Raw genomic sequence first — 100,866 nt, 5'->3', positions numbered from 1 at the left:
AGCGACCTGTCATGTCTGCCTCCGCTTGCCACAACGGCATTAGGCTAACAAACGCGACTTTTCAGACAAACCCTAGAACCATGGTGTTTCTCCGTTGTTGTTATTAGCAAGAACACAGGTTGTTATCGAGCAGTGTGAGCCACAGATTTGGAGGCTGAAGAAAACGGCCCATAACTGCAGCTCCTCAAGCCGAACCCTGCAAGACGGGTGACCTCATAAGGCAGGGTCGCCAAGCCCGACAGCAGAGATAGCTCAAGCGCAAGCCATGATAATGGTATGACTATTACCGGGATCGCCCGATTATTTATAGCCTACATCGCTCATACGTCTAGTGGTGGCGAGCTAATGTTATGATGAATAAGCGGTTTGGCAGCTTGGTTGATCAGGCGAGGCGGCCTTTGCGGAATCAAAGAGGTGTACCGATTTATTAATGACGTAATGACGCGATCAGGCTGAAGGCTACTTTCTCGAAGTCACTCTTACAGAACATGTTTTCGGCTAACGCCAATAAGAGTAGGGTGGATAGCGCTCTAGGCATTTCAGGCCGACTAAAATAAAACGGCCAATAGGATTGGCCGTTTTACGTAGTGGCAAAGACCTGTGGTCAGGCTGTCTTCTTGGTACGGCTTCGCTTTGGCTTGGGCATGGGCTGCGCCACGCTGGTTTCTATTCCGCCCGACAGCGGATCCCCTGCGGTGTCGTAGTCGACTTCTCTCTGGGCTTGAAACCAGTGCTCAAATCCCTGTCCATCCGGACGACCTGCAGCTTCCCAGATTTCGTAGGCGCGTTGACGTATGCGTTGTTCCAGATCATCCATCGCTCATCCTCCTATCGGATGTGGCTCAGCAGTCTGGCGCCGAGCTTTCTGACTTAGAGGCCGTAGGCCTTGAGTATCTACCTGCATGATTGCAACAGGACTATAAGAAGGGATGCCTAGTCTTCCTTATCGTTCCTCATGTGCTTTATACGTCCGATGAAAAGTCCTTTTCATTGAGAGACTTAACCTTTATCACGCTGCGCCAGCTCCATGATCATTCTTGCCAGTAGATAAAGTCTCGGCGCGACGCTTTCCACCTCGGCGTACTCTTCTGGCGTATGGATATTGCCGCCTACGATGCCAAAGCCATCCAGCGTTGGTACGCCCAGACCCGCAGCAAGGCTGGCGTCAGCTGCGCCACCGCTGCCCTCGATCGTAAGCTTGCGGCCAATTTCACCGTAGATGTTTTGAGCCATCGACACGAGCCTATCCGTTTCGGCGGTTTGAGGCATAGGCGGCAAGCCCCGATGCAGATGAGTTTTCACGTCGGTCTCTTGGATCAGCTTGTTGGCAGAGACGCGCGCCATGTCTTGCTCGACCCGATCAAACTCCTCAGGAACTGCTACACGGACGTCTGCCTTGGCAGTCGCGCTGTCAGGTATGACATTCGTGCGATCGCCAGCGTCGATTACAGTAAAATTGACCGTAGTTTTCTTCTCGACATCGCCCAGTTTGCCAAGCTGGAGGACCTGATGCGAGATTTCCATGGCAGCGTTTCGGCCGAGCTCCGGCGCTACGCCCGCATGAGCGGCCTTACCGGTAACGTCAACGGTTGCGGTCGCGCTTCCTTTTCGCCAAGCCACGAGGCCATCGGCAGGCCGGCCTGGCTCTAGATTGAGGGTAACGTCATGCTCCTTGGCCACCCGTTGAATCAGCTGAGTAGCAGCATCGGAACCGGTTTCCTCGCTGGCATCAAGCAAAAAGGTAATTTGAGCGTAATCCTTGAAGTTGAGGTCTTTCAATATCTTGAGCGCATAGATGCCCGCTACGATTCCGCCCTTATCGTCCATCACGCCGGGTCCGTAGGCTCGCCCATCCTTTATATGGAAAGGCCGCTCCTTGGCTGAGCCCTCTTTGAAAACGGTATCCATATGCGCCATCAGCAAGATTTTGGCCTTGCCTGTGCCTTTAAGCGTGGCAACGATGTGATGACTTTTATCAGGTGGAGAGTTTGGAACAGTCTCGATCGTAGCGCCCAGCTGTTTCAACTGATCAGCTGCAATCTGACCTACCTGTATCAGACCAGGTGCATAACCCGAGCCCGAATCAATATTTACCAGTTGCTCGAGTAGCTTGAGTGCTTCTTCCTTGTACTGTTCGGCATGGGATTGAACGGGGTGATTAGGTTCAGCCTGTACGGTGGAAGCGGTGGAAAAGGCAAAAGCGATTACCAATGAAAGAGAGCACGTGGCGCGGCGGAGCATAACAGTCATGAGGCGTCCTTTTTGTTATGTGCCCAGACACTATAGACGCTCCCTGGCAGCCTGCATTTCGCTTCGTGTAAGCCATAACCGGCGGCTCAAGGTCGCTACGATTTTGACTTCAATGGCATCATTTGTGAGCCTTTGTCCTGTGCTATGCCAGTGAGCACGTATGTCAGGCTCGCGCCCAAACGCATCCGTTGGATTGCTGGATTCATTCAGTGGCGGCTTTAACGGCTGCCTTGGCCATATAGCGCTCAATGAGCGTGCAGGCTTGTTCGTTTAGATCAAGCAGTTCAGGCAGGAATACGCGTAGCTCGGGATGCTGACGAGCTTCCTCTTCCAAAACGCAATAGGCCTCGATGATGGACGCTTGAGTCCGCAAGGTTTGGCTGACCTTTTTCATAGGGATCTACTTGATTGATGTGACTGCGTTGTCGGTCGGGATCAGAAAAACTTTATACCTTTCGTCGTTTGATGACCGGCGCGAGTGGCAAACCGTCTGGTGATGACTTATAGCCTTCATAATTCCGTGTTATCAACGATACCTGTCTGCAGAGCTGCTTGGGGAGGCATGTTCATGGCAGTGTTCAAACGCTATCTGACTGTGGGGCCTATCGTTTCGTTGATCAGTGTTTCGGCGATACTGATCATGGCCAGTGCACCGAGTCATCTCTATCATTTTTCGGCACTGGCATTGTCTGGTCTTATCGGGATTATGGTTGGAGTGACAGCGCTTGTGATGACGGCCCGTTACATCTATACCCACCTTTAATCTGCTGCAAAAGGTTCGGATGACCGGTATAAACAACGGGTGGATTTATACCTCCAAAGCCTGGTGCTAATGGCTATAAATGGAGGAGATCTGTATGAGCAATGCGCCCTTAGATACACAAGGCTCCGATCCTGTGGTGCCGGACGATGCGGGCATTGGCAGTGATGTATTCGATCCACTGCGTCCCGATATCATTCCTGATAATCCGCTTGGCGATGATGAGGTAGATCATCCGCTGTAACGCAACACAGTTATCGAAAACCCGGCTAATGCCGGGTTTTCTTTTGGCGAGCCGTTTTCACTCCTTATTTCCGAGCACCGCAGCACATAAGCGAAACGAAAAGGGAACCCTGGGTGGTAGTGCTTGGGTCGAAGCGCGAATGAATGACACCCACCAGTGTCATACCGCTTTCGAATGCTTCTTGAATCGCCGCATGGTTTACTTGAGGCAGTAATTTCAATCCATCAAAGGAACGTCAGATGAGCATCGACCTTAACGCAGGACGCCTGCCCGATGAGCATACCCTGGTCAACCTACCGCGCCTGGTGTCGCGCTATTACAGTGAACGGCCCAACCCTGATGATCCGGCGCAGCAGGTTTCATTTGGTACATCCGGGCATCGCGGTTCATCGCTGAAGGTCAGCTTCAATGAGTGGCACATCCTGGCAACTACCCAGGCTATTTGTGATTACCGAAAAGAGCAGGGCGTAAATGGTCCGCTCTTTGTCGGCATGGATACCCATGCGTTGTCCGAACCTGCCTTTGTTTCAGCACTGGAAGTGCTGGCTGCCAATGGTGTTGAGACCCGTATCGATGCAGGCTGTGCTGAGACCCAGGGCGAGCCCGGTTATACGCCAACGCCCGCCATCTCCAATGCCATTCTCGAATACAACAAAGGCCGCACCAGCGGCCTGGCTGACGGTATTGTCATTACGCCTTCACACAATCCGCCTGCCGATGGTGGATTCAAATACAACCCCACCAATGGTGGTCCGGCCGATACCAACGTAACCAAGTGGATTCAGGAGCGTGCGAATGCGCTGCTCAAGGCAGGATTGAAGGGCGTGGAGCGCATGGACTATGCGCGTGCGTTGAAAGCGCCAACGACGCAGCGATTCGACTTTATCGAAAGCTATGTGGGTGGCCTAGATCAGGTCATCGATATCGAAGCCATCAAGCATTCGGGCCTTAAGTTTGGCGTGGATCCTCTGGGCGGGGCAGGCGTGCACTACTGGACGCGCATTGCCGAGCGTTTTGGTTTGCCGCTTGAAGTCCTGTCGACCCGTATCGATCCTACCTTCCGCTTCATGCGCCTGGATTGGGATGGCAAGATCCGTATGGACTGCAGCTCGCCCCATGCAATGGCTGGATTGATTGAAAACAAGGACCGTTTCGATGTGTCCTTCGCCTGTGATACCGACCATGACCGCCACGGTATCGTGTCGCGTTCGACCGGGCTGCTCAATCCCAACCATTACTTGGCGGTAGCGATCGAATACCTCTTTACTCACCGTCCCGAGTGGAGCGCTCACGCGGGTATCGGTAAAACACTGGTGTCGTCTTCCATGATCGACCGTGTAGCTCAGGGTATCGATCGGAAGGTCGTCGAGGTGCCGGTGGGCTTCAAGTGGTTCGTAGATGGCCTCATGGACGGAAGCCTTGGCTTTGGTGGTGAGGAGTCCGCGGGCGCATCGTTCCTGCGCAAGACTGGCGGTGCATGGTCGACCGATAAGGACGGCATCATCCTGGGGTTGCTGGCAGCGGAAATCACGGCAGTTACCGACAAGGACCCTGGTGAGCGTTATCAAGCCCTGACCGAGCGGTTTGGTTCGCCGGTGTATCAGCGTATCGATGCTGCAGCTGATCGCGAGCAGAAAGCCAAGCTCGGTAAGCTGTCTGCATCCCAGGTGACTGCCAGCGAGCTGGCCGGTCAGCCGATTACACAGATCCTGACCGAGGCGCCTGGCAATGGTGCGGCGATCGGTGGCCTCAAAGTTGTGACTGAAAACGGCTGGTTTGCTGCACGTCCTTCCGGTACGGAAGACGTTTACAAAATCTACGCCGAAAGCTTCGAAGGAGAGACGCATCTCAAGCGTATCCAGGAAGAAGCCAAAGCGTTGGTTGATAGCGTACTGGCTGGTTGATCAAGGGCTGCCTGGAGTGAAGTGCCAGGCAGTGTATTTCTCATGAGTCGGCAGGTGTCTGAAGCAGAGTCAGCCGCCTGCCTTCCAAACGGCTTTGATGATCTAACGCTTCAGTTCGTTGAGCATACCGTCCAGGCTGCGATGAAATGAGCTGCGCTCCCCGGCACTGATAAAGCCCTGCTGGCGAGCCAGGTCCGCTGCGCTGGTTTCCACTTCCTTGATTTGCTGTTCGTAATGCTGCTGTTTGGCCTTGGTAATCGAACCTTTTTGGGTATTGATAAGGCTACGTACAGCCTGTGCTTTGGCCCCGACGGCATCCTGTTCCTGGGTATTCGCTTCCAGCCCATCAGCCGTAGGGTAACCTTCGAGTCCTGTTCCTTTTATTAGCTGCCACAGCGCTTCTTCAGGCGTATAGCGGCCATGCAGTGCAGGCACCTTCCGGTCTGCGAAAGGGGTAAGGTCCACCGTGACAGGGCAACCGGTACTATGAGCCAGCCGCTGTAATGCTTCATCCAAACGCTGAGACGGATAATTAAAATCAGTGGCCTCTCGCTGGCAGGCCGCCTGAGCAACTTGGCACGCTAAGCCAAGAATCATTAACCCGGACAGGAAAATCTTCATGGTTTCCTACGCAGTAGATAGAAAAATAGAGTCTTGCCTACTTCCATCCCTAAAGGCAAAGCCTGACGTCTTAACGCGAGGAGATTCTCCAATCTTCACGATGCAGCTGATAGGCCGCAGGCGCTGCCGAAGGGTTCATGGCAAAATGATCATATAACCCAATGATCAGGATTCACGCCCTCCTTGCTTACTCTCTCCAGGCTCGCCTCGTTATTCATGCCCAAGCGATGGCTAGGCGGACTGTTCATCAAGTTTTTTGTCAGTCTGTTCGTGATCTCTGGTTCTTCTACAGTTGCAATCATCGGCTTCGGTACCTGGAACAGTCAGGTTGAGCTTAAAGAGGCGCTAAGTGAAGATAAACTGCACGACCGTGTTGCGGTAGAGGGCAGGGTGGTGGCTGAGCTGCTGCAAGCCGCCGCTACGCCGGAACGCTGCCAGGCACTGCTTGAATTGTTGGTCCATCGTGTCTTTGGTTCTGGTGTATTAACAGGCAAGGCTGGTAATAGTTTTAGCCAGTCTCTCGGGGAAGGGCGTCTTGCAGCGCTGTACCGCAATGAGCAGGGGCTGCAATGTCATTACCCCGCCAAATTGACGGAGCCGCTTCAAGCCAGAATGCAGACAGTGAGCCGCCAGGGTAACAGTATCAAGGTTGAAAGCGATGAGACGCGTACGGCCAGTGATATCTGGTTTAGCACGTCGGTTGTTCAGCTACCACAAGAAGCGGATAGGCTTGTTCTGGGTATGGAAGGGTTTGATCCATGGAAAGCCTTCTGGGCGGATACGAGCCGTCAGTTTGGTTGGCTTTGGCCCTACATGCTGATCAGCAATTGCTGCACGGCCCTGCTGCTGGCTTTCTTCCTGCTAAATAGAATTCGTCATGCCGAGCAGGTAGCCAATACCTGGGCACAGGGCCAACTCCATATGCGTATCAACGATGAGGGACATGATGAATTTGGCCGGCTGGCCCAGCGATTCGATCATATGGCTGATGCGGTAGCAGGTGTGATTGAGGTCAAGCAGGCTATCGCTGCGCAGGATGAGCGCAGTCGGTTGGCCCGCGAACTGCACGATACCGCAAAGCAGCGGTGCTTCGCCCTAGGGCTGCAGCTCAGCCTCTTACGCCGTCTGTGCAGTACCCATCCCGAGCAGAGCAAGCTGGCCAACTCATCACTCAAGCTTGTTGAGCATCTTCAACGAGACATGCGCGATGTCATCCATCGCCTCTCGGCGCCTACGGTGGCTGAGCTAGGTCTGGATAGCGCCTTGAAGCAGAATCTGGCAAACCTCCTTGAAGGCAGCACCATTGAGTGGTCTGTCGATATTCAAGAAGAGGTGATGCACCGGCTACAGGAAGAAGATGCGGTTGCAACTGAGCTGCTCCTGATTGCCAGCGAAGGGGCAACCAACACACTTCGACATGCCAACGCCTCGCATCTATGGATATCCCTCGTTCGTCAGGGAGAGCGGTTTGTTCTTAAAATCGAGGACGATGGTCAAGGCTTTCATCCAGGGCACACCAGCTCGGGAATGGGCCTGGGCAATATGCGTCAAAGAGCCCATTGGCTTTTGGAAGGGCGTATTGATATTCACAGCGAGCCCGGCCAGGGAACCACCGTTGAAGTCTCCTTTAAGCCCACAGAAGGGTAATGATGAAAACCACCGTGTTGCTGGTTGATGACCATGCCATTGTCAGACAGGGTATCCGCAGTCTGCTCGACATTACCGGCGAGTTCGATGTGATAGGCGAGGCGGGAGATGGGCAGACAGCGATTGAGCTCGCTCAGGCGTCCAAGCCTGAGCTTGTCTTGCTGGATTTGATGATGCCAGGATTGAGCGGTGTGGAGACCATCAAGCGACTGCTGGAGGTAAGTCCGGGTAGCCAGATAGCTGTCCTGAGTTCTACCGAAGAGGATGAGTTGGCCTTTGCTGCCATCGAGGCGGGTGCTCAGTCCTTTCTGGTCAAGACGATGCTGGGTGATGAGCTGATTGATATGATCCGCCGGATCGCGCGAGGTGAGGTCATTATTCATCCCTTTATCGCCTCGAAGCTTCTCAAGGTGGTCAGGGGAATTCGCGAGCCCAAGGTTGATCCCTTCAAGGAACTGACCGAGCGTGAACTTGATGTGCTTCGCGAGCTTGCTTCAGGGGGCAGTAACGTGCGCATTGCTACTGCACTGAATATCAGTGAGAAAACAGTGAAGTCCCATATTAGCAGCCTGCTCTCCAAACTCGACTTGGCTGATCGTACAGAAGCCGTTGCCTTCGCCTGGAAGCAAGGATTGATGGCGCATCATGGGTCCTGAAAGCGCAGTCTAGTAAAGGCCCAGCCCGGTATTCGGCCGGGCCTTTGTTTATTAGATACCACCCAACACTCTGTACAACTCGATGCGATTTTCCTCCGCGATTTGACGGGCATTGATCAGCGATTTCTGGGCGTTGTAGAGCGTACGTTGCGCATCAAGCGCATTCAGGAAGGTATCAATACCCCGTCTATAACGTGCATCCGAGAGCTGGTAGCTTTCGCTGGCTGCTTCCAAAAGAGCTGTCTGCGCAGAAAGTTGCTCCTCCAGGGTGCCGCGCCTGGCCAGCGCGTCAGCTACCTCACGAAAAGCGGTCTGGATGCTTTGCTCATAGTCAGCGACGTAATAGTCCCGCTGGGCCTTGCTGTAGTTCAGATTGGCTGTATTGGCGCCGCCGGTGAAGATCGGGACGCTAACAGAGGGCATGAATGACCAGACTTTGTTGGCGCTTGAAAACAGCGATGACAGCCCGTTACTGCTCAAGCCTACAGAGGAAGTAAGGCTCAGCTGCGGAAAGAATGCTGCCCGAGCAGCCCCGATATTGGCATTGGCTGCCAACAGGTTGTGTTCGGCCTGAAGCACATCCGGGCGCTTGAGCAGGACGTCGGAAGACAGCCCAGGCGAGACCTCGGCAAACAATGGTTTATCTGCCTCCAAGGGTTGGGGTAGCACCGCATCGTCCAAGGTCTGCCCGACCAGCAGTTCCAGTGCATTGCGGTCCTGAGCGACAAGCGTCTGGTAGTTGGCAATGTCTGCGCGTGCCTGCTCATAGATCGTCTGGGCCTGCCGCAGATCAACACGGGAGGCAATGCCTGCCGAGAGTCTCCCCTGGATCAGGTTGACCGTGCGGCCGGCACTTTCCAGCGTTTCCTCCGAGATCCTCAGTTGCGCCCGGTCAGACGCGAGCGTCAGGTAGGCATTGGCTGTTTCCGCGATCAAACTGATATAGGTGGCGCGGGAAGCCTCTTCTGTAGCCAGCAAACTCTGCTGCGCTGATTCGGACAGGCTCCGCACGCGTCCAAACAAATCCAGCTCATAGGCGCTAAGCCCAACGCTTGCCGAAACGCTTTTGCTGTAGACGGTCTGTTTTTGGCCCAACGTCTCAACCTGAGTGCGTGAACGTGAAGCATTGGCGCTGGCGTTTAACTGGGGCCAGAGTTCGGAGCGCTGCAGACGATACTGCGCCCGAGCCGACTCGATATTGGCCGCCGCTTTGCGCAGGTCCCGGTTATTGGCTAGCGCAAGCGTTATAACGGATCGTAGATCGGCATCCAGCACAAGCGCTTCCCAAGTGGTTGGCACAAAGGCTTGTACAGAGGGCGTGTAGCCAGTTCCCTGCGGCCACGTCGAAGGAACCGGGGCGGCGGGGCGCTCATAAGTGGGAGCGAGAGTGCAGCCAAGCAGAGCCATCGGCATGAGCAGCGCTAAACATCTCAGGCGCATCACGGTGTCTCCTGCGAAGTGGATGGGATCTTGCTCTTCTGGAAGCGGATAGCGAGGCCGCGGACGAGCACAAAGAACAGCGGTACGAAAAAGATCGCAAGCACTGTTGCGGTGAGCGTACCGCCAATGATGCCGGTACCAATGGAGATGCGGCTGTTGGCACCTGCACCGGTAGCAACGGCCAGAGGCAGCACACCTGCCATGAAGGCCAGCGAGGTCATGACGATCGGGCGAAGTCTTAAGCGAGCACCCTCAAGCGCCGCATTCCAGATGGATAGCCCACGCTTCTCAGCCGCTTCGGCAAACTCAACAATCAGAATGGCATTTTTGGCGGCCAAGCCAATGGTGGTAATGAGCGCAACCTGGAAAAACACATCGTTTTCCAGCCCCCGCAAAGTAGCCGCGAGGATAGTGCCGATAATACCCAGCGGAATGACCATGAGTACCGAGAAGGGAATCGACCAGCTGTTGTAGAGGGCTGCCAAGCAGAGGAAAACAATCAGGATGGACAGGGCATAAAGGCGAATGGCCTGCCCGCTGGATTCGCGCTCCTGATAGGACAGGTCGCTCCAGGCAAAGGTCGTCCCCTGGGGCAACTGGCTGGCCAAACGCTCCATGGTGTCCATGGCTTCACCTGAGCTGACACCCGGAGCACCCTGACCCTGAATCGCGTATGAGGCAAGGCCGTTGAAGCGTTCAAGGTTGTCCGGGCCGCGCTCCCAATGCGTAGTGGCAAAGGCCGAGAAAGGTGTCATCGCGTTGGACTGACCACGCACATACCATTGATACAGATCATCCGGTTGGGAGCGGAACGGAGTATCACCCTGCATGTATACCCGCTTGACGCGACCCCGGTCGATAAAGTCATTGATATAGGTACTGCCCCAGGCGGCACTTAACGTCGAGTTGATATCGCCTAACGCTAGCCCGCTGGAAACCGCCTTGGATTGATCAATGTCGATTTTGAGCTGTGGAGTTTCTTCCAGGCCGCTTGGGCGAACTGCGGCCAGGGACGGCTCTGCTGCGGCCAGTCCTAACAGCTGGTTACGAAAGCCCAGGAGCTGAGCACGGTCCGTTGTGGCTGATGCCTGTAGCTGGAACGTGAAGCCAGCCGATTGGCCCAGGCCCTGGATCGCAGGAGGGGTCAGTGCGTAGATCTGCGCATCGCGGGAACGGTAAAAGGTGGCCATGGCGCGATTGGAAATACTATCGGCTCGGTCTTTCTCATCGGTGCGCTCGCTCCAATCTTTTAGGGCAACAAACGCAAGGCCCGTATTCTGGCCGCTTCCGCCAAAGCCAAATCCGACAATGGTAAAAATTGCTTTGGTGTTGTCCTTTTCGGTTTCCAGATAATGGCGCTCAATGGTCTTGCCAACCTCCAGACTGCGCTTCTGGGAGGCTCCGACCGGCAAGGTAAACTGCACCATGTTCGAGCCCTGGTCTTCGGTAGGCAGAAAGCCGCTGGGTAAACGCATATACAGCACGACCAGTACGGCGCCCAGGCATCCATAAATGAGCATGAACCGTACCGGGCGTTTGAGTACGCCCGTTACTCCATGCTCATAGCGGTTGAGGTTCTTGTTGAAGGTGCGGTTGAACCAGCCAAAGAAACCAGAGTGCGCCCGATGCTCGGCTGGCTTGAGCAATGTTGCGCACAGGGCGGGTGTGAGGGTCAGTGCAATAAACACCGACAGCACCATAGACGCTACGATAGTGATGGAAAACTGCCGATAGATAACCCCTGTCGACCCGCCAAAGAAAGCCATAGGCAGAAAAACGGCAGACAACACCATGGCAATCCCGATCAACGCACTGTTGATTTCCGTCATCGACTCCATGGTGGCGTCAAGGGCAGACAGCTTGCGCTCCGTCATCAAGCGCTCAACGTTTTCCACCACCACAATGGTGTCGTCTACCAGAAGACCAATGGACAGCACCACGCCAAACAAGGTGAGCGTATTGATGGAATATCCTGCAATCCATAGCACGCCGAATGTGCCTAACAGCACCACCGGAACGGAAATCGCCGGGATAAGAGTCGCGCGCCAGCTCTGCAGGAAAATGAACATCACCACGACAACAAGGGCAATGGCCTCGAAGAGCGTCTTGATGACCTCATGAACTGAAAGCTTGATAAATTCCGTGCTGTCGAGCGGGAATTCCAAGTGGTAGCCTTCAGGAAAGTTACTAGACAGCTCCTGTGCCAGCGCTTTTACACCTTCGGCTGTGGAAAGTGCATTGCTTCCAGGTGCAAGCTTCACTGCAAGTCCTGCAGCAGCATGGCCGTTCAAGCGAGTGACGATGCTGTAACTCTCACTGCCCAGCTCCACCCGAGCCACATCGCCCAAATGCACATGCGCGCCTGACGAATCGCTCTTCAAGATGATGTCCCGGAACTGCTGGGGTGTACGCAGTCGCGATTGTGCGGTGACGGTGGCGTTGAGCTCCTGATCCGGTGGAGAAGGCAATCCGCCAATCTGCCCAGCAGAAACCTGAGTGTTCTGTGCCTGCACAGCGGCAGTGACGTCAGAGGGCATCAACCCATAGGTGGCTAGCTTCGAGGGATCTAACCAGATGCGCATAGCATATTCAGAGCCGAATATTTGCACATCGCCTACACCAGGAACCCGTGAGATAGGGTCCTGCAGGTTGCTGGCCATATAGTCGGAAATATCCGTAGAGGATGATCGATCCGTGTCGTCATACAGGGCCATGATCAGCAGGAAATCATTCTGCGCCTTGGTCACCGAGACGCCTTGCCGCTGCACCTCGGAGGGAAGACGCGTAAGCGCCTGCTGAACCTTGTTCTGGACCTGAATCTGAGCGTTATCGGGATCAATGCCCTGATTGAAGGTTACCGTGATACTGGTTCGTCCTGTGGAGCTGCTGCTGGAGGAAAATGACTGAAGGCCATCCAGCCCCTTGAGTTGCTGTTCAAGGATTTGCGTAACGCTGTTCTCCATAGTCTCGGCCGAGGCGCCGGAGTAGGAGGCGCTGACTGAAATGGCTGGGGGAGCCACATCCGGGTATTGAGCGATAGGCAGAGTACGTATCGCCAAGAGGCCAAAAAGCATGATGACGATACTGATGACCCAGGCGAAGACTGGTCGCTTGATAAAGAAATGTGCAAACATCGATTACTGTCCCTGCTGCGTGGCGCGAGCCTCACCGGAACCTGCCGGTTTGAACTCAACCGCATGTACCGTCGCCCCCGCCTTGACCTTGCCGGTGCCTTCAACGATGAGACGATCGCCTTCCGCCAGTCCGCTTTGAATCAGCCAGCTGCTACCAATAGCCTGGGTTGTAACCACTTCACGTGCTTCAACCGTGTTGTTGGCGTTTACAACCAAGGCCATGCCATTGCCTTTCGCATCTCGGGTAATGCCTCGTTGAGGCGCAAGAAGTCCCTGAGGCGCAACGGCCTCTTGCAAGATGGCTCTCACATACATGCCGGGCAGAAGAAGCCCTTCAGCGTTAGGGAAAAGTGCGCGAAGCGTGACAGAGCCGGTCTCCTGATCCACGGCAACCTCTGCAAACTTCAGTACTCCTGCGTGCTGATAGAGCGAGCCGTCCTCCAGGCGAAGGCTGACATCGGTGCTGCCAGCGGCTACGCCATTGCCCAAGGCCTTCTTGAGCCTGAGCAGCGCGGCGCTGGATTGAGTGATGTCCACATAGATAGGGTCCAGCGTACGGATAACTGCCAACGCGGTCTCCTGATTGGCTGTTACCAGAGCACCTGGGGTGATGCTGCTCTTGCTAATCCGTCCAGCAATAGGCGCCGTGATCTGCGTGAAATTCAGGTCGATCTGTGCAGACTCAACCGCCGCCTTGCGCTCGGCAATGGTAGCCAGAGCTTGCTGATAGCTGGCCTTGGCATCGTCTGCCTCCTGCTGGGAGACGGCTTCAATCTTGATCAGATCGCTGTAGCGTTCGGCTTTAAGCTTGGCGGCCTGCAACGTGGCCTGGGCATTAGCCAGCGAGGCCTTGGCTTGGTTGAGCGAGGCACGGTAGGGTGCCTGTTCGATGCGGTAGAGAACCTGCCCAGCCTTGACGAGTGTTCCTTCTTCAAAGGTACGCTGTGTAATGATGCCTGACACCTGTGGGCGAACCTCAGCCTCCATATGGGCCACGGTTCTGCCGTTAAGCTCGGCAACCAAGGGGACAGGTTGTGACTTCAGCGTTACCACCGCCACCTCAATCGGCGGTGCTGCAGGTGCCTGGGCAGGCGCTTCAGGTTTGCAGGCGGCTAGCCACAGCACAGCCAGATACAGAAAGGCTTTCGATTTCATGTGTAGGCGCACACTTTTCCAAACTAAAAATGTGCGCCAAGGTAGCGGCTGGGAAGAGGGGAGACACCCGCCTTATGGATGATTTGGCCTCAGCCTTAAGTCTGCCCTCAGGCTTTTCAAAAGACGGTTCACATCGCCAGTAGGCATGACTTACTTATAGGTGAGCGGCTGGTTGATACCTTGCTTGCGCTTTGAGGGAAACCGAAAAGCAGGCATTGGCCTTAGACGCTACATGCTTATGACATGAAGTGCTGGCATAAGCACCTGTGTAAGCGAAGGGCATGAACTGAATCTCATTTCTTCTGCTTGAAAATTAAACCTACCTGTAATAGACGCGCTCCATGCGGATCGAGTAATGTCTGAGCTATATTTGCTCCCGCAGCCGTGCCGCCCTGTGGATGACGTATAACTCGCTTATACCGTCACTGCTCCTCGGAAAGGCCCGTTTTAGAAAGGAAAATAGAAATGACAAGGAAGATTATGCGTCAAACTCGTCCAGTATGTTATCCGTCACGTGACGTCTAATAATAGTTAGAGGTAATGCTCATGACCTTTGAGTGCCCAAGGTGCGAGCAAGGACACATAAGGCCAATGCGCATCATAAGTACGCGAGAGTTGACTTGGGTTTGTGAAGAATGCGAAGCAAGCTGGGCGAGCCTAAACGTCATTAGCAAAAACCGTTTTGAGGATTATGGAACAGCAATGGAATCAAAGGGGCTAGACCCTCTTTGGTCCGAACTGGAGCCACAATAATGCGTAGCGCGTTACCTCTAACAAGTCGCTCAAATCGCTCACTTCGCTCGCTGGGACGGGCTAAAGCCCGCCCCTTAGCTTAATCGTTAGGACGCAGCTCAGCATCCATAGGAAATAGAAATTCAATGAATCAATACAGCATATGGCAGTGTGCAAATTTTAGTATTTCTCAGTCCTATGACTTCCCCTTGCCTGGGTACTTGTTTGTCGAATGTATCTCGGGCGTCAAAAGCCTAGCTGCTCTCACTGCACAAGATTCTGTGGAGTTAGGTTCTGTACTGAAACGTGCAGAGCATATAGTCGAAACCCTCATAAAGCCCGAGCGCATCTACGTGTTAAAATTCGGCGAATCTGATCAGCGCGTACACTTCCATATAGTTCCGCGCACGCGTAAGTTACTTGAGGCATACCTCAAGTTCACAAGTGACAAGCCTCCATATAATGGTGCTCTCATCACTGCATGGGTTTGGTCAAATGCGCGTGCTTTGAATCACACCGAAGAGGAAATTCGCGAGTTCATTAGTGCTGCGCGTTCCGCAGTTGCACCCTAACTACTCGTATATGGACTCTCCCCACAAGCAGTGAGGATAGCTTTTTCGATCCTGTCGTCAGCGCGGTTGCATTCGTATATCCGGCCTTTACTGGGCACTGCCCTGGCCATTCTGTAGTTCGCGCAGCAGGGGCCAAGCGTTCAAGCGATCACAAAGATCATCATTGTTATCGACCTTGCTCTGCTGCAGGACTCGCCTGTTCCGACAGTCTCGCTTCTCACCACAACCACTAGAAACTCACGTCATTGTTAGCCTCGCCGTCAGGCAGGCTTTGTGCTTTGCCAGTTACCGCTGAACCGTCGCTCATGGCACCACACCGCCCAGCAGATCCTTACCAGCTTGTTGGCTAATGCCACGGCGGCCTTGTTATGGCCGATGCGTTCAGCAGTGTCCAAGACCCAACGCTGCAGATGAGTCAGCCGCTCAGGTGTTCGCGCCTTGCAGCGTATAGCTGCCAATAGCGCGGCTCGCGCGCCATGAATCAGCAGAGTACGGACGTAGACGTTGCCTTTGCAACTGATCCGTCCAAGCCTGCGACGTTCCCCACTGCTGTATTCGTTCGGCGTCATGCCCAGCCAGGCGCTGAGGTGTCGGCCGCTGGCGAAACGTTCAGGCTTGCCAACGGCGGTCTTCAACGCACTGGCTGTCAGCAGGCCAATGCCACTGACCTCGTCGAGCTTATGGACTATTTCGTCATCGGCATGCCAGCGTGCCAGTTGCTCCTCGCACTCGCGCATCGACTGTTCATAGAGATTGATTTCAGCCAGCACTACTTGCAGCGCACCGCGCAAGGCGCGCACTTCGGGTCGCTCGATCAGCTCGCATGCCTGGCGCAGAAAAGGCTTGATGCCGTTCGGTGTTTCTACTCCGGCTTCACGCAGGATGCCGCGCAACAGGTTAATGCGTTGAACACGAGATTTCTTCCAAGCCTCGCGCAGCTTGTGGAGTTGCTGCACCTGCTGTTGCTGCATACTCTTGACCGGAACCGGGCGGATTTCCTGGCAGCGCGCTGCTTCCAGAATGGCGTCACAGTCGTTGCGGTCTGTCTTGTTGCGTCGCCGATACGGGCGCACGTAACGAGGGTGTAAGAGCACGACACGATGCCCTTTCTCCTGCATCAACCGGCCCCAATGGTGAGCGGTGCCACAGGCTTCCATCACCCACTCGACAGGCTCGAGCTGCTCCTGTACATATTGCGCAAATGCCCTGGAGTCGAGCCGCTTGCGCCGATCCACCCGACCGACCTGAACACTCTCGGCAACCTGGTAAACGGACTTGGCCAAATCAACCGCTATGCGTTTCATCGCACCTCTCCCAGCGAACAGTCACCACTGTGTTATAGAAGAAATGTGGTGCAGGGAGAGTCCATTACAGCCTTCAAATCGTTCGCTTCGCTCTCTGGGACGGGCTAAAGCCCGCCCCTTAAGCAAACGTTAGCGGCTTAGTATGCTCATCGATAATCCCACATGGACAATGCGAGACGTCGAGTGTTCGGTATGCAGCCAGATAGCGCTCCAATTGATCGCGTGCCCAAGCTGCCACCGGCTTGCTTTGGGGTGCAAGGAATGCACGACAGACTTTTTCGACTTAGTGGCCAGGTCACCTATGCCACGTTCGGCCGTCTGCCCGGACTGTGCTAAGCACCCACTATCAGCTTTCGTCGCTGCAACCTCAGAAGAGGTCCAGGCAGCCGGGCTGGTGTAGCATCAGTATACGTAGTGCGCCGTCTAGCTATTTGTCCAAGCCGAACCTGCTGCGCAGGTCGGCTTAACTCAGGTGTTAGGCCTAGAAGAAAAACAAATATGACCGAAGAAGAGTCGCTTCTCGCTGCTATCAACGAAAACGTGGAGTTGCACTCGTACGACTCCTCTTGGCCTAAGGTGTTTGAAGCTGAGCGAGAACGTCTCATGTCTCTGTTCCAAGATGTCTTTATAGACATTCAGCACATCGGAAGCACCGCAATTCATGGTCTTACTTCCAAACCAATCATCGATATTATTGCCGGCGTTGAGTCCATATCAATTGCCGAACGACTTGCGTTGCCATTGTGTGAATCGGGCTATAACACTTCTGCTGAGTTCAACGAGTCATTGTCAGATCGAAAGTGGTTTATGCGTTGGGCAAACGGGCATCGAACGCATCATCTTCATCTTGTTGTCCATGGTAGTAAAATCTGGCATGAACGACTAAAATTCAGAGATAAGCTACGGTCTAACTCCGAGTGCGCAGCAAGATATACAGAGCTAAAGACCAAACTCGCCATCATGCACTCCGTAGATCGGGAGGCTTACACTAATGCAAAAGAAGAATTCGTGGTTTCCATTTTGCGCGAGGCCTAACGAGTGGTTTAGATGGTTTGTTTCGTTCGCTGAGACTGATTAAAGCGCGACCCTCAACCAAACGTTAAGCGCCGCAAGGACGAATATGAAATATGACGACGCAAAGTGGCACTACGATGGAGATTTTCCCGCGGATCAGCCCCAAGAGAACGGTGGAACACACATTGCACTCTTTCTCAAGTGGTGCTTTATCAAAGGATGGGCAGGCGAGCTGCACACAGAAGGGAAACCAAAAGCGGTTCAAGCCGTAATCAACGGCGATTTATCTGCTACCGAGTTCTTCTTCAAATACTGTGATGGCAAGTTCATTGATAAAGATCTAAATGACGAGGGTAGCTCATTTGCCAACAAGTACTACGGAGACGAAGGCTTGTACTTGGAAGACTATGCAAAAACCTTCGGAGAACTGATGTACGTAGCCCCTGAGTCCGCACACGACTTTCAGGAGTTCTCAGCCATGCTAGACGCCAGGTATGAGAGCGGCGTCCTGACAAAAGCAAAGAAGAAGTCATGAAGCGCCAAATCCAGTACGTGTTGCTTAACCTCTGTATCCTGACAAGCCGAGACATGTCGCTCATATCGAACGCTAGCCCGCATGGCCATTGTCGTAGTTAGCCCATATTCTCCTGAGTGGCCAAAAGCATTCTGCGCGATCCGCGAAGAGCTGCTGCACGTGCTGTCACCATGCACTATGGAGATTGAGCATATTGGCAGTACCTCCGTGCCGGGCCTGGCCGCGAAACCCGTCCTGGACATTTTAGTGGGCGCCCGAAGTCTTACGGCCATCGAGTCGAAAATTCCTGATCTGGTAAGCGCTGGCTACGAGTATGTCGCAAGGTATGAGCGAGAGCTGCTAAACAGGCGATATTTTGTTAAGTCCACTGGCCCGCTGCGCGTGCACGTCCACGCAGTGGAGCTTGGCTCCGCTTTCTGGATGGAGCATCTGGCGTTCCGGAACCTGCTTCGTTCCGACAGCGCGCTTCGGTCGGCCTATCAGGAACTCAAGCTTAGTCTGGCGGCGCAATATTCATCGGACAAGAGCGCCTATCAGGCGGCAAAGGGGCCTTTCATCCAGTCGGTACTGGCGGCTGCTGAAGTGCGATGATATGGGCTAAAATTCATCCAAGCCGACGCCGCTTCGTGGCGCAGCTTAACTCAGGTGTTAGGCACATCCATGGAACTGAATCTGATGGTTTCGCCACTTTTGGGGAAATAGAGTCGGTTTCATGCTGTAAGAATCGCTATATCCTCGAAGGGGATTTTGGTGCAATTACAGTATTTGCAGATACAACCTTATCCAACCAGCCCCTTTCTGAATGGACGACGGGACCTGCTAAGCCTGCCGGTTATGTCTCAATCAGACAGCGTAAATGTCGCTCAAATCGCACAAGAATTTTGAGCTACCGCATCACATGATCCTTGCGCATAGCAGGCTAGGCGGCAGTTAGCCTGAGATTAAAGCTCAATGGCTGGCTGTGCTTGGGACACTAGAAGCCATCTAAGCCATGAAAGTACACTCATGTCTGAATGTATTAGTAACCCTTATTGTTCATCATCAAAGATTGCCTCGATAGGTAAGGCAAAAATCCGTGCTATCTGAAAGGCCAGTGGCAGGCTAGGGTCGTAGCGGCCGTTTTCAATGGCGTTGATGGTTTGTCGGGAAACGTCGAGCTGCGAGGCGAGATCGGCCTGGGACCAGTTACGTTCGGCGCGCAGCTCCTTGAGTCTGTTTTTCATCGGTAACGTAGCGTCGCTATTCTCAGCCCTATCATCCACATGAGTCCCATGATTGGCCACACCATGTGCCAGCTGATATGGGGAAAACCTACGTTTTCAAGAAACCCATAACTGAAGGTCAGCAGGGCGGAAGCTGCAAAGGCAAAGCCGAGCGCTTCAAGTTGGATGCGCAGGTGCATCTCATCAAGGCGGCGAAGCTGCCGGACGATCGCCCAACACATCAACCCGGCCGGGGCGATGGGCAATAACGAAACCACTGTCTGTACTGCCAGACTAGCGCCTTCAAGATGCCGCAGCAGGATCAGGGATGCGACCAGAACGGTACTATAAAGAAGAAGTGCAGCGCCTAACTCATAGTGATACCGGGACATGTAATGCTCCTGGATGTAAAGTCTCCTTTCCATCATTGACCATCTTATGAGATATGTAAAGCGAGCTTTACATAAATAACCGGATTTTGATTGGCCCAGCTACAAGGACCTTGTGGGAAGATACATTAAGAGGGCGAAGAGCCTGATCGCATCGACATTCAAGGCAGAAAAATAAGGGTTAAGGGCGAGCTGTTGTCCAGTAGCGTAAGGCGGTAGCACGTAGAGCTGAAGCAAAACGGCCAGACAAATGTCTGGCCGTTTGGGTGGCTGTATCGCTTGAATATTATTTTGGTAAAGGCCTAGGCATCAGAGTGTTTCGGATGCCTTGATATGGGCAATCGGCCCTAGCAGGCTAGGATCGAATTCGGCCAGTGCCTGTGCGTTCTCCACCTTGTGCGGCCAGTCGGGGTTGGCCAGCGAACCGCGTCCAATGGCAATCAGATCGGCGCCGTCTTCCAGCGCCTGTGCTGCCCGCTCCGGGTCATGCAATTTGCCGTTGGCGATAACTGTAACACCGGGTGCATAACGACGTGCCAGTGCTGCAAGGCTAGGACCTTCGCCAAAGGCAGGCTGCCACGCTTCATGCTCGGTGACGTGGATGAAGTCGATACCCGCTTCGGCCAGCGTACCAAATACAATTTCTGCTCCTGCTTCGCCTTCTTTCCATTTGTGCTCGAAGTCGTTCACCTTGCCTTGGGAGATGCGAATTCCCACGGGCACGTTAGCCCCGACTGCAGAGCGAACCGCTTTATATACTTCAAGACTCAATGAAAGGCGTTGGCGAATATCGCCACCCCAACGGTCATCACGCGTGTTGGTGTAGTCGGTAAAGAACTGATCGAGCAGGTAGCCATTAGCGCCATGGATCTCTATGCCATCGAATCCTGCAATCTCTACCGCCCGCTTGGCTGCCTGGGCAAAGCTGCTGATGACATCAGCGATGTCTGCTTCGGTCATTGCCTTTGGCAGGGGATAAGACCCTTGACCACGGTAGAACGTCATCTGCTCGCCCTTGGGTTGGAGGGCCGAGGGGGCGAGGGTGTCATTACGGAAACGATTACCTTGAGTCAACGCACCGGCATGCATGAGTTGGGCAAAGGCCTTGCTGTCCTGGGCATGCAGGGTATCCACAAGAGGTTTCCAGGCCTGGGCTTGCTCGTTATCGCTCATCCCAGGCTGATACGCATAACCCTGGGCGTAAGCCTGATCGGTATACAGGCCTTCCGTGATGATCAACCCAAACCCACCACATGCAAAGCGCTCGTAGTAACGATTCATGGTGTCGTTCGGGGTCCCGTCCTCATTGGCACTGACACGTGTCATGGGCGCTACGGCGAGGCGGTTGTTTAACGATACGCCGTTTATATCGAAATGAGTGAAAAGTGTCTTGACCATGGGATGATGTCTCCAAAGGCTTTAATGCAAAGAGAAGTTTGCCAAGCCTTTATCGATAGGCTTGAAGATGGGTCGTGTGGTTACGATAGCGAGATCTTGAGTGCTTCTGTAGCCTGCACAGATGAGTAACCGGTATAACGGTAGGCGTTAAAGTCTATGGATATGAAAGATGTTGGCGTCCTGGCAGCCATTGCAGCGGCGGGGAGTTTGTCAGGTGCGGCCCGCCGCCTCGGTATGACGCCTATGTCCGTTTCACGTCGGCTGGCGGGATTGGAGCGTGAGTTGCGGGTTCGGCTGATTCACCGCACGACCCGCTCCGTATCGCTGACGCCTGAAGGCGAGGCGTTTTTACCGTATGCCCAGACCATGCTGGAGGCCGAGGAGGCTGCACGTGCTACGCTTTCTCCAGAGGCCTCTGGCGCTCGTGGTGTGCTCAAGATTACCGCGCCAGCCGTTTTTGGCCGCACGGTGATTGCGCCTTTGTTACCCCGGCTCTTGGCAGAGCATCCTGCCTTGAAGGTGGATTTGAATCTGAGTGATAACATTGTCGATATCGTGGGGAGCGGTATCGATGTAGCCATTCGTATTGCACCTTTGCGAGACTCGAACCTGATCGCACGTCAGCTGGCAGTCAATCCACGTGTGTTGTGCGCCTCCCCGGATTATCTGCGCCTCAATGGTACGCCTGTTAATTCCGGTGAGCTGGCTGATCACGCCTGTCTCCTGTTGAACGGCCTTCAGCACTGGCCTTTCATGGCAGGGCAGCAGGTGCGCTCGATTCGGGTGGAGGGGCGGTTTTCCAGCAGCAGCCTTGAAGGTATTCGTACTGCCTGCCTTCAGGGGTTGGGCCTCGCCCAGCTAACTTATTGGGATGTGCATGAAGCGCTGGCGGCCGGTTCGTTGGTAGAGGTCAGGCTGGATGATGTACAGCCGCAGGCGCTGTCTATCTGGGCGCTACTACCGACTCGGCGCTATATCCCACTGAGGGTAAAGGTTTTCCTGGAACTGCTTGGAAATCGCCTGAACAGGTCTTGAAGTGTGGAGCACGTTATGCGTTTAGCGATGGGGCATAAAAGGAATCCGCGTCAAATAAAGGCCTTTTGATATACCGTTCGTCGGAGTCAAGATTGCGAGATACCGTTTGTCTTATTACTGTTTATTTATACAGTAATAGCAGAGGAGGTCTCACCCATGTTCATGCTTGCCCTTTTACGACGACTCAGCCCTGAAAAACAGGTCGATCCTGTCTGTTGGATGGCGCAGGAAGATTATCTTCATCTAGCACACAGGCTCCCTAAGAGCACATTCCAACCAGCGGCTTGCAAGGATGCTGAAAACGTTGTCGTGCTCAAGGTAGGGCCACATGGACAAGCTCAGTGAAGCGATCGACTCGCTTGATCTGCAAGTCATTCTGTTCCGACCACAATCATCACTGCTTCGCTATGATCACTTACTCAACGAGATGTTGGATAGGTTACGTGGCGTTCTAGCAAAAGCCCAGCAGGCCAATCACCTACAAGGCAAGCCATATAAAAAACCAGTCCTCGTTGGTACTTATAACGGTCTGGTCAAGGCCCATCGGCACATCCCCCGCTTTAAGGCATTCGATTCGGTTCGGCATGCGCGCCTGGCTTTGCTCAGGCTACTGCTCAAGCCGCTGGCCGGAGACAATCTCCAGCTGACCCATGCCCTACGCAAAGCGGGAGGCATGCCATGAGCAATGTGGTAGCGCTCGAAGGCCTGCTTGACAGTCGTCGGGTCTGGAAGGGCCATGGCGTTCAGATCAGAACAGGTACTCAGCCAACTGGATATGCGGAGCTGGATGAGCGATTGCCTTTTGGCGGCTGGCCTGAGGCTGCCTTGACTGAGATCCTGTTGCCCTATACTGGAATAGGGGATATCAAGCTGCTTTGGCCTACGCTTGCCCGGCTGACGCAAAGCGGTGAGCGAGTCACCTTGATTGCGCCCCCTTACATGCCTTATCCCCAGGCCTGGATCGCCGCTGGGGTCGATATGGACTTGGTGGGTATCGTCGAAGCCAAAGGACGAGAAACCTTATGGGCTGCAGAGCAATGCCTTCGCTCGGGCAGTTGTGGTGCGGTATTGTGTTGGCCGGAACGTGCGGATGACAAGGCGCTACGCAGGCTACAAGTGGCGGCCGAGACCGGGCAGACATTGGCGTTTGTCTACCGCAGCCTTGAAGAGGCAGCCAATCCATCACCTGCTGCCCTACGGTTGGTGATAGAGCCCAGCCCGTTACAGCTGCGCATCCTCAAGTGCCGTGGCGGTCAACCGATAGCACTTCCTCTTCCTGCGGCTGCCTGGCGCTAAGGGGACTGCTATGAAATGGGCGTGTATCCTGCTGCCACAGCTGGCGCTGGACGGTGTGCTGCGTCACCGTCCCGAATGTACCGAACCCCTGGTCTTGCTCGGAGGTACGCCACAACGGCGCGTCCTGCGTGCAGTCAATGCCCATGCCAGGGCGTTGGGGCTGGCGCCAGGGTTGACCCTCGCCGCTGCACAAACCTTATGCCCGGGCTTTGCAACAGCCGAATACGATCTGGACGATATCGAGCGCAACCAGAATCTTCTGGCTGCCTGGGCATATGGCTTCAGTGCCCAGGTGAGTCTGCATTATCCACGAGCGCTTCTGCTGGAAGTTGAATCGAGCATGCCGTTGTTTGGCCCCTGGCCGGCGTTTTCCAGGCGCCTACATGACGAGTTGGCGGCGCTTGGCTTCAGTCATCGTATTACCCTGGCGCCCAATCCTGTATCCGCGCGCATTATGGCCAATGTCTCGGATGATCTTGTTATCGCGAACGATACGGAGTTGCGGCAAAGGCTCGGCCCCTTGCCGCTGGACCGGGCTGGTCTAGATAACGCTCTGGTGCAATCGCTTGGCCGTATGGGGTTCAGACGACTCAGGCAGGTAATGGATCTGCCCAGAGCCGAAATAGCCAGGCGCTTTCCCGCCGGTTTGCTGAACCAACTCGATCTGTTACTGGGTAGAAGGCCATTGGCGCTGGGCTTCTACCGACCGCCTGATACCTTTGATGCGCGGGTAGAGTTTAACTTTGAAGTGGAGTCGAACCAGCAAATCCTGTTTCCGTTACGTCGCCTGACACTGGATCTGGCCATGTACCTGGCCGGGAGGGACAGTGGTGTGCAGCGCTTCATGCTGTATCTGGAGCACCGTGCGCAACCGGATAGCCTGATCACGGTAGGACTCCTGACACCCGAACGGGATGCGGGCCTGTTGTTTGAATATGCCCGTGGGCGGCTGGAAATCCAGCAGGTTACGGCGCCCATTCTGGCGTTGCGGCTGGTTGCGGAGCAACTTCCAGCCTTTGTACCGGAGCACCGTAGTTTGTTTGAACCGCGACCGCAGCAGACGCTGTCATGGGAGCAGTTACGCGAACGCCTCAGAACACGCCTTGGTGATTCGGCCGTCTATGCGGTAGGCGGCCAGGGGGATCATCGGCCGGAGGCATCCTGGCGGCAGGATGCCAAATCATGTGATCTACAGATGCTTGCGCAAGGGAAGCGCCCGGCGTGGCTGTTACGTGAGCCTATTCCACTGGGCGAGGCGGCACCCCATATTCTGGCCGGTCCCGAGCGGATCGAGTCTGGCTGGTGGGACGGCAGCGATATACGCCGGGACTACTATCTGGTGGAGCTTCCCAATGGCCGCCTGGCCTGGGTTTATCAGGCAATCGCACAGCGACCGGGTTGGTGGTTGCATGGGTGGTTTGCATGAGCACTGGTTATGCGGAGCTGCACTGTTTATCCCATTTCAGTTTTCAGCGAGGCGCCTCCAGTGCCGATGAGTTATTTGAACGGGCCAAACGCCTGGGATATGAGGCGCTGGCCATTACGGATGAGTGCACGCTTGCCGGTATCGTACGCGCCTGGCAAGCCGCACAAACACATGGCCTACCTCTGATTGTGGGTGCTGAATTCTGTATCAGTGAAGGTCCCAAGGTTGTGCTGCTGGTGGAGGACCTAATCGGCTACCAACATCTGTGCCGACTGATTACCCGAGCGAGGCGCCGTGCGGAAAAGGGCCGTTATCGTCTACTCAAGGAGGACCTTACCGATCACTGCTCGGGACTTCTGGCGATCTGGCTGCCTGACACAGACGATAATGCGCAGGGCAGCTGGTTGAGCGAGTGCTTTCCCGGGCGCCTATGGGTAGGTGTCGAGCGACATTATGGTCCGGATGATGCCGAAAGATGGGTAAGGCTTCAGGCGCTAGGCGCCGCCCTGGATCTGCCTCTGGTCGCCTGTGGCGATGTGCATATGCACGCACGAGGTCGACGGGCCTTGCAGGACACCATGACCGCCATTCGGCATCATGTAACGGTCGCCGAAGCTGGGCAGCGATTGTTCCCCAATGGCGAACGCCACCTGCGTACGCTGGAAACACTGTTTGAGTGCTATCCGGCAGCGTTGCTGGCCGAGTCGGTGAAGATTACCCGGCGCTGTCGTTTCAGGCTTACCGAACTACAGTATCACTATCCTTCGGAGGTGGTGCCCCAGGGGCATACGCCCAGTAGCTGGCTACGCAGGTTGGTAGAGCAGGGCAGTATCTGGCGGTGGCCGGAAGGTGCGCCGGACACTGTTACGAAACAGCTGGATCGTGAACTTGAGCTGATCTGCCAGAAGCGGTACGAGAGTTATTTTCTGACCGTGCATGACATCGTCCGCTTTGCACGAGAGCAAGGCATTCTCTGTCAGGGTCGGGGCTCAGCAGCCAACTCGGCGGTATGCTTTGCCCTGGGGATTACCGAGCTTGACCCGACGCGAATCAATTTACTGTTCGAGCGGTTTATTTCCCATGAGCGAAACGAGCCGCCAGACATCGATGTGGACTTCGAGCACGAACGCCGTGAAGAGGTCATCCAGTATGTCTTTCAACGTTACGGGCGCACACGTGCAGCCCTGACGGCGGTGGTCAATACCTACCACGCGGCTGGCGCCGTGCGTGACGTGGCCAAGGCGCTGGGCTTGCCGGCGGATCAGATCAATGCCCTGGCTGAATGCTGCGGTCGCTGGAGCGATCGTATACCGCCTCCGGATCGCCTGCAGGAGGCCGGCTTTGACCCGGAGAGCCTGTTGCTCAAGCGAGTGCTCGTCTTGGCCGGTGAGTTGATTGGCTTTCCACGGCATCTCTCGCAGCACCCAGGTGGATTCGTCATTTCGGAGCAATCACTGGAGACGCTTGTACCTGTAGAAAATGCAGCGATGGCCGAGCGTACCGTTATTCAGTGGGACAAGGACGATCTGGACGCCATGGGGCTGCTAAAAGTAGATATCTTGGCGCTGGGCATGCTTAGCGCGCTACGCCGCTGCTTCGATCTGATTGGGCACTATAAGGGACGTGAACTTACCCTGGCCACCATTCCCCAGGAAGACCGAAAGACCTATGCCATGATCAGTCGTGCAGACACTCTTGGCACTTTTCAGATCGAGTCACGGGCCCAGATGGCTATGCTGCCACGGCTCAAACCACAAACGTTTTATGATCTGGTCATCGAAGTGGCAATCGTTCGTCCCGGGCCTATCCAGGGTGATATGGTTCATCCCTATCTGCGCCGCCGTAACGGCGAGGAGCCTATCGCTTATCCCTCCCGCCTGAAGCGTGTATTCGAGCGTACCTTGGGGGTTCCGCTGTTTCAGGAGCAGGTCATGGAGCTGGCAATTGTGGCTGCAGACTACACGCCTGGCGAGGCCGATCAATTGCGTCGCTCCATGGCCGCCTGGAAGCGCCACGGCGGCCTTGAGCCGCATAGGCAAAGACTGACCGAACGCATGCTTGCCAATGGCTATACCCTGGAATTTGCCGAGCGTATTTTTTTGCAGATTCAGGGCTTTGGCAGTTATGGGTTTCCTGAATCCCATGCAGCCAGCTTTGCGTTACTGACATATGCCAGTTGCTGGTTGAAATGCCATGAGCCGGCCGCTTTTGCCTGTGCCTTGATCAATAGCTGGCCCATGGGGTTTTATAGCCCTGATCAGGTGTTACAGGATGCCCGGCGACACGGTATTGAAACGCGTCCAATCGACGTCTGTCACAGCCATTGGGACTGTAGTCTGGAGCAGGCAGACACCGACCAGCCTGCAATCCGATTAGGCTTGCGAATGATTCGAGGGCTTTCGGAATCAGCCGGACGCGCTATTGAAAAAGCCTGTGCGGTACAGCCGTTTTTGAGTGTGGCCGATCTCTGCCTGCGAGCAGGGCTCGATGCCAGAGCGCGTGAATGTCTGGCAGATGCTGGCGCGCTCAAAAGCCTGGTGGGGCATCGCTATCAGGCCCGCTGGAATATGGCAGCTATCGAGCCGCAGTTACCTCTTTTCACAGAGGGCGCAGTGGTGAGCGAGGAAGACGTCAAATTACCAGAGCCTACTGTGGCAGACGATCTGTATACCGACTACGCCGCTACAGGTACTACGCTGGGGCCACATCCATTAGCACTGCTTAGGGCTGAGCTCAGGACTCGCCGGCTGCTTGATTCGCGCGAACTTGCCGAGCGATATCATGGGCAGCTCTCGCGCATTGCCGGCCTCGTCGTTGGTCGGCAGCGCCCTGGTACTGCCAGTGGCGTCACCTTTGTAACGCTTGAAGATGAGTATGGAATGGTCAATGTGGTCGTATGGCGTGACCTTGCCGAGCGGCAACGACGCGAGCTTTTGCAGTCGAGGCTGCTGCGTATCGATGGTACGGTTGAACGAAAGGAAGGAGTGCTTCATCTCATCGCGGGTCGTCTTACAGACCTGAGCGAGCTGCTTGACGGACTGGATACCCGGAGCCGGGATTTCAAATAGTGAGGTTAACTGCGGGTAAGGTGCGGTTGGGTCTGAGCCTATCGTCGCGCTTGCCTAGCTGACCTTGAGCACTGTCGTATTTTTTATACGAGAGCCGTCCGCCTAGTTGCAAACCTGGTCTGGCACAACCTTTTTAACCCAATGCGTTAGTGTGAATGCTGATACACGTAAGGGCGTGCCAGAAGCCAATCGAGCAAGACGTTATAATAGCTATGTTGATAGCACTATGATCTCATAAAGGCGCAATGAAACTTAAATTTAATACTATTGAAATAATAGTGTAATAAAACAACTGAATATTAAGCTTTGCTTACTTATTTATTATAGAAATATAGACAATCTATTTCTTGAAGGTTAAAAGGTAGGCGCAAAAACGAGAAGTCGATTTCTTTAAAGCTTAGAGCATGTGAAATGGATATACGCATAGAAAAAGTACAAGCTGAATCCACATGGGTTGTTTGGCTGAATAATATTCCGGTCAAGTTCTATACGGAATATGAAGCCGATGCTTTTGCTCAGAAGCTTTCGACACGCATTGATGCGCTGCAAGACGTCCGGCTGACCAGGGAAAGTCTGGCCGAGGCAGTGTAAAACGCGGAAGCGGGACTCTGGTTAAGGAGTGCCGCTTTAAACGTGTTGTGCTCACTACCGTCTTACCATGCAAGGAGCAGTTTTCAAACCAAATGATCAGAGCGGTTTTCAACAAAAAGGGAGGCGTGGGCAAGACCAGTATTGCCTGCAACCTCGCCGCCATCAGCGCAGCTGAGGGCTTTCGTACACTTCTGATTGACCTGGACCCACAGGCCAATTCCACTCATTATCTAACAGGCTTTGTAGGCGACGAGATTCCGGCCGGTATTGCCGACTTCTTCAAGCAAACGGTTTCTGATTCCGCCAAGAAAGCCAAGGCTTCTATTCTCGAGACGCCCTTTCATAATCTGAGCATCATAACGGCTTCCCGCGAGCTGGAAGATATTCAGATGAAGCTTGAAGCCAAATATAAGATCCAGAAGCTGGGAAAATACCTCGAGAAGTTGATCGATGATTACGATCGTATCTATCTCGATACACCACCGGCGCTGAATTTTTATAGTGTATCGGCCTTGATTGCAGCTGACCGCTGCCTTATTCCTTTTGATTGCGATACGTTTTCGCTTAATGCGTTACGTGAGCTCTTTCTTGATATTGAAGAGATCAGGGAGGACTTCAGTGATCGTTTGCGTGTGGAAGGTATCGTCGTCAATCAGTTCCAGGCCAATGCCGGTGTTCCCCGAGCGCTGTTAGGTGAACTGGAAAAGACGGACATGCCGATTATCCCGACGTACCTTATGGGGTCGGTCAAGATGAAAGAGTCCCACCAGCAGAGCAAGCCGCTTATCCATCTGGACCCTGGCCACAAGTTGACCCAACAATACAAGGCGTTGTTCGACTGGCTGGAGCGCTAGCGGCGAGCCTGTGCCTGAATATCATCAAGGCAGGCGGCTGTTCGTGCCTGTATCCAAAAGGGTAGACGCCAGACAGTTTCTTTGTCTGGCGCCTGGCTTGTTCACACGTAAGTGAACAGGCGCTCAGCTGGCAAGCGTGACTTGGGCAGGCTCGCGTTGAAGTCTGAATCGGCTCGATAGCCAAGGCTTACCAGAACCAGACTGGTGAAGCCCTGTTCACGAAGACCGAGTTCTTCATCCAGTCTGCGAGAGTCGAAACCTTCCATAGGCGTGGCATCGACACCCAGACTGACAGCACCCAGCAATAGCGTTCCCAGGGCCAGGTAGGTTTGTTTTTCCATCCAATGCTGCAAATCCTTCTGGTCGTAGCGATGCAGACTCACGTAATGACGACGGCTCTTGTCCTGTGTGGCCTTGGCTTCTTCAGACCGGAAGCGACCAGCGATATCTTCCTGCTCCAGGATGGCGCCAAGATGTTCTTCGGTCATATCGGTGCGTGTGCAGAGCACTATGACGTGGGACGCATTGAGCACCTTGGGCTGGTTGTAGACAAACGTGTCTTGTGTCGAGACGGCCAAGCGAGCCTTGCCTTCGTCAGTTGAGGCAACCACGAAATGCCAGGGCTGTGAGTTCACGGATGAAGGGCTCTGGCGTAGCAAACCAAGCAGTTCTTCAAGCGTGGCGTGCGGTATCTTTCGCGAAGGGTCGAATGCCTTGGTAGTGTACCGCTGACTAAGCAATGTAGATAGATTCATAGGTATCTTCTCTCAGGTCAGGTGAAAGATTGGGCCAGCCAGCGATCAGCCGCTTCCAGAGGCGAAAGCCCTTCCCGGCAGATCCAGTAATCGAGTTCGCTGACTGTGGCGTTTCCCAGCGAGAGCTGAGAAAGCTCATCAAGCAGTGCCGGCGCCAGATGGGCAGCCGTTTCTTCGCGCACAATCAGCGTGGCGTCATCCTGGCCGCCCAGAAGGCCGCGTGGTTCGTGTAGCGCCCGGATGGCGTAGCGGTAATGCAGGAACTGAGGGTGCCAGAGGGGGACGACGATCCATTCGCGACGCTCTACGGCCTGCTCGAATCGCTCGAAACACTGGGCTTGCGTACCGTTGGCGAAGTGATAGCCAACCTGATCAAGGCCATACTGCTCGATGATGTCGCGCGAAAAGCGGCTGATACCGGCTCCCGGATTGATGCCCTGTATCAGCAGACTCATATGTGCCGCAACGTCAGGTCGCTTCAGATCATCGATGCTTGCCACTGCCTCGGCAGGCACATAGTCCGGCACGCCCCAGATACAGTACGGCTGATACAGAACGCCCAGGGTACGGGTCTGTTCGGCATAGGGGGCCAGATAGCCCCCATGACTGGCCGGTAGCCAGGCCGATACCAAAAAGTCCACTTCTCCAGCGCCATAGTGCTTGAACATATCTTCATGGGGAGCAGCTACGCTCTCTACGCGATAGCCATGACGCTCAACAATACGTTGTACCACGGCGGCACTGGCAGCATGAAAGCTCAGCCCAATATGACCTATACGAACCGAAGTGTGCATCACGAACTCTCCTGTATCAGTGGGTTGGCGCCGGAGCGGCGTTGATCTTCACACGGAACAGGCTGTAAGGCTTGGTACGCAGATCCTTGCCGCCATGAAAGCCAGCCTGGCGATTTAGCTGATTAGCCGTGAAATAGAGATAGCCATCCGGCCCGATGGACAGGGTGTCAGGCCAGATTGCACGAGGATCGTGGACGATGGTCTGCCAAGTACCGTCGGCAAGCCGTTTGCGAATACCGTTGTGCTCGTAGTCACTGGCATAGACGGCGCCATTGGCATCGGCTTCAAGGCCATCGGAGGCGCCTTTCTCGCCCATATCCAGTACCGCAGCCGATAGTTGTGCTTCAGTCACATGCTCGTCCCGTAACAGACGGGTTGGTACTGCATAAAGGTGGCGGCTCGAAAGTGGGCTGAAGTAAAGGGTCTGACCGTCCGGCGACAGGGCAATACCATCGGATGCCACACCAAACGGTTTAGCGGTTCCATCTGCGCCGCGTGCCAGCATGGCTTCGCCTTCCACGGTAGGAATAAAACGCTTGTCGGCAGAGGTCGAGACGTCTCCATCAAGACGGCGAGTTGCCTTGCCGGTGGCGATGTCCATGACAATGATGGCGCCCGGCCCGCTGACAGACGAGTCGGTGACATACACCGTACCTTCCTTCCCGGTACGGAAGTCAAAGCGCATGTCATTGACATACGTACTCGGCAGGATGACGTTGGCAGGGAAAACCAGCGTCTTCACATTGAGGTCGATCGCGACCAGTTTGGCGCCGCCAGGTTGAGGAGCACTAAACTTCGGCGCAGCAGTATCTAGTACCCATAAACGTCCTTGTCCGTCCGCTACAACGCTTTGCACGCTGATGAAGTGCTTGGCGAGTGCCTGTTGGTCAGGCGTATTGATGGCCTGATCAGGGTAGGGGACTACCTTACCGTCGCGTATTTCGCCAACGCTGAAGGGTGCGTTGTCCCCCCATTGTGGGAAATTGACAAAGAGGCGGCCTTGCTCGGAAACCGTAACGCCGGTCGGCATGGCGTCATAGAACGCAAACACAGGTTCCAGCTGGCCAATGGATGTCTCATGTGGCAGGTCCTGTGGTGCAGGAGCTGCCGCAAACGACAACGTACTCACGGCGGCAATGGTTGCGGCCAGCAGGGTGGGAATCAAATGCTTCATTGGCTGGCTCCTTGTAAATGAAAACGGGGTGCCTTGGCGGCGGCTAAGTTATCCAAAACGGCTTCGGCAAAAGAATGAGTGCCCACTCGTGTCGCTGTTACGATCCAGCCGGCCACGACCGGTGATTCATTGCTGTATAGGGCGCCGTGTAGTTTGAGGTCAGCGATCACAGCGGGTGTTGGGTTGCAGGTAGCACGCTTGCCAACCAGCAGGCCGGCATGGGCCAATACCAATGCCCCAGTCCCTATGCCGGCAACCGTCTTCTTGATGGCATCGAAGCCTTGCACGCTATCCCATAGCGACTCGTTGTAACCGAGTGGGCAAAGCGTATCGCTGCTACCAAGCACTACCAAGGCGTCGAATCCGGCAGGGTCAATATGTGCCAGAGGCGCTTGGTCATCGCACGAGAACATACAGGTTTCATGACCTGCCTGCCGCCAGAAGGACACGATGTCGAGCATGTCCTTCGGAAGCAGGGATGTTGTCGTGCTGACTGCAGCAATACGTGACATGGGGCTACTCCTTATCAGAGGCTAAAACCCTTCCAGGACAAGCTTGCCTTTGGCCTTCCCGCTCTCGATGAGAGCGTGGGCACGGCGCAGGTTGTGCGCATTGATCCGGCCAAAATGCTCTCCCAGCGTAGAGCGCAGCACGCCTTGGTCGATAAGCTCCGCTACCCGGTTCAGCAGCTCATGCTGGCGGATCATGTCGGGTGTTTCGAACATCGGGCGGGTAAACATCAACTCCCAGTGCAATGACAGGGATTTGCGCTTCATGGGTACTACGTCCAGCGTATCGGGATCGTCGATCAGCGCGAGGCGCCCTTGTGGGCGAAGCACTTCGATAAGGTGTGGGAAATGGCTATCGGTATGAGTCAGGCTGATAACATGGCTGACCTCCTTGAGACCGATGCGAGCCAGTTCTTTAGTGAGTGGCTGGCTATGGTCAATCACATGGTGCGCGCCAAGCGCTCGGATCCATTCCTGGGTTTCAGGGCGCGAAGCCGTACCGATAACGGTAAGTTGGGTGAGCTGTCGGGCCAGTTGCGTCAGGATTGAGCCGACCCCGCCTGCGGCGCCGACTATCAGAAGACTTTCGTCTTTGCCACCGCGCTCCGGGATGCCCAGTCGATCAAAGAGCAATTCCCAAGCGGTTATGGATGTCAGAGGGAGTGCAGCGGCATCGGCCGCGCCTAGCGAGGCGGGCTTGCGGCCTACAATACGCTCATCCACCAGATGAAACTCACTGTTGGTGCCAGGGCGGGTAATCGAGCCGGCATAGTAAACGTCATCACCCGGTTGGAAGAGTGTCACCTCTGACCCCACCTCACGTACGACGCCCACCGCATCCCAGCCAAGCACGCGCGGCGTGTCAGTAGCCGAGCCACCACGGACTTTGGTGTCGACAGGGTTCACCGAAACGGCCTGAACCTCAACCAGAAGATCGCGTGGACCAGGGGTTGGCGTGGGCAGCTCGATATCAACCAGAGAGCGAGAATCATCAATGGACAGGCCGTGCTGGGTATAGGCAATTGCTTTCATGGGGGACTCCGTAAGTGAACATATGAACAGTGGCGTTAACCGTGGAGCCATCATCGCGATTCACGACGGGAGCAAACAGCCATCGAAACGGGCAGGACTTTCACTGGCGCAGTGAAAATGGAGTGAAGTAAGCGGAAAGCAATACTGCATGTGTGCTTTGACGCCGCGCCAGGGAACCCTCCAGGAAAAAAAGCCCCGGTTTCCTTGACGGAGCCGGGGCTGGAAAAAGATGACGTCTGGCGTGTAGCCGCTATGTTCCAACCACACCCAGTTGCTGCAAAAGAGTCAGGTTATCTTCGATGTGCCAGTTCTCCTGGATGCGGCCATTGGCGATGCGGTAGATGTCGGTCGCGATAAGATCAATCGGCTGTCCCTTGCCTTTAATACCCTGGAATTGCCCGCTGAAGTGACCGGTAAAACGCAGATGCGCAACAACCCGATCACCCGCCACGATCATCTGCTCGATCTGACAATCCAGATCCGGTACGGCGGCGCGAAAAGCCTTCGAGGCCGCCAGAGGCCCTTCTACTCCTTGAGCTCTGCCTGGCGGCAGGGTGCGATCCATGAACTGAGGCGCAAGCGCCTCCCGGGCCAACTCTTCGTTACCTGTGGCCCAGAAAGTGCCATATCGGCGTGCTGCCTGGACCGCTGCATCAGCTTGTGCCGCCGGGTCAACAATCAGCACACGAGGCTCAATCAAGGGATTGCTAGCAGCTTGAGCCTGAGGGGTAAAGCCAGCAAGCAGTGCGGATAACGCAAATGCCGCTGTAGCGGCCAGGGAAAAACGAGAAGTGTTGGGCATGGAATATCTCCATTCTGAAACCGGATGGGTTTGTGGATGATCAAGGCAGACCATTGGTGATCCAGAAAGGCGGCTCTATTACCGCTTCGAGTGTTGGCGGCGTTGGGTTCTTGTCATGGCATGACGGCTTCGCCTCTGTACACTTCTCGGCTGTGTCGCGGTCTTTTTCGAACTGGGCTTTGGCGGATGTATTTTCATTGAGTAAGCGGCTCATGAGAATTCCTTGAGGTAGTGTCGGGATAACGGGATGGGTCGCTACGTTCGCATCGGGACGTTGCATGCCATGACCGCATCTTCACTGTCGCCAAGCTCCACAAAAACCCGCAGAATCAAGCAGCACTTTCTCAGGAGGAGTGAAAATGATCCGTTTCGACGATCTGGCCTTGTTTGTTCGCACGGCAGCGCTTGGCAGTTTTTCGGCGGCGGCCAGAGAGGCGGATCTCTTGCCAGGGCAGGTCAGTGCTGCAATTCAACGTCTTGAACGCGAGCTTGATATCCGTCTCTTTGCGCGCTCGACACGCAGCCTCCGGCTGACGGGGGAGGGGGAGCGGTACTTGCCCTATGCCAATGATGTGCTCAGCACGCTCAGGGAGGGGCGCGAGCGGCTTCAACCGGAAAGCACTGCTTTAGAGGGCGTCATACAGGTGGCTGCACCTTCAGACCTGGGACGTAACGTGCTCCTGCCACGACTCACGGCATTTCGCCGCGAGCATCCCCGTCTTGCGCTTCGGTTGTTTCTGTCCGATCAGGTGGCGAATGTCTTTCGCGATCCGGTTGATGTGGCCTTGCGCTACGGGATGATGGAGGACGCAAGCTTTATTGCCTTACCACTGGCGCCCGAGAATCGGCGGGTACTGGCCGCGTCCCCTGCTTACCTCGAGCGGCACGGGCGGCCGGCCTCTCTCAAGGATCTGGCGGAGCACCCTTGCCTGCTTTATATGCTCAATGGTCGGGTGTATGACAATTGGGTCTTTCCCGACGTCAACGGTCGCCGTGAAACCATCGCCGTCAAAGGCCCACTGATGAGTGATGATGCTGATATCGTTCGCCGGTGGGCACTTGAGGGCGAAGGGATTATCTACAAGTCATGGCTGGATGTCAGTGCAGATGTATTAGCCGGGCGGTTGGAGGTCCTGCTGCCGGAGATTCCCGGCGAGAGCTGTGCGCTGCATATGGTTTGCCCGCACCGCAAGCAATTCTCTCCTGGCGTCAGGCTACTGTATGAGTGGCTCAAGTCGGGATTTGCAGACCTGATTCAGGCCTATTCCATGCTCGATACGAAACGTATTGCCTGATAACACTATTTTCTTGAATCGAGTGAAAGTGTTATCGCGTTGTGGTGGTGTTTGTCCACTACGAGCACTCCTACTATCGTTACAGACGCTCCGATACCGCTTTTCAACAGTGTGAGCGCATCACTCCAACCGATAGCAGGAGAATCACCATGATGTACGACTGGAACACCTATCAGAAGCAACTGGTTAGCACCATTGGCGAAATTGGCAAGCTGAGCCCTGATACGGTGCGCGGTTACTCGCTCTTGAGCGAGGCGGGTAACAAGACCAACCACCTAGATGCCAAGACGCGTGAGTTGATTGCGCTGGCCGTTGCCGTCACCCGTCAATGCGATGGCTGTATCACGGTCCATACCGATGCCGCTATCAAGAAAGGCGCCAGTAAAGAAGAAATTGCCGAAGCGCTGGGCGTAGCGGTAGCAATCAATGCGGGTGCGGCTATGGTGTATTCAGCCCGTGTAATGGATGCGTACGCGGCCAAGACTTCCGTGTAGCGAAAGCGGATCTCCTTGCAGTACTCCTGGCCGCCGATCGAATTTTGACGATATCGATTCGCTGCCAGGATGCTTTTGTAAAAGTTACCTTTGAAGGTAACTAATAATTCGATACCTCGATTAGGTTACCGTCCGGGTCTCGAAAATAAACCGAGACGATTGCTCCGGTGGCACCGGTACGCCGTACCGGTCCGTCAATCACTGTAACGCCTGTCGAATGCAGATGGGTCACGACATCCTCAATAGGCATACGGGTAATCAGGCAAATGTCGACGGCACCCGGTGTCGGCTTCTCGGCTTTGGGTTCGAACTCATTTCCCGCTTCATGCAGGTTGAATTTCTGCTCGCCAAACGCCAAGGCCTTACGTCCTTCGCCAAATGTGATGACGTCCATGCCCAGCACACGAGTATAGAAGTCACAGGTCCGCTCAAGGTTGCGAACGGTCAAAACAAGGTGGTCGATCCTGTCGATCTGCATGGCGTACCTCTTGTGCATCGGACGCTGACAATGGTGCGATTTATAGAGCCTTTGCTGTGGCCTCGTCCAACAACGGCACATTCAAGAGCTTTATCAGGCTATAATACCAGCCCATATATATGTGCATATTTGAAAGACACATTTGAGCAAAGTAAACAGGTAACCAAGTTAGCCGCCGTTGCTCATGAGCTCCATGCTGAAAGCATTCAGCTAGAGCGATTTGATGTACCTTGGATATTAAGAAAAAAGTTGCCTTTGGCTACTCAAGAAATACTCCAGCCCTGCCGTTAACCATCGACCCTTTCTTGGTTTAGCCGGTGCATCATGTTCAATGCTCGCTTGAAAAAGGACTTGCAAGTCCAGGCCGAAGAGCTGACAGCGTTACGTCAGATCGTCAATGGAATGAATGACTCCATGGTTGCCTTGACCCTTGATCCTGAGTTCCGTATTCAGAGTGCCAACAGCAAATTTCTTCAGACGCTGGGCTACTCGGCTGACCAGGTGATAGGACGTCCAATGGCAGATATTGTGCCTCCCTATGTGAAGACGCTGCCATGCTTCCACAATTTTCGTGCAGCCGTTGCCAAAGGGCTCCCGGTCAGTGACGAATATCGCTATATCCGCAAGGATGGCGCGCTCGCTTGGCTAAACATCCATTGGCAACCTGTCCGCGACCAAGAGAATAAGCTTTCCTATATCCAGGGCTTTGGCAAGGAAGTGACCAAAACCATCGAACTAGCCAAGGAGAACGAGCATTTCATCAATGCATTGCTGCGCTCTACTGCAGTCATTGAATTCAACCTTGACGGTACGGTGATCAAAGCCAACGACTTGTTCCTCAGGACGATGGGGTATTCAGAGCCGCAGATAGCAGGTAAGCACCACCGTATTTTCTGCACACAGCAAGAAGCATCCTCTGCAGAGTATGAGGCGTTCTGGGCCAAGCTGAACCGGGGCGAATTTGTTGCCGGCCGCTTCAGGCGAGTCGATAGCCACGGTGCCGAAGTCTGGCTCGAGGCCACGTACAACCCGGTCTATGACTCACATAACCGGCTTTACAAGGTCGTGAAATTCGCAACAGTCGTGACGGATCAGGTACTTCGGGAGGCCGAGGTGCGCGAAGCGGCCGGAATAGCCTTTGATATCTCCAGGCAAACAGACATCATCGCTCAGCGGGGCGCTGCGGTCGTGAATAATGCCGTCGAAACCATGCAGCAGATTTCGGTTGAAATGCAAGCTGCTGCCGAGGGGATCGAAGCGCTGGACCGTCAGTCACTGCTGATCAACTCCATCGTCCAGACAATTGGCGGCATTGCTGCACAAACCAATCTGCTGGCGCTCAATGCCGCAATCGAAGCCGCTCGTGCCGGCGAGCAGGGGCGAGGCTTTGCCGTGGTCGCTGATGAAGTACGGCAACTGGCAGGGCGTACCAGCTCGGCGACTGAAGAAATTGTAGGCGTCGTGCAGCAGAATCAGAAGATGACCGAAACCGCCGTACGTAGCATGGCCAGTAGCCGTGAACAGGCCGCGCGGGGACTGGATCTGGCTGCACAGGCCGGTACGGCGATCGTCGAGATTCAGGAGGGGGCAAAACAGGTCGTGGGAGCAGTCAAACGGTTTGCCAGCGAGCTCTAGTCGGTATAAGTCTGGTGTAGGGCCAAGCTGCTTTATCTATAGCAAAAGGCTTACACAAGCGTGAGAAAAGCAGCGCTATTACTCAGCTAAGTCATGTCCTAATCTACACATATTGGATGGAGCGCAGGACGCGCTCAGTCAGGTCAAGGATGATGACCAAGCCAGGATGGCAGCTTGATACGGATATCGAGCACGGTCAGCAAAAACCCGCTTCGGCGGGTTTTTTGTTGCCTACAAAATAGCCTCGCTTTAGCAGAAAAAGTCTGTCGCACAGGAAAGGCCGGATTAATTGTAGGAGTCTTGGCTAACATTGGATGTTTGACTCAGATCAGTTTTATAGCCCCTTGCTACATTAATTCGCTGCGCTGGGAGCATGGCCAAAATGGCGGCGAAAGGCCCGGCTGAAACTGGCGCCGTCCGAGAAGCCCACCCGGTGAGCAATAGTAATCAAATTAAACTTTCGTTCGTTGATCAGCTGTTGTGCCTTGAGCATGCGTCGGGCAGCTATGTATTGCTGAGGGCTCAGGCCTGAGAGCTGTTTGATCAACACATACAGATGGCTTGTGCTGACATGGCAGAGGTTGGCCAGTTCTTCGTTCTCTATAAGCCGATGCATATGATGATCTATATAATCATCAAGGCGGGCTTTTTCGAGCCTGCCTGATTTCAGAGAGGCAACGGGTGTATATGCTCCCTGTAGTATCAATTCTCCTAGAAAAGCCGAGATCAACTGATATTGAAGTACCGGCATGGTATGGCTGTTCAGGTGGCGAACCTGATAGTCCGTCCAGCTTAGCAGATTTAGCACACCCGGACTTGGAGGCAGTAGAGCAGGCTCGCTCAGCAGTCGCGATTCGATAGAGACCGTGCAGGCCTCCTCAAAGGCCTTGATGAAGGCGTCTTCGACGTTGAGGTCGATTACCAGCAACTGGCACCGCTCGGAGGCACCGCGATACCGGTGTTCGGTATCGCAGGGCAAGAGGCCAATGGCGCCACGCGCGACCTCTCCGCTGTTGGCAGGCAGCTCACAATGCATAACTCCTTGTTGACCAATCAGTATCTGGGGATAGCTATGGGTATGGACGCCATGGCTGGTCGCAATGAGATTAGTTCGGAAGGAAGTCTGCACAGCGCGTAAACCTAATAGTTTGAGACAAGGCTGTCATAATCTGGGTCAACATAGGCTTGCATTAGCATACTAGGCTGGGGGCTCGTTTGATGTCGAGCACCTACTATGTATCTAGACGCAAAACAGTTGGCTGAGGCCTTGCCTTGGCCTCCGCTTATCGAGGCCCTTTCCCGAATCTTCACGCGTACGGCCCACTTGCCGGTGCGCCATCATCACCGTATCGAAGTACCTGGAGATCCTGCTGCCATGCTGTTGCTGATGCCCGCCTGGATCGAAGGTGAGTATGTGGGCGTCAAGCAGGTCAATGTCTTTCCTGGTAACAACGCTCGAGGCAAGCCGGGCTTGAGTAGCCATTACCTGCTCAGCTGTGGCAAGACAGGTCTCCCGCTAGGTCAGTTCGACGGAAATGAACTGACGGCACGCCGCACTGCAGCAGCTTCGGCACTGGCATCAACGTATCTTTCCCGGCCCGACTCGAAAACACTGCTGATGGTTGGGGCTGGGCGTATGGGACATTATCTTGTTCCTGCCCATCTCTCGGTAAGGCAGATCGAACAGGTCAGAATTTACGATCGAAACGAGGTTTCTGCCGAGCGTTTTGCCCAGGAACTCATCCAGCAGGGAATAGTAGCGCAAGCAGTACGGCCGGATGAACTTGCGCAGGCTGCCGTAGCCGCCGACATCATTAGTTGTGCAACGCTTGCTAATGAGCCTGTGATCAAGGGCGAGTGGTTGAGCCCCGGGGTGCATGTGGATCTGGTGGGCAGCTTTACTCCTCAGATGCGTGAGGCAGATGATGATGTGGTTCGCCGCTGTGCAATTTTTGTCGATACGCGCGAAGGTACACTTTCCGAAACGGGTGATTTGATCACTCCCATCAAACAAGGCGTTATCACACCGAAGTCCATTCAAGCCGAATTCAGCGACCTCTGCAACGGTAAGCACAAGGGGCGCGCTGCGCTGGAGAGTCCTGATGCTGCAATGACATTGTTCAAGTCTGTCGGCGCCTCTGTGGAGGACTTGGCTGCCGCCATACTGGCCTATGAACGTTCATCGGCAAACAGGTAGGCGCATCATGGAGGCTTTAGATTCGTTGCGCTGTGCGGTTATTGGGGCTGGCCTGGTTGGACTTTGCACGGCGCTAGCGCTGCAACGGCAGGGCCGTAAGGTCACGTTAATAGATGCTGGCAGGCCGGGTGAGGGCGCATCTTGGGGAAATGCCGGGTTTCTTGCAACGGAGTCGATTGATCCATTATCCACTTGGGGCACACTCAGAAGTGCGCCACGTCTGCTGCTGGACAGGCATGGGCCATTAGTTATTCCCAAGGCGAACCTTCCTGCCAGTTTGCCCTGGCTTGCACGTTTTACTCGGGCAGCCGGTCCCGCCATGGTCAATGCTTCCCGAACAGCCTTGGCCGACTTGAATCGCCAGGCAGTACCGGCTTGGCAAGCGTGCCTTTCCTCCATTGGGCAATCCGATTTGTTGGTGAGGTGCGGCTATTTGCTGGCCTGGGAGTCGGCTGCGGGCCTATCGGCTGCTCGCCGCGAGGTTAAGCACCTGCAGGCATGGGATCAGCCTGTAGAGCTAATCGGGAGACAGCAATTGGACGATATGGAGCCTAATCTAGCGGGCCGTATGAGCCATGCCCTGCATTTTCCCGAAGCCTACCGTGTACGTGATCCCGCCTGGTTGGGTGCGGCGCTGTTTGAGGCCTATACCTCAGCAGGCGGCGTGTTTATGCAGCAGCCAGTTGCTGCGATACGGGTAGTTGATGCTCACCGTATCGAGCTTCAGCTTGGCCTGGAAACCCGAATGTTCTCCAAGGTGGCCCTTTGTGCCGGCGCAAGCAGCGGTGAACTGCTAAAAACGCTAAGCATGAGCGTCCCGCTGATGGCTGAACGGGGCTATCACCTGAGCGTGCAAAGCTCTGAAACTTTTCTGAATCGCCCAGTCTGTTCGGTTGATCGTCGGGTGTTTTTAAGTCCGCTAAATAGCGGTTTCAGAGTTGTCGGTATCAGCGAGCTGGGCGGGCTGACCTTGCCGGCCCAGCCGGCTCGATTCGAAACATTACGCCATCATGCTCGTCAGTTATTTCCACACCGTAGCGAGTTGATCAATCAGGCCAGTGAGTGGATGGGCAAGCGGCCTACGCTTCCTGATTCGCTTCCGGTCATCGATGTACATCCGAATCATGCCCATCTCGGGTTTGCATTTGGTAACCAGCATTTGGGTCTTACCCAGGCTGCCATTACGGGGCGGTTGCTTAGTCAGCGGCTGATGGGTATGCCTTGTGACCTCAACCTCAAGCCCTTTCGAATAACTCGATTCTAAGCGGCCAGCGGATCGGCCGCCCTCGCAACCATAACACCGTTGCGTTTCAACACCTGCCTATAAAACTTATAAAGGGTAATAACTATGCCTTCTCAGGGTAGATTCAAGCGGAACCTGTCACTTGTCGATCTGACCCTCATAGGGTTGGGCGGAACCTTTGGCTCCGGCTGGCTCTTTGCGGCCAGTCACGTGTCCTCCATCGCAGGGCCGGCCGGAATTCTGTCTTGGCTTATTGGTGGCTTTGCTGTGCTGCTGCTGGGCATTGTCTATTGTGAGCTGGGTGCTGCTCTGCCAAGAACCGGAGGGATCATCCGGTATCCGGTATATTCCCACGGACCGCTGATGGGGTACCTCATGGGCTCGATCACGGTGATTGCTTTCACGAGCCTTGTAGCCATCGAAGTCGTTGCTGCGCGCCAATATGCGTCTGCCTGGTTTCCCAGCCTCACCCAGGTGCAAGGGGGTAGTCCAACACTACTCGGATGGCTGGTTCAATTCGCGTTATTATGTCTCTTCTTCAAGCTCAACTATTCAAGCGTCAAGACGTTTGCAAGAGCGAACAACTTTATCAGTGTGTTCAAGTTCTTTGTGCCGCTGGCGGTAATCGTGGTGCTGTTTGCGTTTTTCAAACCTGAGAACTTTAGCGCACAAGGGTTTGTGCCTTTTGGGCTTTCAGGGATTGAAATGGCGGTTTCGGCAGGTGGGATCATTTTTGCTTATCTGGGCCTGACACCGATAATCTCGGTTGCAAGCGAAGTGAATAATCCGCAGAAAACCATACCGATTGCACTGATCCTATCGGTTCTGTTTTCTACGTTGATCTATGTCTTGTTGCAGATAGCCTTTCTGGGAAGTGTTCCTGCCGAACTGTTAAGCAAGGGATGGCAAGCGGTCAGCCAGGAAATGAGTCTTCCCTTCAGGGATATTGCGATTCTGCTTGGCATGGGCTGGCTGGCTTTTCTGGTGGTATGTGATGCGGTAATTTCACCCACTGGATGCGGAAATATCTATATGAACGCCTCTCCCAGGGTCGTTTATGCTTGGGCCAAGAGCGGAACACTGTTTAAGCTCTTTACCAAGGTCGACACCGAGTCGGGCATTCCTCGACCAGCGCTGTGGTTGACATTCGGGCTATCGCTGCTCTGGACACTGCCGTTTCCCTCCTGGGAGGCCATGATCAATGTGGTATCGGCAGCGCTGGTTCTGAGCTATGCCATCGCACCACTTTCAGTGGCAGCCTTACGCCGTAACGCGCCTGACTTGCCACGTCCTTTCAAGGTCCGGGCGTTCGGAGTAATCGGGCCGGTTTCATTCATGGTTGCGGCGCTTATCGTTTACTGGTCCGCCTGGAGTACCATAGTCTGGCTGCTGGGGCTGCAAATGGTAATGGCGCTGATCTATGTGTTCTGTGGAAAGTGGGCGCCGACTCGTGACGTAAGCCTGAAGCAGCAGATAAAGAGCGCGGCCTGGTTGGTTGCGTTTTATGCTGGAATGATTGGCCTTTCCTACCAGGGAAGCTTTGGTGGCACTGGTTGGCTGACCCATCCCTACGACATCGCAGTCATAGCCTTGTTTGCGCTGGTCATCTACTACTGGGGCGCCGCTAGCGGAGTGCCTTCGCATCTAGTGGACCTGGACAGCGATGAATCGAATGCGGGCGCGGCAGTCGTCGAAGAACACGGTCCGGCTAAGAATATTCCTGTTATGCCGTTACGGTAGTTGATGCTGAGCCTTTGAAAGGTACCGCATCTGCATTACCTGAGCGTTATAAGCAGCATTACGGTATTGATCGCCTATTGTCCTGCCCCATTTGTCTTCTGGTTGGTCATGCTGGCCGGCTCTCCTCGGCTAGAAGGAGGAGGGCCTTTCAGCCTCTAGACGGAAGAGCGGTGTGTTAAAGAAACGTAAGCTGAGCCGACCGGTTGAGTATCGATCAAGGACAGAGAAGAAGGATTGAATTCAAGGATCAGTGAGGGCTCGGCGTCATCGTCATCTATTCCCTATATCCCATTCATTACGCTCCGGACAAACGTGTTTAGGATAGGTCTTTGAGCAGTGATACATCCCAAGCACATTCAATAAGAAGGTAATCGCTCGGCTCGGGATAAGACATGAAAATAACAAACCTGCGTAGTTGTTTTTCGCTTGCAATAGTGGGTGCTGCTTTATTCAATGTTGAACATGGTTGGGCTGCCTACTCAACTGACCATAAAGATTCAGCAGACCATCGTGCCGAAGCTGCTGTCAAGGCGATGACGATCGACGAAAAGATTTCGCTCTTGCACACCCAGGTGGGCTTTCCGTTTCCAATCGGCAATACGCCCAAGCCAGACGGAGCTGTCGGTTCGGCAGGCTATGCTCCTGGGGTTCCTCGCCTTGGCATCCCTGCGTTGCAGGAAAGTGACGCCAGCATGGGTGTGGCCAATCCTTCAAACATTCGCCCAAACGACAATGCCACGGCCTTGCCCTCCAGCATGATGCTGGCTGCTACGTTTGACCCTGATTTGGCTTACCGAGGTGGCAAGGTTATCGGCACCGAGGCACACGCCAAGGGTATCAATGTCATGTTGGCTGGCGGCGTCAATCTGGTTCGGGAACCCCGCAGTGGTCGTAATTTCGAGAACGTGGGAGAAGACCCTCTACTGGCAGGCATTATGGGAGGCTATTCCATTAAGGGGATACAGAGTAAGCACGTTGTCTCGACGGTCAAGCACTATGCCTTGAATGCTCAGGAGACCGGCCGTGTGGCGGTGAGCTCCGATATCAAGGAAGGGGCCGCACGTGAGTCCGATCTCCTGGCCTTCGAGCTGGCTATCGAAAAAGGTCAGCCGGGCTCGGTGATGACTTCCTACAACCAATACAACGGCACCTATACCTCGGAAAATGCCTTTCTCATCAATCAGGTCTTGAAGGGTGACTGGAAGTACAAGGGCTGGGTCATGTCCGACTGGGGCGCTACTGCCAGTACAGAGAAAGCAGCGCTTGCAGGACTGGATCAGGAGTCTGGCGAAAATTTGGACCCAGTCATCTACTTTGGCGAGCCTTTGAAGCAGGCTGTGCAGGAAGGACGTGTATCCCAGGAGCGGCTGGATGATATGGCCATGCGCGTGGTGCGCAGCCTGTTTGCTGTGGGCGCCGTTGACCATCCGCCCAAGCTGACCGACATAAACTTCAAGGCTCATGCCAAGGTGGCCAAGGCGACGGCTGAGCAGGGTATCGTGCTTCTAAAAAACGACCGTAATCAGTTACCGCTCTCACGTACGTTAAGACGTATCGTTGTGATAGGTAGCCATGCGGATGCCGGTGTTTTATCAGGTGGCGGCTCTGCCCAGGTGACACCCATCGGAAGCCTGGTTCTGCCGGCGGGTTCTGATTATGTCAGCCAGGTTTATCATCCCTCATCACCGTTGAAGGCCATCCAGGCCGAAGCGCCACGCGCTCAGGTGGTCTATGACAGCGGAGAGGATATTCAGCGGGCGGCCAGACTGGCCAAAGGTGCAGATGCCGTTATCGTCTTCGCTCAGCAATGGACAACCGAGGGCGTCGATGTTCCTGATTTAAGCCTGCCTGATAATCAGGATGCTTTGATTGAGGAGGTTGCTAAGGCCAACCCAAGAACAACCGTTGTGCTTGAGACAGGCGGACCCGTAAAGATGCCTTGGCTCAACCGAGTGCCAGCAGTACTGGAGGCCTGGTATTCCGGAGCCAAAGGCGGTGAGGCCATTGCGGGTGTCCTGTTTGGCAGTGTCAACCCATCTGGTCGTTTGCCGGTTACCTTTCCCCAGGATGAAAGCCAACTGCCACGGCCTACCATGCGTGACCCTTCAACTACAACCTCCAGTCCCTTTGTAGTACCTGAGGAGTTTTTCTCAGAGAACTACAACATTGAAGGTGCTGACGTGGGCTACAAATGGTATGAGCGAGAGGGCAAGAAGCCGCTATTTCCGTTCGGCTATGGACTGTCCTATACCCAGTTCAAATACAGTAACCTCAATGCCGAAACACGTGGCAGCAAGCTGGTGCTGAGCATGGACGTCACCAACCGTGGGCGGGTTAAGGGTATCGATACGCCGCAGTTCTATATCGAAAACCCATCCAGGAAAAACGGATTCACGAGTCGCCTGGTAGGCTGGGATCGCGTTGAGCTCAAGCCAGGGCATACCAAGCGGGTAAAAGTGACGGTTGATCCGCGTCTGGTTGAGCGGTTCAACAGCTGGCATATCCATGCAGGGAGTTACAACGTAAGTGCAGGCGCTAATGCAATGGATCGTCCGCACAAGGTGCGAGTACGGCTCGACGAGCGTTATCTGGCACCCTAAAAGGTAAGCGCCGTAGCCTGTGCTGCGGCGCGCCTGCCAGTTACGGGTGGGCCTGACAGTGACATCTAGAGGCCTGCCCTGTTATCTCAATTGCTCGCCGTAACCAGTCGGAACCGGCCTTCCGCCTCATGCTCAATACGCACGTCCGCGTAGTGCGCAAGGCCAGGATGGGCGACATCCAGTGGTGTTTTGTGAGTGGCCGTAATGACCACTACATCGGCGCCAGCAGCCTGCGCCGCCGTAATGCCTGCATGAGTATCCTCAAATACCAGACACTCACTGATATCGACCCCAAGGGCTTTGGCGCCTGCCAGGAAGCAGTCAGGGGCGGGCTTGCCATGCTCCACGTCCTCAGACGAAATGATGACGGCAGGCAGCGCCATACCCGCCGCGGCAAGGCGTGCCTCAGCCAGACGACGTGAGGCTGAGGTCACGAGTGCCCAGCGGCCTTCCGGCAGGCTGGCAAGAAAGGCTGCCGCTCCCGCAATTTCCCTTACATCCGAGGTGTCGGCTATCTCGGCCTCGGTAATGGCCCGCGTCTCTGCCTCAATGTCCGCGCCGGGTGGCGCAAAACGGCGAACGGTTTCCACGGCGCGTACGCCATGCATGACGGCAATAAGGTCGGCCGGGTCGAGGCCATGACCCAGTGCCCACTGCGTCCAGGCACGCTCAGCGGAGGCGATGCTGGTCAGCAGCGTGCCATCCATATCGAAAAGAAAAGCAGAATAGGGTCGCGTGGGCAATGTCATCCGTAGCTCTCGGGATAAGTGAATGAGTGGCGCACCGCATAGTACCGAACCCGTCCCCGGTGCGTCAGTAGATGTGTTCCGATCTGCATCGCCGGAGCCGGCCTCTGCTGGTGCTACGTTGCATAGTCCGGTTCATGACGATCCAGCATCTGTTTGATGTTGGCAAGGTGCAGACGAGCGCTTTCCAGGTCGCCTTCGCGCATCTGCTCGGCGGTCTTACGTATGATCGCAGGCCACGCGAGCAAAGAGCTTACCTGCCTGTGCTCATTGCACGTATCTGTACCTTCGCTAACCGCTCCAGGTAATACAGGCCACCCCAGGCTTCGGCGATGGCGCCCGCTATGCAGTCTTCCTCATGACAACCAGAGCAAGGCCACTGAGCGTCTGCCTCTTCGATGCGATATGGCCCGCCGGTGCTCCAGAGCAGGGTTTGAAAGTGTCATGCTATGAGCCATGCGTTCTTTCCAGATAACGTCTGGCTATTGGAGCAGGGCATAAATATCGGCAATGCTTACTGGCTTGGTAAAGTGGTAGTCGAAGCCGGCCTGCAGGGCCTTTTCCTTATCCTGATCCTGTCCCCATCCCGTGATCGCGATAAGCAGCGTGTGTCTGCCCTCCGGCAATGCCCGAATAGACTGAGCGACCTGATGCCCCGTCATGCCGGGCATACCTACATCCAGCAGCATCACGTCGGGCTTGAGCGTTTTGAACAGCTCCAGCGCCTGAAAGCCGTTGTAGGCTAATGAGACCTCATGGTCTTCCAGGCGCAGTAGCTCGGCCATGGTTTCCGCTATGTCAGGGTTGTCATCGGCAACTACGATGCGGCGATGGGCCGCTGTCGAGATGGCAGGCGCTGAGACGACGTCGTGCGGTGCCTCCAGGGTCTCATCATAAGGCAGGCTGAGGGTGAAGCAGGCGCCCTTGCCTGAGCCTTCACTAGCAACAGTAAGCGTGCCGTCATGCAGTTGAGCCAGGGATTGAGCCAGTGCCAATCCAATACCCAATCCGCTATTGGTTTCTTCGCTGGATCTGGGAACCTGTACAAACATCTCGAACAGGGAGGCCAGGGCGTCAGGCTCAATGCCAATCCCATTATCCGAAACAGTGATGTGTGCCTTGTTGCCATTAAGGGCTGTGGTAACCGTAATCCGACCTTTCTGGGGCGTATATTTGGCTGCGTTGCTCAACAGGTTGATCAGAATCTGTTCCAGTCGTAACGGGTCCACATTCAGAGCGACAGAGTCTGAAGGGAGCTCGACAGTCAGCGTGTGCCCCTTCGTCTCGAACAGAGGCTTAGTCGTTTCGACGGCGGCACGTATCACAGAGGCTAGCTGCGTAGGCTGCTTACGCAGTTCGATCTTGCCGCGGGTTATGCGGGAAACATCAAGCAGATCGTCCAGTAGCATTCCCATATGGGTCACCTGACGCTTGATGACGTCTTGGCTCCACCGGCGCTGCTCTTCGCTGATTTGGCCTGTTTCCAGCAGGCTGACTGCCTGACGAATAGGCGCCAGTGGGTTTCTCAATTCATGGGCCAATGTCGCCAGGAACTCATCTTTTTGACGATCAGCCTCGCGAAGCTGCTGCTCCTGAAGTTTGCGCTCACTGATATCGGCAAACCAGACGGCAATATTGTTCTGGAACGGCGTGACTACAATATGGAACCAGCCTTCGCAGGTGCTCGTTTGTACCAGCGACTCGAGCGATCTAGGCTCGCCGCTGATCATTGTTTCACGCAGCGCATGATAGATGTCGCCCTGCGCCCAACCAGACAGCACTCCGCTAACGGGCTTGTCTGTAAGCGCCGCTGCACGGGAGCGTAGGGCCGTCGCCCCAGCGTCATTGATATAGACCAGGGTGAAGTCTTCAGCCGATGTTTGTGCCTCTGTAGCAGGAGAGAGAATGGCGAAGGGAATAGCTGAAGAGTTAAGCGCTACGTGAAGTTGCTGTTCGGAGCGCCGGGCTTTTTCCTGTTGGCTGGCGCGATCTATAAAGAGGGCAGCTGTCGCTGCGCAGATCTCGACCAGCCGAATCTCCCGTGGTGAAAGCTCATGGGTCTCTCTGAACAGCACCGTTAGCCAGCCCAGTGTGTCCTGACCATCACGCCGTATCGTTACATCGTGATGCGTTCTAAAACCCTCAGCGCGCAGCCGGCTTGAGTGCTCTACTAGATTGCCCTGCACCTGATCATGGAGACATGACACCGGTAGGGCAGCATTTGATATTCCTTTGCTGACCAGCCGATCGGGCGCTGGTGCTGTACTTTCCAAGCCGATGAACCCTCCAGGTGCGTTCAGCAGCTCGCAGACCAAGTTCAGAATCGCACTTAATTGGTCGTACAGCGACGATAACTGCAGCAGGCTTTGACTGAGCGCATAGAGTCCTTCCAAATCTTCGACTTGCTGTGAGAGAGCCGTCTGGGCTTTTTGCAGGCGTGATACTAAAAGGTCACGTTGGTGCTCGCTCTCCTGGCGTGCCGTCGCCGATGTGATCAGCGCCTGGGCCACGTCATCGATCTCCCGAATCTCGGTTTCCGGTAGATGAGGTGCCTGGCCCTGACCCATGGCCAATGCAGCATGCCGCAAGGCGCGCATCGGGTCATTGATGCGGCGCGAGGCGTATCGTGTGGCCAACAGCGCGACAATCAGGGACAACAGAAGGCCTCCACCATAAATGGCAAACGCCTTGAGGGCTCCCTTGGCAATATCGTGTGCAGGAATGCCCGTCGCGACAAACCATCCGCTCTGCTTCAAATGCACATAGGCGGAATATACCCTTATACCTTCTACCGTCTGTGTCAGCCCGCTGCCTTCGTTTGTGTTCTGCTTGACCATTGCCATCAGTGAAGGGGCAGCAGGTTTGCCCAAGGTTTTCTCATGGTCGCGCGTACGCGCAATGCGGCGTCCATTGGCATCGACTACGGTGGCGACCCAATCGCTGGGCAGACGTCGAAGGTTGATAACGTTAAAGATCACCTCAGGCTTGAGCACCGCCGTTAAGACATAAACCAGCTTGCCATTGCGCATGACCGGCATACGCAGCGGGATAGCCGATGTGCCTGAGGGGCCGGCCGCCAACTGGCCGATCACAGGTTTTAGAGTGCTCACGACCTGCATAAAGCTTTCCGGTTCTGCCAACGGGCCGTCTGCACTCACATGATGGGCGGTAATCCTTCTCAGTACCTGACCATCCGGTGTGGCAATAATGACGGTTTTCCAACCAGGCACCAGCGGGACGACACGGCGGACCAATTCCTGATAGCTGTCGAGGTTGCCATCATCGAGAAAAGGAGACTGCGAAAGGGTTTGTAGCAGGTCCAGCGAGCGGTTAATTTCAACGTCTACTGCCGTTGCTGTCAGGCGCGTGGCCTCGAGGCTCCGCTGCTCGGCTATCGACTTCTGCTCATGAATGATGGCCACCAGACCAAGCCCGGCAATCAGCGCAATTGGCACAATGCCTGCCAATGAAAGCGTCAGAAGACGTCTGCGTAGACGAACCTTGGGGGTGGGCTTGCCGGGTAAAGCCAAGGGTAGATCCTCAACAAAGGTAAAGCCTGCTGCGCACGAGCATTCCAGCCAAGGCTGACTAGACGAAGCCCTTTTATGATACGACATCTAGCGCAGCGGCCGGTGCTTTTGATCATCCGGCCATATACAAGCTATTCGAAGAGGTAGAAACACACGACTCCTTTTTCTGAAGCGCAGGCGGCCATTCTCCACGAAGGGATGCGATGGAAACAGGCAGCGGAGCATGCAATAGAAGGGAAAGTTAGTCGAGAGGAGTCTATTACCTAGATGAAAACCATTTGCGGGATGGATGGACACTGGTAGCTTGCACAGCGTTTCAATCTTCGCAGCCTTGAGCCCCGCCTTATACCTTCTTTAATACCTCTTGGTAATAGACGGCTTGGCTTGATAAGCGCAGTATCAAGGTGGCAAACGGCTATTCCCTTTTACGTGTTTTACCCTTTTACTAGTGTCGGCTGGCTTGATTGGCTCTAGAAAAGCCTTCAGGACATGAGGCCGTCCTGAATTCCATGCTGTCTGCCTCTAGTAACAACCGACTCATATTAAATGGATGTTCTTATGTCTGGCATGCCTGATGATGACGATGACCAACTGAACCGTCGTGTCGAGTGCGAAGAGTGCGGTGAGCTCCGGGCTTGTATTTATTCGCTTCATCCGGAGAGCGACTCGCTTGCCTGGCTCTGTCCTTTTTGCAAGGCCGAGCTCCAAACTCAATAGTGTATGGACAACAAGGCGTATCGCTTGAGCAGGTAGCGTTATGTTATGCCTCTGATTCTGCGTGTTTGAAAGTGTAAAAACCTGAGGCCGCCTGGTTTTTACAGGCGGCGTACCCGCGGATCAGGTGTACGTTTTTCCAGCTGGGGGCAAGCCCAGTCCACGAAGGCGCGCACACGGGGCGAAAGCTGCAGGGCGTGCGGATAGACCAGATGAATGGGCAGGTCCACAGGTTCGAACGATTCGAGGACTCTGATCAAACGACCCTCAGCAAGCTCATCGGCAACCTGATAATGCATCAGCCGTGTGATGCCCAAACCTTGCAGGCAGGCGAGGGTGGCTGCTCTAACCTGGTTGCAGACCAGCCGAGGTGTGATGGATTCGGCCAGCTCCTTTCCGTTGTGCCGGTAGTACCAGTGCCGGCCTTGTGATGACAACAGGATGCAAGCATGTTCACGCAATGAACCTGGGTTATCAATGACAGGTGAGGTGCGAAGGTAATCAGGGCTGGCACAGGTAACGAGGCGGGTACCTCCTATTCTTCGTGCGATCATGGTCGAGTCACGAAGGTGGCCGATCCGCAGGGCAAGATCGAGGCGCTCATCCAGCAGCGGGAGGATCTCGTCGCTTAACGTCAGTTCGGCGCTTGCCTCTTCATGCTCCTTAAGAAAGTCGTTTAGGACAGGTGCAACGTAGCGTTGTCCGAATTCGACAGGCGCCGTTAGCCGGAGCACACCTCTAACTACGCCATCGCGCGCTTCCAGGCGCTGCTCCATGTCGTCGACATCAGCCAGCATCCGCTGACTCCAGGCAAGATACTCCTCACCCTCGACGGTAAGGGCCATACGGCGCGTACTGCGGTTCAATAGCCGAACCCCCAGATGACGCTCCAGGGCCGCCAGTGAGCGTACAAGCGACGCCACCGACTGGCCGGTTGCCTCTGCCGCTGAGCTCAAGCTGCCGTTTTCCACTATCCGAATGAAATTGGCCATCGCCTTGAGCTTGTCCATTGCTGCGCCTTTATCTGTGCAATTACTGCATAAGTCTTCTCAGGTTCACGGCATAGGTGAAACGGATGGGTCAGCAGAAACTAGAACGCCTGATGTCAACCGGAGTGCAACCTATGAACCAGCAACCAAGTCCTGCTCGCATTCTCTCATACGACCACATCGGGATTCGTGTCAGTGATAAAAACCGAGCGATATCGTTTTATCAGGCCCTCGGATTTATGGAGAGCGCACATTTTCCTCGGTATGAGGCCAATGAGATGCTCAGCCCTGATGGGGTTCGTATAAACCTGATCTTTAACGGGACCCGTATACCCCATGCTCACAATGTTTTACTGGATGAACCGATAAAGCTGCCGGGTATGACTCATCCTGCCTTTATTGTGGATGACCTTGAGGCACTCCAGAGGTGGTTGAACGAGCAGGGGATCATGATTACGGAAGGGCCGCATCCTATTGGTCCTAGACGCGTCGCGCTGTTTATCCGCGATCCTGATGGCAACGTTCTCGAGTTCAATCAGCTTGTTGAAGGGGATGCATGATGAAACTGTATGATCTGGAGGCTTCCGGAAACTGCTACAAGGTGAGGCTTTTTGCGTCATTGGCCAATATCGAGCTTGAACGTGTGCCAGTGGATTTTCTGAGCGGAGCACACAAGCAGCCGCCGCTGTCGGAGCTGAATCCGTTGGGCCAGTTACCTATCCTGGAAGACGGCAAGCAGGTCGTCAGAGACTCGCAGGCCATTCTGGTCTATCTGGCGGGTGTATATGGTGGTTTGGCATGGTGGCCAGCGCATCCGCAAGGCCAAGCCGAGATCGTTCAGTGGCTCTCGTTTGCTGCCAATGAAGTGCAGCACAGCGTATGTGCTGCACGGCTGGTGCAGAAATTTGGCTACGACCTGGATAAATCGCAGGCGCTTGAGAAAGCGGTGGTAACGCTCTCGCTACTCGACAAGCATCTGGAACACAACGACTGGCTTGCAATGGGCCGCCCAACCATCGCAGATTGCGCGGTCTATCCTTACGTCGTGCTGGCGCCAGAAGGCGATGTGGATCTAGAGCCTTATAATCATGTCGCACGGTGGATGAGGCGGCTGGAAGCGCTGCCCGGCTATTTGCAAAAGCCTTGATCAATCTATGGGCGTGGCACCTATGAGGCAGGAGTTTGCCTTTGAGGATCGGTTAGTCAGGCAGGGGCGCTACACACCGTAATGACAGAGTGTTGCGCTCCCGGAAAGGAATTACTCCACGTGCGGTATGGTCGGGTTACGCTAAAACGCGCTAAGGTTTGGTTTTCATCTCTACCGTTCTTTGAGCCATGCCCATCATTGATAACGTCGTTGCGTTTACCTTGGCTGCTACCTTACTTACATTAACGCCAGGGCTTGATACTGCCCTGGTGTTACGCACAGCGGCTGTTGAGGGAAGAGCGCAGGCCATCCGGGCGGCACTGGGCATCAATGCGGGGTGTTTGATCTGGGGCGCCGCCGTTGCCTTTGGCCTTGGGGCTTTAATTGCCGTATCCGAGCTGGCTTATGATGTGCTCAAGTATTGTGGCGCTGCCTACCTGTGCTGGCTGGGCTTGAACATGATGGTGCGGCCCCGCAACTCAATGGTCGCCAACGACACTACCCGCGTACAGAACACGAACTGGTTTCTCAAAGGAATGCTGGGCAACGTATTGAATCCCAAAGTTGGAATTTTCTACGTCTCCTTCCTGCCTCAATTCATTCCTCAGGGACACTCCTTGATCCTCTGGACCTTTGGCCTGGTAAGCATTCACGTGGTGATTGGATTCATCTGGTCCATGGCGTTGATCGGTGCGACTCGCCCATTGGCCCAGATTTTACGTCGTGAAAAAGTGATCCAGTGGATGGACCGACTCACTGGGGGCGTTTTCCTCCTCTTTGCCGCCCGCCTGGCGCTCAGCAAGCGCTGAAAGTCTCTAATTTTAGCGATGCAGAGCGGCTTACTAGGTAGCCTTTCTTTCTTGAGGCTAGATCTCGTCTATTGTGTTCTAAGATACTGAAACAAAGCAGAGGCACCTATAATCAGAGTATCGACTTCTTTGATACTGTCTTCTGCATGCTGCGCAATCGAGCGAGTCAGGTTGAATGTATTGGCTTCGGCTTGCTCAAGCGCTTCGTTGTAGCCTGTCCATACCTGCCAACATTCCATAATTGTCAGGGCAGAGACAACGAGCGAAACAAAAACAAGGTCAGGCGTTGCGTCGACAGGCGCTTGGCATTTATCTCAAACCGGCGTTGTTGTGGCATCGTTAGGGTCCAACTGCCGTTCCATTATCTGATTGGAGAGCCGTAGGGCTGTAAAGATTTACAAGCCAATCTCGCACCAGCAGATATAACCGGCAACTTGCCCGCCTGCGGCCAGAATAATCCTTCCGTTACTTCAATCCATACGCATTCATGCCGTTTTGCATTGGTCATCATGACATTGATCCAATGTCGATTAGCAATTTTTCAAGCTTTTTTCAACTACATGGACAACATGAAGTCACCATGGCATCCGTCATATGTCTGTAATGATTATTAATTGTTAATATTTATCATTTACATTGATAGGTCACTTTTATAGCATCTTGCCAGTTTTGCCTGTACGCCGTTTTTCATATGTACAAAACGTCCCAGATCGACATCGTTCGGCCTGGTATAGCGGTGCTCGCACTTTTCAAGGACTTCTGAATAATGAAAGCGTTTCCTCTGCGGCCGTTGGTGTTCACCGTTTCGCTGTTGACTACCGGTACAGTACTTGCCGCCCCGATCAGAATTGATCTTGCGTCCCAGCCCTTGGCAAATGCGTTGAGACAACTGGGCCAGGCCAGTGGTCTTCAGGTTTCCTATACTTCGGCAGCAGTGGCCGGCAAGACAGCGCCTGCCGTACGTGGCCAGATGGAGCCTGCAGTGGCACTACAGGCGCTGTTGACCGGGAGTAATTTGGTAGGCAGTGTTCAGGGTAACGTGCTGACTATCGCCGAGGCAGGATCAGCTGCGGGTGAGGAAGTGGCGCAGCTGGGTATCACTCAGGTAGTAGCGGAGGGCTCAGGCAGTATTACCAGCGATATAGCTGCAACAGAAGGGTCCGGCTCCTACACGACAGGTAGCATGAGTACGTCTACCAAGTTGCCTCTGTCGATACGCGAGACGCCTCAATCGGTAAGTGTAATGACGCGCCAGCGTATCGACGACCAGGCCCTTAATGAACTCAATGACATCGTCAAATACGCACCCGGCATACAACTGCGTAAACTCGGTGGAGACCGCCAGCAGTTTCTCGCGCGTGGATTCACCATCGACAACCTGATGTACGATGGCTTGCCCACCAGCATTAGCACGTTTACGCTCGATACCATCAGCAACGCTGATCTTGCCATCTATGACCGCGTGGAAGTCGTGCGCGGTGCTACAGGCCTGATGACTGGCGCTGGCAGCCCTTCAGCGACATTGAATCTGGTGCGTAAGCGTCCCACCGCTACTCCGCAAGTCAGTATCACCACCAGCGCTGGCAGCTGGGACCGTTACCGTACCCAGCTGGACGCATCCAACAAGCTGAACGAAAGCGGTACGTTGCGCGGGCGCGTGGTAGCAGCCTATGAAGACGATGGCAGCTTTGTTGATGAGCGAGAAAAGCAGCGGCAGACCTTTTATGGCATCCTCGAAGCCGATCTCAGCGACGCCACCACCTGGACTCTGGGAGCCTCAAAACAGCGCGACGATGCCGTATCGGACTGGGGAAGCCTGCCCGCCGGGCCTAATGGGGAAAATCTGCACCTGTCGCGGTCGACCTTTCTCAGTAATGACTGGGCATATTGGGATCGGGATAACATTACCGCCTTCACCGATGTCACCCACCGTTTCGACAACGGCTGGAGCGCCAGGCTGGCAGCTGCTCGAATCTGGGCGGAATCGAATACCTTCTCCAGTTACCTTAATCCCCCGGTGGGTAATGCCTATACGCAGTCTTCCGGTCAATACCACAGCAAGGACGTACAGACTAACCTAGACGCAACCGTATCCGGCCCATTCACGTTGTTTGGACGCGAGCATGAACTGGCATTGGGCGCCAGCCGCCGGCAAGAGCGGTTTGACCAAAAAGGAGGGTATTGGCCGACAGCAACGCCGGTTGATATCTACAACTTTGATCCCGGTGTCATTGCCAAGCCCAGCCTGAGCGACCGGCTTCCCTATTCGAGCAAAAATACGGCAACGGAAAAAGCTGTTTACGGTGTCGCCCGGTTTAATCCCATTGATCCGCTGCACGTTATCCTGGGTAGCCGCGTGACGTGGTACGACTACGATAACCGTGCGAGCGATACCGGGGATTACACGGTAACCCGAGAGGTGACGCCCTATGCGGGGGTTATCTATGACCTGAATGACACCTACTCGGTCTATGCCAGCTACACCGAGATTTTCAAGCCGCAGACCGAGCAGGACTTGGGTGGGTCCACGCTTGAGCCCATGACAGGGGAGAGCTACGAGATCGGCCTGAAGGGCGAGTACCTGGAGGGTAATCTGAATGCCTCTATCGCGGTGTTCGATATGACCCAGCAGAACCGGGCCTACGCAGTACCAGATCAGCCCACGCTTTGCCGAAACCAGAATCGTACCTGCTATGACGCGGCAGGGGAGGTGCGCAGTCGTGGTATCGATACCGAGCTGTCAGGTGCTTTGACGCCCAACTGGGACATTTCGGCCTCCTACACCTTGGTGCTCAGCCAATACGTGAAAGATCAAACCTATAATAAGGGTACCTTGTTTGCCCCTGAGCAACCCAAGCATCTGTTTAAAGCGGCTACTACTTATCGCTTGACCGGAGCGCTGAGCGACTGGCGCATTGGTGCAGATGTGCTTGCCCAGAGCAAAACCTATAACCGTGTTGGTACCGGTCGCGCCGTTCAGGATTCATATGCTGTGGTCGGGCTTATGGCGGGCTATCAATTCAATGAACATTGGGATGGTCAGGTAAACCTGAACAATGTGTTTGATGAAAAGTACTGGCAAGGCATACCTAACTCCAGCGGTACAGGTGTCTATGGTGACCCGCGTAACGTCATGTTCAGTTTGAGGTGGAGCTTGTAACGCATCTCTATGGGCTGGAAAAGAGTTTCCAGCCCATAGGACTGTTTAGCGTTCTTTGGATTGATAGGCCGATTAGGTGATATCGGTAACGAACAAACCAGGCGGTGACTAAATGCGCCTGGTTTGTCAGCTCTACGAGTGCAGCGCTATGGGCAATTCTTGGCCTTGCGTTGATATAATGACGAGCTGCGCGCTAAACGACGGTTTTCAGCATGCCTCCATAAGGGATGCATAGCGCGGTTCTGGACTGACAATCAGTTGCTTGCCGTGCCGTTATTTCATGGGAATAACGGCACGGCAATTCTGTATCGCAAATAGAGCGTCTCTGACCGTTAGGCGCTGGGCCGAGAAAAGTCATTTAAAAGTACCTTGCCATCCACCTAATCGTTGCGTTGGTAACGTATAACTGTCGCAAGGCAGATCAGCACAGTAGGGCGGTACTCCACAGTGTTACAGCCCAGATCAGAAACGACCCCGCTGGAATCCCTCTCGGTTAGTCGCTATTTAGGGTCACTAGTGTATGATTGATGAAGATGAGATTAGCTAACGTCTCAACTTAAGAGATACGTACATCTAACTGTGGGCACATAACTATCCATTCGGAACGTTACGCTCGGCAGAATGTTTTAGGCAAACTATTCCTCTACAACAACCCCACCCTAGAGCGCTTGGCGTTTCGATGCTGCCACGTGAATGTAGAAGGTGGGCCTTCTAGTAAGTGACAGGATCGATAAATCAGGAATATAGCGCATTGTGCCCACCATAGCCTTGGCCTGCTAGTTAGATATGTTATATGGTTACAAATTGTTTCGCCGAAATGTGTTGTAGTTATGAACCGTCGTCACCTTCTAAACTTCATCCTGGCAGGGCTGACGCTGCCAGCCTTTCCCAACGCCTTTGCCGCTTCAAGCGAGGTACGCTCCGTAAGGGCATCACGTACCGCTGGTCGCTTTCGCCTGGTACTGGATCTCAATGGCCCGAGCCACTATCGCACGTTCACGCTCGACTCACCTCATCGATTGGTCATCGATTTACCTAATACGACGTTAGCTACCAATGTTTCAAAATTGGATGTTACCGGCTCAGCAATCAAAACGATTCGGGGTGGAGCCCATGGTACGACAGGCAGTCGTATCGTCCTCGAATTGAAGCAGCCAGTAAAACTCGACAGCCTGGTGCTTGGCCCGTCCGGCTCCTTTGGTGATCGACTGGTGTTTGACCTTCACCCAATGGGGCCTGCAACCACACAAGTAGCGCATGCGGCATCGACAGCTCGCGCCAAGAAGCGTCCCGGCCGTGATCTGGTGGTTGTCGTAGATGCTGGTCATGGTGGCAAGGACCCTGGATGCATCAGTGCTAAAGGTGCCTATGAAAAGAAGGTCGCCCTGGCGATTGCTCATAATCTAGCCAAGCGGATCAACAAGGAGAAAGGCTACAAGGCCAAGCTGGTACGGACCGAGGATATTTTCGTTCCACTGCGCAAGCGCGTGGACATCGCTCACCAGTATGACGCCGACATGTTTATCTCGGTCCATGCCGATGCAGCACCCAACCGCCGTGCCCGTGGGGCTTCTGTCTTTGCGCTTTCCAGCAGCGGTGCGACGTCTGCTATGGCTCGCTGGATGGCGAAGCGGGAGAACGATGCCGATCTTGTCGGAGCCAATAGCCTGCCTCTGCAAGACAAGGATCCAGACCTCGCCAACGTTATTCTGGACATGTCCATGAGCACTACCATTGCTTCGAGCCTGGATCTGGGACACAGCGTACTAACGAGTCTGGGTACCGTTGCGAAGATACATCAGAAGCAGGTCCAGCAAGCTGGTTTTGCTGTACTCAAGTCACCTGACATCCCGTCGATTCTGGTAGAAACGGGGTTCATGAGCAATGCTCAGGACAGCAAACGATTGCTCAATCCCCGTCACCAGCAAGTAGTCGCTGATCGTATATTTCATGGGGTACACACCTACTTCAGCCAGCGGCCACCGGTAGGGACTTACCTTGCAGATCAGAAGACAGCCGCAACGGCATGAGTTGATTTGGACTGACTGGAAATAAGCCAGTCAGTCCAACCAAGTCCCGAGAGTGAAGAACGCTGAGCAAGGAGCGATACCGGACAGGCCACCCTGCTTATTGCTTTATCAGGACCCACACCGCTCATTGTTGATAAAGCGTAGCGGTGTTACCTGCTCCGCTCTGCATGACCGTTGCTGAATTAGCCGGCCCGGTAAATAACTCCGTAGGTCCGCGTTGGGAAATAAAGACTTCATTGGCAGTACCAAACTGGTCGACACGTGCCTGGCTATTGATGCCAGCCTGATCGACAGTGAGCTGATTGGCGTCTCCTTCCTGCGAGAAATACAGGGTGGTAATGGATGTTTCCTGGCTGATGCTTGCCTGGTTGCGAGTGCCGGCAGATCGGCCAATAAGGGTCCCGGCTATTGTGTCTTGGTCGATTGTCAGCTCGTTTCCGTTACCGTCCTGCGCGACGTCTATCACGTTCAGGCCGCCTCCTTGAATGAGGGAAGCGGTGTTGGCATCTCCCTCTTGAGCCAGGCGGGTGGAATAAGCGCCATAACGACTCCCTGTTGACTGATCAACTGTTGCGCTGTTTTCGTTGCCATTTTGCACAACACTTACATCAGCTTCCATCGGGCCACCACGTTGGGCCAGTGCGATCTGATTGTTATCGCCTTGTTGGGAAAGCGTGGCTGATTTGCCTTTTTCCTGAAGCGCCGTAATGGTATTTCCGTTACCCAAGGTAGTGGCCACCAACGTAGTTACGCCATCGTCGATTTGATCGATCGTGTACACGTTATTGTTGCCTTCCTGAGACAGCGTGGCAGTTTTACCTGGGTTGTAACCCAGTTGATTCAAAGTAAGTACATTCGCATCGCCATTTTGCACTACAGAAGCGTTGTCCCCCTCTCTGTTATTGCTATAACCGCTCTGTTCAAGTGTGATCTGATTATTTTCACCTAGCTGAGTAAGGCTGGCCGATACACCCGTTCGTTGTAATGCATTAATCGTGTTGCCGTTACCCAGAGTATTGGCTGTCAACGTGGCGCGCCCATCGCCTGCTTGCTCGATCGTGTGAATATTATTGTTGCCCTCCTGGTATAAGGTGGCGTCGTAACCAGAGTCACCGCCCTGCTGGTTTACAGTGACAACATTGGTATCGCCAACCTGCAGGATCGAAGCGTCGCTTCCACTCCCGGCGGTAGCTTGATGTACAGCAGCGTTATTGCCATTACCCGTCTGGTCAAGCGTCATTTTATGGCCAGAGGCTTGTTGCAGTACGTCGGCGTCATTGTTATTGCCCGTTTGTATAACGGTTGAGCTCTGGTGGTCTGCTAACAGCTGCTCCTGTGTCGCGTTATTACCGTCGCCACGCTGCTCCAGGGAAACCTCATTGTCGAATCCACTCTGCGTTTGTGTGGCGCGGTTGTTTTCAGCTACGACAAGGCTGCTGAACGAGGCAAGGACGATAAGCGCCAGAGGGGTGAGCTTGAACATGATAACTTTCCTTGTGTGTCCATTAGGGCTCAGTCAGTCACAAGACCGAGAAAGGAACCTATAGACCACCTTCAACAGGCTGGCAAAGCCATTGGTCCTGAAGCGCTGACAAGCAGGAGTACTTGCCAGCTGAGCGATGACGTTATGCAAAGTAGGAGAGTGCAGGCCTTGACTTCTGGCCATGGTTGGTCATTACGTTTCATATCAATGAACGTGGCTGTATTACACAGGCATAATGATTGTCAGGCGTCGCTAATCGTATTCGGGAGAAGACATGCGAAACTGGGTGTTAATGACGTTGGCCTTGCTGGTGCACGGAGTCGCCTATGGTGCCGGTGACGCAACGGCAGGGAAAAAGTATTTTACGTCCTGGTGTGGTAACTGTCATAAGGTGGGGACCTATGCCAGGGGCTCGTTCGGCCCCGAACTCAACGCTATTTTCGGACGCAAGGCAGGGGCTACTGAAGACTTCAACTATTCCGAGGCCATGAAAGCGTCAGGAATTTTCTGGAATGAGGAAACCCTCGCTGCCTACTTAAAGGATCCGGACAAGGTCGTACCCGGCACAAAGATGCGTTTCTGGGGAATGAGTAATGAGCAGCAGATTGCCGACCTGCTTGCCTATCTTGCGACCTTCCAGAACAAAGGACAGTAAGCGCTTGCTGCGCCAGAATCATTTCAGGCGTCTGCTTTGAGTGAGTGGCTAGCCTTTACTGTGAGTCTGGCCAGGCCATCGATCAAAACGCCCGCCAATATGCCGATACCGTAAGCAACGATATCCATCCAGGAAAACGTAGTGCCCAAGGCAAGATGGCCTAGCGGATGGTGGCGAATCGCATTGATCCAGGGCGCCTGGTAAAGCTGCGTTGCCTCCACCGCACATGAAATACTAAATGCTGTTACCGCCAGGCATGCAGCATTGGCGCGGCGCGCGATCAAAGCCAGACCTGTAAGGATCATGAGCGCCCAAAGCGCATCGCCTGGGTATTTTCCAAGAGCGTCAGGAATGATGATAGGAAACTGGCGAGAGGTTAGCCCGAGCGCTATTACAGCACAAAGGGCTAGACCAAGATGGAGTCTGTTACGGTTCCTTTGGGCGCAGTCAGCAGGAGCGCGTAATGAGTTGAGAGTAATTTTATGTAGTCTCGATTACTGGTAGGAATATGCTGTAGCAAACCCATCCTGTGGACGAGCCAGCTAAAGGCTGGTGAATTTTTCTAAATATCTTTTGCGGGACGATTTTAAAGCTTCAGACCGCTTTTTATTTAATATTTCTTTCGTCACGTTACGTCCACTTAGGATCGTCAAGCACTTGATGCATTAAGTTCGATCCAAAATCGGATGGAACCATCTCCGCAGTCAGGCTTTCCCATTTTTAGACAGCACTTGGACACGTCCGCTGTCTTTATCCAAGCCGCCTTCATCTTTTCATCGCGGCGTCACTGAACGAGAGAACTATTTTATGCCTACTGATAACCAGTACACCATGCAGAATCCCCTGACCCAATATCCCCAGCCAGAATTTCCGAAGCAGCCTCAAAATCCGCCCGGTCTCGCTCAGGACATGCAGCCACGCCCTGATCACGGTGAAACCAGTTACAAGGGATTTGGACGTCTTGCGGGCCGCAAGGCGCTTATTACCGGCGCGGACTCGGGTATCGGGCGAGCAACGGCCATCGCTTATGCGCGCGAGGGGGCCGACATCGTGCTGAATTATCTGCCTGAAGAAGAGGCGGATGCGAAAGAAGTTGTACAACTGATCGAAGCGGAAGGTCGTAAAGCGGTTTGCGTTCCGGGCGATCTGAAAAGCGAGGCCTTTTGCAATGAATTGATTGGCAAAGCCAAGGATGCACTGGGTGGACTGGATATTCTGGTCAACGTGGCAGGTAAGCAGACAGCCGTTGAAGACATCGCCAATTTGACCACTGATCAATTCGACGCCACTTACAAGACCAATGTGTATGCGCTGTTCTGGCTATGCAAGGCGGCAATTCCGCATATGCCGGCCGGTGCCGCTATTATCAACACCACGTCCATTCAGGCCGTACAACCGTCGGAAACCCTACTGGATTACGCGCCTACCAAAGCGGCGATCACTGCCTTTACCAAGGCGTTGGCCAAACAGGTCATTTCCAAGGGTATCCGCGTCAATGCGGTAGCACCCGGACCCTTCTGGACTCCACTTCAGCCCAGCGGCGGCCAGCCTCAAGAGAAGATTCCGTCGTTTGGCAGCGAGACTGTCTTCAAGCGGCCTGGCCAACCGGCAGAGCTAGCTCCGATCTACGTTATTCTGGCTTCCCAGGAGTCCAGCTATGTGACGGGTGAAGTATACGGCGCAACCGGCGGCATGGCCTGACGGATCGCATCATGCAGACGTTCGAGACGCACCGCATTGAGGGGTACGCGCCCCTGGAAAATTATGCTGCGTTAAGTGATGGCCGCTCGGTCGCCCTGGTAGCGGCTGACGGCTCCATCGATTGGTGGTGTGCCCCTAATATGGACTCACCCCCTCTGTTTGATCGTCTGCTGGATGCGCCCAGCGGTGGTTATTTTTCGATTACCCCTGTCCAACCTTACACAGCCCAACGTGCCTATCTGCAAAGCAGCAATGTACTGGAGACGTTGTTTGAGACCGACTCGGGTCAGGTCCGCCTGACCGAGTCGCTTAACAGTGGATCTGCTGGCCGGTTGCCCTGGTCCGAGCTAGGGCGACGTATTGAGGGCGTACAGGGTGAGGTAACGCTTAGTATCGAGTTAGTGCCTGGTACGCGAGGCCAGACCATCTCACCATGGATTCGCCAGACACCGAACGGTGAAGTGATGCATATCGATGGTCTGATGGCCATGCTGTGCTACGGCGATGAGGTGGTGATTGATGAATGTACCGACCGGCTGGTGCGTGCACACGTTACGTTGAAACAAGGGGACCGTACGATATTGGCGCTGATGGCGACCGAGAATGAGCCGTTGGCTGTGCCAACACTTGAGGAAGTCGACAAGCGTATTGATCGCAGTGACATGGCGTGGCGGGAATGGGCTGAAGGTCTGCAATACCAGGGGGTGTTCAAGGAAGCAGTCATTCGTTCGGCTCTGGCGCTAAAACTGCTCTTGTATTCGCCAAGTGGCGCTATCGTGGCGGCACCTACGTGTGGGCTGCCTGAAAGATTGGGAGGCAACAAGAATTACGAGTACCGCTATGCATGGGTACGAGATGCGGTATTTACCATCAAAGCATTCCTGCGCATTGGTGCCATGGCAGAAGCACAAGCTGCGCTGGCGTGGTTGCAGGACGTCATCCGTCGGCACGGCCACCGTCTACACACCTGCTTTACTCTGGAGGGCGATAAGGCGCCGGAAGAACGGGTGATCAATGTGCCGGGCTATCGAAAGTCCAGCCCTGTTCGAGTAGGCAACCGAGCAAGTTATCAATGCCAGCTGAGCCTGTATGGCGATCTTTTGGAAACCATCCTCATGTATGTGGAGGGCGGTCATATCCTGGATTTTAATACCGCCGGAATGCTGGTCGAGCTGGCCAATCTCTGCGCTGATCAATGGCATTGCAAGGACGCCGGGATGTGGGAGCTGGAAGAAGAGCAGCATTACACCATGTCCAAGTTAGGCTGTTGGTTTGCCTTGGATCGAGCAGTCAAGTTGGCAGAAAAGGGTCACATTCCCAATACGATGCAAAAGCGCTGGGAGCGTGAGCGTGACCGTATTCGTGACTGGATTGATGAACATTGCTGGTCCGAGGCCAAGCAGGCTTATACCTTCTATGCCGGTACTGACAAGCTGGACGCCGGCATCCTGCTTGCTATTCGCTTCGGCTTTGAAAGCAAGCAGCGGTTGATCACCACGTGTGAAGCAATCCATCGTGAACTGGCGCGCGGCCCGCTGGTGTATCGCTATAGCGGTGCGGAGAAAGAAGAGGGCGCGTTTCTGGCCTGTTCGTTCTGGCTGGTTGAGTCTTATGCTGTGCTGGGTGACAACGAGCGCGCCAAGGCATTGATGGAGGACGTGCTGAAGGTATCAACCAACGGGGTGGGATTGATGACCGAGATGATGGACCCCAAGACCGGCGAAGCACTGGGCAACTTCCCTCAAGGTTTAAGTCATCTTGCCATGATCCATGCCATTCTGGCCGTTGATGACCCTGCCAAGACCGAGTCCTGAATAAGAGCGGTTAACAAAACCTCTCTAATGAGCGCAGACAGACGATGCTAAGGATTGGGACAGAGTTAATAGGTATCAAGCCTGCGTTTGCCTGCACAGGCCTGACTAAAAGTCAGGTTTTGTAGCGACTCTAATACTTCTCTTCCCAAGCGGCCTTATACCCGCTCAAACCTGTAATTAATGTCCTCTTGAAGACGAAGGTTTCAAATCACAAAGCCTGACAATTACCGGATTATTTCTTCTTCTCTGAAAGGATAACGGTAGTTTCTCACGGGATTAGACCTTCGCCGCGAGTGGGTGGAAGCGCGGGGGAGTCAGGTCTACCATGGAGGAAGCCAATCTTTAGCTACTGCCTTTGGAGTTCTTATGCACGCGTCATCGTCCGTCGCTCCTGCTGTAGACGACGCCATTGCTCATGACAGGGAGGCGCTTATTCACCATTTGAAAGGAGTGGTCGGCCCTCAGCACGTATTGACCGACCCCTCCCGCACGAAGCGATTTCGCAGCGGGTATCGCTTTGGTACGGGTGATGCGATTGCTGTCGTTCAGCCCGGTTCGCTTCTGGAACAGTGGGAGGTGGTCAAGGCGTGTGTGAAAGCCAATACGATTATCATCATGCAGGCGGCCAATACAGGACTTACAGGCGGATCAACCCCCGACGGCAACGATTACGACCGTGACATTGTGCTCATCAATACCATGCGCATGAAGAAGATCCAGCTGATCATGAATGGAGAGCAGGTGATCTGTTTTCCTGGGTCCACCCTTGATCAGCTGGAGCGAGAGTTGAAAGTTCACGGCCGGGAGCCTCATTCGGTGATTGGCTCCTCTTGCATCGGTGCGTCCGTGCTGGGTGGTGTCTGTAACAATTCAGGCGGTTCGCTCATCCAGCGCGGCCCGGCTTATACCCAGATGGCGCTTTATGCGCGTCTGGATGAGCGTGGTGAGCTTCATCTGGTCAATCACCTTGGTGTTGCGCTAGGCAGTACGCCGGAGGAAATCCTGACGCGGCTGGATAATCACCAGTACAGTGAAGCCGACATCGAACGTGACGCAGGGGCTGGTTCTGACAAGGGCTACACCAGCCATGTGCGGGAGGTGGATGCCGATACCCCGGCGCGCTTCAACGCCGACACGAGCCGCTTGTACGAGGCTTCTGGCAGCGCAGGAAAGCTGGCTGTTTTTGCGGTTCGGCTGGATACCTTTCCCATCGGGAAAGATACCGCGGTTTTCTATATCGGCACTAACGATACCGCCGACCTTACGGAAATCCGGCGGCATATGCTCGCCAACTTCTCGCAACTGCCCATTGCCGGTGAGTATATGCATCGGGATGCCTTCGACGTCGCAGAAGCCTACGGCAAAGACACTTTTCTCATCATCGACCGCTTGGGTACCGAACGACTGCCCAAGTTGTTCTCGCTCAAGAGCCGTTTCGATGAGGTATTCAATCGTTTCAGCTTTCTACCATCGCACCTGGGTGACCGGGTTCTGCAGGCACTGAGCCGGTTGTTCCCAAGCCATCTGCCCAAGCGAATGAAAGCGCATCGGGATCAGTATGAGCATCATTTGATACTCAAGGTCGCGGGCCCTTTGATCGATGAGACGCAGCATTATCTGGACAGCTTTTTCGATCAAGCCCGTGGTGCCTATTTCAGGTGTACCGCTGAGGAAGGGCGCAAGGCGTTCCTGCATCGCTTTGCCGCTGCCAGCGCAGCGATACGTTATCGGGACGTTCACCCTAAGGAGGTGGAAGACATCGTGGCGCTGGACATCGCATTGAGACGCAATGACCGGGAGTGGTTCGAAACGCTTCCCGCTGACCTCGATGGCAAGCTTGTCCATAAGCTGTACTACGGTCATTTCTTCTGCCATGTTTTCCATCAGGATTACATCGTCAAGAAAGGTAATGACTGTCTGGCGATTGAGCATCGCATGTGGGACTTACTGGATCAGCGTGGTGCAGAGTATCCGGCAGAACACAACGTGGGCCATCTCTACCATGCCAAGCCGGGCCTAAAAGCGTTCTACCGCAAGCTCGATCCATGCAATAGCTTCAACCCAGGTATCGGACACACCAGCAAGTGCAGCCATTGGGCAGAGCCGGGAACACAGGCGGGAAGGGTGATTGAGTAAAGAAATTAGATGCTGACTTAAATCAGGCGAAGAGAATAAATGACCGCCTTAGAACGGGTAACCGTGGGGAAACTAAAGCGGTCAATATAAATGCTACGTATCGAATGTGAAGAAATGATGAATGCGCGATGAAGGAAGCATGACGGCTTACCAGTATGTCTCCGATCATCAAGAACAAAGACCCAGGATTGGTATGTCTGTTTTATCTTAGAAGAGGTAAAAGACCGTAGCCATATCGCTAGATATCATCTTGATATTAGTCAATGATAAAGCCGCTGAACGGTCTAAAAAGATAGATAGACGGCATTTCCGTAATGTGATCTGCAGCACATAATAGCCCGCCTCTTTTCAGGTCTCATGGAGGGTGATGGCGTGGCGGAAAGAGATAAGGCGAGACGGCTCGTAGAGCTGCAGAAGGAAATTCGTCAGTACCAGATAAAGGTAGACCAGGCCCGCCTGCTCGTCCAGAAAACTTTTCTGGATTACTCGGAAGCCTATAACACCTTGAGTTTGCTGGAGGCTCAGCTTGAGGCCGAATGGCAGCATCAGGGCGTTAGTGCCTGACAACTGCGTTTTATTCAGGCTGGGCGATTCTGGTTCGCGTAATCAGTTTTCTAATCGATAATTCAATAGCCCCGATTTTCAAATCGCTTCTGCCCTGTATCCTATGGCTGCGTATAACGCTTGAGGAGCAGGGTCGTGAGCAAGACGCGAGTAGGGGTCATCTTTGGCGGTCGCTCTTCGGAGCATGAGGTTTCCTTACAATCCGCCAAAAATATTGTCGACGCCATCGACAAGGCGAAGTTCGAGGTCATTCTTATCGGGATCGACAAGGAAGGCCGATGGCATCTCAATGATGCGTCCGATTATCTGCTTCATGCTGAAAACCCCGCGCTCATTGCACTCAATCGGTCCAATCGAGCCTTGGCCCTTGTGCCAGGACAGCGTGAGCAGCAACTGATTGAAACCTCCTCTGCCCAGGCGCTGGGGCAAATTGATGTCATTTTCCCGATTGTGCATGGCCCCTTGGGCGAAGACGGCTCTCTTCAAGGGCTTCTCCGCATGGCCGATCTGCCTTTCGTGGGGTCTGGCGTGCTGGGGTCTGCTGTCTGCATGGATAAGGATGTTACCAAGCGGCTACTGCGCGATGCAGGATTACCGATTACTCCTTTCCTAACGTTCAGCCGCCTGACCGCTGCCCGCACTTCATTCAGTGAGGTCACCGCAGCGTTAGGGACGCCGGTGTTCGTCAAACCTGCCAATCAAGGTTCGTCCGTAGGTGTCAGCAAGGCGGAAACGGAAGCCGAATACCTTGATGCGATGGCTCAGGCATTTGCCTACGATACCAAGGTGTTGGTGGAGCAGGCCGTCAAGGGCCGTGAAATCGAGTGTGCGGTTCTCGGAAACGAGGAGCCGGCCGCCAGTGCGTGCGGAGAAATCGTTGTGCACAGTGGTTTCTACTCATACGACACCAAATATATTGATGACGCAGCGGCTGAGGTCAATGTCCCGGCGGATCTGCCGTCTGCGATCAGCGAGCGCATACGCTCACTGGCGTTGGACGCATTCAAGGTGCTGGGATGTTCGGGATTGGCAAGGGTCGATGTGTTTCTGACAGCCAGTGGCGAGGTCTTGATCAATGAGGTCAATACACTCCCGGGCTTTACCAATATCAGCATGTATCCCAAGCTCTGGGAAGCTAGCGGGCTGTCTTATCAGGATTTGATCACTCGGCTAATTGAGCTGGCGCAGGAGCGTCATGCCCAGGAGCGTGCACTTAAGCATTCACGTTAGTCGAGAAGAAGGCTAAGGCAGTCTGCCTTAGCCTCACAGCTTACAGCTTACAGCTTACAGCTTACAGCCTTTTGAGCCGCGGGTTTGGCAAGGATGCCGTCGGCCCGGAACATGGCCTTGATACCCCGTACGGCCTGACGAATACGGTCTTGGTTTTCAATCAACGCGAAACGGACATGGTCATCGCCGTAGTCTCCAAATCCAATCCCGGGTGAGACCGATACCTTGGCATCCGCCAGCAGCTTCTTGGCAAATTCAAGCGAGCCCAGGTGCGCATAGACTTCAGGAATTTTAGCCCAGACATACATCGATGCCTTTGGATTCTCAACCATCCAGCCCGCTTCATGGAGACCTTTCACCAGCACATCCCGACGTTGCTGGTACTGCGTAGCAATGTCACGAACGCATTGCTGATCGCCTTCCAATGCCGCAATCGCAGCTACCTGTAATGGCGTAAATGTCCCGTAATCATGGTAGCTCTTGATACGCGCGAGCGCGTTGACCAACTCGGGGTTGCCTACCATGAAGCCGATTCGCCAGCCGGCCATGTTGTAGCTTTTGGACAGAGTGAAGAACTCGACGGCGATGTCCTTGGCACCCGGTACTTGCATGATGGACGGTGCCTTCCAGCCGTCGAACACGATGTCGGCATAGGCAAGGTCGTGAACGACCAGAACGTTGTATTGCTTGGCCAGGGCGATGACGCGCTCGAAAAACTCAAGCTCAACGCATTGAGCCGTGGGATTGGATGGAAACCCCAGGATCATCATCTTTGGCTTGGGAATACTTTCGCGAATAGCCCGCTCAAGCTCGGCAAAAAAATCCATACCCGGTACCAGCGGTACGGAGCGTACCTGGGCACCTGCAATAACAGCACCATAGATATGAATCGGATAGCTGGGGTTGGGTACCAGTACCGTGTCGCCGGCGTCCAGGGTTGCCAGCATAAGATGGGCGAGACCTTCCTTTGACCCAATCGTGACGATGGCTTCGGACTCCGGATCAATTTCGACTGAATAACGATCCTGATACCAGCGCGAGATGGCGCGGCGCAGGCGAGGGATGCCTTTAGAGCTGGAGTAGCCGTGAGTGTCTTCACGCTGGGCGACCTGGCACAGCTTTTCCACAATGTGAGGCGGTGTGGCGCCGTCCGGATTACCCATGCTCAGGTCGATGATGTCCTCGCCACGACGGCGAGCGGCCAGCTTGAGTTCAGCGGTAATGTTGAAAACGTAAGGGGGGAGACGATCAATACGCGTGAAGCGACGCATGGAGCTGGAGTCAGCCATGTTTTCCTCGATAGACGTAAGCGCCCGGAACCGTCCGAGCGACGCAGGTCACAGCATGTGACGTGACATGACTGTAGCCGAGAGAACAGCGAAGCGGCATAGACAGTTTTCTTTTTATTTAATGACCTTCTGTATTACACACCCTTCGAAAGGCCTGCGATCAGCTTGCCCAGGAGCTGATCGAGTTGATGCTGTTCTGCGGCGGTCAGTGCGGCCAATACCTTGCGCTCGTTTTCAACATGTGGCGCCAGCATCTCATCGATCAGCATTCGCCCTTTGTCTGTCAAGGCGACCAGTGTACCGCGGCGGTCAGAGGGGTGTTTGCGCCGTTCTATCAATTCGGCGCGCTCCAGACGATCCAGGCGGTTGGTCATGCCACCTGAAGAGATCATTGCCGCCTCATAAAGCGCCGTTGGCGTCAATGCAAATGGCGCTCCCGAGCGCCGCAGGGTGGCCAATACATCAAACTCGCCCGGATGCAATTCATAGCGGGCAAAGAAGGGATTGATGTAATCCCGCGTAATCAGCTGGGCAAGCTCGCCAAATCTCCCCAGAACCTGCATGGGGAAGGGGTCTATATCCGGCCGTTGGGTTTTCCACTGCTGAGCAGCAAGCAGAGCTCGATCAGTCATATTTTATCCTTATATCTTGACGTTAAGATACTTTGCATTAAGGTAATTATAGAGAGGTCAATCCAGACAATCAAAAAGGAGTTGTGCATGACTGCTTCGAACGACACCTATAGAACCTGGCCAGTAGTGTTGGCCCTGATGCTGGTCAGCCTTAACCTAAGGCCCATCCTGGCTGCGATTGGACCATTGCTTGATGAAATCCAGCATACGACTGGGCTTACCAATGCTTCGGCAGGTCTGCTGACGACATTGCCCGTATTCGCAATGGGCGTGGGTGCCTTGTTTGGTTCACGGCTTCAGGTGCTTTTGGGGGAATATAAAGGGGTTATGGCTGGCGTAGTGGCGATTGCGTTTGCAGGTGTATTACGCTGGCTGCTGCCTTCGACAACCGGGCTTGTCTTGACGGCCATGCTTGCAGGGCTGGGTATCGCGTTGGTACAGGCGCTACTGCCCGCTTATATCAAACGTCACTTTCCTACCCGTGTAGGTATGCTGATGGGCCTTTACACCACCGGTATCATGGGTGGGGCCGCGCTTGCTGCAGCGTCAGCGTCGCCGCTGACTCAGATCACCGGTAATTGGGAAATCACTTTTGCCCTGTGGTCCGTTCCTGCAGTCCTGGGTGCGCTGGCGTGGAGGCAGACTGCCTCACATGAAACTGCACCAGCCGCCACCGCGCCCGTCCGGCTCCCGTTGGGTGCCGGTAAAGCCTGGTTGCTGATGGCGGCTTTTGGTATCGGTACTGGTGCGTATACATTGGTACTCGCCTGGCTCCCGCCGTTCTATGTTCAGTTGGGGTGGTCTGCAGCTGACAGCGGCTATCTGCTCGGCGCACTGACGCTAACGGAAGTAGCAGCAGGGCTTTCCGTATCAATGTTCATTGGTCGCTTTCCTGATCGGCGTGTTCCGTTATTAGGTATGTTGCTGCTGATATTGGCGGGGTTGGCAGGACTCGTGATCGCGCCCTTGTCAATGGCCATTCCCGCCGCCGTATTGCTCGGTATCGGAATCGGCGCACTGTTTCCGCTCTCCCTGATCGTGACTATGGATCACGTCAGCGATGCCAAAAGCGCTGGCGCATTGATGGGGTTCGTACAGGGGGGCGGTTATATCATTGCCAGCGGTATGCCTTTTTTAGCAGGATTGATACGAGAGCACTCAACCAATCTTTCCCAGGCATGGCTGCTGATGGCATTCGGTATTGTGGTGCTGATGGCAATCGTGATGCGTTTTAAGCCTGCCGCTCAGTTCGAGTCTCATAGCTGGCGTTTACAGCCTCGCTAGGTGCTACCTTGGCGGTCAGTCTGGTCCAGCACCGACCGCCTTTCCATTTAGGGTAGCTGACTCGCACCCCGGTTTGAGTCGAGCGGCTGCGTGGCAGAGGCAACGAAGCCTTTCTGGACCCTCTGGAGATAAAATCAGATAGGGTTCGTATGTCAGTGTGCAAAATAATGCATACCGCCATCTACCGGAATAACCGCGCCGGTGATGTAGCGTGCCAGTGGTGAGGCGAGAAACGCGACCAATGCAGCAACGTCTTCAGGCTCGCCAAAATAACCGGCCGGAATATGACGCTGAACGAAGTCGGCCCTGGCTTCAGCAGAAGGATGCAGCTGGGTCATGACCTGCCTGCTATGGATTCGACCCGGTGCAATACAGTTGACGGTAATGCCTTGCGTGGCGACCTCACAGGAAAGTCCCTTCGACCAGAGATGTAGAGCACCTTTGGCTGCGCTCGCCGCGTTCAGGCTGCGCGGCTCCATGGACCCGCTGATTGAAATGATCCGACCCCAACGTCTGTTCTGCATAGCGGGAAGTACGGCATGGGTCAGCCGCCGGGCTGCAATGAAATTGAGCAGAAAGGCTTGGCGCCACTCCTCTTCGCTTGCCATCAATGCGACAGGACGCGAGGCGCCCGCGGCATTGACCAGAATATCAATGACGCTGCCTTCGATCGCTTCAAGCACACTGTGCAACGCATCTTCGTCAGCCAAGTCCCCTGTAAGAAGCTTTACGGTAGGGGCGCCCAGCATGGACGCCTCACAAGCAACGGCCTGCAACCGCTCCGTATCCCCGGCAAGCAGAACGAGGTTGACACCCTCGGCAGCCAATAGCTTTGCAATACCAGCCCCTATGCCAGCGCTTGCACCCGTGACCAGTGCCGTCTTGTCATCAAGACAGATATCCATGATTACCACTCCTGGCTAACCAGATCGTGTATGGCGTTCGCAAGCGTGTCGACTTCCGCTTCGCTGATGATCAATGGCGGTAACAGGCGAATAGTATTTTCCCGCGTGACATTGATTAGCAGGCGATGCCGGTCAAGCGCCCGTTGCATCAATGATCGGCAGGGCTTATTCAACTGAATGCCCAGCAGGAGACCATGGCCGCGTACTGCCTGAACCTGTGAAAGGTGGCTCAAGCGGTTCTCGAGGCGGTCCTTGAGTTGTGTACCCCGTTGTGCCGCATGCAGGACCAAGCCTTCTTCCTTGATAACATCCAGCACCGCACATCCCACTCGACATACGAGCGGATTTCCACCAAAGGTACTGCCATGGCTTCCTGGTGTGAAAAGATCGGCAGCAATGCCGGCTGCCAGGCAAGCGCCAATAGGCAAGCCATTGGCAAGCGCCTTGGCGAGTGTAACGACATCGGGTTGGATGCCTTCATGTTGATAGGCGAACCAGGCAGCTGTACGACCCATGCCGCTCTGAATTTCATCCAGCATGAGCAACCAGCCGTTGCGCGTGCAATGCGTACGTAACGCGGTAAGGTAACCCACGGGTGGCGCTATCACGCCGGCTTCTCCCTGAATGGGCTCAACCAGCAATGCTACAATCTGGTCACCATACCGTTGGGTTACGGCGTCAAGTGCGTCCAAGTCACCAAACGGTATCCTGACAAAGTCGTTGATCAACGGCCCGAAGCCGTTGCGAACACTAGGGCTGTCGCTGGCGGATATCATGGCGAGCGTGCGTCCATGAAATGCATTTTCCATCACGACCACTTTGGGTGTTAGGACGCCTTTATGCTGAGCATACCGACGGGCAAGTTTAAAAGCGGCCTCGTTGGCCTCCGAGCCCGAATTGCCAAAGAACACGCGCTGCATATCCGTAAGTTGTGTCAGACGCTCGGCCAACTCGTGCTGCCAGGTAATGCTGTAGTGATTGGAGGTGTGCATCAGCAGGTCGGCCTGCTCCTGAATGACTTGGGTAATCCGCGGGTGGGAGTGACCGATATTAGTTACTGCAATACCCGCAACAGCATCTAGATATTCAATTCCTTGCTGATCCCAAACTCGCGTTCCCTTGCCCCTTACAAAGCTGACCGTCAACGGGCTATATGTCTGCATCAAGGGCAGGGATGAGCCTGTAAACGCAGACGTCTGGTCAAATCCGAAGGTAGAGGTTGAAGAGATAGCTGTCATAAAGCCTCCTATTAGAGAAGGTTTGAGTATCTTTATGTAGCAATATGAGATAAACGCTATGATTGTTCTATCACTTTGAATCCAGGCTTTAAAATGGATCTTTATCAAGCCATGATGGTGTTTGTACGTGTAGTCGAAAGTGGCAGCATGACTGCAGCAGGTGAACAGTGTGGGTTGTCCACTACGATGGTCGGCAACCATCTCCGCGCGTTGGAGAAGCGCCTCGGCATGAGTCTTTTGCGCAGGACTACTCGGCGGCAAAGCCTGACAGAGTTCGGGTCGGTCTATTATCAGCGGTGCGTCGAGGTGCTGGGGCTCGTAGCCGATTCGGAGCGTCTGGCTGAGCAGGCGCAGGCTAACCCTCATGGAGTCTTACGTCTCACGGCACCGCCCACGTTTGGCTCGGAATGCCTGATGCCTGCCTTGGCAGACTATCTGGCCCAGTACCCAGAAATCAGGCTCGACGTGGTATTAACGGATCGAGTAGTCGATCTGGTTGAGGAGGGTTTCGATGTCGCCATTCGCCTGGGCACGCTGGATGCGTCACGGCTCATTGCCCGACCACTGATGGACTATGGCCTGACGATATGTGCATCACCTGAGTATCTACAGCGGCATGGTTACCCAGAGCGGCCGGAAGAGCTTTCCCACCATGAATGCTTGTCCTTCGCCTATCCTGCCGGCACGGAGTGGCGATGGACCGAAAAGCGTTGGTGCTTGAGCGGACCGGAAGGCGAGGTTTCCATCGATATCAGTGGCCGTGTCATAGTCAACAGTGCCCAGGGGCTTCGGCAGGCCGCGCTCAGTGGGATCGGAATCGTTATGCTACCTAACGTCCTGGTGTGGCAAGATCTGCAGCAGGGCAGGTTGGTCAAGCTGCTGGACCATTATCAATTGCCCAGCAGGCCCATGCACCTAGTCTATTCCCAGGACCGTTATCGCTCACCCAAACTCCGCAGTTTTGTTGATTATGCGTTAGAGACATTTAGGTAAGGATGCTGCTCTCCGCTCAAACATAGCTGTTGCTAACTGGCACAACTGTTGCTTTTATCTTGCTGCCCTTAAGTTAACGCCTCGATAACCGATACGTATAACAGGTGGATCATGTGCTTAATGACTTGTCAATAGCACTGGTCGAGCGAATTGATACTGAACATTCAGATGTAGTTCATCACGATCAATCATGAAAACACGTTATACAGGCACGGCGAACAGATTGCTAAATCCTGCTGCACAGCAGGAGGGTAGCGCTTTTGATCTTACAAAGGATGAATATGCGTTCATCAATCTGATCCTGAGGGAGCACGCGTCCAATGATGGACGTGCAGATGGTCAAGCGGCAGACGCCAATTTAATGACTGATCTTTCAGATACAGAGCTGAGGAGCGAGTTTTCCAATCAGGCCCAGATGCTTGATGCTGCCATGACGCTGATCGATGCTTCCTCTTTTTCCGGTCAGGAAACACTGGAGCAGGCGGCCCTCGAATGCCTCAAGCTGGCACGTGCCCTGGTTGGGCAATTGATGGGCCAGCCTGGAAGCAATGAGGTACCTTCAGTAGGATGATGCGTTTTACTCTCCGTCTCTGTTCATCCAGCTGTTGATTTCTGCGAAAGAAACGGCGCTTTCGGCAAAGCCGAATGTGCCTTCATCGCGAGCTTCCAATGCCGCTGCGATAAATCCACTCCATGCCGCTCGCGCCAATGAGCTACCCAGACTTATCCGTTTGACTCCCGCTTCGGCCAGCTCACTCACGCTATAGTTCGCTCCAGACAGGCCCATCACAACATTGACTGGCTTGGATACGGACTCGCAAATCAGCCGTATGGCTTCCAGATCAGGCAGCCCGGGCGCATACAAGACATCTGCTCCTGCTGCTTCGTAGGCTTGGAGACGCCGCACCGTATCATCGAGGCTTGCACCACCACAGGTATAGGTCTCAGCACGTGCGACCAGCATGAAAGGGTAACCCAGCTCCTTTACGGCTTCAGCTGCAGCCGCGATACGCTCCACCGCATGGTTGAAGTCGTAGAGAGGCGAGCTTGCGTTGCCGGTGGCATCCTCGATCGAGCCGCCTGCCAGTCCTATTTCAGCCGCCCGCTGTATCGTTTCGCTCACTGCTTCTGGCGAGTCACCAAAGCCGTTTTCCAGGTCTGCGCTGACCGGCAGGTCGGTTGCCAGAACGATACTTTCCGCATTGGCCAACACGCAATCACGGGAAAGGCTCCCGCGTGCATCCTGGCGCCCCAGGCTAAAGGCTAATCCTGCGCTGGTCGTTGCCAAGGCCTCGAAGCCAAGCCGGCTCAATATGCGGGCGCTACCGGCATCCCATGGATTGGGCAGGATCAGCGGTTGATCATACGTATGAAGCTTCTTGAAGAGTGCCGCTTTCTCGAAAACATCCATGGCTAGGTCCTTTCAGGCTCAATAGTCAGGTAATTCTTGCAGCTGCTTTGACGACGTGCAGTCAAACCGGGTCCTGCATCTTGACGCAGTCATTGCTGGAGCAGACCGCCGTCTGTCAGCGGAAACAAGGGATGCGATTTCCTAAACTGAATTGAGACGGAGTCGACTAATCTCATCAATGGCCTATGGAGGCGACAGCTGGCACTAAACTCTTTTAAACGTCGTGTCTCAAAGCTCGCGTACAGGGATCCATCGTCAGGATCTTCACTTTCAGGGCATTTTTATCAGAGCCGCGCCCAGGCTCAACATTATGGATATGCCGAATGGACGCCTACGCCGTGCTTAATGAAGAGCTTACCCTTTTAGCCAGCAGCGACTCACTGCCACCCTATGACCGTAAGCTTGCCTCATCGATTCTCTATCGCCTGCTGATGGAAGAGTCAGGCGAGATGTCTCAGATCTGCCGGTCCTCCGTTCTGACCGTTCTGGCTATGTTGATTCGTGAAGATGTTGAAAAGAACAACAAGCAAGCCATCGCAATGACCAATCAGATTCTTGAGCGTATCAAGCAGTAATAAAAGTCCGCCTCATGCGCCTGAGTTCTAGAGCTCAGGCAGGCATCGACTCGGACAGGCGATAAAGCAGGAGCTGTTAAACGCTCCCTGACAGCTTACTCACCACCTACCAACCGGTCGAGATCTATGGGGTCTCCCGGCTGGGTATGCAGTTTTCCTCTTAAATCTTCAAACATCTGGTCGTAATCCTCGTGATGCGTAAAGACGCTCGCCTTGGGTAGAGGCACACCATAGCGGCGCAGGCGATGATCAATTTCCGCCAGGAAGTTATAGGCTTCGTCTCGGTGCATGGAAAACTTTTCTTCTACCGCACGTTGGCCCACGTGGCCTGAGAGATGAAAGTGAGCATGCTGGTTTGAGGAAACAGGGTCGACCGTATATTCCAGCAGCAAATGCATGGCAGGAAGGTATCCATTGGCAACCTGATCGACTTCGATGCGGCCGGGCACGAACATGAGCAAACTCCTGAAGAATGATCACTAAACGTTTCAACGCTGCTGGTGGATGATGTAACCGTCAAATCAGCAGCGACAGTATGAATGTCCAGACGCAAACATACGCCAACAGTGCCAGGCTGTACTGAAGCACCATTCTCATAATCGAAGATTCAGCGCCTACCTGATCCACGGCGGCTGCGGCAATGGCGATTGACTGTGGTGAAATCAGCTTGGCCATCACGCCGCCGCTGGTATTGGCGGCGACAAGCAGTGCCTGGCTGGTGCCAATCTGAAGCGCTGTCACGGATTGCAGATGGGCAAACAGCGTGTTGTTGTTGACCACCGAGCCGGTGATAAAAACGCCCAGCCAGCCGATAGCAGGAGAAAGCAGTGGAAAGATGCTTCCGGTTTCTGCCAAGGCAAGCCCGATGGTAGAAGAGGCACCTGAAAAATTGGCGATATAAGCAACACCCATGATGAGGCAGATCATGATCAAGGGACGCCACAGCTCTTTTATGGTCTGTTTCAACTGCTCGCCTGCACCCTGCCATGAAAGCGTAGGAGAAAGCAGTGTGGTTAACAGTACTGAAAGTAGAATGGCTGTTCCCGGCGCGCTGATTAGCGCAACGCTCCAGGTAGCGGGTAAGGTATGAGCTACAGCGGCAATTGGTGGAATTTCTTCGATCTGCTGATGAAGAAACGGGGCATTCAATTTGAGCACGCTGGCCGCTAGCGGGCCCTGCGCTGCAAACAGCGATTTGAATGCGGGCAGGCTCCACAGCAGCACGATTCCGGTCAGAATATAAAAAGGCGACCAGGCTGCCAGAACCTGCATCAGAGACCAACGCTGTGTAGAGCGTGGCGGTGCGTCAGACTCGCGATAGATACGGCTGGGCTGCCAGACCTGCATGAACAGCGCAAGGGCCCCCATGGATACAAGCGGAGCGATGATATCTACCAGCTCCGGTCCTAGCAGATACAGCGTAAGCGTCTGCAGACCACTGAAGAGCACGCCGATCAACAAAAGGACCGGCCAGGTTTCACGGATGCCACGCAACCCATCCAGTACCAGGATCAAGAGCGTCGGAATAAGCAGGGTGGCTGGCTGAACAATGGCGATCATCATCAGCGCCATGTCATCCAGCGGCACAGAGCCTTGTTGCGCGCCAACAATTACCGGGATTCCGATGGCGCCATAGGCGCCAGCCGCAGCATTGGCCAGCAGGCACAGCATGGCAGCCTTGAGCGGCTTGAAACCCAACTCGACCAGAAGCGCCGCGCAGATGGCAATAGGTACACCAAAGCCTGCAGCACCCTCGAGAAAGCCACCAAAGCAGAACGCAATCAAGATGACCTGAATGCGCTGATCTTCAGAAATGGTGGCAATACTGCCACGGATGACATCAAACTTGCCGCTCTTGACTGCCAGTTTGTAAAGCCACACCGCCATCAGCACGATATAGCCAATCGGCCATAAACCGTTGGCGATGCCCAACAGTGCGGCGCTCAGGATTTTGCCAAGGGGCATGCCGAACAGAAACAGAGAGGAGACCACGGCAATGCCCAGGGTCAACAGGGAGGCGGTCAGCCCTTTCAACTTGAGAAGCGTCAGTGCTGCCAGAAAGAACAAGATGGGAACAGCGGCCACCAAAGCCGAGAGATAGGCGTTACCAAGCGGGTCGTATAGTTGTTGCCACATGACGGGGCTCCCTTAGCGGCCGGCCGGATCCCTATTGATCAGCACATTGGAGCATGCTGTCCCGTTCACCAGGCATTCCAGATTACGCAGTGTTACTTCGGAAATCTCGCGTAGCGCTTCGACGGTAAAGAAGCCCTGGTGTCCGGTCACAATTACATTGGGAAAGGTCATCAGCCGCTGGAAGATATCGTCATCAATGATGTCGGATGAGCGATCATGGAAGAAGAGGAAACTTTCCTGCTCATACACATCAATGGCCAGGGCGCCTAACTGACGGCTCTTCAGTGCCTCTATAACAGCGGCCGTGTCCACCAGTCCGCCGCGGGAGGTATTGACGAGCATGGCGCCGGGCTTCATCTCGGCCAAGGTGCGTTCATTGATGATGTGACGGGTTGCGTCCATCAAGGGGCAGTGCAACGTCACGATGTCCGATTGTGCCAGTAGCATGTCGAGGTCAACGAAATCCCCAAGCGTCTTGAATTCAGGCGCAGGCATGGGATCGTATCCCAGCAGGCGACAGCCAAATCCTTTCAGGATGCGGGCCGTTGCCAAACCGATTTTGCCGGTGCCGATAACCCCGACCGTTTTGCCATGCAGCGTAAACCCCAGCAGCCCCTCCAGCATGAAATTGCCTTCGCGGACGCGGTTATAAGCCCGATGCGTATGCCGGTTAAGCGTAAGGATAAGCGCAATGGTGTGCTCGGCCACTGCTTCGGGTGAATAGGCAGGGACACGCGCAACAAAGAGCCCTAGTCGCTCGGCAGCGTCGAGGTCTACATTATTAAAACCTGCACAACGCAGGAGAATCGCATTGACCCCATATTCCTTGAGTGTTTCGAGAACAGGCGCATCGAGTTGATCGTTGACGAAGGTGCAAATGGCGTCGCTGCCCTGCGCGAGCGCAACGGTTTGAAGCGAGAGCGGGACATTTTGATAGGTGAACTCGAAGTTGTGATGGGCGAAATGGTGTCTATTGGCTTCGTCAAGAAACCGCTGATCGTAGGGCTGGGCGCTGAAAACAGTGATTTTCATGCGATCTCCTCAAGTCACAAAAGAACGAAATGGTCGTCCGACGTCCGCTACTGCACGGCCAGTATGGCAATGCCCACATCTGAGACAGATACCCCAAGCCTAGACGAAACCGTCTAGGCTGCTACTTCAACGTGGGGTTCACTGAGCCTGAGCACGAAAATTGCGAATTGTGCAAACATCCTGAGAAAGCTTGTGCTGGTAAGCCGACTTCCATCAGCGCTACGCTTGCACCGTTTCCCTACTGGTTACAGGCGACGTGACGTCTGTAACCAGTAGGTTGTTTTCCTACATAGTCGATTACGAGCCCGCGCCATGAATGTCATCCTGAACCGTCGAACGTTTTTATTGGCTAGCGCTGTGGTGTCTGCGTCTTATTCGCTAGGTACGCTGGCTGGCGCTAATCGGGATGATGCTTCCTTTCAAGATCGGCTGGCTAAGTTGGAGCAGAAGCTGAACGGACGGCTTGGGGTATGCGCCATCGATACCGCAAATGGAGCACAGTTGGGCTATCGCGCCAATGAGCGGTTTGCTATGAACAGCACGTTCAAGGTCATGCTCGCTTCAGCCTTTCTCGCTCGAAGCCAAGACGAACCGGGGCTCCTCGAAGAGCGGCTCACGTACACCCGGGCCGATCTGGTCACATACTCTCCAGTGACGGAAAAGCACGTTGCCACTGGGATGACCGTTGCCGAGTTGTGCGCCGCAGGCATTCAGTACAGTGATAACACCGCGGCCAATGTGCTAATGAAAAAGCTGGGGGGCCCTGAAGCGGTCACCGCATTTGCCCGCTCGATAGGAGATACGCATTTTCGCCTCGATCGATGGGAAACCGAACTCAATTCGGCTATTCCGGGAGATCCTCGTGATACGAGTACCCCTCAGGCCATGGCAATGAGTCTGCAACGTCTGGCATTGGGTGACATGCTGGCTGCGGATAAACAGCATCAGTTGCAGGCGTGGTTGAAAGGCAATACCACGGGTGGCAAGCGTATCCGGGCCGGGGTACCGGCTGGCTGGCAGGTAGGCGATAAGACAGGTACGGGTGATTACGGCTCGGCCAACGACGTGGCTATCCTCTGGCCGCCTCGCCGTGCACCCGTTGTGCTGGCTCTCTATTCCGCTCTTGAAAACCAGCAGGCGGAAGCGCGCAATGACGTACTGGCCGATGCGGCACGCATTGTGGCTGAATGGGTGACAGGCTGATTCCAGCCCATACGCTACGCTCATGCGCAGCGGGTAGTTAAACTGGTATACAGGAGAGGGTATTTCTCCTTTAACTGTTCTTGGGCTAATGATGCCTACGAACCCTGTTTAGAAGAGTTCGTAGGCGTGTGCCTGTGCCTTTCCCACATCAGGAAAGGTCAATCATGTACGTTTCTTTTCCCGCCGCTGTAACCGGTAGCTCTCTTGGTTGCTGGTTGCTGGTTGCTGGTTGCTCGTTGCGCTTTTGGCGTGGTGTAACGCTTTCCCTCCTTCCAACTGGGGGCGCTATTCATAACCGGTCTGGGTTCCGGAGCATCGATACGCTATGCAGAAGATGTCGCGCGTGGAGGTGTGATCAATCTTCTAGGCGGGCTTCGCCTGAACCCAAAAGTACATCTGGCGCACAAGATTGTGTCAAATCTTATGAGGCATATCGTGAAAGCTAAATAACTATGACGCTGCTATCACTTTGATTTCAAACGTAGCGCGTATAGTTCTTCCTGGCCTCCCTGCGCTGCGCTGGGGAGGCCTTTACCTCCGCATTCTGTTACGCAGAGGCGGGAAGGGAGACATCAACTCATGCAAGGAAGCTGCTATGAAGGGTGCGATCTTAAAGCCCCGAGGTTTTGCCGTGGCCGCCATAAAGGTAGTGCTGGCTGCTGGATTGTTATCCGCGTTATCAACGGCCGAAGCAGGCATCGACCTGGTAAGTCTGAACATGTCGGGTGCAAGTTTTGCAGCCGAGGTGCTGCCGGGCGCTAATGGCGTTAACTACATCTTTCCTACGGAGCAGTATTTCAAGGCGTGGAGCGCAAAGGGCATAAAGACCATTCGTTTCCCCATCCTGTGGGAACGTTTGCAGAAAACCACCTACGCATCGTTTGATCCAACTTATGCTGGGCTTGTAACCCAGACGCTGGACTACGCCCACAAATACAATATGCGGGTTATTCTGGACCTGCATAACTTTGCACGGTACAAGAATCAGCTGATTGGCAGTCGAAACGTCCCATTGGACGCGTTTCGTGATGTCACGTATCGAATGGCAATGACATGGGGAAGTCATCCTGCCTTGTTCGCCTATGACGTGATGAATGAACCCTATGCGACCTCGGGTACGGTGGCGTCCATCATGCAGGCGGGTATCGATGGTGTTCGCCGCATCGATAATACCCATTACATATTGGTGGAAGGTGAAAACTTCTCCAGTGCCTGGCTATGGTCGTCGTCTTCAAGTGCAGGTCTGCTCTCCGTCAAGGATCCGGCCGACAAGATTCTTTATTCAGCGCATACCTACCTGGACGACAACAACTCTGGCACTTACACCAATCCTCGGGATGCTGGGATGAATGATCCTATGGTTGGTGTCAATCGGGTCAGGCCGTTTGTAGAGTGGTTGAAAGCCAACAACAAGAAAGGCTATCTGGGCGAAATCGGCGTTCCGAACAATAATCCTGCCTGGTTACCTGCGCTCGACAATACTCTCAAGTACCTCGCTGAAAATTGTATTCCTGCTTCTGTCTGGGCTGCCGGGCCAGGATGGGGTGACGACTATGTATTGAGTGTGGAGCCTGTTGACGGCAAGGACCGCATGCAATGGCCAATCTTGCGTAAATATGTGGAGACTAGTAATTCGTGTGTGTCTATTGGGCCACAAAAAGCGGCAAGCCCAACTCCGCCCGTGCCCCAACCCAGGCCTGAGCCGCAACCTCAACCAAAGCCCGTGCCTATTCCACAGCCAGTACCGGCTCCACAACCGCAGCCCGTACCTGAGCCCGCGCCAGTACCTCAGCCTGCACCGGCTCCCCTACCTAAGCCATTCGTTTGTCAGTTTGCACTGACATCATGGCTTCCAATCTGCCAGGCAAAGACAAACACGCACGCCTATTGGTGGCATTGGTAAAGCAGAAGCCCTGGCGAGTAAGGCGCCAGGGCTTGAGCATTAACCTGATCAGCGTTCAGCGTTGGGGCGCTCGATTTTGGCAGGTTCCGTTGACCGGGTTTTCCAGAGTGATACCAGTACGCCACCCGCCAGCAAGCCCAGCGTTACACTCAATGACAACGCAGCAGGTATTTTGCCAATGATGCCCACCAGGAAGATCTTGCTCCCGATGAACACCAGAACCAACGCCAGCGCATACTTGAGGTAGGCGAAGCGATGAATCAGGGCAGCCAGCGCAAAGTAGAGTGCCCGCAAACCCAGGATCGCAAAGATGTTCGAGGTGTAGACAATGAACGGGTCCTGTGTGATCGAGAAGATCGCCGGTACGCTGTCCACCGCAAACACCAGATCAGCACACTCAATCAGAATCAACGCGAGGAACAACGGTGTTGCCCACCAGACTGTGTGACCGGCAGCATTAGGTTTCCTTACAAAGAAGTGCTGCTCGTGCAGCTCATTCGTAACGCGCATCCGTCTGCGCAAGAACTTGACCAGGACGTTATCTTCCAGGTTTGGAGCTTCATCCACCTTGGCGAACAGCATTTTGATGCCGGTGACGACAAGAAATACCCCGAACACATAAAGGATCCAGCTGAACTGATGGATAAGGGCTGCGCCCAGGCCAATCATAAGCGCTCGGAGGACGATTACACCCATGATTCCCCAGAACAGCACCTTGTGCTGATACTGTCGAGGAATGCCAAGAAAGCTGAAGATGATCGCCATGACAAACACATTGTCCATGGAGAGCGACTTTTCGATTAGAAAGCCGGTCAGGTAGTCCATGCTGGCGTCACCGCCTTTCTGGAACCATACCCATACGGCAAACAACAGGCCCATACTGATATAGCCTGCCGAGAGGAATAGACTTTCCTTGATCCCTATCTCGTGATTGTCACGATGCAGAACCCCAAGATCAAGCGTGAGCAGGGTAATGACGACAGCCAGAAATGCGAGCCACAACCATGTGGCCGTACCAAGAAAATCGGCGAACAGAAACGCTTCTAGGGTGTTCATGAGCCCCTCCTTACAGTCGAAGTTGTACCAGCTGTGACTCCGACATGGCGGCAAGTACCGTCAGAGGGGCCCGGCGTCACGCTGATTACGTTAAGTCCTTTCCTGCAGCGTCTCAACTGACAAGTTTGACAAAACGTTGCGACTTTATGAGGGGAACGAGCAAATGCGGGCGAACAGAAAAGGCGGCGTGAAGCCGCCTTTTCCAAGAGCCCTGACAATGGCCTTATCGCTTGCGAAGATAAACGCGGCTAACGCGTCGCTCGTCAATATCGGTCACGGTGAGACTCCAATCTAGCCATTCCACGCGATCACCTTTGACAGGCAACCGATCCAGCAGGCTCATGACGAGGCCGGCCAGCGTCTGATAGTCCTGAGTAGCCTTGGCCTGAAAGCCCAGGCGCTGCCTGAGAACACCCAGCGGGAGTCCACCACTGACGATAAAACCGTCCTTGTCCTTGCGGATATCAGGCACTTCCATTTCGCTGGCGTCTGGAAGATCACCTGCAATGGCCTCAAGCATATCGGTAATGGTCAGCACACCTACGAAATCACCGAATTCGTTGACTACAAACGCGATGTGCGTCGACGCATGACGAAGCTGCTCCAATGCATGCAAGGCCCCGCAGGTTTCTGGCAATACGATAGGGACATGAATAGCGCTATCGAATGCTACATCGTGTCCTGCCAGCAACTCACGAAGCAGGTCTTTCTTATGAATGAATCCCAGCGGCTCATCAACTTTACCGTCTCGTATGACCGGCAGGCGTGAGTGAGGGGAGTCCATCAGACGCTGGCGATTGTGCTCATCTGTATTGGCAAGGTCGATGTAGTCCACATCGGAGCGTACCGTCATGAGGCTGCGAATCGGCCGTTCGGACAGGTTCAATACACTGCTGATCATAATGCGTTCCTGGCGATGGAAGACGCTTTGATCATGGTTATCATCCAGCAGGTCGGTGATCTCGTCATCCACCTCGTCCGTTTCAAACTTACGCCCGCCCAACAGGCGCATGACCGCGTATGCCGTGCGCTCCCTCAAGGGATGGTTTCCGTGCAGCTTCTTACGACGTCGCAGGCGTGCGATCTGATTGAGCAGCTCGATCAGAATCGAGAAGCCAATCGCGGCATACAGGTAGCCCTTCGGAATATGAAAGCCCAAACCATCGGCGGTCAGGCTCAAACCGATCATCATCAAGAAACCCAGGCACAGCATGATGACGGTAGGGTGTGCATTGACGAAATGGGTCAGAGGCTTGCTCGCAACGATCATTACCCCGATCGAGACGATCACCGCGATCATCATGATGGAGAGATGGTCGACCATGCCGACCGCGGTAATCACGGAATCCAGCGAGAAGACCGCGTCCAGCACCACGATCTGAGCGACGATAGGCCAGAAAGCCGCGTAGGTTTTGCTGTTTCGTGCCTGAACGACATGTCCTTCAAGGCGTTCATGCAATTCCATCGTGGCTTTGAAGAGCAGGAAAATACCGCCAAACAGCATAATGAGATCGCGCCCGGAAAAGCTCTTGCCAAATACCTCGAACAACGGAGCGGTAAGGGTTACCAGCCACGAAATGCCGGCCAGCAGACCCAGACGCATCAGCATCGCCAGCGACAGGCCGATGATGCGGGCGCGGTCACGTAAGTGAGGCGGCAGTTTGTCTGCCAGAATGGCAATAAACACCAGGTTATCGATGCCTAGGACCAACTCAAGCACGATCAGCGTGGCAAGCCCCAGCCACGCGGTGGGATCAGCAATCCATTCCATGTGGATCAGGCCTCTATCTGTTGGAAGTTGAATAGCCGACCGTGTGCAGTATCGGTGTGCGCGATGGGATGATCGGGCAGGCACCGTGGCAACGAGAGGGCATTATGAGGTAAACAGAAAGGGCGTAAGGAAGTGGCAACGTGACGCTGAGCAGGGCCGCTCGATATGGAAGGGAAGCGTCGACTGGGAGGTTCGGAGGACGTGTTCATAACACCTTGGATAGAGTGGAAAGCCTAGAGCTTAACCGGGCGATAGACATTTGCCTAAAGCGAAACTATTACAATTTGCTATGGACCAGCAGGGTGAGAAAGGACGCGCCGAAGCGCGTCCTTCGGTATTACAGGAAGTTGAATGGCAATGTGGAAACGAGGCGGATCTCCTTGAAGCTGCCGTCTACCTGATTCTGGCTAGCCTTGTGACGGGTCAGCATCAGGCGGAACTTGCTGTCCTTGATCCGGCCGGACTGGACCTGGTATGTGCCGACCAGCCCGAGTTCGTGGTGGGTTTCCCCGTCCTGTTGTAGTACTTCGGCATAGTTAGCGTAATTGCCACTGCCGGGATTGTAATGCGTACCGTCGATGTCCCAGCCCTTAACGTACCAGATGCCCGTTGTCAGACCCGGAACACCGAAGTAGCTCCAGTCGGTCTCGTACCGGACCTGGGCGGACTTCTCGTTTGGCCCGTTATAGTCCGAAAACATTGAGTTGCCCAAGTAGATCGCAGCGGTCTCATGGGCATAGTCGAAGTACTCGTTTCCTTCAATCTGCTGATACACGAACGTCAGGCTGTGAGCCAGATGGCTGCCGGTAAGCGCCATGCTCCAGGCAGTATTGTTTATATTGCCAGCCTTCGCATCGCCTTGATCGAGGGTACGATAACCATTGAATGCAGCTTTCCAGCCAAACGTCTTGATATCACCGCCGGTCTTGCTCAATCCCAAGTAATACTGGTTCCAGACGTCTTCAAACTGTGCGCCGTAGAGGCTGATCTCGAACCCGTCCAGCGGCTTGTAGTTACCGCCCAGATAACTCAAATGATCACCAATGACTTCACGTGTACCGTATTCGGTCGTGAATTTCTCATCGCCTGCACCGGTTCGCGGACTGGCACGGCGGAAGCTGCCGGCTTGAAGCGACAGGTTGTCCCATTCATCGCTGACGATCCCGAAACCGGTAAAACTGGAGGGCAGAGCGCGGTTGTCGTTATAGCTGACCACGGGGGTATCAATCAGAAAGCGACCGACCTTAAGCTCGGTATTGGACACACGCAAACGGACATCAGCCACCCCTAGCTTTGACCATTCATCGTGGCCATGACCGTCACTGTCTGCCAGCGTACGGTTGCCGCCACCACCGATTCGTCCCTTGCCTCGCTCCAGGTTGATGGCATTGAACCCAGCAACATCGATACCGAACCCCACGGTACCTTGCGTATAACCGGAGCTGTATTTGAGCGCTGTGCCCTGAACCCAGGTATTACGAGTATGAGTGAAGTGACGGGAGCCGTTCTTGGGATAGGTGAAACCGAAACGGTCTTGCCCGATCTCCCGAGCAGCAAAGTTCCGCGTGGTCAGCGTTAGCGTATCGTCTTCAAAAAATCCCTTGGCGCCTGCCTGGCCTTTGACCGGCTTCTGTACATTGGGAAGGCTTTGGACCTCATTGATGTAGCTGGGATCATCAGGGGCCGGAGACTGAGCCTGAGCTGCAAGCGAAAGTGCAAGTAGCGAAAGGGTAAAACCGGCGCGGTACAAAGTAGACATCTATTTTCCTTATGATTTTTATAGGAGTTCGAGTGAAACGCCCCATGGTGCTTTTCCTGCTGACAGGCAGAAGGAAAGTGTCCGCGGCGCGGCGCTATACGCTCTGCCAGGACGGTTAACGCAACGCTTACGTATTTGCTCTCCCTCAATCGAGACGTACTAGGCCCATGGCTTAGAAACCCGTCTCGCCGAGTCAATTTGAATAAAATGGGTTTCTGCTTCTATTGCGCTTTGCTCACTTCTCGAATGGCGTATCGAGACAGGGCCAAGGCAACCAAGCAGGCCGTTTAACGGCATGGAGATCCATGGAAACAGTTCCAGGATTTCATGCCCGTCGCAGGGCTCTATGCAGAAGCTGTACCCAAGGAAACATGACTGATTAGTCAGGTTTATGTTTGTCCGTTACACATATATTTATGGCGTAAATGCATAAAATCAGGGCAGTTTCGATATCATTAAGCCTGTATACATTTGGTAACAGTCGCTAAACCATTGTTACGCCTGAGAAAGATATTGGTAATGAAATGCGCACCGACTGTGCACAGGTGTGCTCTGTAATGGTGCATGGTTTTTCAAAAGGGTGCTTGGCTGCCGGTAGTTTGCTTCTGCTCGTTGCAGCCACACTGAGCATTCCCCTGATTATCTATCCAGCACAACGAGCCAAAACGCCGTATCATTGAGGGTGAGTTTCAACCGGATAGAATCCACATGCTGTCTGCTGTTAAACGCTACCTGGCAGGAGCGTTATCGAACTATTTTCCACGTACCACGGAATACCTGCAGAGCAATGGTGATGGCCCGCTGTCTCATCCCAAGCCAAGCAAGCAGGCGGGCTCGTTGCTGACCAATAAACTCAAGTCCATGGTCACCCGTAAGCCCACCCAGAAAGTCAACCCACGCAAAAAACCTGAAACCGGTGCAAAAGGCTCTCCAAAGCGTGGCAAGCCGGCTCCCACGGCTAAAAAAGCTCAAAGCAAGAGTGCGACTGCGACCAAGCGATCGACGAAGCCGAGCGGACGAGCCAAGAAGCCTCTGGAGTCTGAGCCCAAGGCCCATAGAGCTACCACGGAAGGACTCTATGGGCCCGCGTTACTGTCTATAACCGAGCAGCACGTTCAGGCGATGCATGAGCGCGTAGCCGAAGCCGTCAAAGCAGGAGTGATCCGAGCGCCGTCAGACGAGCAGTGGGGGATGATTGTCAGCCGCAGCCCGGCTACGCGCATCTTTGCAGGTGCAGGGTCGGGCAAGTCCACTACGCTGGTGCTGCGCGTAGTCTTCATGCTGTGCCATCTGGATATCAAGCCCGAACAGCTCACAGTCATATCGTTTACTAACGACTCCTGCGCGCAGCTGCGCGAGCAGCTTATCAAGGTATTGTCCTTCTGGAAGTTCTCTTTTTCAGCTGAGCAGGCGCGCAGCTGCGTACGGACCTTTCATTCGGCGATGGGTACGCTCGCCAAGGACGCATTAGGTGCGCCGGTATGGTTTGAGCAGCTGTCCGATCGCAAGGCATCAGCTACCGAGCTGGACAATCCATTGACAGGCGGCCGTCTTCATCCTGTGCAGTTGGACCTGCTCAAACAGGCCTACCAGCGTGCCTATTCAGATGTCCCGGCGTTCAAGAGGAAGGTCGACAAGCTGCTGAATATCGCTAACGAAAGCGATGAAAGCGAAGGAAACAGGCCCGCTCCACTCAAGCCGTTCAAGCTGGAGGGCGAGTTCGTAGCGGTTCCGCTTTTTGAGGCGTTCTACGTCCAGGCGGGCTTTATCGAAAGCCTGGGACTACGGGTAGATCGTTTGCAAAGCGATAGCGTGCAGTGTTCCGTTCGCGAGCAGATCTTTATCGAGGCCCTAGGGCTCTTCTGGAAAACGTTTGAAGCCTGTCTGAAAGAGAGGGGCCTGCTGACGTTCAACCGTGCGTTTCAGGAGCTTACCGATCGGCTCAATCGAAACGATCAGAGTATCCGTCCGGAAATGCTGATGCCCTTCAGTCATCTGCTGATCGATGAATTTCAGGACATCTCCCCACAGATCGTATTGTGGCTGCAAGCCGTCCATGGATATCTGGCCCGTCAGAAGCGGGCAATCAGTCTTATGGCGATAGGGGATGACTGGCAATCCATTTATGGCTGGCGAGGAAGCTCTCCCGAACTCTTCATGAACTTCGACCGTCATTTTCCAAGCCAGGGGCGAAACAGAAAAAGTACCGTTCTGACGCTGGCTACCAACTACCGCTCCGTGGAGCCCATCATTCGGGACGCTGAGAGAGTATTGGCTGGCGTAGTATTCAAGCAGGAAAAGACCTGCCAGGCCGCCAGGACCGTCAAGCGAGGTGATCATGGCGTACAGGCGGTTACACGGTTCGATTTCAAGAGTCGCCTGCCAGAAGTGGTAAAGGAGATCGAGGCTCAGTGCGTCCACGCTGCAAGTCGGAACTCTTCGGAGCGGACTGCGGTGTTGGTGTTGAGCCGACGCAATGAGACGCTCAAGACCCTTCAAAGCCATCTCGACAAGGCGCTACCTGTGCGCTGCTATACCATCCACCGGGCGAAGGGATTACAGGCTGAAGTAGCCATTGTTGTCGATGATGGAGCCGGTGCCTTACCGCATCCGCTGCGCAACGCATTGTATAGAGCGTCTGGTTTTTTTCAGAACACCTATGATCAGGCGATGGCCGATGAGTCATTAAGGCTCTCTTATGTCGCGATCACACGAGGAGTTAGTCGTGTACTCTGGTATACGACCAAATCCAGAGGGCCATGTTGATAGCGGCTAAACCCTTGAAAAGGAGTCTCTTTCTCTGATTATCGATTTGGCTGATGATGACTAGTGCTACAAAACATTTCTAGCCTGTTCCTGCGCTGCCTATGGTGAACCTGTCTCTTCCTTGAAGAGCCCACCAGTTAAAGAGGGTAGCGCCATGACTCATCAATTGTTTCGTAATCCAGCCAATGCCTTGCATATCCACACCAGTTTTGCCGAAAAAGCGGCTTTTCTGCTGGGTACGCAAAAACAGGTACAGCTTAAAAAGGCGACTGGCAACATTGATCCAGTCCGTTGAAACAGGTGCCATCCCTCGTGCTTGATGCGAGCTGTTGCGTAAGCACAAGGGATGACAGCGATTAGCGCTTTTGATAAAGATCCAAAAAAGCAGTGGAGCCTTGTCTCAAATGTCTAGACAGGCGAACGGGGCCCGACTGCTCATGCTGGCGCTCCTGGGCCAACATTGTTCCGGCTTGTAGATCGCAGCCGTGAATCATGAGCTGGAGCAGGGAGTGGGCTGGTGACTGTTTGATAAGTATGTTCATGGGCAGGGACCATGTAAGGTTTCGTCCATAGTTACGCTCATGTAGAGCGTCTGGTACTGATTTACATCAAGGCTTGTGCATGCTGTATACATACCGCTCTTTTCATTTCAGCCTTATTTCACCGCCAGCGATCATGGCCTTGGTTACGTAGGTAACCGACGTGCTGTACTACAGACTGCCGTTTGAGCGGAGCGCGGTAGCCTGGACCATGTTAGTCACTTCCGTAGGCCCCACTTGAACGTACCTCCAAGCTAAGCACTCCTTTGCGTCATATGCGAAACCCGGCGACGTATGGATAATCGGCGCTGCCGATATCCATAACTGGGGGCAGGCTGAGAAACACCTTCTACCTGGGTGACATCGCGTGCCGTGACTTATGGTGTCCTGCAACACGCAGGTCTGCTTCATTTCCTTGATATGTATCAAGCCTTGGCTTTACAGGCGTATGACGATAGTGGCATCAGGTAGCGGGAGAGCCCCAAGGAGCCGCGGCATGAATCGCTATCAACGCCTCCTTCTTGTGCGTGGACAACAGCTGTTAGCGGACTGCTGCCTTTATGCGTGCCCAAGCGCCGGCGCAAGCCAGCCGAGCAGCATTGCACCTGGTTATGTTTGATTATGTCGAGGCGAGGCGATTACAGCCCATTGCTGCAGTAATCAACTATTGCAGCCGTGATGAGGTGGATGTGTTGGTAGTTGGTCGTACGGAGCACCACCCCTTGCCCTGGCTGGGAAGTTTTGCCGAGCCGCTGCTGACTGCGCCCCCATGCAGTATTCCTAGGCCCTTCTTCGGTCGATTCCTAGTTCACGCTGTAAGCATCTGCACTCGATCACACCTGGTTAACCGAGTGCAGATCCAAACGCTTACGAGCGGGTACTACTGGCTGCAAGGAAAAGGAGAAACTATTTCTGGCCCTTGATTTCCATACTGCCGTATTTGTTCTGCTGATAGATCGTGTAAGGCAATACCAACGTATCCAACACACCAGAAAGCGCCATATCTACCGCAATCAGTGGAACAGCATGTTTTTCCTGAGGTGGGGGATAGATAACGGGCGGAGCGTTGAGTGAGCAGAAATCGTACGCCACGCCGCTATAGACGCGGCTTATGGACTCGCAATAGGTTTTCTGCTGCCTGAGCTTGTAGCTGGTAGTCGCATCGTCTTGGAACACCGTATTGAGGGTCCCACACCCAGTCAGGCCCAGCGCCAGGACGCCAATGGCAATCGTGTCAAGCTTCATGCCTATCGTTCCTTCTATATCAACGTGGCTTGAGCCACTGATCAAGCCAGACAAAAGCGGCTTCCTGTTGCTCCTGCACAAACACGTGGCCAAGTTCGGGCCACAGCTGTGTGGTGAGATTCAGCTCGGCCTGTTGAGAACGCCAGATGCGGTGCACCTTGGCGTAAGCCGCTTCGACCGATTCTGAAGGGAACAGCGTGTCCTTTCCACCGTTGAAAAGCAACAACGGACGGGGTGCAGCAATTCCGGCAACGTCTGGAATATCGAGCCGGGCCGGTATGCCTGGATGCAGCATGTAGTACGATGACTGGCCGCGTAATGTGTTATTCCCTGGCGTCATCAGGCCTTGGTAAGTCCCAAACCAGGAAATGGCAGCAGTTGCCGCAACCTTGTCTGAAAGGGCTGCTAACTGCCAGGCGCGAAAGGCCCCCATGGAGAACCCGACAACGCCGATGCGACGTGCGTCGACCATGGGGAGCGTTGCCAGAAAATCGACCGAGCGCATGTCTTCATAGGCCATTGTTCCGGCAAGGGAACGTCCCAAATTGAAGAAATTGCTGGCAAGCGCCTGTTGCTGTTCGTATGTCACCGGGCCGCGCTCACCCCAACCAAGGGCATCGACCGAAAGCACGACATAGCCCCGCTTGGCCAGCTCATCGCCAGGAAAGCGGCCAGAGAAATATTTGTCGGCCCACTGCTGCGCGGAAGCAGATACTGTTTGATCACCCCATGGTTTGACCATCTTCTCTTTGCCAATATCAAAGCGCGCCCCATGGTCATGCAGCATTAGCACCGCGGGATGAGGGCCGGGCGTATCAGGCAAAAGAAGCAGAGCGTTGACACGACTTTCATCCGTCAGCGTGAACCTGATCTTCTGAGCGCTGTAGCCTGAACGCTGCTGCTGATCCATAACCTGAGCGTTGAAGGCACGCTTTGAATCTGGCGTTAGCAACGCCTCGCGCAGTAGCGTTTGGGCATGGGTACGCCATTTTGAAAAGTGCTTGTAATGACCTGACAGCCAGCTATCTGGATAGGTCATCTTCTGTTTGAGCAGCAGGTAATTGCCGGGAAGTGCGTCGGCCGTAATGGGAGCGGAAGCTGACTGGGCCTGGGCATTTGCCGTTGCGGCAAGGCTGATCCCGCAAAGCACGAGAGATTTCAGAATATTCAAGGTGCGACTCCGGCTGTTGTTGTTATTGAGGCGAGAGTATAGACAGCAGTATGACAACTTAAAAATGGATGGGCCATCTGGCAATCCGGATCTCAGCTGTTCAGGCCGATATCCGACAGGATGAGGCAGGCCGTTACGTTTGCTATCGAGGTGGAATTCTTTCGATAGGGGGCAGGTCTCACACGCATCTCACCTCGACACGGGAACCATAATCCTTGCAGACCCTCCGTCTCACACCCACGGTGGCCACGTTCCTTGTATCATTCCACTCCATTTCCAGGGGACTGGATAGCGGTTTACGCTATGGCCGGTACGCTCTTGGATTTACAGCCCTATTGATGCTGGCAGGATGTGGAACACATTCTCCGCAGCAGGTATCTGCGCCCAGCCCAACTGAAGTACAAGCCAGGATTGTCAGGCTCATGCCTGGTAGTGTGTCTGAGCGCCAGGGCTGGGCCAGGGATATTTATACGGCATTCGATGCGCAAAAAATTCCTCCAACGACCGAAAACATCTGTTCCGTATTGGCGGTGACCGAGCAGGAGTCCACGTTTCAGGCAAACCCTCGAGTGCCAGGCATGGGCTCGATTGCGAAAAAGGAAATCGATCGCCGCGCAGGCAGGTTGCATATACCGGCCTTTCTGGTCCGTACCGCATTAAGCCTACGGTCACCCAACGGCAAAACCTATAACGAGCGACTTGCTGCGGCGCATACCGAAAAAGAGCTGAGCGATATCTTTGATGACTTCATTGGCATGGTTCCGCTGGGCAAGACACTCTTTGGCAGCTTCAATCCTGTTGAAACTGGCGGGCCGATGCAGGTCAGCGTGGCGTTCGCTGAGCGCCAATCCAGAGGTTATCCCTATACGGTTGACGGATCGATCCGTAACGAGGTCTTTACCCGACGCGGCGGTGTCTATTTCGGGACGGCACACCTGCTTGGCTATCCGGTCAGCTACGCCCAACAGATCTACCGATTTGCCGATTACAATGCCGGTTGGTATTCGAGCCGTAATGCTGCGTTTCAGCGGGCAGTGAGCAGTCTGACAGGCGTTTCTCTTGCGCTGGACGGCGATCTGATCCGCTATGGCTCACTGGAGCCGAGTGCAACCGAACTGGCCGTCCGTAAGCTGGGCAAACGACTGGACATGAGTGAACTGGCCATACGACGTGCGCTTGAAAAAGGAGAAACACTCGATTTCGAGGAATCCAAATTGTACACTCGCGTTTTCGAGCTGGCTGAGAAGAAAGCAGGTAAATCGCTACCTCGGGCCATATTGCCAGGCATTACGCTCGAAAGCCCCAAGATTACCCGCAAACTAACCACCGCCTGGTTTGCCAAGCGTGTCGAGGAGCGCTACCAGCGCTGTCTGGCACGTGCGAAGTAACGTGCAGCACGCCTTGGTTTACCGAGGCGTGCTGTCGTAGCGCAGTTGGGCCTGATCGATCGCTTCCATATTCGCCTCTGCCCACAACCGAAGTGGCTTGAGCGTCTCGGCGAGGGTAACGCCCAGCTCGGTGATACGGTATTCCACGGTGACCGGAACGGTGGGAAATGCCGTACGCAAGACCAGACCGTCCCGCTCGAGCGTTTTCAACGTCTGCGATAACATCTTCTGGGAAAGCCCGCCGATTCGGCGCAATAGCTCATTGAACCGTAGGGGGCTTTCCAGCAGAAGATCGAGTATCAGCACCGTCCACTTATCTGCAATTCGATCCAGTATCCGTCGGGTTGGACAGTCAGCGCTAAATGTGTCGGGTGCCAGAGCCGCTTGATTCATTGGTAGTCACCTCAAGGTAACCAAGTGAGAAAAAAGTGCGTTCTTGTCGGAACGTACCGCGTCAATTAACGTGGTTTCCGAAAGTTACTAACTAACGGAAGGGGACTATACATGAAGGTTGCATTAATTGGCGCGTCAGGAAATGCCGGCTCGTGCATTCAGGATGAGCTGGTGAAGCGAGGGCATCAAGTGACTGCAATTGCCAGAAATGCCTCTCGTATAAAAAAGGCAGCAGGCGTACTACCGGTAGCGGTCGATGCGAATAACGAAGCTGAATTGACGGGTGTCCTAAAGGGTCATGACGCCGTTATTAGTGCCGTCATGTTTACCAGCAGCAACCCGGAAACTCTTATCTCAGCGGTAAAAAAGGCTGGGGTCAGACGTTATCTGGTAGTGGGTGGCGCGGGAAGTCTTGAGGTGGCACCCGGAGTCAGAGTAATCGATACGCCTGATTTCCCAGCGGAATACAAGCCAGAGGCTTCGGCGGGTGCGCTCTTTCTCGAGCGGTTACAAAGGGAGCCAGCGCTTGACTGGACATTCCTTTCGCCCTCGGCCGAATTCGTACATGGGCCACGCACTGGGACGTTTCGACTGGGTGAAGACAGCCTGCTGGTAGATCGGGAGGGACGGAGCCACATTTCATTCGAAGATTATGCAATCGCCATGGTTGACGAACTGGAGCAAGGCAGGCATCTCCGCAACCGGTTTACCGTCGGGTACTAAAGCGAGGACAGAATCGTTACCGTTCGCTTGCTCGTAAGCGGTTGCGCTTATAGATCCCGTGCAACAGTTGAACCTTTGCGACGGAGCTCATGGATGGCATCTTCAATAATGGTGTTCATGAGCTCCTGATTCGCGGCATGACGATTGAGCAGGCTCCGCTCAACCTTGGCAGGCGTTCGCGGGTCGATGAGCGTAATGACAAATACATCGCCGCGACTTTCAAGTGTGTACTTGACAGGCGGATCGAGTGAGGCAAGGCGGTATTTCAAGGCGTTCAATGTCATAAAACCATTCTGTCGATGTTTTCACTTCGACAGGTACAGCACCGCCGATGTTCCTGCCATTCGGCTTGAAAGGCGATGCTAGAGCGCTTGCTTGCTAGCGATTTACTGGCATGGTGAGGGTGAATACCGTCCCGCTGTCTCGGTTGGAATTTACCTTCATATGGCCACCATGGGAGCGGGCAATTTCATTGACGATGTACAGCCCGATACCCAGCCCCTGTTGCAGGTTGGTCTGAAGCGTCGTTCGGTTGGCTCGCCAATACGGTTGGAACAGGCCGGACAGGATGTTTTCAGAGAGGGGCTCGCCATCGTTGTGAACGGATAGCCTCAGTAAACCATTCTCCACTTCTGCACGGATCAGAATAGGGCTTTGCGGATTGCCGTGCTGAATGGCGTTGGCTGTCAGGTTCGACAGAAGCTGCGCCAGGCGGTCGCAATCGCAATAGACCGTCCCCAATGTATTTACCGCGCTTTCAATGCAGCGATCAGGGTAGGTTGCCTGTAGCTCATTGACGACCTGCCGAAGGTGCAGTTCCAGGTTGCCGCGCTCCTCCTTGGCTAGCGGGATGCCGTTACCCAGCTGTCCTCTGGAGAAATCAAAGATGTCTTCCACCATTCGTAGGGCTCGCTGGGCAGAAGCGTGGATCAGTTCGACCAGCGAGCGCTCCTGATCCTCGCGCGGTGTTTTCAGCAGCCGCTGTGCACCTGCACAAATGGAGAACAGTGGATTGCGCAGATCATGGCCAACCAAGGCAAGAAAATGCTCTCGGGATTTGGCCGTCAGCTTTTCATCAAGCAGCTTGCTTTCGGTTTCGATAAGGTTTTCCTGGGTTTCTATTTCCAGCGAAAGCAGATGAGTAAACGAACTCATCATTGCCAAGGTTTTCGTCTCGTCCAGATTCGCGGGCTCTGGATCCAGTGCGCACAACGTGCCGAAGAAGCTGCCATCGCGCCGGAAGATGGGAACCGAGATATAACTTTCAAAACCATACTGCTTGGGGGTTGGGTGGCTGCAGTAGCGCGTATCTGCACTGGCGTGATTGATCAGGATTGAGTCCTGGCTTGCATGGACTTCGCGGCACAGTGTTGTGGTGACATCCAGAGGGTCGCCTACCTTGAGCCCAAAGCCGATCAAGTCCAATACGGCACAGGTTGTCCAGGAATCTTCAGTTACCCGTGCGATTGCGACAAAACGAAGAAGGGTGCTTTCAGATATGACCTTGAGAATAACGCCAACAGCACTGATTCTAGCGATGATGGAAAGATCATTCTCGAGTGTACGCATCATGACTTATACCTTGAAGCGAGGCGTACTTCACGGCTGCCCCTGACGATAGATCAGGGTAGTGAACGCGATTATCGTTTCGTTGACAACCTTTGGACGTATACAGTTTACACAGGTGAGACTCCTGGCCAGGGAGACGACTTTCAAAGTCGCTTGCCATTGCCATCTTTTTCCTTTGGATGGCTCAAGAGTCGCCTGCATGACACATCCCTGGCTTAGGCGCGCCCGGAGGCTTACACAGTAGGACGCTGTTGAGCGTGAAGCGCTGCCGTATCAGCAGAACGGTGTTCTATAACGACCGTGTCTGTAACAAGGTGGCCGCTGGCTGGAAATGGAAAAAGCGCACGCCCATATAGGTCATGGCAGCAAGCAGTGCCCCCTTTTGACGTAACATTGGCATAGAGAGAGGCCTCCAGAACACACCGTGTTCAGATTTCACCTTCCCAATAGTCCAAGTTGGCCTCGGTCCTCTGTAGAGCGCGAAACGCCTTGATTCCCTTGGCACTGGCAGTCGCAAGGTACTTACCTGAATCTGGATACTCTACGACTTCGGGCGACTCTTTCGTGCTGATTGACAGGTATTTCAACTCAGCGTGAGACGTATTGATGATCTGATGTGGATAGTCAGGGCCGGCAGGAATAAAAAGCACATCGCCGGCCTGTATCGGCACATACTCGCCTGCCACCCGCAGCGTACCCGTGCCTTCCAGAATGAGAAATGCCTCTTCCTGAGCATGGTGAAAGTGATAGGGACATGAGCGCTTGCCTGGCGGAACGATATCCAGCGAAAAACCAAGCTTTTGTGCAGCCGTTCCCTCAGAAAGGCTGCCGCTCTGACTTTCAAACAAAGGGCCGTAGGTTTCATGCGCCAGCGACGCATTGTTCAGGTTGCGAATAAGTGTTTGAGCCAGCACGGCTGCCTTGCTGGCGGGAATTGTTGTCATGGCTGCGAGATCCGTGGGGCGTCTGGTTATGCAGCATAGACAATCATAGAGCGATGACGGATTCCATTTTTGCTCCTTTGTGCAAGCGATACCATGAAGTGCGATCGCTAACCGCGTCAGCGATCAATGGTGCCGATCGTCTAGGAAGCGGTAATGTAAATCTCATTCCTCTTCCGGCACCAACTTGCGGCGCGTAAACAGGCTTTCCAGAATCTTGTTCAACAGCACGACCAGCGCAATAAACATCAGGAAATAAACAACAACATTGTCAGTACCCATAAGCCTGGAAAGCTTACCGGCAATCATTGCAGACAGCGCCAATACACAGACGAAGCGAATGCCCAGTACTAATGCAGACGTGTACTCATGAACCACATTGTCAGGTTTCACGGGGCGATCACTCGTTTCCATAGTCCAACTACCTGGCAAGTCTGATTGCTTGCCTGGCTACTTTAATAGCATTGCAACGATGCTTTTCCGAGCAACATCCTCCGAACGATCACTTATGGCCGATAGGCGCCAATTACAATGGTGATTGATACGCTTGGCGCTGGGCCCGCCAGAAAACCGGCGTGATCTGAAGAAGGAGAAATCTTAACGAAAGAAGCTGGCTTCGCCTGATGAAGAGTGGTCAAGTGAGATGAGTTATTTGAGCGGAAGCAATGATAACGAGGTTTGCTGGATCATGCAGGGCTTCGTGCTGCCTGCAGTCTCTAGATTACCGCTCCAGCAAAAGTATGCTCCGCTCCTTCCAGTTGTTAGCCAGTTGCCGTTGAAAGCTTGCTAGTAAAGAGCGCTTGGTTTTCATTTCGTGGCAAGGCGGGTGTTCGGTTGTAAGGATAAGGCTTCTCTGTATATCAAACCTTATCAGTCGAAAAGAAAAGGCGTTATCCGATAAAGCAGAAGCTTTAAGCTTGAGGCAGCTTTCCTCTCACGGATCGCATCATGGGGAAGAGGTGGCTAACGTTATATTAAGCGGATAAAGGCTTTTAACACGGCGGCAAGCTGCAGAAAATGAAGCATACCGATAACGCCTCAATATGCTTAAAACGTAACATCTGTATCGTCACGCTCCTCTTCAGCGCTACGTGCTTCCAGATCACCTAACCAGTCCCAATCACTGGTGCGCTTGGGTTCACTCAGCAGCCATTCTATAAAAGCATTCAATAGTAGGTTCACCTAGCTGTATTTATGAACGTATTGGTTCATTAAAGACAGTCACTACAAAGACGCCTGATTATTACGCTTATAAATGCTTTCATTATGTTTCAAGTACTTATGATGAACCGAATCAATTGCCATGCAGGACAACGATTAAGTTCCAGAGCCTCTTGGCGAAAGAGGCTCTGGATGCATAGCTTCGATTAGTTGGCCAGTGCCGCCAATGTTTTGGGATAACCTACGGTCGATCCATTTACCGGAGCGCCGTCGAGGTAGACCGCAAGGTTTTTACCGGCCTGAACATAGGTAATCTTGCGAACCTCGCCGGTGGCCAGACGTACGGATCCTCCTGCCTTGAATGCCGCCTGGTTAGTTGAAGTGCCGGGAATCGAGAAGCCAGCCTTCTTGCGGTACACGCCGTTGAGCCAGTCAGCATTGGTAAAGTCATTGATCGTGCTTGTGGCGAGTACTGCCGATACCAGCGCCAGCTTATTAGGATAGCCTACGATTGATCCATTTACCGGAGCGCCTTCCAGGTACACCGCCATATTGGTACCGATCTGGACAGCAGAGATCTTTCTGACCTCTCCGTTAGCAAGTCGCACCGAAGCACCTACTATGAAGGCAGCCTTATTAGCGGCCGTAGCAGGGATCGAGAAACCGGCCTTCTTGCGATAAACACCATTGAGCCAATCGGCGTTAGTAAAGTTGTTGATTACGCTACTAACTGCACCGTCTGCTCCAGCAACAGGTGTGGTGGTTACTGGAGTTGCTGCCGGTGGTACCGAAGTCGACGGTCCTGTGGAAGAGCCAGTACCCGTAGACGGTGTTGTCGCAACCGGAGTTGTACCCACAGACGGAGTGGATGGCGTTGGCGTCGTGGAGGCGCCTGCCTTCTTAGGGCCTATTTCCGTACAGCTGCTGCTGTCCATGTATTTCTTGAGCGTCGGCCACTGCGGGCGATCCTGCCCATTTACCGGCTCAACCGACATGAAATAATTGCCCCAGCCCGGACCTGCTGCCCAGTAGGACGCCGGTACGCAATTCTCTTTCAGGTAGGCCAGCATATTGTCCATCAGGATGTTCCAGCGCGGGTT

The 100,866-nt window shown here is 54.3% G+C and carries 89 protein-coding genes, 2 pseudogenes and 1 riboswitch; of the genes and pseudogenes, 45 read left to right on the top strand and 46 right to left on the bottom strand.

What is annotated here, in order from left to right; all coding sequences use genetic code 11:
- Positions 1 to 604 precede the first annotated feature (604 nt).
- The 3 genes from GM154_RS22270 to GM154_RS22260 all read right to left on the bottom strand — a co-directional run bounded on the left by GM154_RS22270 (position 605) and on the right by GM154_RS22260 (position 2,644).
- Complete coding sequence (locus GM154_RS22270; RefSeq protein ID WP_010798685.1) at positions 605 to 817, bottom strand: DUF2934 domain-containing protein; 213 nt, start codon at positions 815 to 817, stop codon at positions 605 to 607.
- 182 nt (positions 818 to 999) lie between these two features.
- Positions 1,000 to 2,250, bottom strand: a complete 1,251-nt coding sequence (locus GM154_RS22265; protein WP_219653394.1) for a M20/M25/M40 family metallo-hydrolase — start codon at positions 2,248 to 2,250, stop codon at positions 1,000 to 1,002.
- 202 nt (positions 2,251 to 2,452) lie between these two features.
- Entirely contained in the window at positions 2,453 to 2,644 is a 192-nt protein-coding gene (locus GM154_RS22260; RefSeq protein WP_074829162.1) for a hypothetical protein, read from the bottom strand.
- Positions 2,645 to 2,818: 174 nt separating this feature from the next.
- On the opposite strand from GM154_RS22260, the gene GM154_RS22255 reads away from it, so the two are divergent.
- The 3 genes from GM154_RS22255 (at position 2,819) to pgm (ending at position 5,158) form a co-directional block, all read left to right on the top strand.
- Positions 2,819 to 3,013 (top strand): hypothetical protein, encoded by a 195-nt coding sequence (locus GM154_RS22255; RefSeq protein WP_122044038.1) that lies wholly within the window; start codon positions 2,819 to 2,821, stop codon positions 3,011 to 3,013.
- Between the two features lie 94 nt (positions 3,014 to 3,107).
- The gene (locus tag GM154_RS22250; RefSeq protein ID WP_219653393.1) at positions 3,108 to 3,254 is read left to right on the top strand and encodes a hypothetical protein; all 147 of its coding nucleotides are present in this window, start codon (positions 3,108 to 3,110) and stop codon (positions 3,252 to 3,254) included.
- A 239-nt stretch (positions 3,255 to 3,493) separates the two neighbouring features.
- Positions 3,494 to 5,158 (top strand): phosphoglucomutase (alpha-D-glucose-1,6-bisphosphate-dependent), encoded by a 1,665-nt coding sequence (gene pgm / locus GM154_RS22245; RefSeq protein WP_219653392.1) that lies wholly within the window; start codon positions 3,494 to 3,496, stop codon positions 5,156 to 5,158.
- Between the two features lie 102 nt (positions 5,159 to 5,260).
- Here the strand turns inward: pgm and GM154_RS22240 are convergent, their stop codons facing one another.
- Positions 5,261 to 5,779 (bottom strand): STN domain-containing protein, encoded by a 519-nt coding sequence (locus tag GM154_RS22240; RefSeq protein ID WP_219653391.1) that lies wholly within the window; start codon positions 5,777 to 5,779, stop codon positions 5,261 to 5,263.
- A 183-nt stretch (positions 5,780 to 5,962) separates the two neighbouring features.
- On the opposite strand from GM154_RS22240, the gene GM154_RS22235 reads away from it, so the two are divergent.
- Entirely contained in the window at positions 5,963 to 7,426 is a 1,464-nt protein-coding gene (locus GM154_RS22235; RefSeq protein WP_219653390.1) for an ATP-binding protein, read from the top strand.
- The gene (locus tag GM154_RS22230) at positions 7,426 to 8,082 is read left to right on the top strand and encodes a response regulator transcription factor (protein WP_219653389.1); all 657 of its coding nucleotides are present in this window, start codon (positions 7,426 to 7,428) and stop codon (positions 8,080 to 8,082) included. The genes GM154_RS22235 and GM154_RS22230 overlap by 1 nt, the downstream gene beginning before the upstream one ends.
- 51 nt (positions 8,083 to 8,133) lie before the next feature.
- On the opposite strand, the gene GM154_RS22225 is transcribed toward GM154_RS22230, so the two are convergent.
- The 3 genes from GM154_RS22225 to GM154_RS22215 are packed head-to-tail and all read right to left on the bottom strand — an operon-like array spanning position 8,134 to position 13,811.
- Complete coding sequence (locus GM154_RS22225; RefSeq protein WP_219653388.1) at positions 8,134 to 9,522, bottom strand: efflux transporter outer membrane subunit; 1,389 nt, start codon at positions 9,520 to 9,522, stop codon at positions 8,134 to 8,136.
- Positions 9,522 to 12,656 (bottom strand): efflux RND transporter permease subunit, encoded by a 3,135-nt coding sequence (locus tag GM154_RS22220; protein WP_219653387.1) that lies wholly within the window; start codon positions 12,654 to 12,656, stop codon positions 9,522 to 9,524. The genes GM154_RS22225 and GM154_RS22220 overlap by 1 nt, the downstream gene beginning before the upstream one ends.
- A 3-nt stretch (positions 12,657 to 12,659) precedes the next feature.
- Complete coding sequence (locus GM154_RS22215) at positions 12,660 to 13,811, bottom strand: efflux RND transporter periplasmic adaptor subunit (protein WP_125889207.1); 1,152 nt, start codon at positions 13,809 to 13,811, stop codon at positions 12,660 to 12,662.
- Positions 13,812 to 14,689: 878 nt separating this feature from the next.
- Between GM154_RS22215 and GM154_RS22210 the strand changes: the two genes are divergently transcribed.
- Positions 14,690 to 15,115, top strand: coding sequence for a hypothetical protein (locus GM154_RS22210; RefSeq protein ID WP_219653386.1), 426 nt, complete (start codon positions 14,690 to 14,692; stop codon positions 15,113 to 15,115).
- Positions 15,116 to 15,375: 260 nt separating this feature from the next.
- On the opposite strand, the gene GM154_RS22205 is transcribed toward GM154_RS22210, so the two are convergent.
- The gene (locus GM154_RS22205) at positions 15,376 to 16,419 is read right to left on the bottom strand and encodes an IS110 family transposase (protein WP_219653385.1); all 1,044 of its coding nucleotides are present in this window, start codon (positions 16,417 to 16,419) and stop codon (positions 15,376 to 15,378) included.
- A gap of 498 nt (positions 16,420 to 16,917) precedes the next feature.
- Between GM154_RS22205 and GM154_RS22200 the strand changes: the two genes are divergently transcribed.
- From GM154_RS22200 to GM154_RS22190, 3 genes are all read left to right on the top strand, one after another.
- Entirely contained in the window at positions 16,918 to 17,454 is a 537-nt protein-coding gene (locus GM154_RS22200; protein ID WP_219653384.1) for a GrpB family protein, read from the top strand.
- An 85-nt stretch (positions 17,455 to 17,539) separates the two neighbouring features.
- The gene (locus tag GM154_RS22195) at positions 17,540 to 17,968 is read left to right on the top strand and encodes a hypothetical protein (RefSeq protein ID WP_125889200.1); all 429 of its coding nucleotides are present in this window, start codon (positions 17,540 to 17,542) and stop codon (positions 17,966 to 17,968) included.
- 81 nt (positions 17,969 to 18,049) lie between these two features.
- A complete protein-coding gene (locus GM154_RS22190; protein WP_125889199.1) occupies positions 18,050 to 18,559 on the top strand; it encodes a GrpB family protein in 510 nt (169 codons plus the stop codon).
- A gap of 437 nt (positions 18,560 to 18,996) precedes the next feature.
- Here GM154_RS22190 and GM154_RS22185 read toward each other — a convergent pair whose 3' ends face one another.
- From GM154_RS22185 to GM154_RS22175, 3 genes are all read right to left on the bottom strand, one after another.
- Positions 18,997 to 19,191, bottom strand: a complete 195-nt coding sequence (locus tag GM154_RS22185; RefSeq protein WP_074829234.1) for a helix-turn-helix transcriptional regulator — start codon at positions 19,189 to 19,191, stop codon at positions 18,997 to 18,999.
- Positions 19,188 to 19,562, bottom strand: coding sequence for a hypothetical protein (locus GM154_RS22180; protein WP_074829237.1), 375 nt, complete (start codon positions 19,560 to 19,562; stop codon positions 19,188 to 19,190). The genes GM154_RS22185 and GM154_RS22180 overlap by 4 nt, the downstream gene beginning before the upstream one ends.
- 306 nt (positions 19,563 to 19,868) lie before the next feature.
- On the bottom strand, positions 19,869 to 20,957 hold the full coding sequence (locus GM154_RS22175) for an NADH:flavin oxidoreductase (RefSeq protein WP_219653383.1): 1,089 nt from the start codon (positions 20,955 to 20,957) through the stop codon (positions 19,869 to 19,871).
- A 156-nt stretch (positions 20,958 to 21,113) separates the two neighbouring features.
- Between GM154_RS22175 and GM154_RS22170 the strand changes: the two genes are divergently transcribed.
- The 7 genes from GM154_RS22170 (at position 21,114) to GM154_RS22140 (ending at position 29,227) form a co-directional block, all read left to right on the top strand.
- Complete coding sequence (locus GM154_RS22170) at positions 21,114 to 21,992, top strand: LysR substrate-binding domain-containing protein (protein ID WP_125889197.1); 879 nt, start codon at positions 21,114 to 21,116, stop codon at positions 21,990 to 21,992.
- Positions 21,993 to 22,320: 328 nt separating this feature from the next.
- Positions 22,321 to 22,674 (top strand): hypothetical protein, encoded by a 354-nt coding sequence (locus GM154_RS22165; RefSeq protein ID WP_219653382.1) that lies wholly within the window; start codon positions 22,321 to 22,323, stop codon positions 22,672 to 22,674.
- Positions 22,671 to 23,288 (top strand): translesion DNA synthesis-associated protein ImuA, encoded by a 618-nt coding sequence (gene imuA, locus GM154_RS22160; RefSeq protein ID WP_219653381.1) that lies wholly within the window; start codon positions 22,671 to 22,673, stop codon positions 23,286 to 23,288. The genes GM154_RS22165 and imuA overlap by 4 nt, the downstream gene beginning before the upstream one ends.
- 10 nt (positions 23,289 to 23,298) lie before the next feature.
- Positions 23,299 to 24,714, top strand: a complete 1,416-nt coding sequence (locus tag GM154_RS22155) for a DNA polymerase Y family protein (protein WP_219653380.1) — start codon at positions 23,299 to 23,301, stop codon at positions 24,712 to 24,714.
- Positions 24,690 to 27,782 carry an error-prone DNA polymerase gene (locus GM154_RS22150; RefSeq protein ID WP_219653379.1) on the top strand — a complete coding sequence of 1,031 codons (3,093 nt, stop codon included), beginning with the start codon at positions 24,690 to 24,692 and terminating at the stop codon, positions 27,780 to 27,782. Before GM154_RS22155 ends, GM154_RS22150 begins: the two co-directional genes overlap by 25 nt.
- A 411-nt stretch (positions 27,783 to 28,193) precedes the next feature.
- A complete protein-coding gene (locus tag GM154_RS22145) occupies positions 28,194 to 28,373 on the top strand; it encodes a hypothetical protein (RefSeq protein WP_074829264.1) in 180 nt (59 codons plus the stop codon).
- Between the two features lie 92 nt (positions 28,374 to 28,465).
- Complete coding sequence (locus GM154_RS22140) at positions 28,466 to 29,227, top strand: ParA family protein (protein ID WP_219653378.1); 762 nt, start codon at positions 28,466 to 28,468, stop codon at positions 29,225 to 29,227.
- A 101-nt stretch (positions 29,228 to 29,328) separates the two neighbouring features.
- Here the strand turns inward: GM154_RS22140 and nfsB are convergent, their stop codons facing one another.
- The 7 genes from nfsB to GM154_RS22105 all read right to left on the bottom strand — a co-directional run bounded on the left by nfsB (position 29,329) and on the right by GM154_RS22105 (position 34,507).
- Positions 29,329 to 29,982 carry an oxygen-insensitive NAD(P)H nitroreductase gene (nfsB, locus tag GM154_RS22135; RefSeq protein WP_219653377.1) on the bottom strand — a complete coding sequence of 218 codons (654 nt, stop codon included), beginning with the start codon at positions 29,980 to 29,982 and terminating at the stop codon, positions 29,329 to 29,331.
- Positions 29,983 to 29,999: 17 nt separating this feature from the next.
- Positions 30,000 to 30,776: a glycine betaine ABC transporter substrate-binding protein gene (locus GM154_RS22130; protein ID WP_219653376.1), complete on the bottom strand. Its 777-nt coding sequence runs from the start codon at positions 30,774 to 30,776 to the stop codon at positions 30,000 to 30,002.
- Between the two features lie 16 nt (positions 30,777 to 30,792).
- Positions 30,793 to 31,950 carry an SMP-30/gluconolactonase/LRE family protein gene (locus GM154_RS22125; protein ID WP_258019986.1) on the bottom strand — a complete coding sequence of 386 codons (1,158 nt, stop codon included), beginning with the start codon at positions 31,948 to 31,950 and terminating at the stop codon, positions 30,793 to 30,795.
- The gene (locus GM154_RS22120; RefSeq protein WP_219653375.1) at positions 31,947 to 32,462 is read right to left on the bottom strand and encodes a DJ-1/PfpI family protein; all 516 of its coding nucleotides are present in this window, start codon (positions 32,460 to 32,462) and stop codon (positions 31,947 to 31,949) included. The genes GM154_RS22125 and GM154_RS22120 overlap by 4 nt, the downstream gene beginning before the upstream one ends.
- A gap of 21 nt (positions 32,463 to 32,483) precedes the next feature.
- The gene (locus GM154_RS22115) at positions 32,484 to 33,491 is read right to left on the bottom strand and encodes a zinc-binding alcohol dehydrogenase family protein (protein WP_219653374.1); all 1,008 of its coding nucleotides are present in this window, start codon (positions 33,489 to 33,491) and stop codon (positions 32,484 to 32,486) included.
- A gap of 250 nt (positions 33,492 to 33,741) precedes the next feature.
- On the bottom strand, positions 33,742 to 34,293 hold the full coding sequence (locus GM154_RS22110; protein WP_125889188.1) for an ester cyclase: 552 nt from the start codon (positions 34,291 to 34,293) through the stop codon (positions 33,742 to 33,744).
- Positions 34,294 to 34,333: 40 nt separating this feature from the next.
- Positions 34,334 to 34,507 (bottom strand): hypothetical protein, encoded by a 174-nt coding sequence (locus tag GM154_RS22105; RefSeq protein WP_185749736.1) that lies wholly within the window; start codon positions 34,505 to 34,507, stop codon positions 34,334 to 34,336.
- Positions 34,508 to 34,652: 145 nt separating this feature from the next.
- Between GM154_RS22105 and GM154_RS22100 the strand changes: the two genes are divergently transcribed.
- Positions 34,653 to 35,588, top strand: coding sequence for a LysR family transcriptional regulator (locus tag GM154_RS22100; RefSeq protein ID WP_219653373.1), 936 nt, complete (start codon positions 34,653 to 34,655; stop codon positions 35,586 to 35,588).
- Positions 35,589 to 35,740: 152 nt separating this feature from the next.
- Positions 35,741 to 36,082: a carboxymuconolactone decarboxylase family protein gene (locus GM154_RS22095; protein WP_026003721.1), complete on the top strand. Its 342-nt coding sequence runs from the start codon at positions 35,741 to 35,743 to the stop codon at positions 36,080 to 36,082.
- 100 nt (positions 36,083 to 36,182) lie between these two features.
- Here the strand turns inward: GM154_RS22095 and GM154_RS22090 are convergent, their stop codons facing one another.
- The gene (locus GM154_RS22090) at positions 36,183 to 36,560 is read right to left on the bottom strand and encodes a VOC family protein (RefSeq protein WP_219653372.1); all 378 of its coding nucleotides are present in this window, start codon (positions 36,558 to 36,560) and stop codon (positions 36,183 to 36,185) included.
- Between the two features lie 324 nt (positions 36,561 to 36,884).
- Between GM154_RS22090 and GM154_RS26075 the strand changes: the two are divergent.
- Positions 36,885 to 37,646, top strand: a pseudogene (locus GM154_RS26075) (PAS domain-containing protein); the annotation flags it as partial.
- Positions 37,626 to 38,195, top strand: coding sequence for a methyl-accepting chemotaxis protein (locus GM154_RS26070; protein ID WP_374940339.1), 570 nt, complete (start codon positions 37,626 to 37,628; stop codon positions 38,193 to 38,195). The pseudogene GM154_RS26075 and the gene GM154_RS26070, both read left to right, overlap by 21 nt.
- A 352-nt stretch (positions 38,196 to 38,547) precedes the next feature.
- Here the strand turns inward: GM154_RS26070 and GM154_RS25870 are convergent, their stop codons facing one another.
- Positions 38,548 to 39,324, bottom strand: coding sequence for an AraC family transcriptional regulator (locus GM154_RS25870; RefSeq protein ID WP_010798642.1), 777 nt, complete (start codon positions 39,322 to 39,324; stop codon positions 38,548 to 38,550).
- 105 nt (positions 39,325 to 39,429) lie between these two features.
- Between GM154_RS25870 and GM154_RS22075 the strand changes: the two genes are divergently transcribed.
- The 4 genes from GM154_RS22075 (at position 39,430) to GM154_RS22060 (ending at position 45,975) form a co-directional block, all read left to right on the top strand.
- A complete protein-coding gene (locus tag GM154_RS22075; protein ID WP_219653370.1) occupies positions 39,430 to 40,392 on the top strand; it encodes an ornithine cyclodeaminase family protein in 963 nt (320 codons plus the stop codon).
- A 7-nt stretch (positions 40,393 to 40,399) separates the two neighbouring features.
- Complete coding sequence (locus tag GM154_RS22070; protein WP_219653369.1) at positions 40,400 to 41,656, top strand: FAD-binding oxidoreductase; 1,257 nt, start codon at positions 40,400 to 40,402, stop codon at positions 41,654 to 41,656.
- 84 nt (positions 41,657 to 41,740) lie between these two features.
- The gene (locus GM154_RS22065) at positions 41,741 to 43,375 is read left to right on the top strand and encodes an APC family permease (RefSeq protein ID WP_219653368.1); all 1,635 of its coding nucleotides are present in this window, start codon (positions 41,741 to 41,743) and stop codon (positions 43,373 to 43,375) included.
- 392 nt (positions 43,376 to 43,767) lie between these two features.
- Complete coding sequence (locus GM154_RS22060) at positions 43,768 to 45,975, top strand: beta-glucosidase (protein ID WP_258019985.1); 2,208 nt, start codon at positions 43,768 to 43,770, stop codon at positions 45,973 to 45,975.
- Positions 45,976 to 46,061: 86 nt separating this feature from the next.
- Here the strand turns inward: GM154_RS22060 and GM154_RS22055 are convergent, their stop codons facing one another.
- The 4 genes from GM154_RS22055 to GM154_RS22045 form a co-directional block, all read right to left on the bottom strand.
- A complete protein-coding gene (locus GM154_RS22055) occupies positions 46,062 to 46,724 on the bottom strand; it encodes an HAD-IA family hydrolase (RefSeq protein ID WP_010798637.1) in 663 nt (220 codons plus the stop codon).
- A gap of 113 nt (positions 46,725 to 46,837) precedes the next feature.
- Entirely contained in the window at positions 46,838 to 46,969 is a 132-nt protein-coding gene (locus GM154_RS25730; RefSeq protein WP_258019983.1) for a hypothetical protein, read from the bottom strand.
- Between the two features lie 234 nt (positions 46,970 to 47,203).
- Positions 47,204 to 50,251 carry an ATP-binding protein gene (locus GM154_RS22050; protein ID WP_219653367.1) on the bottom strand — a complete coding sequence of 1,016 codons (3,048 nt, stop codon included), beginning with the start codon at positions 50,249 to 50,251 and terminating at the stop codon, positions 47,204 to 47,206.
- Between the two features lie 815 nt (positions 50,252 to 51,066).
- Positions 51,067 to 51,975, bottom strand: a complete 909-nt coding sequence (locus GM154_RS22045) for a LysR family transcriptional regulator (protein WP_219653366.1) — start codon at positions 51,973 to 51,975, stop codon at positions 51,067 to 51,069.
- 113 nt (positions 51,976 to 52,088) lie between these two features.
- Between GM154_RS22045 and GM154_RS22040 the strand changes: the two genes are divergently transcribed.
- From GM154_RS22040 to GM154_RS22020, 5 genes are all read left to right on the top strand, one after another.
- A complete protein-coding gene (locus GM154_RS22040) occupies positions 52,089 to 52,514 on the top strand; it encodes a VOC family protein (RefSeq protein ID WP_026003723.1) in 426 nt (141 codons plus the stop codon).
- A complete protein-coding gene (locus GM154_RS22035; RefSeq protein WP_219653397.1) occupies positions 52,514 to 53,101 on the top strand; it encodes a glutathione S-transferase family protein in 588 nt (195 codons plus the stop codon). The genes GM154_RS22040 and GM154_RS22035 overlap by 1 nt, the downstream gene beginning before the upstream one ends.
- 188 nt (positions 53,102 to 53,289) lie before the next feature.
- Positions 53,290 to 53,910, top strand: coding sequence for a LysE family translocator (locus GM154_RS22030; protein ID WP_019364124.1), 621 nt, complete (start codon positions 53,290 to 53,292; stop codon positions 53,908 to 53,910).
- A 766-nt stretch (positions 53,911 to 54,676) separates the two neighbouring features.
- Positions 54,677 to 57,070: a TonB-dependent receptor gene (locus GM154_RS22025; protein WP_219653365.1), complete on the top strand. Its 2,394-nt coding sequence runs from the start codon at positions 54,677 to 54,679 to the stop codon at positions 57,068 to 57,070.
- 830 nt (positions 57,071 to 57,900) lie between these two features.
- Complete coding sequence (locus GM154_RS22020; protein WP_219653364.1) at positions 57,901 to 59,100, top strand: N-acetylmuramoyl-L-alanine amidase; 1,200 nt, start codon at positions 57,901 to 57,903, stop codon at positions 59,098 to 59,100.
- 124 nt (positions 59,101 to 59,224) lie between these two features.
- On the opposite strand, the gene GM154_RS22015 is transcribed toward GM154_RS22020, so the two are convergent.
- Positions 59,225 to 60,583 carry a hypothetical protein gene (locus GM154_RS22015; protein ID WP_074829308.1) on the bottom strand — a complete coding sequence of 453 codons (1,359 nt, stop codon included), beginning with the start codon at positions 60,581 to 60,583 and terminating at the stop codon, positions 59,225 to 59,227.
- A 274-nt stretch (positions 60,584 to 60,857) separates the two neighbouring features.
- Here GM154_RS22015 and GM154_RS22010 point away from each other — a divergent pair, with 274 nt between their 5' ends.
- The gene (locus tag GM154_RS22010) at positions 60,858 to 61,238 is read left to right on the top strand and encodes a cytochrome c family protein (RefSeq protein ID WP_219653363.1); all 381 of its coding nucleotides are present in this window, start codon (positions 60,858 to 60,860) and stop codon (positions 61,236 to 61,238) included.
- A gap of 23 nt (positions 61,239 to 61,261) precedes the next feature.
- Here GM154_RS22010 and GM154_RS22005 read toward each other — a convergent pair whose 3' ends face one another.
- Positions 61,262 to 61,591 (bottom strand): DUF2809 domain-containing protein, encoded by a 330-nt coding sequence (locus GM154_RS22005; protein ID WP_308460630.1) that lies wholly within the window; start codon positions 61,589 to 61,591, stop codon positions 61,262 to 61,264.
- 454 nt (positions 61,592 to 62,045) lie between these two features.
- On the opposite strand from GM154_RS22005, the gene GM154_RS22000 reads away from it, so the two are divergent.
- The 5 genes from GM154_RS22000 to ddlA all read left to right on the top strand — a co-directional run bounded on the left by GM154_RS22000 (position 62,046) and on the right by ddlA (position 68,683).
- Positions 62,046 to 62,939: an SDR family oxidoreductase gene (locus tag GM154_RS22000; RefSeq protein WP_074829320.1), complete on the top strand. Its 894-nt coding sequence runs from the start codon at positions 62,046 to 62,048 to the stop codon at positions 62,937 to 62,939.
- Positions 62,940 to 62,950: 11 nt separating this feature from the next.
- On the top strand, positions 62,951 to 64,753 hold the full coding sequence (locus tag GM154_RS21995) for a glycoside hydrolase family 15 protein (RefSeq protein WP_219653362.1): 1,803 nt from the start codon (positions 62,951 to 62,953) through the stop codon (positions 64,751 to 64,753).
- A 366-nt stretch (positions 64,754 to 65,119) separates the two neighbouring features.
- Positions 65,120 to 66,889: a D-lactate dehydrogenase gene (gene dld / locus GM154_RS21990; protein WP_219653361.1), complete on the top strand. Its 1,770-nt coding sequence runs from the start codon at positions 65,120 to 65,122 to the stop codon at positions 66,887 to 66,889.
- Positions 66,890 to 67,261: 372 nt separating this feature from the next.
- Positions 67,262 to 67,453: a hypothetical protein gene (locus GM154_RS21985; protein WP_010798621.1), complete on the top strand. Its 192-nt coding sequence runs from the start codon at positions 67,262 to 67,264 to the stop codon at positions 67,451 to 67,453.
- A gap of 135 nt (positions 67,454 to 67,588) precedes the next feature.
- Positions 67,589 to 68,683 (top strand): D-alanine--D-alanine ligase, encoded by a 1,095-nt coding sequence (gene ddlA / locus GM154_RS21980; protein ID WP_219653360.1) that lies wholly within the window; start codon positions 67,589 to 67,591, stop codon positions 68,681 to 68,683.
- Positions 68,684 to 68,730: 47 nt separating this feature from the next.
- Here ddlA and alaC read toward each other — a convergent pair whose 3' ends face one another.
- On the bottom strand, positions 68,731 to 69,972 hold the full coding sequence (gene alaC / locus GM154_RS21975; protein WP_219653359.1) for an alanine transaminase: 1,242 nt from the start codon (positions 69,970 to 69,972) through the stop codon (positions 68,731 to 68,733).
- A 134-nt stretch (positions 69,973 to 70,106) separates the two neighbouring features.
- Positions 70,107 to 70,604, bottom strand: coding sequence for a MarR family winged helix-turn-helix transcriptional regulator (locus tag GM154_RS21970; protein ID WP_219653358.1), 498 nt, complete (start codon positions 70,602 to 70,604; stop codon positions 70,107 to 70,109).
- A gap of 87 nt (positions 70,605 to 70,691) precedes the next feature.
- On the opposite strand from GM154_RS21970, the gene GM154_RS21965 reads away from it, so the two are divergent.
- The gene (locus GM154_RS21965; RefSeq protein ID WP_219653357.1) at positions 70,692 to 71,888 is read left to right on the top strand and encodes an MFS transporter; all 1,197 of its coding nucleotides are present in this window, start codon (positions 70,692 to 70,694) and stop codon (positions 71,886 to 71,888) included.
- A 152-nt stretch (positions 71,889 to 72,040) separates the two neighbouring features.
- Here GM154_RS21965 and GM154_RS21960 read toward each other — a convergent pair whose 3' ends face one another.
- Positions 72,041 to 72,793: an SDR family NAD(P)-dependent oxidoreductase gene (locus GM154_RS21960; protein WP_219653356.1), complete on the bottom strand. Its 753-nt coding sequence runs from the start codon at positions 72,791 to 72,793 to the stop codon at positions 72,041 to 72,043.
- Between the two features lie 2 nt (positions 72,794 to 72,795).
- Positions 72,796 to 73,956, bottom strand: a complete 1,161-nt coding sequence (locus GM154_RS21955; RefSeq protein WP_374940338.1) for an aspartate aminotransferase family protein — start codon at positions 73,954 to 73,956, stop codon at positions 72,796 to 72,798.
- Positions 73,957 to 74,124: 168 nt separating this feature from the next.
- On the opposite strand from GM154_RS21955, the gene GM154_RS21950 reads away from it, so the two are divergent.
- Both GM154_RS21950 and GM154_RS21945 read left to right on the top strand, forming a co-directional pair.
- The gene (locus tag GM154_RS21950; RefSeq protein WP_219653354.1) at positions 74,125 to 75,024 is read left to right on the top strand and encodes a LysR family transcriptional regulator; all 900 of its coding nucleotides are present in this window, start codon (positions 74,125 to 74,127) and stop codon (positions 75,022 to 75,024) included.
- Positions 75,025 to 75,214: 190 nt separating this feature from the next.
- Positions 75,215 to 75,595 (top strand): hypothetical protein, encoded by a 381-nt coding sequence (locus tag GM154_RS21945; protein ID WP_074829344.1) that lies wholly within the window; start codon positions 75,215 to 75,217, stop codon positions 75,593 to 75,595.
- A gap of 6 nt (positions 75,596 to 75,601) precedes the next feature.
- Here GM154_RS21945 and GM154_RS21940 read toward each other — a convergent pair whose 3' ends face one another.
- On the bottom strand, positions 75,602 to 76,435 hold the full coding sequence (locus tag GM154_RS21940) for an oxaloacetate decarboxylase (protein ID WP_125889164.1): 834 nt from the start codon (positions 76,433 to 76,435) through the stop codon (positions 75,602 to 75,604).
- 323 nt (positions 76,436 to 76,758) lie between these two features.
- Here GM154_RS21940 and GM154_RS21935 point away from each other — a divergent pair, with 323 nt between their 5' ends.
- A complete protein-coding gene (locus tag GM154_RS21935) occupies positions 76,759 to 77,010 on the top strand; it encodes a hypothetical protein (protein ID WP_219653353.1) in 252 nt (83 codons plus the stop codon).
- Positions 77,011 to 77,105: 95 nt separating this feature from the next.
- On the opposite strand, the gene GM154_RS21930 is transcribed toward GM154_RS21935, so the two are convergent.
- From GM154_RS21930 to GM154_RS21920, 3 genes are all read right to left on the bottom strand, one after another.
- The gene (locus GM154_RS21930; protein WP_010798610.1) at positions 77,106 to 77,465 is read right to left on the bottom strand and encodes a DUF5064 family protein; all 360 of its coding nucleotides are present in this window, start codon (positions 77,463 to 77,465) and stop codon (positions 77,106 to 77,108) included.
- Positions 77,466 to 77,526: 61 nt separating this feature from the next.
- Positions 77,527 to 79,146 carry an L-lactate permease gene (locus GM154_RS21925; protein ID WP_074829351.1) on the bottom strand — a complete coding sequence of 540 codons (1,620 nt, stop codon included), beginning with the start codon at positions 79,144 to 79,146 and terminating at the stop codon, positions 77,527 to 77,529.
- Positions 79,147 to 79,158: 12 nt separating this feature from the next.
- Positions 79,159 to 80,178 (bottom strand): 2-hydroxyacid dehydrogenase, encoded by a 1,020-nt coding sequence (locus tag GM154_RS21920; RefSeq protein ID WP_074829354.1) that lies wholly within the window; start codon positions 80,176 to 80,178, stop codon positions 79,159 to 79,161.
- A 312-nt stretch (positions 80,179 to 80,490) separates the two neighbouring features.
- Between GM154_RS21920 and blaLUT the strand changes: the two genes are divergently transcribed.
- Positions 80,491 to 81,381, top strand: a complete 891-nt coding sequence (gene blaLUT, locus GM154_RS21915; protein WP_219653352.1) for an LUT family class A beta-lactamase — start codon at positions 80,491 to 80,493, stop codon at positions 81,379 to 81,381.
- A 43-nt stretch (positions 81,382 to 81,424) separates the two neighbouring features.
- A riboswitch (Fluoride riboswitch) is annotated at positions 81,425 to 81,486 on the top strand.
- Between the two features lie 490 nt (positions 81,487 to 81,976).
- Positions 81,977 to 83,284: a glycoside hydrolase family 5 protein gene (locus GM154_RS21910; RefSeq protein ID WP_219653351.1), complete on the top strand. Its 1,308-nt coding sequence runs from the start codon at positions 81,977 to 81,979 to the stop codon at positions 83,282 to 83,284.
- 48 nt (positions 83,285 to 83,332) lie between these two features.
- Here GM154_RS21910 and GM154_RS21905 read toward each other — a convergent pair whose 3' ends face one another.
- From GM154_RS21905 to GM154_RS21895, 3 genes are all read right to left on the bottom strand, one after another.
- A complete protein-coding gene (locus tag GM154_RS21905) occupies positions 83,333 to 84,340 on the bottom strand; it encodes a TerC family protein (protein WP_150346384.1) in 1,008 nt (335 codons plus the stop codon).
- 223 nt (positions 84,341 to 84,563) lie between these two features.
- On the bottom strand, positions 84,564 to 86,111 hold the full coding sequence (locus GM154_RS21900) for a TerC family protein (protein ID WP_219653350.1): 1,548 nt from the start codon (positions 86,109 to 86,111) through the stop codon (positions 84,564 to 84,566).
- Between the two features lie 337 nt (positions 86,112 to 86,448).
- A complete protein-coding gene (locus GM154_RS21895; protein WP_219653349.1) occupies positions 86,449 to 87,870 on the bottom strand; it encodes an OprD family outer membrane porin in 1,422 nt (473 codons plus the stop codon).
- Between the two features lie 708 nt (positions 87,871 to 88,578).
- Here GM154_RS21895 and GM154_RS21890 point away from each other — a divergent pair.
- Together GM154_RS21890 and GM154_RS21885 are read left to right on the top strand one after the other, a co-directional pair.
- A complete protein-coding gene (locus GM154_RS21890; protein WP_219653348.1) occupies positions 88,579 to 90,636 on the top strand; it encodes a UvrD-helicase domain-containing protein in 2,058 nt (685 codons plus the stop codon).
- Positions 90,637 to 90,790: 154 nt separating this feature from the next.
- Positions 90,791 to 90,931, top strand: a complete 141-nt coding sequence (locus GM154_RS21885) for a hypothetical protein (protein ID WP_019364986.1) — start codon at positions 90,791 to 90,793, stop codon at positions 90,929 to 90,931.
- Between the two features lie 1,150 nt (positions 90,932 to 92,081).
- On the opposite strand, the gene GM154_RS21880 is transcribed toward GM154_RS21885, so the two are convergent.
- Together GM154_RS21880 and GM154_RS21875 are read right to left on the bottom strand one after the other, a co-directional pair.
- Positions 92,082 to 92,420: a YceK/YidQ family lipoprotein gene (locus GM154_RS21880; protein WP_219653347.1), complete on the bottom strand. Its 339-nt coding sequence runs from the start codon at positions 92,418 to 92,420 to the stop codon at positions 92,082 to 92,084.
- A 19-nt stretch (positions 92,421 to 92,439) separates the two neighbouring features.
- Positions 92,440 to 93,591, bottom strand: a complete 1,152-nt coding sequence (locus GM154_RS21875) for a dienelactone hydrolase family protein (protein ID WP_219653346.1) — start codon at positions 93,589 to 93,591, stop codon at positions 92,440 to 92,442.
- Between the two features lie 338 nt (positions 93,592 to 93,929).
- On the opposite strand from GM154_RS21875, the gene GM154_RS21870 reads away from it, so the two are divergent.
- On the top strand, positions 93,930 to 94,979 hold the full coding sequence (locus GM154_RS21870; RefSeq protein ID WP_219653395.1) for a DUF1615 domain-containing protein: 1,050 nt from the start codon (positions 93,930 to 93,932) through the stop codon (positions 94,977 to 94,979).
- 18 nt (positions 94,980 to 94,997) lie between these two features.
- Here GM154_RS21870 and GM154_RS21865 read toward each other — a convergent pair whose 3' ends face one another.
- On the bottom strand, positions 94,998 to 95,372 hold the full coding sequence (locus GM154_RS21865; RefSeq protein ID WP_010798595.1) for a helix-turn-helix domain-containing protein: 375 nt from the start codon (positions 95,370 to 95,372) through the stop codon (positions 94,998 to 95,000).
- Between the two features lie 111 nt (positions 95,373 to 95,483).
- Between GM154_RS21865 and GM154_RS21860 the strand changes: the two genes are divergently transcribed.
- Positions 95,484 to 96,095 (top strand): NAD(P)-dependent oxidoreductase, encoded by a 612-nt coding sequence (locus GM154_RS21860; protein WP_219653345.1) that lies wholly within the window; start codon positions 95,484 to 95,486, stop codon positions 96,093 to 96,095.
- 47 nt (positions 96,096 to 96,142) lie between these two features.
- Here GM154_RS21860 and GM154_RS21855 read toward each other — a convergent pair whose 3' ends face one another.
- The 6 genes and pseudogenes from GM154_RS21855 to GM154_RS21835 all read right to left on the bottom strand — a co-directional run.
- Complete coding sequence (locus GM154_RS21855; RefSeq protein WP_219653344.1) at positions 96,143 to 96,379, bottom strand: hypothetical protein; 237 nt, start codon at positions 96,377 to 96,379, stop codon at positions 96,143 to 96,145.
- A 94-nt stretch (positions 96,380 to 96,473) separates the two neighbouring features.
- Complete coding sequence (locus GM154_RS21850; protein WP_219653343.1) at positions 96,474 to 97,667, bottom strand: GAF domain-containing sensor histidine kinase; 1,194 nt, start codon at positions 97,665 to 97,667, stop codon at positions 96,474 to 96,476.
- Between the two features lie 425 nt (positions 97,668 to 98,092).
- Entirely contained in the window at positions 98,093 to 98,608 is a 516-nt protein-coding gene (locus GM154_RS21845; protein WP_219653342.1) for a cupin domain-containing protein, read from the bottom strand.
- Between the two features lie 162 nt (positions 98,609 to 98,770).
- On the bottom strand, positions 98,771 to 99,019 hold the full coding sequence (locus GM154_RS21840) for a hypothetical protein (RefSeq protein WP_219653341.1): 249 nt from the start codon (positions 99,017 to 99,019) through the stop codon (positions 98,771 to 98,773).
- A gap of 633 nt (positions 99,020 to 99,652) precedes the next feature.
- On the bottom strand, positions 99,653 to 99,775 hold the full coding sequence (locus GM154_RS25725) for a hypothetical protein (protein WP_258019980.1): 123 nt from the start codon (positions 99,773 to 99,775) through the stop codon (positions 99,653 to 99,655).
- Positions 99,776 to 99,972: 197 nt separating this feature from the next.
- Positions 99,973 to 100,866: pseudogene (locus GM154_RS21835) on the bottom strand (glycoside hydrolase family 5 protein); the annotation flags it as partial.

The sequence above is a fragment of the Pseudomonas sp. MAG002Y genome (assembly GCF_019400845.1).
Lineage (GTDB): Bacteria > Pseudomonadota > Gammaproteobacteria > Pseudomonadales > Pseudomonadaceae > Chryseomonas > Chryseomonas luteola.
This window is presented reverse-complemented; position numbering and strand designations above follow the sequence as displayed.

Coding starts and splice junctions, on each gene's coding strand:
- GM154_RS21930 (WP_010798610.1), bottom strand. CDS start 77,465: ATGTTCGTGCCCGGCCGCATCGAAGTCGATCAGGTTGCCAATGGATAC.
- GM154_RS22175 (WP_219653383.1), bottom strand. CDS start 20,957: ATGGTCAAGACACTTTTCACTCATTTCGATATAAACGGCGTATCGTTA.
- blaLUT (WP_219653352.1), top strand. CDS start 80,491: ATGAATGTCATCCTGAACCGTCGAACGTTTTTATTGGCTAGCGCTGTG.
- GM154_RS22145 (WP_074829264.1), top strand. CDS start 28,194: ATGGATATACGCATAGAAAAAGTACAAGCTGAATCCACATGGGTTGTT.
- GM154_RS22060 (WP_258019985.1), top strand. CDS start 43,768: ATGAAAATAACAAACCTGCGTAGTTGTTTTTCGCTTGCAATAGTGGGT.
- GM154_RS22090 (WP_219653372.1), bottom strand. CDS start 36,560: ATGCAGATCGACAGGATCGACCACCTTGTTTTGACCGTTCGCAACCTT.
- GM154_RS22255 (WP_122044038.1), top strand. CDS start 2,819: ATGGCAGTGTTCAAACGCTATCTGACTGTGGGGCCTATCGTTTCGTTG.
- GM154_RS22115 (WP_219653374.1), bottom strand. CDS start 33,491: ATGAAAGCAATTGCCTATACCCAGCACGGCCTGTCCATTGATGATTCT.
- GM154_RS22250 (WP_219653393.1), top strand. CDS start 3,108: ATGAGCAATGCGCCCTTAGATACACAAGGCTCCGATCCTGTGGTGCCG.
- GM154_RS22200 (WP_219653384.1), top strand. CDS start 16,918: ATGACCGAAGAAGAGTCGCTTCTCGCTGCTATCAACGAAAACGTGGAG.
- GM154_RS22190 (WP_125889199.1), top strand. CDS start 18,050: ATGGCCATTGTCGTAGTTAGCCCATATTCTCCTGAGTGGCCAAAAGCA.
- GM154_RS22110 (WP_125889188.1), bottom strand. CDS start 34,293: ATGCCCAACACTTCTCGTTTTTCCCTGGCCGCTACAGCGGCATTTGCG.
- GM154_RS22040 (WP_026003723.1), top strand. CDS start 52,089: ATGAACCAGCAACCAAGTCCTGCTCGCATTCTCTCATACGACCACATC.
- GM154_RS21870 (WP_219653395.1), top strand. CDS start 93,930: ATGCTGGCAGGATGTGGAACACATTCTCCGCAGCAGGTATCTGCGCCC.
- GM154_RS21955 (WP_374940338.1), bottom strand. CDS start 73,956: ATGCAGACATATAGCCCGTTGACGGTCAGCTTTGTAAGGGGCAAGGGA.
- GM154_RS21935 (WP_219653353.1), top strand. CDS start 76,759: ATGGACGCCTACGCCGTGCTTAATGAAGAGCTTACCCTTTTAGCCAGC.
- GM154_RS21920 (WP_074829354.1), bottom strand. CDS start 80,178: ATGAAAATCACTGTTTTCAGCGCCCAGCCCTACGATCAGCGGTTTCTT.
- GM154_RS22105 (WP_185749736.1), bottom strand. CDS start 34,507: ATGAGCCGCTTACTCAATGAAAATACATCCGCCAAAGCCCAGTTCGAA.
- GM154_RS22015 (WP_074829308.1), bottom strand. CDS start 60,583: ATGTTCAAGCTCACCCCTCTGGCGCTTATCGTCCTTGCCTCGTTCAGC.
- GM154_RS21995 (WP_219653362.1), top strand. CDS start 62,951: ATGCAGACGTTCGAGACGCACCGCATTGAGGGGTACGCGCCCCTGGAA.
- GM154_RS22140 (WP_219653378.1), top strand. CDS start 28,466: ATGATCAGAGCGGTTTTCAACAAAAAGGGAGGCGTGGGCAAGACCAGT.
- GM154_RS21865 (WP_010798595.1), bottom strand. CDS start 95,372: ATGAATCAAGCGGCTCTGGCACCCGACACATTTAGCGCTGACTGTCCA.
- nfsB (WP_219653377.1), bottom strand. CDS start 29,982: ATGAATCTATCTACATTGCTTAGTCAGCGGTACACTACCAAGGCATTC.
- GM154_RS21900 (WP_219653350.1), bottom strand. CDS start 86,111: ATGGAATGGATTGCTGATCCCACCGCGTGGCTGGGGCTTGCCACGCTG.
- GM154_RS22205 (WP_219653385.1), bottom strand. CDS start 16,419: ATGAAACGCATAGCGGTTGATTTGGCCAAGTCCGTTTACCAGGTTGCC.
- GM154_RS22070 (WP_219653369.1), top strand. CDS start 40,400: ATGGAGGCTTTAGATTCGTTGCGCTGTGCGGTTATTGGGGCTGGCCTG.
- GM154_RS22260 (WP_074829162.1), bottom strand. CDS start 2,644: ATGAAAAAGGTCAGCCAAACCTTGCGGACTCAAGCGTCCATCATCGAG.
- dld (WP_219653361.1), top strand. CDS start 65,120: ATGCACGCGTCATCGTCCGTCGCTCCTGCTGTAGACGACGCCATTGCT.
- GM154_RS21885 (WP_019364986.1), top strand. CDS start 90,791: ATGACTCATCAATTGTTTCGTAATCCAGCCAATGCCTTGCATATCCAC.
- GM154_RS22155 (WP_219653380.1), top strand. CDS start 23,299: ATGAAATGGGCGTGTATCCTGCTGCCACAGCTGGCGCTGGACGGTGTG.
- GM154_RS21945 (WP_074829344.1), top strand. CDS start 75,215: ATGAAAACACGTTATACAGGCACGGCGAACAGATTGCTAAATCCTGCT.
- GM154_RS21960 (WP_219653356.1), bottom strand. CDS start 72,793: ATGGATATCTGTCTTGATGACAAGACGGCACTGGTCACGGGTGCAAGC.
- GM154_RS22045 (WP_219653366.1), bottom strand. CDS start 51,975: ATGGACAAGCTCAAGGCGATGGCCAATTTCATTCGGATAGTGGAAAAC.
- GM154_RS22125 (WP_258019986.1), bottom strand. CDS start 31,950: ATGAAGCATTTGATTCCCACCCTGCTGGCCGCAACCATTGCCGCCGTG.
- GM154_RS22170 (WP_125889197.1), top strand. CDS start 21,114: ATGGATATGAAAGATGTTGGCGTCCTGGCAGCCATTGCAGCGGCGGGG.
- GM154_RS22035 (WP_219653397.1), top strand. CDS start 52,514: ATGAAACTGTATGATCTGGAGGCTTCCGGAAACTGCTACAAGGTGAGG.
- GM154_RS21880 (WP_219653347.1), bottom strand. CDS start 92,420: ATGAAGCTTGACACGATTGCCATTGGCGTCCTGGCGCTGGGCCTGACT.
- GM154_RS22055 (WP_010798637.1), bottom strand. CDS start 46,724: ATGACATTGCCCACGCGACCCTATTCTGCTTTTCTTTTCGATATGGAT.
- GM154_RS22165 (WP_219653382.1), top strand. CDS start 22,321: ATGGACAAGCTCAGTGAAGCGATCGACTCGCTTGATCTGCAAGTCATT.
- GM154_RS22240 (WP_219653391.1), bottom strand. CDS start 5,779: ATGAAGATTTTCCTGTCCGGGTTAATGATTCTTGGCTTAGCGTGCCAA.
- GM154_RS22100 (WP_219653373.1), top strand. CDS start 34,653: ATGATCCGTTTCGACGATCTGGCCTTGTTTGTTCGCACGGCAGCGCTT.
- GM154_RS22265 (WP_219653394.1), bottom strand. CDS start 2,250: ATGACTGTTATGCTCCGCCGCGCCACGTGCTCTCTTTCATTGGTAATC.
- GM154_RS21860 (WP_219653345.1), top strand. CDS start 95,484: ATGAAGGTTGCATTAATTGGCGCGTCAGGAAATGCCGGCTCGTGCATT.
- GM154_RS22095 (WP_026003721.1), top strand. CDS start 35,741: ATGTACGACTGGAACACCTATCAGAAGCAACTGGTTAGCACCATTGGC.
- GM154_RS22020 (WP_219653364.1), top strand. CDS start 57,901: ATGAACCGTCGTCACCTTCTAAACTTCATCCTGGCAGGGCTGACGCTG.
- GM154_RS22195 (WP_125889200.1), top strand. CDS start 17,540: ATGAAATATGACGACGCAAAGTGGCACTACGATGGAGATTTTCCCGCG.
- GM154_RS22180 (WP_074829237.1), bottom strand. CDS start 19,562: ATGTCCCGGTATCACTATGAGTTAGGCGCTGCACTTCTTCTTTATAGT.
- GM154_RS22130 (WP_219653376.1), bottom strand. CDS start 30,776: ATGCACACTTCGGTTCGTATAGGTCATATTGGGCTGAGCTTTCATGCT.
- GM154_RS21840 (WP_219653341.1), bottom strand. CDS start 99,019: ATGGAAACGAGTGATCGCCCCGTGAAACCTGACAATGTGGTTCATGAG.
- GM154_RS22120 (WP_219653375.1), bottom strand. CDS start 32,462: ATGTCACGTATTGCTGCAGTCAGCACGACAACATCCCTGCTTCCGAAG.
- GM154_RS21905 (WP_150346384.1), bottom strand. CDS start 84,340: ATGAACACCCTAGAAGCGTTTCTGTTCGCCGATTTTCTTGGTACGGCC.
- GM154_RS21850 (WP_219653343.1), bottom strand. CDS start 97,667: ATGATGCGTACACTCGAGAATGATCTTTCCATCATCGCTAGAATCAGT.
- GM154_RS22000 (WP_074829320.1), top strand. CDS start 62,046: ATGCCTACTGATAACCAGTACACCATGCAGAATCCCCTGACCCAATAT.
- GM154_RS21910 (WP_219653351.1), top strand. CDS start 81,977: ATGAAGGGTGCGATCTTAAAGCCCCGAGGTTTTGCCGTGGCCGCCATA.
- pgm (WP_219653392.1), top strand. CDS start 3,494: ATGAGCATCGACCTTAACGCAGGACGCCTGCCCGATGAGCATACCCTG.
- GM154_RS22230 (WP_219653389.1), top strand. CDS start 7,426: ATGATGAAAACCACCGTGTTGCTGGTTGATGACCATGCCATTGTCAGA.
- GM154_RS22030 (WP_019364124.1), top strand. CDS start 53,290: ATGCCCATCATTGATAACGTCGTTGCGTTTACCTTGGCTGCTACCTTA.
- GM154_RS21965 (WP_219653357.1), top strand. CDS start 70,692: ATGACTGCTTCGAACGACACCTATAGAACCTGGCCAGTAGTGTTGGCC.
- GM154_RS21890 (WP_219653348.1), top strand. CDS start 88,579: ATGCTGTCTGCTGTTAAACGCTACCTGGCAGGAGCGTTATCGAACTAT.
- GM154_RS22185 (WP_074829234.1), bottom strand. CDS start 19,191: ATGAAAAACAGACTCAAGGAGCTGCGCGCCGAACGTAACTGGTCCCAG.
- GM154_RS21970 (WP_219653358.1), bottom strand. CDS start 70,604: ATGACTGATCGAGCTCTGCTTGCTGCTCAGCAGTGGAAAACCCAACGG.
- GM154_RS22065 (WP_219653368.1), top strand. CDS start 41,741: ATGCCTTCTCAGGGTAGATTCAAGCGGAACCTGTCACTTGTCGATCTG.
- GM154_RS21855 (WP_219653344.1), bottom strand. CDS start 96,379: ATGACATTGAACGCCTTGAAATACCGCCTTGCCTCACTCGATCCGCCT.
- imuA (WP_219653381.1), top strand. CDS start 22,671: ATGAGCAATGTGGTAGCGCTCGAAGGCCTGCTTGACAGTCGTCGGGTC.
- GM154_RS22025 (WP_219653365.1), top strand. CDS start 54,677: ATGAAAGCGTTTCCTCTGCGGCCGTTGGTGTTCACCGTTTCGCTGTTG.
- GM154_RS21925 (WP_074829351.1), bottom strand. CDS start 79,146: ATGTGGCAACAACTATACGACCCGCTTGGTAACGCCTATCTCTCGGCT.
- GM154_RS21950 (WP_219653354.1), top strand. CDS start 74,125: ATGGATCTTTATCAAGCCATGATGGTGTTTGTACGTGTAGTCGAAAGT.
- GM154_RS22270 (WP_010798685.1), bottom strand. CDS start 817: ATGGATGATCTGGAACAACGCATACGTCAACGCGCCTACGAAATCTGG.
- GM154_RS22210 (WP_219653386.1), top strand. CDS start 14,690: ATGAATCAATACAGCATATGGCAGTGTGCAAATTTTAGTATTTCTCAG.
- GM154_RS21940 (WP_125889164.1), bottom strand. CDS start 76,435: ATGGATGTTTTCGAGAAAGCGGCACTCTTCAAGAAGCTTCATACGTAT.
- GM154_RS22215 (WP_125889207.1), bottom strand. CDS start 13,811: ATGAAATCGAAAGCCTTTCTGTATCTGGCTGTGCTGTGGCTAGCCGCC.
- GM154_RS22220 (WP_219653387.1), bottom strand. CDS start 12,656: ATGTTTGCACATTTCTTTATCAAGCGACCAGTCTTCGCCTGGGTCATC.
- GM154_RS22225 (WP_219653388.1), bottom strand. CDS start 9,522: ATGCGCCTGAGATGTTTAGCGCTGCTCATGCCGATGGCTCTGCTTGGC.
- GM154_RS22075 (WP_219653370.1), top strand. CDS start 39,430: ATGTATCTAGACGCAAAACAGTTGGCTGAGGCCTTGCCTTGGCCTCCG.
- GM154_RS22010 (WP_219653363.1), top strand. CDS start 60,858: ATGCGAAACTGGGTGTTAATGACGTTGGCCTTGCTGGTGCACGGAGTC.
- GM154_RS21845 (WP_219653342.1), bottom strand. CDS start 98,608: ATGACAACAATTCCCGCCAGCAAGGCAGCCGTGCTGGCTCAAACACTT.
- GM154_RS21895 (WP_219653349.1), bottom strand. CDS start 87,870: ATGTCTACTTTGTACCGCGCCGGTTTTACCCTTTCGCTACTTGCACTT.
- alaC (WP_219653359.1), bottom strand. CDS start 69,972: ATGGCTGACTCCAGCTCCATGCGTCGCTTCACGCGTATTGATCGTCTC.